96 protein-coding genes, 7 tRNA genes and 2 pseudogenes (2 of these 105 running past the window's edge) are annotated in these 115343 nt (G+C 50.4%); 78 read left to right on the forward strand and 27 right to left on the reverse strand.

Annotation, left to right across the window (positions count from 1 at the left end; translation table 11 throughout):
* Together HCH_RS09375 and HCH_RS09380 are read left to right on the forward strand one after the other, a co-directional pair.
* Nucleotides 1–189 carry the final stretch of an NAD(P)H-dependent oxidoreductase gene (locus HCH_RS09375; protein ID WP_011395971.1) on the forward strand. The gene continues 393 nt to the left of window position 1, outside the view, so the window shows 189 of its 582 coding nt (coding positions 394–582); the start codon falls outside the window, past its left edge; its stop codon occupies nucleotides 187–189.
* Nucleotides 190–664: 475 nt separating this feature from the next.
* The gene (locus HCH_RS09380; protein WP_011395973.1) at nucleotides 665–943 is read left to right on the forward strand and encodes a collagenase; all 279 of its coding nucleotides are present in this window, start codon (nucleotides 665–667) and stop codon (nucleotides 941–943) included.
* Nucleotides 944–994: 51 nt separating this feature from the next.
* On the opposite strand, the gene HCH_RS09385 is transcribed toward HCH_RS09380, so the two are convergent.
* Nucleotides 995–1234: a hypothetical protein gene (locus HCH_RS09385; protein ID WP_011395974.1), complete on the reverse strand. Its 240-nt coding sequence runs from the start codon at nucleotides 1232–1234 to the stop codon at nucleotides 995–997.
* Nucleotides 1235–1766: 532 nt separating this feature from the next.
* Here HCH_RS09385 and HCH_RS09390 point away from each other — a divergent pair.
* From HCH_RS09390 to HCH_RS09425, 7 genes are all read left to right on the forward strand, one after another.
* The gene (locus tag HCH_RS09390) at nucleotides 1767–13697 is read left to right on the forward strand and encodes an Ig-like domain-containing protein (RefSeq protein WP_011395975.1); all 11931 of its coding nucleotides are present in this window, start codon (nucleotides 1767–1769) and stop codon (nucleotides 13695–13697) included.
* Between the two features lie 15 nt (nucleotides 13698–13712).
* A complete protein-coding gene (locus HCH_RS09395; protein WP_011395976.1) occupies nucleotides 13713–14132 on the forward strand; it encodes a hypothetical protein in 420 nt (139 codons plus the stop codon).
* Nucleotides 14133–14453: 321 nt separating this feature from the next.
* A complete protein-coding gene (locus tag HCH_RS09400) occupies nucleotides 14454–15956 on the forward strand; it encodes an RHS repeat-associated core domain-containing protein (protein WP_011395977.1) in 1503 nt (500 codons plus the stop codon).
* A gap of 25 nt (nucleotides 15957–15981) precedes the next feature.
* Nucleotides 15982–16500 (forward strand): hypothetical protein, encoded by a 519-nt coding sequence (locus tag HCH_RS09405; protein ID WP_011395978.1) that lies wholly within the window; start codon nucleotides 15982–15984, stop codon nucleotides 16498–16500.
* Nucleotides 16501–16659: 159 nt separating this feature from the next.
* On the forward strand, nucleotides 16660–17523 hold the full coding sequence (locus HCH_RS09410) for a hypothetical protein (protein WP_041598540.1): 864 nt from the start codon (nucleotides 16660–16662) through the stop codon (nucleotides 17521–17523).
* 667 nt (nucleotides 17524–18190) lie between these two features.
* Complete coding sequence (locus HCH_RS09420; protein WP_420794871.1) at nucleotides 18191–19843, forward strand: RHS repeat-associated core domain-containing protein; 1653 nt, start codon at nucleotides 18191–18193, stop codon at nucleotides 19841–19843.
* 9 nt (nucleotides 19844–19852) lie between these two features.
* Nucleotides 19853–20362 carry an SMI1/KNR4 family protein gene (locus HCH_RS09425; RefSeq protein ID WP_041598541.1) on the forward strand — a complete coding sequence of 170 codons (510 nt, stop codon included), beginning with the start codon at nucleotides 19853–19855 and terminating at the stop codon, nucleotides 20360–20362.
* Nucleotides 20363–20385: 23 nt separating this feature from the next.
* On the opposite strand, the pseudogene HCH_RS34695 reads toward HCH_RS09425, so the two are convergent.
* Nucleotides 20386–20511 (reverse strand): annotated as a pseudogene (locus HCH_RS34695) (IS5/IS1182 family transposase); the annotation flags it as partial.
* 450 nt (nucleotides 20512–20961) lie between these two features.
* On the opposite strand from HCH_RS34695, the gene HCH_RS34700 reads away from it, so the two are divergent.
* The 21 genes from HCH_RS34700 (at nucleotide 20962) to HCH_RS09535 (ending at nucleotide 38539) form a co-directional block, all read left to right on the forward strand.
* Nucleotides 20962–21900, forward strand: coding sequence for an RHS repeat-associated core domain-containing protein (locus tag HCH_RS34700; RefSeq protein ID WP_238385012.1), 939 nt, complete (start codon nucleotides 20962–20964; stop codon nucleotides 21898–21900).
* Between the two features lie 65 nt (nucleotides 21901–21965).
* On the forward strand, nucleotides 21966–22454 hold the full coding sequence (locus tag HCH_RS09435) for a YfbM family protein (RefSeq protein WP_011395986.1): 489 nt from the start codon (nucleotides 21966–21968) through the stop codon (nucleotides 22452–22454).
* A 478-nt stretch (nucleotides 22455–22932) separates the two neighbouring features.
* Nucleotides 22933–24618, forward strand: a complete 1686-nt coding sequence (locus HCH_RS09445; RefSeq protein ID WP_420794872.1) for an RHS repeat domain-containing protein — start codon at nucleotides 22933–22935, stop codon at nucleotides 24616–24618.
* The gene (locus tag HCH_RS09450; RefSeq protein ID WP_011395988.1) at nucleotides 24618–25055 is read left to right on the forward strand and encodes a hypothetical protein; all 438 of its coding nucleotides are present in this window, start codon (nucleotides 24618–24620) and stop codon (nucleotides 25053–25055) included. The genes HCH_RS09445 and HCH_RS09450 overlap by 1 nt, the downstream gene beginning before the upstream one ends.
* Before the next feature lie 31 nt (nucleotides 25056–25086).
* Complete coding sequence (locus HCH_RS34990) at nucleotides 25087–26688, forward strand: RHS repeat domain-containing protein (RefSeq protein WP_011395989.1); 1602 nt, start codon at nucleotides 25087–25089, stop codon at nucleotides 26686–26688.
* A 27-nt stretch (nucleotides 26689–26715) separates the two neighbouring features.
* A complete protein-coding gene (locus tag HCH_RS09460; protein ID WP_049780895.1) occupies nucleotides 26716–27168 on the forward strand; it encodes a hypothetical protein in 453 nt (150 codons plus the stop codon).
* 387 nt (nucleotides 27169–27555) lie between these two features.
* Nucleotides 27556–28068, forward strand: a complete 513-nt coding sequence (locus tag HCH_RS09465) for an EndoU domain-containing protein (RefSeq protein ID WP_041598543.1) — start codon at nucleotides 27556–27558, stop codon at nucleotides 28066–28068.
* A gap of 11 nt (nucleotides 28069–28079) precedes the next feature.
* On the forward strand, nucleotides 28080–28385 hold the full coding sequence (locus tag HCH_RS09470; RefSeq protein ID WP_041598544.1) for a hypothetical protein: 306 nt from the start codon (nucleotides 28080–28082) through the stop codon (nucleotides 28383–28385).
* A 75-nt stretch (nucleotides 28386–28460) separates the two neighbouring features.
* Complete coding sequence (locus HCH_RS09475) at nucleotides 28461–28934, forward strand: Rhs family protein (RefSeq protein WP_011395991.1); 474 nt, start codon at nucleotides 28461–28463, stop codon at nucleotides 28932–28934.
* On the forward strand, nucleotides 28886–29683 hold the full coding sequence (locus tag HCH_RS34710; RefSeq protein ID WP_238385013.1) for an RHS repeat-associated core domain-containing protein: 798 nt from the start codon (nucleotides 28886–28888) through the stop codon (nucleotides 29681–29683). The genes HCH_RS09475 and HCH_RS34710 overlap by 49 nt, the downstream gene beginning before the upstream one ends.
* Nucleotides 29684–29687: 4 nt before the next feature.
* Nucleotides 29688–30392, forward strand: a complete 705-nt coding sequence (locus tag HCH_RS09480) for a HEAT repeat domain-containing protein (RefSeq protein ID WP_083769741.1) — start codon at nucleotides 29688–29690, stop codon at nucleotides 30390–30392.
* A 504-nt stretch (nucleotides 30393–30896) separates the two neighbouring features.
* A complete protein-coding gene (locus HCH_RS34170; RefSeq protein WP_158304942.1) occupies nucleotides 30897–31082 on the forward strand; it encodes a hypothetical protein in 186 nt (61 codons plus the stop codon).
* Between the two features lie 363 nt (nucleotides 31083–31445).
* Nucleotides 31446–33113, forward strand: a complete 1668-nt coding sequence (locus HCH_RS09495; RefSeq protein ID WP_420794873.1) for an RHS repeat domain-containing protein — start codon at nucleotides 31446–31448, stop codon at nucleotides 33111–33113.
* Between the two features lie 21 nt (nucleotides 33114–33134).
* Nucleotides 33135–33365 (forward strand): hypothetical protein, encoded by a 231-nt coding sequence (locus HCH_RS09500; protein WP_041598547.1) that lies wholly within the window; start codon nucleotides 33135–33137, stop codon nucleotides 33363–33365.
* 223 nt (nucleotides 33366–33588) lie between these two features.
* Entirely contained in the window at nucleotides 33589–33774 is a 186-nt protein-coding gene (locus HCH_RS34175; RefSeq protein ID WP_158304943.1) for a hypothetical protein, read from the forward strand.
* A gap of 222 nt (nucleotides 33775–33996) precedes the next feature.
* Nucleotides 33997–35103 carry an RHS repeat-associated core domain-containing protein gene (locus HCH_RS34715; RefSeq protein WP_011395996.1) on the forward strand — a complete coding sequence of 369 codons (1107 nt, stop codon included), beginning with the start codon at nucleotides 33997–33999 and terminating at the stop codon, nucleotides 35101–35103.
* A 107-nt stretch (nucleotides 35104–35210) separates the two neighbouring features.
* On the forward strand, nucleotides 35211–35414 hold the full coding sequence (locus HCH_RS09515) for a hypothetical protein (protein WP_148212530.1): 204 nt from the start codon (nucleotides 35211–35213) through the stop codon (nucleotides 35412–35414).
* 57 nt (nucleotides 35415–35471) lie between these two features.
* On the forward strand, nucleotides 35472–35750 hold the full coding sequence (locus HCH_RS09520) for a hypothetical protein (protein WP_041598548.1): 279 nt from the start codon (nucleotides 35472–35474) through the stop codon (nucleotides 35748–35750).
* An 82-nt stretch (nucleotides 35751–35832) separates the two neighbouring features.
* Nucleotides 35833–36477: a Rhs family protein gene (locus HCH_RS09525; protein WP_011395998.1), complete on the forward strand. Its 645-nt coding sequence runs from the start codon at nucleotides 35833–35835 to the stop codon at nucleotides 36475–36477.
* A 204-nt stretch (nucleotides 36478–36681) separates the two neighbouring features.
* Nucleotides 36682–37119, forward strand: a complete 438-nt coding sequence (locus tag HCH_RS09530; RefSeq protein ID WP_011395999.1) for a hypothetical protein — start codon at nucleotides 36682–36684, stop codon at nucleotides 37117–37119.
* Nucleotides 37120–37420: 301 nt separating this feature from the next.
* On the forward strand, nucleotides 37421–38539 hold the full coding sequence (locus HCH_RS09535) for an IS4-like element ISHch2 family transposase (RefSeq protein WP_011396000.1): 1119 nt from the start codon (nucleotides 37421–37423) through the stop codon (nucleotides 38537–38539).
* A 442-nt stretch (nucleotides 38540–38981) separates the two neighbouring features.
* Here HCH_RS09535 and HCH_RS34565 read toward each other — a convergent pair whose 3' ends face one another.
* The 5 genes and pseudogenes from HCH_RS34565 to elbB form a co-directional block, all read right to left on the reverse strand.
* Nucleotides 38982–39458 (reverse strand): transposase, encoded by a 477-nt coding sequence (locus HCH_RS34565; RefSeq protein ID WP_202945295.1) that lies wholly within the window; start codon nucleotides 39456–39458, stop codon nucleotides 38982–38984.
* A gap of 84 nt (nucleotides 39459–39542) precedes the next feature.
* Nucleotides 39543–40016, reverse strand: a complete 474-nt coding sequence (locus HCH_RS34570; protein WP_011396003.1) for an IS110 family transposase — start codon at nucleotides 40014–40016, stop codon at nucleotides 39543–39545.
* A gap of 82 nt (nucleotides 40017–40098) precedes the next feature.
* Nucleotides 40099–40176, reverse strand: a pseudogene (locus HCH_RS33635) (IS5/IS1182 family transposase); the annotation flags it as partial.
* 338 nt (nucleotides 40177–40514) lie between these two features.
* Entirely contained in the window at nucleotides 40515–40934 is a 420-nt protein-coding gene (locus tag HCH_RS09550; protein WP_011396004.1) for a hypothetical protein, read from the reverse strand.
* 152 nt (nucleotides 40935–41086) lie between these two features.
* Nucleotides 41087–41743 (reverse strand): isoprenoid biosynthesis glyoxalase ElbB, encoded by a 657-nt coding sequence (elbB, locus tag HCH_RS09555; RefSeq protein WP_011396005.1) that lies wholly within the window; start codon nucleotides 41741–41743, stop codon nucleotides 41087–41089.
* Nucleotides 41744–41974: 231 nt separating this feature from the next.
* Between elbB and HCH_RS09560 the strand changes: the two genes are divergently transcribed.
* The 9 genes from HCH_RS09560 (at nucleotide 41975) to HCH_RS09605 (ending at nucleotide 54045) form a co-directional block, all read left to right on the forward strand.
* Complete coding sequence (locus tag HCH_RS09560; RefSeq protein WP_158304944.1) at nucleotides 41975–43522, forward strand: sensor domain-containing diguanylate cyclase; 1548 nt, start codon at nucleotides 41975–41977, stop codon at nucleotides 43520–43522.
* Complete coding sequence (locus HCH_RS09565; RefSeq protein WP_011396007.1) at nucleotides 43494–43847, forward strand: DUF1439 domain-containing protein; 354 nt, start codon at nucleotides 43494–43496, stop codon at nucleotides 43845–43847. Before HCH_RS09560 ends, HCH_RS09565 begins: the two co-directional genes overlap by 29 nt.
* A gap of 627 nt (nucleotides 43848–44474) precedes the next feature.
* On the forward strand, nucleotides 44475–45413 hold the full coding sequence (locus HCH_RS09570) for a polyamine ABC transporter substrate-binding protein (RefSeq protein ID WP_158304945.1): 939 nt from the start codon (nucleotides 44475–44477) through the stop codon (nucleotides 45411–45413).
* A 15-nt stretch (nucleotides 45414–45428) separates the two neighbouring features.
* Nucleotides 45429–47903, forward strand: coding sequence for a bifunctional diguanylate cyclase/phosphodiesterase (locus HCH_RS09575; RefSeq protein WP_011396010.1), 2475 nt, complete (start codon nucleotides 45429–45431; stop codon nucleotides 47901–47903).
* Nucleotides 47904–48031: 128 nt separating this feature from the next.
* The gene (gene gltX, locus HCH_RS09580) at nucleotides 48032–49537 is read left to right on the forward strand and encodes a glutamate--tRNA ligase (RefSeq protein ID WP_011396011.1); all 1506 of its coding nucleotides are present in this window, start codon (nucleotides 48032–48034) and stop codon (nucleotides 49535–49537) included.
* A gap of 67 nt (nucleotides 49538–49604) precedes the next feature.
* A tRNA-Ala gene (locus HCH_RS09585) sits at nucleotides 49605–49679 on the forward strand.
* A gap of 8 nt (nucleotides 49680–49687) precedes the next feature.
* A tRNA-Glu gene (locus tag HCH_RS09590) sits at nucleotides 49688–49763 on the forward strand.
* A gap of 116 nt (nucleotides 49764–49879) precedes the next feature.
* Nucleotides 49880–51169, forward strand: coding sequence for a hypothetical protein (locus HCH_RS32230; protein ID WP_011396013.1), 1290 nt, complete (start codon nucleotides 49880–49882; stop codon nucleotides 51167–51169).
* Between the two features lie 1001 nt (nucleotides 51170–52170).
* On the forward strand, nucleotides 52171–54045 hold the full coding sequence (locus tag HCH_RS09605; protein ID WP_011396014.1) for an MFS transporter: 1875 nt from the start codon (nucleotides 52171–52173) through the stop codon (nucleotides 54043–54045).
* Nucleotides 54046–54073: 28 nt separating this feature from the next.
* Here the strand turns inward: HCH_RS09605 and HCH_RS09610 are convergent, their stop codons facing one another.
* From HCH_RS09610 to HCH_RS09625, 4 genes are all read right to left on the reverse strand, one after another.
* Nucleotides 54074–54925, reverse strand: a complete 852-nt coding sequence (locus HCH_RS09610; protein ID WP_041598552.1) for a 6-carboxytetrahydropterin synthase — start codon at nucleotides 54923–54925, stop codon at nucleotides 54074–54076.
* A gap of 151 nt (nucleotides 54926–55076) precedes the next feature.
* Nucleotides 55077–56216 (reverse strand): response regulator, encoded by a 1140-nt coding sequence (locus tag HCH_RS09615; RefSeq protein ID WP_011396016.1) that lies wholly within the window; start codon nucleotides 56214–56216, stop codon nucleotides 55077–55079.
* 63 nt (nucleotides 56217–56279) lie between these two features.
* A complete protein-coding gene (locus HCH_RS09620; protein WP_011396017.1) occupies nucleotides 56280–57641 on the reverse strand; it encodes a PEGA domain-containing protein in 1362 nt (453 codons plus the stop codon).
* Nucleotides 57642–57793: 152 nt separating this feature from the next.
* Nucleotides 57794–58318 (reverse strand): hypothetical protein, encoded by a 525-nt coding sequence (locus tag HCH_RS09625; RefSeq protein ID WP_011396019.1) that lies wholly within the window; start codon nucleotides 58316–58318, stop codon nucleotides 57794–57796.
* A 117-nt stretch (nucleotides 58319–58435) separates the two neighbouring features.
* Between HCH_RS09625 and HCH_RS09630 the strand changes: the two genes are divergently transcribed.
* A complete protein-coding gene (locus HCH_RS09630) occupies nucleotides 58436–58897 on the forward strand; it encodes a methylglyoxal synthase (RefSeq protein ID WP_011396020.1) in 462 nt (153 codons plus the stop codon).
* Between the two features lie 202 nt (nucleotides 58898–59099).
* Entirely contained in the window at nucleotides 59100–62033 is a 2934-nt protein-coding gene (locus HCH_RS09635; RefSeq protein ID WP_011396021.1) for an insulinase family protein, read from the forward strand.
* 68 nt (nucleotides 62034–62101) lie between these two features.
* Here the strand turns inward: HCH_RS09635 and ppsR are convergent, their stop codons facing one another.
* Nucleotides 62102–62920: a posphoenolpyruvate synthetase regulatory kinase/phosphorylase PpsR gene (ppsR, locus tag HCH_RS09640; protein WP_011396022.1), complete on the reverse strand. Its 819-nt coding sequence runs from the start codon at nucleotides 62918–62920 to the stop codon at nucleotides 62102–62104.
* Nucleotides 62921–63347: 427 nt separating this feature from the next.
* Between ppsR and ppsA the strand changes: the two genes are divergently transcribed.
* From ppsA to rraA, 3 genes are all read left to right on the forward strand, one after another.
* Entirely contained in the window at nucleotides 63348–65678 is a 2331-nt protein-coding gene (gene ppsA / locus HCH_RS09645; RefSeq protein WP_420794874.1) for a phosphoenolpyruvate synthase, read from the forward strand.
* Nucleotides 65679–65790: 112 nt separating this feature from the next.
* Nucleotides 65791–66468, forward strand: a complete 678-nt coding sequence (locus HCH_RS09650; RefSeq protein ID WP_083769744.1) for an NAD(P)H-binding protein — start codon at nucleotides 65791–65793, stop codon at nucleotides 66466–66468.
* Between the two features lie 91 nt (nucleotides 66469–66559).
* Nucleotides 66560–67054: a ribonuclease E activity regulator RraA gene (rraA, locus tag HCH_RS09655; RefSeq protein WP_011396025.1), complete on the forward strand. Its 495-nt coding sequence runs from the start codon at nucleotides 66560–66562 to the stop codon at nucleotides 67052–67054.
* 83 nt (nucleotides 67055–67137) lie between these two features.
* Here rraA and ltrA read toward each other — a convergent pair whose 3' ends face one another.
* The 5 genes from ltrA to HCH_RS09680 all read right to left on the reverse strand — a co-directional run bounded on the left by ltrA (nucleotide 67138) and on the right by HCH_RS09680 (nucleotide 71468).
* A complete protein-coding gene (gene ltrA, locus HCH_RS09660; protein ID WP_011395787.1) occupies nucleotides 67138–68526 on the reverse strand; it encodes a group II intron reverse transcriptase/maturase in 1389 nt (462 codons plus the stop codon).
* A gap of 501 nt (nucleotides 68527–69027) precedes the next feature.
* On the reverse strand, nucleotides 69028–69339 hold the full coding sequence (locus HCH_RS09665; RefSeq protein WP_238384984.1) for a PilZ domain-containing protein: 312 nt from the start codon (nucleotides 69337–69339) through the stop codon (nucleotides 69028–69030).
* 364 nt (nucleotides 69340–69703) lie between these two features.
* Nucleotides 69704–70363 carry a TIGR04211 family SH3 domain-containing protein gene (locus tag HCH_RS09670; RefSeq protein ID WP_011396027.1) on the reverse strand — a complete coding sequence of 220 codons (660 nt, stop codon included), beginning with the start codon at nucleotides 70361–70363 and terminating at the stop codon, nucleotides 69704–69706.
* 173 nt (nucleotides 70364–70536) lie between these two features.
* Nucleotides 70537–70836 (reverse strand): YciI family protein, encoded by a 300-nt coding sequence (locus HCH_RS09675; RefSeq protein WP_011396028.1) that lies wholly within the window; start codon nucleotides 70834–70836, stop codon nucleotides 70537–70539.
* A gap of 47 nt (nucleotides 70837–70883) precedes the next feature.
* Nucleotides 70884–71468: a septation protein A gene (locus tag HCH_RS09680; RefSeq protein WP_011396029.1), complete on the reverse strand. Its 585-nt coding sequence runs from the start codon at nucleotides 71466–71468 to the stop codon at nucleotides 70884–70886.
* 168 nt (nucleotides 71469–71636) lie between these two features.
* Between HCH_RS09680 and HCH_RS09685 the strand changes: the two genes are divergently transcribed.
* Nucleotides 71637–72497, forward strand: coding sequence for a PHP domain-containing protein (locus HCH_RS09685; RefSeq protein ID WP_011396030.1), 861 nt, complete (start codon nucleotides 71637–71639; stop codon nucleotides 72495–72497).
* Nucleotides 72498–72507: 10 nt separating this feature from the next.
* Nucleotides 72508–73677 (forward strand): phospholipase D-like domain-containing protein, encoded by a 1170-nt coding sequence (locus HCH_RS09690; RefSeq protein ID WP_011396031.1) that lies wholly within the window; start codon nucleotides 72508–72510, stop codon nucleotides 73675–73677.
* Nucleotides 73678–73718: 41 nt separating this feature from the next.
* Here HCH_RS09690 and HCH_RS09695 read toward each other — a convergent pair whose 3' ends face one another.
* Entirely contained in the window at nucleotides 73719–74276 is a 558-nt protein-coding gene (locus HCH_RS09695) for a YecA family protein (protein WP_011396032.1), read from the reverse strand.
* A gap of 225 nt (nucleotides 74277–74501) precedes the next feature.
* Nucleotides 74502–77672 carry a ribonuclease E gene (rne, locus tag HCH_RS09700; protein ID WP_011396034.1) on the reverse strand — a complete coding sequence of 1057 codons (3171 nt, stop codon included), beginning with the start codon at nucleotides 77670–77672 and terminating at the stop codon, nucleotides 74502–74504.
* A 550-nt stretch (nucleotides 77673–78222) separates the two neighbouring features.
* Here rne and HCH_RS09705 point away from each other — a divergent pair.
* The 3 genes from HCH_RS09705 to HCH_RS09715 are packed head-to-tail and all read left to right on the forward strand — an operon-like array spanning nucleotide 78223 to nucleotide 80874.
* Entirely contained in the window at nucleotides 78223–79170 is a 948-nt protein-coding gene (locus HCH_RS09705) for an RluA family pseudouridine synthase (protein WP_011396035.1), read from the forward strand.
* Nucleotides 79171–79182: 12 nt separating this feature from the next.
* Nucleotides 79183–79824 carry an HAD family hydrolase gene (locus tag HCH_RS09710; RefSeq protein WP_011396036.1) on the forward strand — a complete coding sequence of 214 codons (642 nt, stop codon included), beginning with the start codon at nucleotides 79183–79185 and terminating at the stop codon, nucleotides 79822–79824.
* A 60-nt stretch (nucleotides 79825–79884) separates the two neighbouring features.
* Nucleotides 79885–80874 carry a S49 family peptidase gene (locus HCH_RS09715; protein WP_011396037.1) on the forward strand — a complete coding sequence of 330 codons (990 nt, stop codon included), beginning with the start codon at nucleotides 79885–79887 and terminating at the stop codon, nucleotides 80872–80874.
* A gap of 50 nt (nucleotides 80875–80924) precedes the next feature.
* Here the strand turns inward: HCH_RS09715 and HCH_RS09720 are convergent, their stop codons facing one another.
* Complete coding sequence (locus HCH_RS09720) at nucleotides 80925–81524, reverse strand: Maf family protein (RefSeq protein ID WP_011396038.1); 600 nt, start codon at nucleotides 81522–81524, stop codon at nucleotides 80925–80927.
* 128 nt (nucleotides 81525–81652) lie between these two features.
* Between HCH_RS09720 and HCH_RS09725 the strand changes: the two genes are divergently transcribed.
* The 9 genes from HCH_RS09725 (at nucleotide 81653) to tmk (ending at nucleotide 88146) form a co-directional block, all read left to right on the forward strand.
* Nucleotides 81653–82174 (forward strand): YceD family protein, encoded by a 522-nt coding sequence (locus tag HCH_RS09725; protein WP_011396040.1) that lies wholly within the window; start codon nucleotides 81653–81655, stop codon nucleotides 82172–82174.
* A gap of 48 nt (nucleotides 82175–82222) precedes the next feature.
* Entirely contained in the window at nucleotides 82223–82402 is a 180-nt protein-coding gene (gene rpmF / locus HCH_RS09730; protein WP_011396041.1) for a 50S ribosomal protein L32, read from the forward strand.
* Between the two features lie 11 nt (nucleotides 82403–82413).
* Nucleotides 82414–83421 (forward strand): phosphate acyltransferase PlsX, encoded by a 1008-nt coding sequence (gene plsX, locus HCH_RS09735; protein WP_085944395.1) that lies wholly within the window; start codon nucleotides 82414–82416, stop codon nucleotides 83419–83421.
* A 72-nt stretch (nucleotides 83422–83493) separates the two neighbouring features.
* A complete protein-coding gene (fabD, locus tag HCH_RS09740) occupies nucleotides 83494–84411 on the forward strand; it encodes an ACP S-malonyltransferase (RefSeq protein WP_011396043.1) in 918 nt (305 codons plus the stop codon).
* 10 nt (nucleotides 84412–84421) lie between these two features.
* Nucleotides 84422–85156 carry a 3-oxoacyl-ACP reductase FabG gene (gene fabG, locus HCH_RS09745; protein ID WP_011396044.1) on the forward strand — a complete coding sequence of 245 codons (735 nt, stop codon included), beginning with the start codon at nucleotides 84422–84424 and terminating at the stop codon, nucleotides 85154–85156.
* A gap of 113 nt (nucleotides 85157–85269) precedes the next feature.
* Entirely contained in the window at nucleotides 85270–85503 is a 234-nt protein-coding gene (gene acpP, locus HCH_RS09750; RefSeq protein WP_011396045.1) for an acyl carrier protein, read from the forward strand.
* A gap of 98 nt (nucleotides 85504–85601) precedes the next feature.
* Entirely contained in the window at nucleotides 85602–86426 is an 825-nt protein-coding gene (gene pabC / locus HCH_RS09755) for an aminodeoxychorismate lyase (RefSeq protein WP_011396046.1), read from the forward strand.
* A 1-nt stretch (nucleotide 86427) separates the two neighbouring features.
* Nucleotides 86428–87456 (forward strand): endolytic transglycosylase MltG, encoded by a 1029-nt coding sequence (gene mltG / locus HCH_RS09760; protein ID WP_011396047.1) that lies wholly within the window; start codon nucleotides 86428–86430, stop codon nucleotides 87454–87456.
* Nucleotides 87457–87519: 63 nt separating this feature from the next.
* Complete coding sequence (tmk, locus tag HCH_RS09765; protein WP_011396048.1) at nucleotides 87520–88146, forward strand: dTMP kinase; 627 nt, start codon at nucleotides 87520–87522, stop codon at nucleotides 88144–88146.
* A 64-nt stretch (nucleotides 88147–88210) separates the two neighbouring features.
* Here tmk and acnB read toward each other — a convergent pair whose 3' ends face one another.
* On the reverse strand, nucleotides 88211–90781 hold the full coding sequence (gene acnB, locus HCH_RS09770; protein ID WP_041598554.1) for a bifunctional aconitate hydratase 2/2-methylisocitrate dehydratase: 2571 nt from the start codon (nucleotides 90779–90781) through the stop codon (nucleotides 88211–88213).
* A 341-nt stretch (nucleotides 90782–91122) separates the two neighbouring features.
* On the opposite strand from acnB, the gene HCH_RS09775 reads away from it, so the two are divergent.
* Nucleotides 91123–91731, forward strand: coding sequence for a tRNA-(ms[2]io[6]A)-hydroxylase (locus HCH_RS09775; RefSeq protein ID WP_011396050.1), 609 nt, complete (start codon nucleotides 91123–91125; stop codon nucleotides 91729–91731).
* Nucleotides 91732–91756: 25 nt separating this feature from the next.
* Here the strand turns inward: HCH_RS09775 and HCH_RS09780 are convergent, their stop codons facing one another.
* On the reverse strand, nucleotides 91757–92491 hold the full coding sequence (locus HCH_RS09780) for a UDP-2,3-diacylglucosamine diphosphatase (protein WP_011396051.1): 735 nt from the start codon (nucleotides 92489–92491) through the stop codon (nucleotides 91757–91759).
* A 3-nt stretch (nucleotides 92492–92494) separates the two neighbouring features.
* Entirely contained in the window at nucleotides 92495–92989 is a 495-nt protein-coding gene (locus HCH_RS09785) for a peptidylprolyl isomerase (RefSeq protein ID WP_011396052.1), read from the reverse strand.
* 221 nt (nucleotides 92990–93210) lie between these two features.
* Here HCH_RS09785 and HCH_RS09790 point away from each other — a divergent pair, with 221 nt between their 5' ends.
* Both HCH_RS09790 and cysS read left to right on the forward strand, forming a co-directional pair.
* Nucleotides 93211–94899 (forward strand): glutamine--tRNA ligase/YqeY domain fusion protein, encoded by a 1689-nt coding sequence (locus HCH_RS09790; RefSeq protein WP_011396053.1) that lies wholly within the window; start codon nucleotides 93211–93213, stop codon nucleotides 94897–94899.
* Between the two features lie 53 nt (nucleotides 94900–94952).
* Nucleotides 94953–96356, forward strand: coding sequence for a cysteine--tRNA ligase (gene cysS / locus HCH_RS09795; RefSeq protein ID WP_011396054.1), 1404 nt, complete (start codon nucleotides 94953–94955; stop codon nucleotides 96354–96356).
* Nucleotides 96357–96454: 98 nt separating this feature from the next.
* On the opposite strand, the gene folD is transcribed toward cysS, so the two are convergent.
* On the reverse strand, nucleotides 96455–97339 hold the full coding sequence (gene folD / locus HCH_RS09800) for a bifunctional methylenetetrahydrofolate dehydrogenase/methenyltetrahydrofolate cyclohydrolase FolD (protein WP_011396055.1): 885 nt from the start codon (nucleotides 97337–97339) through the stop codon (nucleotides 96455–96457).
* 313 nt (nucleotides 97340–97652) lie between these two features.
* On the opposite strand from folD, the gene HCH_RS09805 reads away from it, so the two are divergent.
* From HCH_RS09805 to HCH_RS09875, 15 genes are all read left to right on the forward strand, one after another.
* A tRNA-Pro gene (locus HCH_RS09805) sits at nucleotides 97653–97729 on the forward strand.
* A 60-nt stretch (nucleotides 97730–97789) separates the two neighbouring features.
* A tRNA-Arg gene (locus tag HCH_RS09810) sits at nucleotides 97790–97866 on the forward strand.
* A gap of 39 nt (nucleotides 97867–97905) precedes the next feature.
* Nucleotides 97906–97981 (forward strand) — tRNA-His (locus HCH_RS09815).
* 68 nt (nucleotides 97982–98049) lie between these two features.
* Nucleotides 98050–98134, forward strand: a tRNA-Leu gene (locus HCH_RS09820).
* A gap of 119 nt (nucleotides 98135–98253) precedes the next feature.
* Entirely contained in the window at nucleotides 98254–99594 is a 1341-nt protein-coding gene (gene tig / locus HCH_RS09825; protein ID WP_011396057.1) for a trigger factor, read from the forward strand.
* Between the two features lie 108 nt (nucleotides 99595–99702).
* A complete protein-coding gene (clpP, locus tag HCH_RS09830) occupies nucleotides 99703–100344 on the forward strand; it encodes an ATP-dependent Clp endopeptidase proteolytic subunit ClpP (RefSeq protein WP_011396058.1) in 642 nt (213 codons plus the stop codon).
* Between the two features lie 77 nt (nucleotides 100345–100421).
* Entirely contained in the window at nucleotides 100422–101705 is a 1284-nt protein-coding gene (gene clpX, locus HCH_RS09835; protein ID WP_011396059.1) for an ATP-dependent Clp protease ATP-binding subunit ClpX, read from the forward strand.
* Nucleotides 101706–101916: 211 nt separating this feature from the next.
* Nucleotides 101917–104349: an endopeptidase La gene (gene lon / locus HCH_RS09840; RefSeq protein ID WP_011396061.1), complete on the forward strand. Its 2433-nt coding sequence runs from the start codon at nucleotides 101917–101919 to the stop codon at nucleotides 104347–104349.
* A 198-nt stretch (nucleotides 104350–104547) separates the two neighbouring features.
* Nucleotides 104548–104820: a nucleoid-associated protein HU-beta gene (gene hupB, locus HCH_RS09845; protein ID WP_011396062.1), complete on the forward strand. Its 273-nt coding sequence runs from the start codon at nucleotides 104548–104550 to the stop codon at nucleotides 104818–104820.
* Nucleotides 104821–104862: 42 nt separating this feature from the next.
* Nucleotides 104863–104939 (forward strand) — tRNA-Asp (locus HCH_RS09850).
* Between the two features lie 80 nt (nucleotides 104940–105019).
* Complete coding sequence (locus HCH_RS09855) at nucleotides 105020–106906, forward strand: SurA N-terminal domain-containing protein (RefSeq protein ID WP_011396063.1); 1887 nt, start codon at nucleotides 105020–105022, stop codon at nucleotides 106904–106906.
* Nucleotides 106907–107226: 320 nt separating this feature from the next.
* Nucleotides 107227–108036, forward strand: coding sequence for a C39 family peptidase (locus HCH_RS09860; RefSeq protein WP_011396064.1), 810 nt, complete (start codon nucleotides 107227–107229; stop codon nucleotides 108034–108036).
* Between the two features lie 63 nt (nucleotides 108037–108099).
* Nucleotides 108100–109116, forward strand: a complete 1017-nt coding sequence (locus tag HCH_RS09865) for a hypothetical protein (RefSeq protein ID WP_011396065.1) — start codon at nucleotides 108100–108102, stop codon at nucleotides 109114–109116.
* Nucleotides 109117–109146: 30 nt separating this feature from the next.
* On the forward strand, nucleotides 109147–110769 hold the full coding sequence (locus tag HCH_RS09870; RefSeq protein WP_011396066.1) for an OmpP1/FadL family transporter: 1623 nt from the start codon (nucleotides 109147–109149) through the stop codon (nucleotides 110767–110769).
* A 2-nt stretch (nucleotides 110770–110771) separates the two neighbouring features.
* Nucleotides 110772–111902 carry a MalM family protein gene (locus HCH_RS09875; protein WP_011396067.1) on the forward strand — a complete coding sequence of 377 codons (1131 nt, stop codon included), beginning with the start codon at nucleotides 110772–110774 and terminating at the stop codon, nucleotides 111900–111902.
* 15 nt (nucleotides 111903–111917) lie between these two features.
* Here the strand turns inward: HCH_RS09875 and HCH_RS09880 are convergent, their stop codons facing one another.
* Both HCH_RS09880 and HCH_RS09885 read right to left on the reverse strand, forming a co-directional pair.
* The gene (locus HCH_RS09880) at nucleotides 111918–112994 is read right to left on the reverse strand and encodes a polysaccharide deacetylase family protein (RefSeq protein ID WP_011396068.1); all 1077 of its coding nucleotides are present in this window, start codon (nucleotides 112992–112994) and stop codon (nucleotides 111918–111920) included.
* Nucleotides 112991–113659 carry a DNA-J related domain-containing protein gene (locus HCH_RS09885; RefSeq protein ID WP_049780899.1) on the reverse strand — a complete coding sequence of 223 codons (669 nt, stop codon included), beginning with the start codon at nucleotides 113657–113659 and terminating at the stop codon, nucleotides 112991–112993. The genes HCH_RS09880 and HCH_RS09885 overlap by 4 nt, the downstream gene beginning before the upstream one ends.
* On the opposite strand from HCH_RS09885, the gene HCH_RS09890 reads away from it, so the two are divergent.
* Complete coding sequence (locus tag HCH_RS09890; protein WP_011396070.1) at nucleotides 113658–114470, forward strand: DUF547 domain-containing protein; 813 nt, start codon at nucleotides 113658–113660, stop codon at nucleotides 114468–114470. The two genes, HCH_RS09885 and HCH_RS09890, sit on opposite strands and share 2 nt — an antisense overlap.
* Here HCH_RS09890 and HCH_RS09895 read toward each other — a convergent pair whose 3' ends face one another.
* Nucleotides 114471–115001 (reverse strand): hypothetical protein, encoded by a 531-nt coding sequence (locus HCH_RS09895; RefSeq protein WP_011396071.1) that lies wholly within the window; start codon nucleotides 114999–115001, stop codon nucleotides 114471–114473. It abuts the gene before it with no gap.
* Nucleotides 115002–115242: 241 nt separating this feature from the next.
* Between HCH_RS09895 and ttcA the strand changes: the two genes are divergently transcribed.
* On the forward strand, nucleotides 115243–115343 hold the start of the coding sequence (gene ttcA / locus HCH_RS09900; RefSeq protein ID WP_011396072.1) for a tRNA 2-thiocytidine(32) synthetase TtcA. The gene runs 757 nt beyond the window's last position; only the first 101 of its 858 coding nucleotides appear in the window; the start codon lies at nucleotides 115243–115245; the stop codon falls past the right edge of the window.

Raw genomic sequence — 115343 nt, forward strand, 5'->3', positions numbered from 1 at the left:
ATGCCTGCGTTTATCTATCGCTGGTTTTATCGCGCTCACAGTTTAAAAAGTCTAAAGCGTAATATCTTGGGTATTTGTGGGGTTTCTCCGATTCAAACGTCGCTGATTGGCGCGGTGGAAGACTCGGACGCCAAGCCCCGAAAACAGTGGCTGGATAGAATGCGCATGTATGGCGGTAAGGCGATGTAGCATTTGGTTTAGCTTGTGCGCTATTGGCTTGGCGGCTTTGATACAATTTGGCGCTTTTATTAGACAGGCCGATTAACTTTATCGGTATATATTCACTGCCCGCGCGGTAACTTTCATACTCTGCGACGTACTCTTTAATCAGGCTGTAAATCTCTTTAGGAATTGCAATGACGCCTGCGAACAGATGGTTTAGAGCCCCTTTGGCGTTGTCTTTTTCACTCTCACTGTCAGCGCGATAACATGGTCGAAGGGCGGCGGGGCTCGTTGACTGACTTTGGTGGGCGCTATGACTCGGCGTGAAACGAACTTTTCAATATCTACGATAAAGGCCATGACAATGACGCCTTCATCGACCGGCGTTTTCTATGAGGGCGATCCTTTTGATTATTAACATGGCAATGATATTGGCATGTTAATGATCAGGCGCATGGATGCGCCTGCGCGGCGGCTAGCCGCGGGAGACAGGGCCTGACATGTGCAGGCCCTGGCGTTGCAGCCAAATAGAAGGAAGCTATTTGGCTGCCTGATTAATAATAGCGATGAGTCGCGTATTTACCATTGGGGCTATTGGGCGGTGCGCTACATGTTCGAGCAGCGTCCAGACGACATTGAGCGATTAGTATTATGGTTCCGACTTGGCCGATATGACGATTACCAGGACTGGCTTGATGACGAAGCGAAAGAACTGGATGCGGGGTTTGCAAAGTGGATGGGGAAAGTGAGGAAGGAGCTTCAGGTCGCTTCTGGCGTTTAAAGTAAAAGCCAAATCCCTGGCGTATAGGTTATATCCGTGCTGGCGGTTTCTTTAGCCGTTTCGGCGGGATAACTGAGTCGCTGCAGAAGGCTCTGGAGTGATGTCGGTCATTGGCTGAATTGAGGGGATGGGACGGCTAAATTGCTGCTCATCCTCCTTGGCCTCTACATTTGCGCAGAACTCCATCAGCCAGGCATACCCGTAAGGGGTTATCTGTTCGGTATAGCGCAGCAACTCCGCGATGCGGAATAAGTCGTTAACAACCTTCTGCGAAGGGGACGTCTGATTCACTGTTACTCCTTAAACCTGTGTTCAATGATGCCCTAAGGGCTAGTGCAATTGTGTTTTTGGAAGGAAATGGTATTTGTCTTGTTATGGTGGGGCAAGAGGGGGTATGGTCTAGGTCTTTTGGTTTGGAAGGGATAATCCACTGCTACGTGTTATGCCGTTAGATAAGTAACATTGATGAGACCTTTGGCATCTGAAACAAAAAATATATGGCTTATCTCGCTATCGTAAACAGCTTCGCACTAAACGAAGGGGGTCTACATACTTATTCCGCGCGCCTGCGCCGCGGGTGACAGGGTCTGACATGTGCAGGCCCTGTTGTTGCAGACAAATAGTAGGAAGCTATTTGTCTGCCTGATTAATAATGTACAAAGGTCTGGGGCAAATAGACTGTCAATTGTAAAATATTAATAAAAATTTATTACAAGACTACTCTTGTCGTTTCCAATCCGTATAATCGCGCCGTCGCTCGGTTTGCCCCCTACTCAGGGCGTTGCAGACCGCCCCACGATCAGGATGTAATCAGGATAGTTAAATGACTAAGTATGTCGCCTCCTTTCTCTCGACCGTCATTCTCGGTCTGTTCAGCTTTCAGGTTTCCGCCAAAGACTTTGGACCCGCACAGCGCTATAACGCTTTGGTGTTCGACGTGTTTGACGCCTTGTCCTCCGATGTGGAAGGTCGTCTCGCCGTCGGTGGCGACATCACCCTGAATAACTACAGTGTGGGCGATAAGCTGAATGCGTCTGAAGCGGGCGATGTCCTGATCGCCGGGGGCGATATCAAGTTTCCCAGCGGTCGCGTGTACTATGGCAATGTGATCGCCGGCGGCTCCGTCAAAGACATTGGCGATGCTGTGCAGCATGGCATGGCCCAAGGCGCCAAGATCAAGGGCGGAGCGACGCCTTCGGTCGATTTTTCAAGTGCGCAGGCCTATTTAGAGCAGCTTTCGCAAGATCTATCCAAGTTGAAAGCCAATGGCAAGGTGGAGTCCAAGTGGGGCGGGCTTTATCTGACGGCGGCGTGCGACAGTAATCTGCAAGTCTTCCAGCTCTCCGGCGCGCAGGTGTTTCCGGCGCATACCTTTGAAGTGGACCTTTCCTGCGCGCCAGCCGACGCCACTTATATCTTCAATATTGATGGCCAACAAACCGGTATGTCCGGGATGAGCCTGCAGTCTTTGGCGAACGTCGCCGACAAAGTAGTTTTTAATTTCTATGAAGCCTATGTGCTGGAGTTGGAGTCTATTGGCGTGGAAGGCTCCGTGCTGGCGCCGAAGGCGGAAGTGGTTAACCCCCAGGGTGTACTTCGCGGCCATCTGTTCGCCAAGGCTTGGTACGGGGAGATGCAGATCAACTGGGTTCCTTTTACCGGGCGTTTGCCTGAGTCCACTCCCCCCAAGCCGGAGCAATGCCAGCTTTATCCCATCACGTTTGATTATGGCTCGCTGCCCTCCAGAGTTGGAGAAACGGTGATCCTGTATCCCGGTATGGATCAAGGGAATTTCATCTGGCTGTCCTGGACCGGCAGCGTCAAGCAGAGCGATTTGGTGAACTCGCTCACTTCCGCCAACGCAGATACCTATATCAATCCGCACGACGCGCAGGATCGCATCCTGAACCGCATGGACTGGATCAGCGCCGCGCCTGGCGTGAAGAACAGCAAGGCCGTGCGGACCGCCATGAATGGATTGCTAAATAAAGAGATTATCGTACCGGTATGGGGCGATCTGCAGGGCGGCGGCGCTAACCGGATTTATCAGGCGGCGGCATTCGCCAAAATAGCGATCACGGGATACAAGCTCAACGGTAAAGGCTATCTAACCTTCAAGTATCTGGGCGAGGAAAACTGTGGGGAAGCGACGGTTGAACCGCCCGTTGCACAAGACCAGGACGTCAGCACGAAAGAAGATCAACCCATCGATTTTACGCTGAAGGCGACGGGAGAATTCACCAGCGAAGCGGAGTTTGTCATCATCCAGGCGCCGCAACACGGATCTATTGCGCAACAAGGCGAAGCAATTACTTATACCCCGAATGCTGATTTCCACGGTCAGGACAGCCTGCGCTTCAAATTGGTCGACGGTGACGTTGAATCCAATGAAGCGACCGTCAATATTGCAGTCGTTCCAGTGAACGATGCGCCTTCCGCTAACGATCAAGCGCTGACAGTTGCGGAAGATCAGACTCTGGCGATTGTGCTGACTGCGCAGGACAACGATACGGAGACGCTGACTTTCACCCTGGTGAGCCAGCCTGTTAATGGCGTTCTGACGGGCGATGCGCCGACACTGACCTATACGCCCAAAGCCAACTTTCATGGCGACGACGCCTTTATTTTTACCGTCAGCGACGGCCAGGGCCAGTCTGAACAGGCTACGATTTCTATCACCGTCACACCTGTTAACGATCTTCCGGTCGCTCAATCACTCGAACTGGCGCTGGATGAAGACGCCTTTATCGATCTGACCTTGCAAGGCGCTGACATTGACAGCGACAGCCTGACGTTCTCCGTACTAGAAGGTCCGGCCCACGGAACGCTGAGCGGCGAAGCGCCTGCGCTGCGCTATACGCCAAGCGCCAATTTCAATGGCGTTGACTCCTTCACCTACCGTGTTAACGATGGCTTGGCTGACTCCGCCGTGGCCATCGTGACGTTGACTGTGCGCCCGGTGAGTGACGCCCCAGTGCTGACTGGCGAACCGCTCACCGTCACGCCAGAAGGTTTGGCCTACACCTATGCAGCCAACGCCACCGACCCGGACGGCGACGCCCTGGCGTTTCATCTGGATCAAGCCCCGCAAGGCATGACCATTGACGCCGCCAGCGGCCAGATCAGCTGGACGCCGCCGCAAGATTACGTGCAATCCGTTAAAGAGCTGAACAGCCAGTGTTACGTCACCCATATCGGCGACGTCAGCACGGACAGCAATGGGTCAACCACCAGCGCTCAGGTTAATCATCCCGATCTTCGCCTGGGCGCTATCGCTCTGGAAGCCGGGGCGGACCATGCGTATCAAGTTAGCGTAGCGCTATCCAATCGTGGCCTGGCGGACGTCAGCGCACCGGTGGACGTGTCCTTTTATGTAGGCGCGCCGGAGAACGGCGATCTATTGGGAACGCAGCGTTTGACCCATCTGGCCAGCGGAGAAACCGCTCGTCTAAGTCTGGGCGTATACGATTATCTGCTGACTGACGATATTTATGTGACCATGGCGGTCAGTCAGGTGGTGGAAGAGTGCGACATTCGCAATAACCAGGCGCGCGCCGCCCTGGTTTCGTTGCGCGTATCCGATGCCAGCGACCTTTCTGACACGCGCTTGTTCGCCATCAACGTGGAAGACCGTAATGCCGGCCCTGTCATCACCAGTGATGCGGAACTGCAACATCAGGGCGGTCAGACGCTCAACTTCCAAGTTAAAACCACCGATGCAGACATCGGTGACGCTCATCACTTTACATTGGTGTCCGGCCCGGAAGGCTTAAGCATTGACCCTCGCACCGGCCGCTTGATCGCCAACATTGGCGATCTGGCTGCAGGCGATTATCAGATCGTCGTGGAAGTAGAAGACCTGCGCGGCGCTACGACCCAACAGACGCTGACTTTGTCCATTGCTAAGAACTTGCCGCCGCAGATTGTGAGTTCGCCAGTATTAACCGCCAGTACGACACTGCAGTACGCCTATGATGTCGAGGCGACAGACCCTAATGAAGGCGACAAACTAACCTATACCTTAGTGAATCAACCGGCAGGCATGAGCATTCAGCCCAAGTCCGGTCTTATTGCCTGGTTGGGGGATGAGCGCTACGTGGATAACCGCGCGGATGATAATGGTTACTGCGCAGCGGACCCACAAGACTTGCGAACGCTTGATCCGGTAATCAAGTGGTCCTGGCCACTGGACGGCGAATCCATACCTCATGACGAATATAACCAGGTCATGCATACCCCTCTTGCCGTACCGCTCTATGACACAAATGGCGATGGCAAGCTGAATGATAAAGATGATATCGCCATTATTTTCCAGTCTTTCAGGAAATCTGGTTACCAAAACGCGGGATTCCTGCGCGCCATTTGGGCCAAAGACGGGACGCATATCTGGACGTCCGAGTCCGTCAGGCCTTACCCACTAAGATCAATGGCCGCGGCGGATCTGGATGGCGATGGGACGACGGAAATTGTCATCATAGACATCACGGAAAAGCTGAGTGTCGTCTCACATGAAGGCGAGCTGGAATGGCAGGCGGATACGCTGGAGCAAGCCCAGTGGGGTGGACCCTCCATTGCTGACCTGGATCAAGACGGTTCGCCGGATATTATTCTGGGGCGCGCGCTATACGATAACCAAGGCAATCTCAAATGGCTGGGTAAAGCGCGCTTTGGCGTTAACCCTCAGGGCGAGAACGCCAGCGGTCCGCTTACCTATGCGGCGGATATCGACCTGGATGGCGATATGGAACTGATCGCCGGCCCTACCATCTATGACCACACGGGTAAACGTATTATTACCAACGGCGAGGGAACATCCGCGTTAGGAAACTTCGATAGCGATGACTTCCCTGAAATCGTCAACGTTTATGACGGCTATCTCTCTCTGTATAACCATGACGGCAGTGTCATCTGGAAAGATAAGAAAATTGAGGGCGGCGGACGCGGCGGCCCGCCTGTGTTGGCGGATTTGGACGGCGACGGCGTGCCTGAAATCGGCGTCGCCGGCAAGACCCGCTATGGGGTCTACAACGCCAATGGCGACGTTGTCTGGAGTCAACCTACCCGGGACCAGTCCTCTGGCGTAACCGCGTCTTCCGCTTTTGACTTCAATGATGACGGGCGCATGGAGATTGTGTACGGGGATGAGTATTACTTGCGCGTCTATGACGGCGTCAGTGGCGATGTCATCTACGAAATTGAAAATGTCAGTGTGACCGCACACGAATATCCAGTCATTGCGGATATTGATCACGATGACCATGCGGAAATTATTGCCGTCAGCAATAGCTTCTTTGATGTGACCAACAAAGGGTTGCATGTCATTGAAGACGCCACGGATTCATGGGTGGGGACGCGCAGCATCTGGAACCAGCATGCGTACAACGTTAATAACATCAATAATGATCTAAGCGTTCCTGTGCATCCCACAAAAAGCTGGTTGGATCATAACAGCTTCAGGGCCAATGTATTTCCAGATCAGCCCGGCGTAGGCCAGGCGGATTTGACGGTATACGGATTGCGACTGGATGGCGGCGCTATCTCCGTGACGGTTAAAAACCGTGGCCGCAAACCCGTAAATACGGCATTCAATGTTAACCTGTACCACCTTGCGCCTGGCGGCGACAAAGAGCTGCTTGGTTCGCAGTCTATTGCAAAATTAAGCGCCAGCGAGGCGCTGAACCTGAACTTCCCAGCGAACATAGACGGATTAACCGGCGATTTGTTGGCGGAAGTCATTACGGACGGAAGCTTTCCTGAGTGTTTGACTAACAATAATCGAGTGTACGCGGCGATTATTCGGGCGTCTGTGTCGGATGAAGCCGGCTTGTCCGACTCCCAGGTCTACGCCCTGTCTCTGCAGAAAGAGAACTCTGCTCCTGCGATTGTCAGCGCCACCATTATTGAGGCGACCGCTGGGGTCTATACGGATATGCAAGTCAGTGTCCAGGACGTGGACAGCGGCGATAGCCATACCTTTGAATTGATTGATCCGCCAGGTAATGTGTCGATTGGGCGCTATTCAGGCTTGCTGAAAGTTAAGAATCCAATAGAAGGCAGCTACTCCTTCCGCGTGCGTGCGACCGACTTATCCGGCGCAAAGGCTGAACAGGTTGTCTCCCTGGTTGTCTCCAGTCCCGATAACCTGGCGCCCGAGTTTACCTCTACACCAGTCACATCCGCCAAACATGGTTTCAAATACGAGTATCAAGCTCAGGCGGTTGATCCAGAAGGCGATGAGGTGATTTACGTTTTAAGCCGGAAACAGGACGGCATGACCATCGATAGTCATACTGGTTTGGTGCAATGGACGCCCGAAGAACGGCACATTGGCGTAAAGTCAGCGGAAATCAGCGCGATCGATGCAAAGGGCGCGGTGCGTAAGCAGTATTTTGTAATTGATGTTAACTGGGGCTATCTACTCAACCACGCGCCTCGCATTGTGTCCTCGCCGAACGGCTCTGTATATGTTGGCCAGCAATATGAATATCAGGTTGTTGTCGATGATGCAGACTCAGATACCGAGTTCGATTATCGCCTGTTAGCTTCCGAAGAGGGCATGACTATCTCCGACACAGGGCTATTCACGTGGCGTCCTTCTGCGGAGTGGGCCGGTAAGACCGCGCGAGCCGAGATTGAAGTGCATGATCGTAAGGGCGGTTACGCAACGCAGAGCCTGAACTTGCCCGTCAACCAAGGGGCGAATCACGCGCCTGCGATTACCAGTGCGCCCCCTTTGAGCGCGGCGGCGAACGATAGTTATGTCTATGTTATTAGAGTGGTGGACCAAGATGGCGATGCGGTTTCTCTGAGCTTGAGTCAGTCGCCTAATGGCATGACTCTGGCTGATGGCGTGATTACTTGGACGCCCTCTCTGGCGCAGGCCGGTCAGGCGCATGAGGTCATTCTACGCGCCGAAGACGCCCGAGGAGCGGCCTTTGTGCAGACGTTTGGGGTGGTTGTGAACGACCCCTTGGCGCCGAATACTGCGCCGGTCATTGATAGCATTCCCAATTCTCCCGCTCGCATTGGCGTGGAATATATTTACCAGGTAACCGCTCGCGATGCGGATGGCGATACGCTGACTTATCAGTTGGAAAATGCGCCAGACGGCATGGCGATTAATGACCTGGGAGCCATTCGCTGGATGGCGTCAGCAGAGCAGCAAGGCCAATACCAGATCACGGTGATCGTTAGCGATAACCGGGCGCGTGCTGTGCAGCGCTTCACATTGCAGGCGGTTGCGGCGAATGATGCGAATGCGTATCCCGTTATCGTCAGTCGTCCCTTCGATCAGGCGTCGGTTGACCGGGAATACAGCTATCAGATTCAGGCCACGGACGCGGATGGCGATGCCCTTTCATATGGCTTGATGTCCGGGCCCGTCGGTATGTCTGTCGCCGCCGACGGCGCGCTGCGCTGGACGCCGGGGGCTGATCAGGTTGGCATCCAGGACGTGGTTGTCTATGCGGAAGATGGCGCCGGACGTTCACTGCAGAGCTATAGCATTAACGTCACTCAGAAAGTTAAGCCCCTGACGGCGACGGTCGTTGTCTCCCCCGAATTCGTTAATCCTGGCGATACCCTTTCCATCAACGTGTTTGTGGACGGCGGTCAAAGCGCACCAACTATCGCCTTGTGGCTGGATGGGGTGGAGACGGCGATGGGTGATTTCGGTCAAGTGGTCGTTAACGCAGAGACCATTGGCGTACACACCATCGAAGTTGGCGTGACGGATGGCGTGGATACGGTGATTGAAACCGCGCGTTACGCGGTCCGCGACGCCGCTGACGAGAACGCGCCCCTGGTGAGTTTAAGCGCGCCTACTCAGGATGCGATTATCACTGCGCCGACGGATGTGATTGGCTCAGTGCAGGATGGGAACCTGGCGCTTTATAAAGTCATGCTTTCGCCACGAGGACAGCAGGCCTGGCAAGTGATTGCTCAAGGCGGTGAAAATGTAAGCGAGGCCAAAATCGCCACCTTTGATCCCACGTTGCTGCTTAACGGTCAGTACGATGTTGTGCTGTACGCTGAAGATGTAAACGGCTTGAGCGCAACCGCCAATACAGTGATCGCCGTAGAGGGCGACCTGAAGGTCGGCAACTTCTCTATCACTCTGGAAGACCTGAATATTCCTGTGGCGGGCCTGCCTGTTCGGGTGACGCGAACCTACGACAGCCGCCGTCGCTCTGAGGCGTTGGACTTTGGTTATGGTTGGAGTCTGGGCTATCAGGATGTGAAGATTGAGGAATCACGCACGTTGGGCGGCCTCTGGGCGTTAAATCAATACAAGCGCGGTCCATTCAGTCTGATTCTCGACTTCTGCGTTGAGCCGCTGGGCGCGCCGACGGTGACGGTGACGCTGCCGGACGGCGATGTCGAGCGCTTTGAAGTCTCCGCTTCTCCTCGCTGCAATACCTATACGGCAATGGAGGACGTTGAGCTGGCGTTTAAGCCGGTTGGCGATACGGCGTCCACGTTGGAAGCGTTGGATGATGCGTCTGGCCGCTATGTGAATGGCAAGCTGGTGGATAATGATACATTTTCCCGCGCGCTGGACCCCAGCCGCTACCTGTTAACCACCCAGGCCGGCTACAAATATTACCTGAAGCAAGGCGTTGGCATAGAAAAAGTGGTCGACCCCAATGGCCACACCCTGACCTACACCAACGATGGGATCTTCCATTCCAGTGGCAAGGCGGTGCGCTTTACCCGTGACAGTCAAGGTCGCATTGTCAGCATGACCGATCCTAATGGAAGCGAGCTGACTTATACCTATGACTTTAACGGTGACCTGGAAGTCAGCACTGACCCCATGGCGGCGCAAACCAGCTATACCTACAACCGCTCTCACGGTTTGCTGGATATCATTGATCCGCTGGGCCGCACGATAGTCAAAAATATTTACGACGATGCGGGGCGTCTGATGGCGCAGGAAGACTCAGAAGGCCATCGCACTGAGTTTGATCATGATATCGAAGGACGTCAGTCCGTCGTGACGGATCGTAACGGCAATACGACCTTCCTGTATTACGATGATCGCGGCAATGTCACCTCCAAGGTCGACGCGGAAGGCCATACCTGGTCCTACGCCTATGACGATCATGGCAATCAGTTGAGTGAGACGAACCCGCTTGGTTATGTCAGTTCCGCGACATTTGATGAGCGCAACAATCAACTGACGCAAACGGACGAACTGGGCAATACGGCTTCGTTCACCTACAACACCCGCGGCCAGGAACTCACGATTACCGATGCGAGTGGGGACGCCTTTACTAACGTCTACGACTCTATCGGCAACCTGTTGTCGGTCACGGACCCGCTGGGGAATGTCGCTGAAAATACGCTGAATCGAGACGGTCTGGTGGAGAAGACCAAGGATGCCCTGGGCAATGAAACCCAGTACACCTATGACAAGGACGGGAACAAGCTTACCGAGGTCAATGCGCTGGAGCAGCGCACCATTTACACCTATGACGACAACGGCAATGTCCTGTCGGAAACCCGCAAGCGTACGGTGGATGGCGTCAAGGTCGATGAAACCACTCGTTACGTCTACGACGCGCGCAACCGGGTTATCGAGACCCAGTATGCTGACGGCTCCAGCACGCAAACCGAGTATGATCTTGCGGGCAATCAAATCGTCACCATCGATATGCAGGGACGTCGCACGGATTACGAGTACGACGTCTATGGCCGTCTGTTAGCGACGACATACCCGGATGGAACCTCGGAGAGCAAAACCTACGATGTGGAAGGCAATGTCCTGACGGAAACCGATCGTCTGGGGCGGGTCACTGGCTTTACCTACGACAAACTGAATCGCGTTGTTCGTACTGAGCTGGCGGACGGCTCATTCTCCAGCGTGACCTATGACGCCGCCGGACAGGTTGAGTCCGAGACGGACTCCAAAGGTAACGTCACTCACTACGAATATGACGCGGCAGGTCGTCGCACCGCCGTGATCAACGCCCTGAATCAGCGCCATAGCTTCGTCTACGACGCGGACGGCAACCTGATCAGTGAAACGGATGCGAACGGTCACACGACGACGTATGAGTACAACATCCTGGATCAACGGGTTAAAACCCTGTTCCATGACGGCTCAAGCCTGCAGGAAACCTTTGACGCTCTTGGTCGTCGCCTGAGTAGCATCGATCAAGCTGGTCGAGTGACCCAGTACGCTTATGACAAGCTGGGCCGTTTGATTGCGGTGACGGATGCGCTGAATAACGTCACTTCCTTCACCTATGATCAGGCCGGCAATAAGCTGACGCAGAAGGATGCGGAAGGCCGCACGACGCGCTGGACCTATGACGCTATGGGCCGTGTGCTGACGCGGACGCTGCCGATGGGACAGATGGAGTCCTTCAGCTATGACATCGCGGGCAGGCTGCTCAGCCATACTGACTTTAATGGTCAGACGACCGCCTATACCTATGATGTGAATGATCAGGTGAGCCGCATCGACTACGCAGATGGCGAGGTCGAAACCTTTACCTATAACGCCATTGGCGCTCGTCTCACTGCGACGAACTCTTTGGGAACGACAAGTTATCAATACGACGCATTGAACCGATTGGTGGAAGAGTCGCAGCCGAATGGCGCGGTGCTCAGCTACAGCTATGACAAGGCGGGCAATAAAACCTCCGCCACCGTCACCTATCAGGGTAAAACGGAAACGACCACGTACCTGTACGATACGTTAAACCGTCTGAGCAAAGTGATCGATCCTCAGGGCGGCGAGACTCTGTACGCCTACGATGCGGTGGGTAACCGTGAGAGCGTGACGCAAGCCAACGGCCAAACCACCGCCTATGTCTACGACGCCTTGAACCGACTGACGCGTCAGACCACGGCAGATGAGGCGGACAACGTCATCGCCGATTACCGTTACACCCTGCACAGCACGGGGAGACGGGAGCAAATCGAAGAGCTGCACAACGGCCGGGTGTCGACCTATACCTATGACGCTCTGTATCGCCTGACGCATGACGCCATCAGCGATCCAGTCAATGGCGACTACAGCGCGGAATACCGCTTCGACAACGTCGGCAACCGCACCTACAGCATCATCGACGGCGTGCACACCGCCTACAGTTATGACGACAATGACCGCCTGACGCAACAGGGCGGCGTTACCTACGCGTATGACGCCAACGGCAATACGCTGACGGAAACGGAAGACGGTCTGGTCACGGCTCGTTACACCTACAGCGCGAAGAACAAACTCCTCGCGGTAACAAAAGCGGGTGAGACCACCAGCTTTGGCTATAACCCGGACGGCATTCGCACCTGGAAAGCGGCAAGCGGCGCAACCACCGACTTTATCGTCGACCAAAACCGCGACTACGCTCAAGTACTGCAAGAAGTCGTCAACGGCGCCAATCAGGTCAGCTACGTCTATGGCGACGACCTGCTAAGCCAGGCAAGAGCCGGCGACGTCAGCTACTATGTCTACGACGGCCAAGGCTCCGTCCGCTCTTTAACAAACCAGACTGGCGTCCAAACCGACAACTACCACTACGACGCCTTCGGCATCCTGCTGCACAGCGAAGGAGACACCCCGAACAGCTACCTGTACACAGGAGAGCAATACGATGCATCCCTGGATCAGTATTACCTAAGGGCGAGGTATTACGACCAGAACCAGGGGCGGTTTACGCAGATGGATACGTGGATGGGGCTTAACTCTGATCCTGTGACGTTGCACAAGTATCTTTATGCTAATGCTGATCCTATCAGCTATGTCGATCCAACTGGAAATTTCTCTATTGGATCAATAATGACTGCTGTTAATGTGGTGGGTACTTTATCTTCGGTTGCTCAAACCTCATATAATGTATTCAAAATTGCAACAGGTGAAGGTGAGTTTGACGCTAAAGCTGTAGGTACAGAGATTCTGCTAACTATGCTTGGTGGATCGGCTGGCAAATTGTTAAAAATGCTACCGAAGAGTGTAAAAGAAAAAATGAAAAATACCTTTGATGGTGTAGCATGTTTCTTTAATAGTTTCCCTGAGGGAACTATGGTTCACACTGAAAACGGATTGGTGCCGATAGAGAAAGTGAAAATTGGCGACAAAGTTTTAGCATTTAGTGAGGAAACAAAACGGTTTGAATATGAAGAGGTAACACACTTAATTCAGAATGATGCGAGTTATGATTTTGTAATTATTGAATTGGAAACGGGGGAGGTAGTAGAAGCTACTCCTGAGCACCCATTTTACTCTGACCTTCATTGGAAGCTAGCCAGCGAATTAAAAGCTGGTGACCAGTTGCTATTGGCTGAGGGTGTTTCATCGATAAGAAATGTTTCTAGGGAACTTCGTCAGGAGAAAGTTTTCAATATTACAGTTGATAATCTTCACACATTCTTTGTCGGTAAGGACGGAGTGCTTGTCCATAACGCAAATCAAAACAACGCTTGTAAGTTTAGAGGAATTAAGGCAAAAGGGTTTGACTTTGAGCATATCCTGAATAATCACTCAGTTCGGGGGGCGGTAGCTAAAGTTAGAGGTCCAAAGAATGACGTTTTCCCTCCTAATATGAGTGACAAAGAAATTATTAATGCAGTTAAGCGTGCATGGAAAGAAAGGAGATTGCATAAAGTGCAAGAGGGTGGCGTGGACCTACAAGGCGTTAAGTTAGCGGATCGTATGATATATGTAGGGGTTGATCCTAATACTGGTATTAAAATTAAAATGGTTATAAATAGAAATACTAAAATAGTGGAAACTGCCTTTCCGCAATAACCATTTGGAGGTTGGATGAATATTAAAATAGGTGCGATTGATTGTTTTGATGGAAATGCTGTTCACGGCGGCTTGTTGCCTATGTTTATTTGCTTGCAAGAAGGTGGAGATTGTTATCCGGCTGATGACTGGGTGGACAATGCAGAAGTAGTGGTGGGCTGGTGGACTCAGAGTGTTATTGATCTTATTAAAGGAGGAGAGGGGCAAGGGATATGTTTTATGGAGGGTGGTTATGATATTGATTTAAAGTATAAGAGTGAGGTGTTTTATTTGGATTCTGAGGATGGGGAGATATCATGGATTGTAAGTAAGGAGGGGGTTATAAATGCTCTTGTGGGCGCATATGAAAAATTGATAGAGATATATAAGAAAATAGGAGTTGACAATCCTGTTGGCTTTTATAAGTCTATTGAGTTACTAAAGAGTCAGTTGTAAATCAAAGGTGCAGGGTTGTTGATTTGTCAGAAAAAACAAATCAAGCTTTCAATATTTCATCCAATGAGGTGGTTCAGTGTGTCAAAGTGACATATTGCTACTGGGGGTTAGTCCCATGAATTCTAGAGCCTGTTCACACTAATTAATTTATCAGCAATTAGTGTAAATGAATGATTGATTAAAACGTGATATCGAGCTTACCAAGTCGGGAGAAAACTCTTCTGGAATTAGGCAGACAATAAAACCTCCGCCACTGTCACCCATCAGGGTAAAACGGAAACGCCCACGTACCTGTACGATGCGTTAAACCGCCTGAGCAAAGTGATCGATCCTCAGGGCGGCGGAACCCTGTACGCCTACGATGCGGTGGGCAACCGTGAGAGCGTGACGCAAGCCAACGGCCAAACCACCGCCTATGTCTACGACGCTCTGAACCGACTGACGCGTCAGACCACGACGGATGCGGCGGGCAACGTCATCGCCGACTACCGTTACACCCTGCACAGCACGGGGAGACGGGAACAAATCGAAGAGCTGCATAACGGCCGGGTGTCGACCTATACCTATGACGCTCTGTATCGTCTGACGCATGACGTCATCAGTGATCCAGTCAATGGTGACTACAACGCGGAATACCGCTTCGACAACGTCGGCAACCGCATATACAGCATCATCGACGGCGTGCATACCACCTACAGCTACGATGACAATGACCGCCTGACGCAACAGGGCGGCGTCACCTACGCCTATGACGCCAACGGCAATACGCTGACGGAAACCGAAGACGGTCTGGTCACGGTGCGTTACACCTACAGCGCGAAGAACAAACTCCTCGCGGTAACAAAAGCGGGCGAGACCACCAGCTTCGGTTATAACCTGGATGGCATTCGCACCCGGAAAGCGGGAAGCGGCGCCACCACCGACTTTATCGTCGACCAGAACCGCAACTACGCCCAGGTGCTGCAAGAAGTCGTCAACGGCGCCAAACAAGTCAGCTACGTCTACGGCGACGACCTGCTAAGCCAGGCAAGAGCCGGCGACGTCAGCTACTATGTCTACGACGGCCAAGGCTCCGTCCGTTCTTTAACAAGCCAGACCGGCGTGCAAACCGACAGCTACCACTACGACGCCTTCGGCATCCTGCTTCACAGCGAAGGAGACACTCCAAACAGTTATCTGTACACCGGAGAGCAATACGATGCGTCATTGGATCAGTATTACCTAAGGGCGAGGTATTACGACCAGAACCAGGGGCGGTTTACGCAGATGGATACGTGGCTAGGAAAAGAATGTACTCCGATCACGTTAAACAAATATATCTATGCCAATTCAGACCCAGTTCGCTTTGTTGATCCAAGTGGGTATTTTGGATTAGCTGAGATTGGTGCAGCCCTAAATATTCGTGGAATTCAATCAACTTCTGCACAAGCATCATTCAGAGTTACAGTCAAGAAAATTGGGAAAGAACTGGCTTGTATTGCAATCGAAGAAACAGTTACTAATTTAATTATGCAACAATTAACAGGTGGAGTTTATATTCTGGCTGATAATGGTGCAGGTTATGTTGGCAGAACGAATGACTTTGATCGCAGGATGCAAGAGCATACTCGTAGTGGCAAACGGAAGGTTGAAAAGGTGCTTGCTTTGTTCCACATGGAAATGGATAGAAATGAACAGCGTCTAGTTGAGCAATTTTTTATGGATTTGTTTAGAGAGGCAAATCAACCATTGACAAACACTAATAATTCTATCGCTCGTAATCCGACATCTAGAAACTCTCGAAATTTACGGAGAATGATGGATAGGCTGGATTTTTGTGATTGATAAACTCGGTTAGAGGAAAACTACTTTGGAACCACAAGCTGTAAATACTCTCGTAGATGAAGCCGAATCATTACAGGAATCGGTTTCTGGTCAATTGAAAGGGTGTATACCGGATGAACTAAAGCATTTGTTTAAAGATACATCGTTGTTTTTTCAAGAAGAGATTCTTGCTCAATGGCGTATTCAAGAACGTTATGATGAGTTAATTGACTATATTCTATACCAGCATGAAGAGCATGGTGGTGAAGATTTTTGGAAGCAGGTTCTTTTGGACCTTAGATTAAAAAAAGATGAGGTAAGAGCCTTTAGGATGTTGGAAGGTCTTCTACCTAAAAGGTTGGATCGGGTTAAGGTTTGCAGTAAAAACCTGAAAAAATATCCTGATAATTATCTAAGTGCCGCCAACTTGGGAGTTGCGAAAGGGGAAGCTTTGAAGGTGCTTTATGAATATGCCTATATCTTGGAGAACAAACCGGCCGATCAGATTGATAAGGCTAAAGTAAAGAAGGTAAAAGGACAGATAGAAAAAGTTCTATCAATGTAGGAGTAAAGCTTGCTGCAAAAATAGGCTGCTGTTTTGTGAAAGTTGCATTATATATGAGAGTCGGCTATTCAAGCAGTATCTCCCAGGTGAGTTCTATCTACCTATACATTGGTTGAGCGTGCGTATGTTAGTACGTCAGGCATTAAATGAAATTGCCGTGTGATTGGTAACTTCCATCCAGTAAGGGGGGGGGTGATCAATCTTGGTATGTATGTAAGAAATAAACTTTTTCTGTGTTTACTCTTCATTTTTATGGTTTCATGCACACAGGGAAATAATAATGATAGTAAAGTGGATAAGATAAATATGCGAAATAAAGTATTGTCTGAGTTGAACTCAGGGTATCGGCTCGACGCCATGAACTGGCTAGATTTCTTGAAGTGCTGGAGTAGAAAGCAGGAAGCTTTACTGGTGGATCATGATCGCGAGCCATTTCTAAAAATCACTCACTCTCCCAACAGAATGGCAGGGGCGCGAGAATATAAAAAAGATTTTATTGAAAGTAGTCTGAGAGTTAGCGCTCCTAACTCTCTAGTTCATTTCTATAAAGCTTTTTTGGAATTAAATGGAAGCTTTATTGAGGATGGAGACTTTGAATCAAAAGGATTTTATAATCCTTCTAATCTCAAAGAGTTGAGCAAGTTTGGCTCAGAGTTTGAAATTCTGGACGCAGAATGGGAAATTGAATCTGAAGATGAGAGTTATTATCGATATGGAATAGATCAAGACACTGCAACTGGTCGAACAAGCTATTTAAAAAATGCAATTGTCATAGGGAAATACGGGCATTCATACAACGACTTGATAGTATTATATCCAAACTCCAAAACGAGAGATGGAGAGATGGAGGCAGCATTATTATCTTTTGCATCAGAATTCAGGGCCCCTTCTTTTGCGGAGCTAATGAGACAACTTAGTATCCTAGAAACCGAAAGTAAGGACTTATTGCCCCCATATCCACAGGAAGCCTTAAAAGAAACATGCGCTGAATATTTACCACTTGAAAATGTTTGGTGGAAATAGAACAAGGCTTTTATTATTGACTAGGCATCGATATAGGCATTCTGTACCGCATATTTGATGCTTGGGTGATTAAAGTATTTTTTCACCCTCGCAGGCTCCTTTTGCAACATACGCAAATGTGATTGGATTTTCTTTTTGAGACTCCCTTTCATTCACGCTGGGGTGCTCAAAACTCTGTGCCAGCCAAGTTGCGGATTGGTGTGAGCGTCTAATCGGAGATTGTTCAAAAACCTGTGGGGGGGGACGTAACGAGTTTACTGCCCTTTTCGTATTTGGCTTGGCCTTGATCCAAACCACCAAGTAACGGCCGTCGTTGTCAGAAATAACATCTGCGCGATGGCCTCTTTGTATAGGACCATTAAATCGACCGGGCTTAGCGCGTCAACACCACCGAGATGGCGGCTTATATTCAGGGTGACAAACGTCGCCAGAATAAGCAGATAGACAGTAATTAGCGGTCGCATCAGGCCTCGGATAGCGTCCACAAACCACATCCCATACGTTTGGCTCTGCTCTGAACCGGCTGGTGGAACAGTCGCAGCCGACTGGCGCGGTGCTGAGCTACAGCTATGACAAGGCGGGCAATAAAACCTCCGCCACTGTCACCCATCAGGGTAAAACAGAAACGACCACGTACCTGTACGATACGTTAAACCGTCTGAGCAAAGTGATCGATCCTCAGGGCGGCGAAACCCTGTACGCCTACGATGCGGTGGGCAACCGTGAGAGCGTGACGCAAGCCAACGGCCAAACCACCGCCTATGTCTACGACGCCTTGAACCGACTGACGCGTCAGACCACGACGGATGCGGCGGACAACGTCATCGCCGACTACCGTTACACCCTGCACAGCACGGGTAGACGGGAACAAATCGAAGAGCTGCATAACGGCCGGGTGTCGACCTATACCTATGACGCTCTGTATCGTCTGACGCATGACGTCATCAGCGATCCGGTCAATGGCGACTACAGCGCGGAATACCGCTTCGACAAAGTCGGCAACCGCATCTACAGCATCATCGACGGCGTGCACACCGCCTACAGCTACGATGACAATGACCGCCTGACGCAACAGGGCGGCGTCACCTACTCCTATGACGCCAACGGCAATACGCTGACTGAAACCGAAGACGGTCTGGTCACGGCGCGTTACACCTACAGCGCGAAGAATAAACTCCTCGCGGTAACCAAAGCGGGCGAGACCACCAGCTTCGGTTATAACCCGGACGGCATTCGCACCCGGAAAGCGGGAAGCGGCTCCACCACCGACTTTATCGTCGACCAGAACCGCGATTACGCCCAGGTGCTGCAAGAAGACGTCAACGGCGCCAAACAAGTCAGCTATGTGTACGGCGACGATCTGCTAAGTCAGGCAAGAGCCGGCGACGTCAGCTACTATGTCTATGACGGCCAAGGCTCCGTCCGCTCTTTAACAAACCAGACCGGCGTCCAAACCGACAACTACCACTACGACGCCTTCGGCATCCTGCTGCACAGCGAAGGAGACACTCCAAACAGCTACCTGTACACAGGAGAGCAATACGATGCGTCATTGGATCAGTATTACCTGAGGGCGAGGTATTACGACCAAAACCAGGGGCGGTTTACGCAGATGGATACTTGGATGGGGGTTAACTCTGATCCTGTTACCTTGCATAAGTATCTTTATGCAAACGGTGATCCCATCGGGCATACTGATCCCACTGGGAACTTTAGTCTGGGGGGGTTGAGTGTTGGCTTAAGGATGTCTATTTCGGCGCCAATTAACCTGTTGGGGATGAGTATAATATTATCTAATGGAAACTCATTATCTCATCTTGAGGAAAAACCTGAACGGGCCGCATCTAGGCTATCACTGGGGCTTGCTCAATTTAAAGTTAAGCAATGCCGCTTATTTAAAGATGATAAGTGTAATGCTGGCATCCCTATCTTAATATATGGCGCTCAATTGGGTGAACTTACCCAGCATGTATATGATGCTCAAATGTATGGTAAAACTCCCGTGTTGAGTAAATTGGTTGAAGAGCATAGTAGAACATGGCTTCAAAAGAGGCCTGAATGTGACGGAAATAGTCCAACGGTTCACTGCGATGAATACCCGTTCGCTATTTCTGAGCAGGGCGGTGAGGAGAACTATAATCGCGGCGGTGTGTCACTTAGGCTAATAAACGGATCTAACAATTGCGCTGGAGGTGCTTGCTTAAAGCACTTCTTTAAAAAGTGTGGAGTAGATGCAAATGACCAGTTTAAAAAGTGGTTTGGCGTGATCGCAGACCCAGGCTTACCTATTAAAAGAGAATATGTCTGTACAAAGGACTAGGAGAGCGCAATGAGTGTCTGGAGTTCATATGTAGATATGTTGGTTAAGTTAGGAGTGGATTTTGAGCTGCTTTCTGGAGCAAATTTTGCTGAAATCCAGATTTTAGAGGCACTTGTTGGGTTTGGTATCCCGCGAGACTTAAAAGAAATATACTTTGTTAATAATGGTCAAAAGTATGGTTTTGGCCCAATATTCATTGACGCATATAATTTTCTGTCTACGCATGCTATTTGCGATGTATGGAACATGTGGAGGGAAAGTCTTGATGAACATGAAGATATAGGTTGGCGGAAAAGTTGGCTACCTTTTTCACAAAATATTGCTGGAGATATCTATTGCTGTGTACTTATGGATGAAGAAGTTTATAAAGCTGGAAATATACTCAGGGTTGGAACTCAGAGCGATCAAGAAAGGTTACTATCTAATGATATTAATAATTTTTTGAGAGATACTATAACTAGCGTTAAATCTGGGAAAGTTGTCTATAGAGAGGATTTGAACGCTATTATAGGTACCTAGAGGCTGTTATTAACCCGCTTAATTCATAGACACCCTGATGCCGCCAATGCCTTCATCGCCGTCGGCAGCATCAGGCACACGAATGCAATGAAGTGAAAGCCCGCCAGTACGGCCGACAGACGCTGATAATCTCGGCTCAACCGCCGAAATGGTTAGATGACCGCCTATACCTACGACGCCTTGTATCGCATGACGCGATCAGCGATCCGGTCAATGGCGACTACAGTGCGGAATACCGTTTCGACAACGTCGGCAACCGCATCTACAGCATCATCGACGGCGTGCACACCGCCTACAGCTATGACGACAATGACCGCCTGACGCAACAGGGCGGCGTCACCTACGCGTATGACGCCAACGGCAATACGCTGACGGAAACCGAAGACGGTCCGGTCACGGCGCGTTACACATACAGCGCGAAGAACAAACTCCTCGCGGTAACCAAAGCGGGCGAGACCACCAACTTTGGTTATAACCCGGACGGCATTCGCACCCGGAAAGCGGCAAGCGGCGCAACCACCGACTTTATCGTCGACCAGAACCGCGATTACGCCCAGGTGCTGCAAGAAGTCGTCAACGGCGCTAAACAGGTCAGCTATGTGTACGGCGACGATCTGCTAAGTCAGGCAAGAGCCGGCGACGTCAGCTACTATGTCTACGACGGCCAAGGCTCCGTCCGCTCTTTAACAAACCAGACCGGCGTCCAAACCGACAGCTACCACTACGACGCCTTCGGCATCCTGCTGCACAGCGAAGGAGACACCCCGAACAGTTATCTGTACACCGGAGAGCAGTACGATGCATCCCTGGATCAGTATTACCTGAGGGCGAGGTATTACGACCAGAACCAGGGGCGGTTTACGCAGATGGATACGTGGGCAGGTAATCATCGTTTCCCTATGACATTAAATAAGTATATTTATGTTTTAAGCGATCCTCTGTTTTACTCTGACCCAACAGGATATGTTCCAAGCCCCTATGAGTCTAACTTCGGACAGGCGGTAGATGACTATGTATGTGATGAGTATCGTGCATGGGCTATGTCGCCTACAACGAAATGTGACGCTCCTATAGTTCATAATTACTTTGGCGATTTTCTGAAACCAGATATATTGGATATACAAAATAAGCGATATGCTGAAGTTAAGCCACTGTCAATAAGCGGAATTGCAAGTGGGACTACGCAAATGAAAGCTTATGACTCAGCATATGGAAAGTTTGGCCTGTCAAGAGAGATAGGGTTTTTTCCCGCACCAACAAGTGTGCAGGGGACTGAAGTTTACTTCTTTAATAGTGACGGGGTTATCTTTTATACCGACGATGATGATGAGAGGAGCAATATGCGAGGTGTGCCATTAACTTCAATGAGTAGAAAGTATCGAGCATATTGGACAGGTAGAAGATCAATGTACAGGAACTTGACATCTCCTCTTTCTACATATGATAAAGTTGTGCTGAGTGGGGTTGGTGCTGCTATGGCCTTGCAAGGTGCAAGGTGCAAGGTTCGTGATTATGGCTGTTCCTCCAATGATGCTTAGGTTCTAAAAGTGAATTTGATAATGCACTCTATTAATTGTTAAATGGTTTTATAGGGAGGAATAAGATGGGAATGGTGTTGTATTTTAAAGAGATTTCAAGAGATGAATATGTTGGGTTGAGTGAAGGAAATATAAATGTTGAGGACTTTTTATTCCCAGAAGATATCGAAGACCCATTCGTTGGACAGTTTTGCTTAGGTAAAATATGGCATGTCCTCCATTATATTATAAGTGGTGATCCAGGTGGCCATGCCGAGTATTCATCAATGGCAATTATGGGAGGGAGGCCTGTTGGCCCTAACTTGGGCTATGGTCAGGCACGCATAATTGATGTGTGCGAAGTCAAAGAAATTAGTGAAGTGCTTGAAATGATCGATTTTAGTATGAAATTACAGAGCCTCAAGCGGGAGGAGAGCGATATTAAACAGATCTATCATGGTGAAATTCTGAAAGATGATGGAATAGGTGAGATAATTAAATACTTTGATAAACTTAAAGCTTTTTACTCAAAAGCTTCTGGGAATGATAGTGCGCTACTTATATATTTAGCATGATGAGAGTCACCATTATTAACCAGGCATCGATATAGGCATTTTATGCCGCATATTTGATGTCTAGTTAATAATTATTTTCGCAAACTACTCGGCCTCGACCCAAACCACCAAGTGACAGCCGTGGTTGTCAGAAACAGCATCTGAGCAATTGCCTCTTTGTACAGGACCATAAGATCGACCGGGCTGAGCATCCCGACGCCACCGAAATGGCGGCTAATATTCAGGGTCACAAACGTCGCCAGAATAAGCAGATAGACAGTAATCAGCGGCCGCATCAGGCCCCGGATAGCATCGACAAACCATATCCTATAAGTTTGGCTCTGCTCTGAACCGGCTGGTGGAAGAGACCCAGCCGACTGGCGCGGTGCTCAGCTACAGCTATGACAAGGCGGGCAATAAAACCTCCGCCACCGTCACCCATCAGGGTAAAGCGGAAACGACCACCTACCTGTACGATACGTTAAACCGTCTGAGCAAAGTGATCGATCCTCAGGGCGGCGAAACCCTGTACGCTTACGATGCGGTGGGTAACCGTGAGAGCGTGACGCAAGCCAACGGCCAAACCACAACCTATGTCTATGACGCCTTGAACCGACTGACGCGTCAAACCACGACGGATGCGGCGGACAATGTCATCGCCGACTACCATTACACCCTGCACAGCACAGGGATACGGGAACAAATTGAAGAGCTGCACAACGGCCGGGTGTCGACCTATACCTACGACGCCCTGTATCGTCTGACGCATGACGCCATCAGCGATCCGGTCAATGGCGACTACAGCGCGGAATACCGCTTCGATAAAGTCGGCAACCGCATCTACAGCATCATCGACGGCGTGCACACCGCCTACAGCTACGATGACAATGATCGCCTGACGCAACAGGGCGGCGTCACCTACGCCTATGACGCCAACGGCAATACGCTGACGGAAACCGAAGACGGTCTGGTCACGGCGCGTTACACCTACAGCGCGAAGAACAAACTCCTCGCGGTAACCAAAGCGGGCGAGACCACCAGCTTCGATTATAACCCAGACGGCATTCGCACCCGGAAAGCGGAAAGCGGCGCCACCACCGACTTTATCGTCGACCAGAACCGCGATTACGCCCAGGTGCTGCAAGAAGTCGTCAATGGCGCCAAGCAAGTCAGCTATGTGTACGGCGACGACCTGCTAAGCCAGGCAAGAGCCGGCGACGTCGGCTACTATGTCTACGACGGCCAAGGCTCCGTCCGCTCTTTAACAAACCAGACCGGCGCTCAAACCGACAGCTACCACTACGACGCCTTCGGTATCCTGCTGCACAGCGAAGGAGGCACCCCGAACAGCTACCTGTACACCGGAGAGCAATACGATGCATCCCTGGATCAGTATTACCTAAGGGCGAGGTATTACGACCAGAACCAGGGGCGGTTTACGCAGATGGATAAATACCAAGGTAGGAAAGGAGCCCCCCTAACGTTACACAAGTATTTATACTCGCATGGTGACTCAGTTAATGGTACTGATCCATCTGGGTATATGACATTAATGGATGTATCTGCCTCGCATAATCTCTTAGGTTCTATGATCGGACGTAGCATCTCAGTAATCAATGCCATCGATAAGCTTCAAGGAGCGATTGGGGTTGCGCAAAGTGTGGCGCAAGCCTTTAGTCTTCTTGCTGATCCCTTTAGGATGAATCAATTAAGCAGTTACCTAGATACATCTAATAAGCAGTTCGAAGGAGTATTAGATTCTGACGCAGCAGAGCATACAGCAGCAGTGTTGAAGAGAAACGCAGGAAAGCTAGCGAGATCAGTTGCTACTCATAAATACAAGACCTTAGGTCGATACCTTAAAGACAAAAAATCTTCTGTGGTATTTTATTTGCCTACGCCGAGCGTTAACCCAGGGCCCTCGCAGATGCTACCTGCGCCATTAAAGTTGCGCTTTCCTGGCTTTGGCAGTAAACCGGTTAAATTGGCAGTAGGTGGCCATGCAACTCGATATTTTGGTGTCGGATTTACTAGCGGTAGTTCTGCAAAAGCTTCTTTGGCAAATCAGCGACAACTATTTAGAGTGGATTGGAAGATTGTTGGAAAACATAGTCCTGGGGATGGTAAGAATGCTGACTACTGGGTCGATGATGGTTTGGAATTTCATGTGCCGAGGGAACCATAGTGAAGAAATTAACTTGGGACGACTGCAAAGCTAGAATACGAATATACAATGGCGCTATTGCATTCTCCATAAACTATTGGCGAAATGCATTAGCTTTTGATGAAGAGATATTTGGGAGATTGAAGGATGCCTTTGTATTTGAAGGCCCCTTAGACGAAGAAAACGCTTCTGTTGGTTTTTTTTATTTGACCCCAGAGAATAGAAGTGAAATTTATATTGAAAGGCTTATGAGAAATGATTTGGTAAAGCTATTTGTTGCTGGCGCTAATGACGTTTTTTACCAATGTATTCCTGAATCATTGATGGTAGAGTTGGGCGAAATTGGTGAGTTTTCATCGAGTGCTATTCAAGCGGCAAAAACCATCAAGGGTTGTGAATGGCTTATTCTCAGTGATGGTAATGAGCATGATGAGCCGTTTTATTTGTTTGAATCATAAGTAACACGATGCGTTAAACCGTCTGAGCAAAGTGATCGATCCTCAGGGCGGCGAGACCCTGTACGCTTACGATGCGGTGGGTAACCGTGAGAGCGTGACGCAAGCCAACGGGCAAACCACCGCCTATGTCTACGACGCTCTGAACCGACTGACGCGTCAGACCACGACGGATGCGGCGGACAATGTCATCGCCGACTACCGTTACACCCTGCACAGCACGGGGAGACGGGAACAAATCGAAGAGCTGCATAACGGCCGGGTGTCGACCTATACCTACGACGCTCTGTATCGCCTGACGCATGACGCCATCAGCGATCCGGTCAATGGTGACTACAGCGCGGAATACCGTTTCGACAACGTCGGCAACCGCATCTACAGCATCATCGACGGCGTGCACACCGCCTACAGCTATGACGACAATGACCGCCTGACGCAACAGGGCGGCGTCACCTACGCGTATGACGCCAACGGCAATACGCTGACGGAAACCGAAGACGGTCTGGTCACCGCTCGTTACACCTACAGCGCGAAGAACAAACTCCTCGCGGTAACCAAAGCGGGCGAGACCACGAACTTCGGTTATAACCCGGACGGCATTCGCACACGAAAAGCGGGAAGCGGCGCAACCACCGACTTTATCGTCGACCAGAACCGCGATTACGCCCAGGTGCTGCAAGAAGTCGTCAACGGCGCTAAACAATTCAGCTACGTCTACGGCGACGACCTGCTAAGCCAGGCAAGAGCCAGCGACGTCAGCTACTATGTCTACGACGGCCAAGGCTCCGTCCGCTCTTTAACAAACCAGGCCGGCGTCCAAACCGACAGCTACCACTACGACGCCTTCGGCATCCTGCTGCACAGCGAAGGAGGCACCCCGAACAGCTACCTGTACACCGGAGAGCAATACGATGCATCGCTGGATCAGTATTACCTAAGGGCGAGGTATTACGACCAGAACCAGGGGCGGTTTACGCAGATGGATACGTGGATGGGGATTAACTCTGATCCTGTTACGTTGCATAAGTACTTGTATGCTAATGCTGATCCGGTTGGTCATATTGATCCGACAGGGAATATGTCTCTAGAAGGGCATATGGCTGGAATAGGTGTTATGGGGACACTGCTAACCCTTACACTGAATCAGTATCAAGTTGGGCAGAGCTTCGCTAATGGGAGATCTTTAGCTGGAGGTAGGTATACTGATCAGGAAATTGGCTGGCTTACACTTGCCTCATCATCTCCTAAGCTAATGAGTTTAATTAGTGTCAAAGCTAAAACGAAGGATAACAGCCAAAAAATAGTTCCTTTGGCAAGAGCCGTTGAAGATGTAGAACTTGCAAGTTTATATACATGCAATTGTTTTGCTCTTGGTCCCAACATGTGGCCTAAACAATTTTTTAATACAGTTGGGGAGGCGCATAAATTTGGAGGTGATTATTTGCTCGGTAAACTCAAAATAGAGCGTTATCATATAGTTGAGGTGTCAATATCTGAGAGTATGCGGAGGGAGCTTCGTGATAGCTATGAACCGGGCATTGGGCCAATAGTTGAAGTGCCTAATGAACTTCTGCCTGCATTTAATGCAGATATGAAACTTCATGGTGGGTGGACTTACACTTCAACTCATCCATGAACAAGCTGACCACGCTGGTGAATATCTATGGATAAAAAGCAAGTTGACGAATTGTTGCGTAAGGTTAAAGAGCAAGAATCGACAAGACATATTCATGTGCCATATAGAGAACGAATGGGGGGGGAACCCGACTTTGAAGTGAGTTATAAGCTTGCAATTGACCCGAAGTTGGAAGGAATTAAGGTAGCGCAAGGGATGCGATCAGATTTCCTTTACGATGGTGATGATCCATTGTCAGATGGTATACATATAATTTGGCCGGAATTTTTAGACAAAAGTGGTGAGGTAATCCGGGATAAAAATATAGAGCCTCCTGAAGAAGGTATGGCGCTAATGTGGATTATGTCACCTGAATCTAGAGAAAAGTTTCATAGAGATAGAATTAAGGTGGGTACTAAAGGCTATTGGGTTGTTGGGGCTAAGAGGCTAGCAAAGGTAACGGTGACGAAAATAATTGGTTTATATGAAGAAAAGATGTAGATAAAGGGTAAGGACAGAGCGGGACAGAATATATCAAACTAGTCGACGGAGCGGTCATCACTCCTTAATCTTTGCCCTGTGTTTAAATATACAGTTTTAGGGTTCAAGGATGAACCGCGCCAGAGATGAACTCATTTCCCTGTCCGATACCCGTTACTATCATTGTATTGCCCGCTGTCTTTGCAGGGGAGGTTATCTGTGGCAGTAACCTTTTCTCCGATCAAAGTTTTGAACACTGGCGTCTGTGGGTTGTGGGCCGCTTGATAAATCGTCAAAACAGGTCGCGTTGAGACTTGCGCAGGTTTGGCCAGCAGCATGCGCAGACAATTCTGGCACAGGTGGCTGAAAGGACTGGTATTCTGCACAATAATACCCAGTACATGCAGTATGTCTACAAGTGGCGCTTCAATCTCGGCAAAAGATATAGGAATAAGCGTTTTACTAAGCTTGTCCAATCGAGTTGGCGGAAAAGCTTTTCTTAGATTGTTCAGTAAGAAAGGCTGTAAAAATAACAAATGTAAGCCCGTTCCGATAATAGGCGATGAGCATATTTTTAAAGGTGAAATAGTAAACCGTACTGCTAAGGGATTCCATAGCTCTGCGGATTCTCATTACATGTTTGGATCTAAGGCCACAAGAATAATTAAGCGGTGGGGGCTAAGAAAAAACGGGGTTTATATGGCATCTGCCGAAATATGGGATGACAAAACCAAAAGATATAGACTTAAGAAAGTAACTACAATGTTCCCTGATCGGTGGTCAAAAGCACAGGTTTCAGCTGCACTGTATAAAGCTTGGGAAAAAAATAAACGTAAGAGTACTGGCTTAGTTAGAATTTCTGGGATGAAGATTAGGTACCATGTTGAGGGGGTGTACTTGAGAGGTTTCCCAATCCAGTAAAGGGCGAGAGTATGAGTAAGTCAAAATTAGTGTTTATTGATAATAAAAATTACGAATGGTACGCAACTCAGAATGACGAACATCCGGATTTCTGTTTGGTTTCGAAAGAGGGAGGGGACATCTGGGTACAGGTCTGCTTGTCAGATTCTGAGAAAGCTCATAGTCTTCAATATCTTGGTGGCCGTGCGGATCAAGCTATACCAGATGAAACAGCAAAAAGGATTATTGAGAGAATAATATATAAAGGTTACCTAAAGACCTATAAAGATTCTGATGTTGGATTGATTTTTTTTGATGGTGACCTAATTGAAAACTAATCATTAACAACGCAAAGAAACGCGGAATACCGCTTCGACAACGTCGGCAACCGCACCTACAGCATCATTGATGGCGTGCACACCGCCTACAGCTATGACGACAATGACCGCCTGACGCAACAGGGCGGCGTCACCTACGCGTATGACGCCAACGGCAATACACTGACGGAAACCGAAGACGGTCTGGTTACGGCGCGTTACACCTACAACACGAAGAACAAACTCCTCGCAGTAACAAAAGCGGGCGAGACCACCAGCTTCGGTTATAACCCAGACGGCATTCGCACCCGGAAAGCGGGAAGCGGCGCAAAACAAGTCAGCTACGTCTACGGCGACGACCTGCTAAGCCAGGCAAGAGCCGGCGACGTCGGCTACTATGTCTACGACGGCCAAGGCTCTGTCCGCTCTTTAACAAACCAGACCGGCGTCCAAACCGAAGCTACCACTACGACGCCTTCGGCATCCTGCTGCACAGCGAAGGAGACACCCCAAACAGCTACCTGTACACCGGAGAGCAGTACGATGCATCCCTGGATCAGTATTACCTAAGGGCGAGGTATTACGACCAGAATCAGGGGCGGTTTACGCAGATGGATACATGGATGGGAGTTAACTCCCATCCTGTTACGTTACATAAGTATCTTTATGCGAATGCTGATCCTGTAAATGGTATTAACCCAACCGGCAATAACACTATGACCATTTGCAATGGGAGGATTAATATGATGGGATTTTTGGCTGCTTCAGGAAAAGCTCTAGTGGGGGGATCTATAGCAATATTAACAAGTGACTCAGAAGTTAAAATTGATAAAAAGGTAACTCAGTTAGATATTTCTCTGGCAAGAGTAAAAGCTCGGACATGTGTGATTAATGGCGATAATGATTGTAAGATGGGAATACCGGTCGTATTTTTCGGAAATGATATATGGGAAGCTTCACAACACTATTGGGAAGCTCAAACTTTAATGGGATTGTCAGCAATTCTAAACTATAAATCTGGCGGTGGTGGGCGTGATTGGTACACAAGGCTGTCAGTGCCGCAGTGTTGGGGGCGAGGTATGACTCAAAAATGTGATGAATACCCTTTCAACTCCACTGAGCAGGGTGGGAAAGAGAACTACAAAGCAGGTAGAGTTTCGTTAAGACTCGTTAATGCTATCCATAATGGCGCGGCAGGAACTCAACTTCAGAAAATGTATTCTGCATGTGGATTAGTTTCCGGGAGTCCTATGGAAAGTGCCTTTGCCGCGATACCTGTTCCAGAGGGAGTGTCTGATTATAGTTGCCCTGGAGATTAGAACAATGGTCCACAGATTGCGTTTGCTCTTCACTTTGGCTTTTTTTCTCTTTCTAGTGGCTTGTAATAAACCTGGAAAAGAGCAAATGGATTCAAAGCTAATGACTATGAGCAAAAGAGATAAGCTATCTCTAATTTCAGAGATAGGAGAAGCTGACGATGTAAACAGAGCAAATGAAATAGCTGTGTTTTTAAATGACCACGATTTGGAAGTTTTATCTTCAGCTTGTTTTAATCTTGGATACTTGGGTGCGCGTGAGTATATTTCGTCCCTAGCATCTTTTCTACACCATGAGGATGACGGGGTGGCTAATATGTGCCTATCCGGCCTGGCGCTAATAGTTGATGAGAGGGAGGAATACTTGCTAGGTGATATCTATAACCGCTTAGATAGTACTAACTCACTCCTGGTGAAACTTAGTTCCATAGAAGCTATTGGTGCAATAGGAAGTGTTAAGTCGGTAGAAAAGCTTTCAAGAACATTTGAAACTGATGAACGTAATGCAGTAAGAACTGAGATAGTGATTGCGCTGGGAAAGATAAAGAGTGCTTCTGCGCTGCCGTTATTAGAAAGCTATCTCAAAGAGGTGAAAATGATGAATAAAAGCGCCCCTAATATGGGGGGAGTTAGAGGAACAGAGTCCCACTCAACTGTAATTATAGTTGCACTCGAAAATAGCATTGATGCTATAAAAAGCGTCGAAAACTGATAAGCGCACGGAAGTGTTCCTTGGATTAATAGGGTAAGAAAAGGATTAGTATGGATTTGCCAGAAAACATAGAGACACAGATAGTGGCGTATGTAAATATAGAATACGGTGAGGATGCTTTAACTATAAAGGATTTGAGTTATATAGGTGAGTTCTCTCAGAGTGGAGTGATAAAAAAGTATTGGTCATACCCCTGCTCAAAAAAGCCGGGTTGCTGGGCGACAGTAGAGGAGCATGAAGGCAGCTTTTTGATAAGCATTACTACACTTGCTCCAGAATAGATATATAAGATTCTGGGGCTAGGGAACCTCTTTAAAACGTTGGCGAGGACGCCAGTGCAAGGAAAAAGTCGGCGAAAAAGCACAGTTTATCGTGAATAAATGAGCATTTTGAGCCGACTTTTGGCGCAGCAGGGAGTTATTCAGAGGTTCCTTAGGAGCAGCGGCTAAGCATGGGAGGCTATTAATTCTGAGACTTGCCCTACGAACAAAGGGGGCAGAGAATTTGGCCGCTTTGCAAGAAAAAAATAAGTTTGTCGCAAAAATTGCTCAAGTTGTTGGTTGTGCAGCAGGTACATCATTAGGTTGCGTCGCAGTTTCAGCTATGATCACCTACTGTGTTTCTGCCTCCAAATTTATTGGCGTTTTAGCTGTCGCAAACTACTCGGCCTTGACCCAAACCACCAAGTGACAGCCGTGGTTGTCAGAAATAACATATGCGCGATGGCCTCTTTGTACAGGATCATTAAATCGACAGGGCTTAGCGCGCCAACCCCACCGAGATGGCGGCTAATATTCAGGGTGACAAATGTCGCCAGAATAAGCAGATAGGCAGTAATCAGCGGTCGCATCAGGCCTCGGATAGCATCGACAAACCACATCCTATAAGTTTGGCTCTGCTCTGAACCGGCTGGTGGAAGAGACCCAGCCGACTGGCGCGGTGCTCAGCTACAGCTATGACAAGGCGGGCAATAAAACCTCCGCCACCGTCACCCATCAGGGTAAAACGGAAACGACCACGTACCTGTACGATGCGTTAAACCGGCTGAGCAAAGTGATTGATCCTCAAGGCGGCGAGACCCTGTACGCCTACGATGCGGTGGGCAACCGTGAGAGCGTGACGCAAGCCAACGGCCAAACCACCGCCTATATCTACGACGCCCTGAACCGACTGACGCGTCAGACCACGGCAGATGCGGCGAACAATGTCATCGCCGACTACCGTTACACCCTGCACAGCACGGGGAGACGGGAGCAAATCGAAGAGCTGCACAACGGCCGGGTGTCGACCTATACCTACGACGCTCTGTATCGCCTGACGCATGACACGATCAGCGATCCGGTCAATGGCGACTACAGCGCGGAATACCGCTTCGACAAGGTCGGCAACCGCACCTACAGCATCATTGATGGCGTGCACATCGCCTACAGCTATGACGACAATGACCGCCTGACGCAACAGGGCGGCGTCACCTACGCGTATGACGCCAACGGCAATACACTGACGGAAACCGAAGACGGTCTGGTCACGGCGCGTTACACCTACAGCGCGAAGAATAAACTCCTCGCGGTAACCAAAGCGGGCGAGACCACCAGCTTCGGTTATAACCCGGACGGTATTCGCACCCGGAAAGCGGGAAGCGGCTCCACCACCGACTTTATCGTCGACCAGAACCGCGATTACGCCCAGGTGCTGCAAGAAGACGTCAACGGCGCCAAACAAGTCAGCTATGTGTACGGCGACGACCTGCTAAGCCAGGCAAGAGCCGGCGACGTCAGCTACTATGTCTATGACGGCCAAGGCTCCGTCCGCTCTTTAACAAACCAGACCGGCGTCCAAACCGACAACTACCACTACGACGCCTTCGGCATCCTGCTGCACAGCGAAGGAGACACTCCAAACAGCTACCTGTACACCGGAGAGCAATACGATGCATCGCTGGATCAGTATTACCTAAGGGCGAGGTATTACGACCAGAACCAGGGGCGGTTTACGCAGATGGATGCTTGGGAGGGAGAAAGTTATAGGCCGACAACATTGAATAAGTATATATATGCAGATAATGATCCTATAAGCAAGTTAGACCCTACAGGACGGTATTCTGTATCATTATCTGGGATGGGGACCGCTTTTAATGTTAGTGGCGTCATCAATACAATTGGGATAAGTGCAATTCTTGCATATGAGTATGATAGTAATAGCACTATTGACAACTCGATTTTTTCAGATCTTGAAGTTATATCTGCACACGCGTCAGTGAAGTCGAAGGCGGATGCAAAAGCTAATCAACTATCTCTTGAAGTTCAGAAGGCAATTAGCGCCACTTCTGAAAGTGAAGGTTGGCATGCCCATCACACTGTACCTGTTTATACGTGCGGAGCAGTTGAACAGTCTCCTAACATGGTGCCCTTAAAGTCTAGTTTTCATAGAGCGTTACATGGTAGTTTAAGGCTGTATGCTGAATTTCTTGATAAGTCTTATGGTGCAGAGTTTGAATCTAATAGATCTATATTTGACCATACATCTAAGAAAAATAGATCTGGATTGCAAAAGGTTGCTAGTACATCTGTCGGAAGAGCTTATATAGCAAACCATCTAGATATTTTTTATAGCTTTGGGTGGTACGCAGGAAATAAATATTTCAAACAAAGATTTGAAAGTGAGAGGAATTTATTTATATCAACGTCATATAGGAACTCGCTTCCATCATGCCAGAGATAATTTAATAAATAAGGAGTTGCTATGGATTTACCGGAAAATATAGAGACACAGATAGTGGAGTATGTAAATATAGAATACGGTGATGATGCTTTAACTATAAAGGATTTGAGTTATATAGGTGAGTTCTCTCGGAGTGGAGTGGTAAAAAAGTATTGGTCATACCCCTGCTCAAATAAGCCGGGTTGCTGGGCGACAGTAGAGGAGTATGAAGGCAGCTTTTTGATAAGCATTACTACACTTGCTCCAGAATAGATATATAAGATTCTGGGGCTAGGGAACCTCTGAAAAACGTTGGCGAGGCCGCCAGTGCAAGGAAAAAGTCGGCGAAAAAGCACAGTTTATCGTGAATAAATGAGCATTTTGAGCCGACTTTTGGCGCAGCAGGGAGTTATTCAGAGGTTCATTAGGAGCAGCGGCTAAGCATGGGAGGCTATTAATTCTGAGACTTGCCCTACGAACAAAGGGGGCAGAGAATTTGGCCGCTTTGCAAGAAAAAAGTAAGTTTGTCGCAAAAATTGCTCAAGTTGTTGGTTGTGCAGCAGGTACATCATTAGGTTGCGTCGCAGTTTCAGCTATGATCACCTACTGTGTTTCTGCCTCCAAATTTATTGGCGTTTTAGCTGTCGCAAACTACTCGGCCTTGACCCAAACCACCAAGTGACGGCCGTCGTTGTCAGAAATAACATCTGCGCGATGGCCTCTTTGTACAGGACCATTAAATCGACCGGGCTCAACGCGCCAACGCCACCGAGATGGCGGCTAATATTCAGGGTGACAAACGTCGCCAGAATAAGCAGATAGACAGTAATCAGTGGTCGCATCAGGTCCCGGATAGCGTCCACAAACCACATCCCATACGTTTGGCTCTGCTCTGAACCGGCTGGTGGAACAGCCGCAGCCGACTGGCGCGGTGCTCAGCTACGGCTATGACAAGGCGGGCAATAAAACCTCCGCCACCGTCACCTATCAAGGGAAAGCGGCAAGCGGCGTAACCACCGACTTTATCGTCGACCAAAACCGCGACTACGCCCAGGTGCTGCAAGAAGTCGTCAACGGCGCCAAACAAGTCAGCTACGTCTACGGCGACGACCTGCTAAGCCAAGCAAGAGCCGGCGACGTCAGCTACTATGTCTACGACGGCCAAGGCTCCGTCCGCTCTTTAACAAACCAGACCGGCGTCCAAACCGACAGCAACCACTACGACGCCTTCGGTATCCTGCTGCACAGCGAAGGAGACACCCCTAACAGTTATCTGTACACCGGAGAGCAGTACGATGCATCGCTCGATCAGTACTACCTAAGGGCGAGGTATTACGACCAGAAGCAGGGGCGGTTTACGCAGATGGGGATTAACTCTGATCCTGTTACGTTGCACAAGTATCTTTATGCTAATGCTGACTCGGTAAACAACATTGACCCTTCGGGCAAGTTCTCGATAGGGCAACTGATGGCAGGTGTTCAGGCAACAGGAAGATTAGCAGCCATGGCTGTGGTCCGTATAAGGTCACTAGCGTCCGCTGCAATGAGTAGTGGTGGTAGCGCGTCTGGAGCTGCAAATATCCTAGCCCGCTCTTATAAATTTTTAAGAGGCATAGCTAAAAAGTGTAAACCTGGCAAAGCAGATAAGGGTAATATATGTACATATGCTGTTGGATATGTGAAAGCGGAGGCTAAGGTAGAGTTTTTGTTAGCTAGTACACCTTCAAAATGGACTAAGAAAAATAGAATATCAACTATTGTTGGCGCATTTGATATGAAAACGACTAAAGCGTCAGCGGCATTTATTTTAGGGAAGAGAGCTATGCCCAGCAATGTTAATCAAAAATTGAAAGGGAAGGTTGAAAATCTAGGAGTGACACTAGGTTGTGCAGATGAAGATATATACGGAACTTCTATGAAGTTTGGAAATTGTGCGGAATTTAATGCAGCTAACCAACTGCTAAACGGAGGGGCGAAAGCTAAAAGGATCCGTTGGAAATTGGCTTATTAAATAAATGATAGAACTGGGACTTATACCAGAAGAGGCGGGGTAAAGCCGTATTGCCAAAATTGCGTTGGTATGTTTAATCTTAAGAATGTAAAGTGATTTTGATAAAAATGAAAGATGTGCATTTTTATAAAGACGTCATAGACGGAAAAAAGACAGTACCTCTGAAATTAATAGATGTTGGCCTGGATATAGAGACTGAAGACAGGGTATTGAATTATGCTTTTGAAAAGTTCGCTGAGGTCGCTTCCGATAATGATGCAAAGCTTCTTGATGAATATTTAAAAGGTGACATCTATGTTTATAGTATTTAAAAGTTTTTGGCCATAAGAACTATAGGAGAAATAGGCGGTGATGATTACGAGAATAAAATGAAAGATTTCTTTTATTCGGAAAATAAGGTCTTATCATCGATTGCTTTAAGCTCCTTGTGTGAGATGTATTCACGTAACGTATTAAGCGGGAGTATGAGAGTTGATTTCCAACAAACGATGCTCTCCTTAATTCATAATGACAAGTCTGCTTCTGAAGATGTTATAGAGTGTTATTTGGCATTAAAGCGAGGAGGATATGAGGACTTTGATGAGGTATTTTCTAACTTAAAAGAGAAAAATCCTGAGGCAGCTTACCTTGTGGAGAAATGGAGTTAAGAATGCTGTCTCATGCAGAACGAACAGGCTCTGAGTTACGAGGGGGCGAGGCGCTTGTGTTGCGACACATGGCTGTCTAACTTTGCCGGGGCAGAAGGACAATAAGCTTGTTCTCATTCTGACGCGTCAAACCACGACGGATGCGGTGGACAACGTCATCGCCGTCTACCGTTACACCCTGCACAGCACGGGGAGACGGGAGCAAATCGAAGAGCCGCACAACGGCCGGGTGTCGACCTATACCTACGACGCCCTGTATCGCATGACGCATGACGCGATCAGCGATCCAGTTAATGGCGACTACAGCGCGGAATACCGCTTCGACAAAGTCGGCAATCGCACCTACAGCATCATCAACGGTGTCCACACCGCCTACAGCTATGACGACAATGACCGCCTGACGCAACAGGGCTGCGTCACCTACAGGTATGACGCCAACGGCAATACGCTGACGGAAACCGAAGACGGTCTGGTCACCGCTCGTTACACCTACAGCGCGAAGAACAAACTCCTCGCGGTAACAAAAGCGGGCGAGACCACCAGCTTCGGTTATAACCCGGACGGTATTCGCACTCGGAAAGCGGGAAGCGGCGCAACCACCGACTTTATCGTCGACCAGAACCGCGACTACGCCCAGGTGCTGCAAGAAGTCGTCAACGGCGCCAAACAGGTCAGCTATGTGTACGGCGACGACCTGCTAAGCCAAGGTCGATTTGTCAACCTTTAACTTTGATAAGATGTTGGAAGAATATGGCTATGGCATATCAATTTCAGATTAGCTAAGGAACCTCTGAAAAACATTGGCGAGGCCACCAATACAAGGAAAAAGTCGGCGAAAAAGCTCAGTTTATCGTGAATAAATGAGCATCTTGAGCCGATTTTTTGGCGCAGCAGGGAGTTATTCTAAGGCTACCTAAGTTGGAAATAAGTCATGAAAGTCGGTAAGTATGAGCTACCAAAAGAAATTGACTCTTTGATTGAGTCTGGAATATGGCCATTGACTGATGATCAAGAGTTTGCTCAGCATGAAAAAATGCTAATAGAGAAAAGTATGCTGTCGAGAGTGGTCATTGATGAGGCAAAGATTTATTTCTATAAACCTCCATTCCTAAATGCAAAAAAAAGGATTGAGTATGGAGATGATATAGTTTTATCTAAGTTTGACAGCAACGAAAATATTGACCCAGAGAAGCTAATTATACTTGGTGATTTCGGTGCTGGTAGTGACTCTTTTTGGGGGGTGTATTATAAAGATGAGCTGTCTGCACCCATTGTGATTAAAGAAAAATGGAATGAGAATGGAAAACGGCTGGGATGGGTGGAACTATTTTCTAATTTTTCCGAGCTTTGTGAATTGTTAGAAAAATGATTTCTCACGATGTATGCAGGTTAAGGAGCTCTGGGTCGGTGAGTATTCAAAAATTCTATGATGTGCACATAACGAACTCACTAACCCTTTCGTATTTGGCTTGGCCTTGACCCAAACCACCAAGTGACGGCCGTCGTTGTCAGAAATAACATCTGCGCGATGGCCTCTTTGTACAGCAATGTCATCAACTTAAGACATTTTCCTTTAAATATCATATAATTACAACTCATTTATTAACATGGAAAATGCATTTTGAATCGTAGACCCATCCCTCCCGTTGACACCAGCAGCCAGATCATGATTGAAAATTGCACACAAAATAACCAACCTGCTTGACTGCCCTGAATTCATCTCCGCCCACCGCGTCCTGCCTCACCACTTCACTCGCAAACGCCATCTCACCTTCAAAAATCTCGTACTGTTTCTGCTCAACCAACCCAACAGCGCTCTGCAAACCGAGTTGGATCAGTTCTTCCGGGTCTTGACTGACGCCGCCCTGGAAACCCAGGTCGTCACGGCTCAGGCTTTCAGCAAAGCCCGCAAAAAACTCAAACCCTCCGCCCTGCAAGCCTTGAACGAAGTATTACAGGCCCAGATTGATCTCTGCCGGCAACGCCAGACCTGGCAGGGGATGCGCCTACTCGCCATCGATGGCTCCACCGTCCACTTACCCCTGGAAGATGCTTTGGCCCGGCATTTCGGGGCCCATAGCGGTTTTCCCGTGGCCCGGTTGTCCGTGCTACTGGACATCGCTGACAACCAGGCTTTGCACAACCTGATAGTGACCCCGGATATCGACGAGCGGGGCTGTGCCGCCATGCACCTGGAGCACGCCCCTGACAACAGCCTCATCCTGTTCGACCGGGGGTATCCGGCGCACTGGCTGTTCGCTGAATGTCAGCGCCGGCAGCAACACTTCCTGATGCGTATGCCCGTCAACTTCAATCCGGAAGTCACGCAATTCCTCCACTCCGACAAGGCCGAGCAGACGATCCATCTGACCTGCCGCAGTTGGAGCACCCGCCAAGCCTGTGAACAGGCCGGCGTCGACCCGCAAACCGTGATTCCGTTACGCCTGATCCGGGTCATCCTGTCAACTGGAGAAGTCGAGGTGCTGGCCACCTCCTTGCTCGACGCCGACAGGTTTCCACTCGCTCTCTTCTCCGATCTCTACCACCGCCGCTGGGGGATCGAATCCGACTACCGACGACTCAAGCAAACCCTGCAACTGGATAACTTCAGCGGTCGCACCGTCACCGCCGTGCTCCAGGACTTTCACGCCCAACAACTGTTGAAGAACCTGGCCATGCTCATGCAGGCCCTGCAACAGCCGCTCATCGAGCAGCAGTGCCGGCGCCGCAAACTGCGCTGGAAGGCTAACTTTGCGGGGGCGCCCAGCCGCAAGGGGTGTCTCGGCTGAAAAATACCCTGGCGGCATGGCTGCTCCGGCCCAGCACGATCATCCTGGAAAACCTGTTCCGCTTGATCCGTAACAGCCTCAGCGCCATCCGTCCTGATCGAAGCTTTCCACGCAAACGACGACGATCAGCCAGCCGAGGTTGTGAAGGTTACAAACCGACTCGCTAACGCCAACTCTCAACTACCCTGAGCAGACTGTGCCTGACACGGGTCGGCTCGCACTCGCCTGCCATCTTGCATTCCGGGGCGCAAACCCGCTTGGATACGATGGGAGCTTGGTCGCTGCCTGACATACTCCCCGGGATTGACCGCAGAAGCCAATCTCGAACCCACTTTTAACCGCCGCCGCTCTTCTTGAACTATGCCTGCGGCCTTAAGTTGATGACATTGACTTGAAGGTTGGTCCTACCTGTTGGTTTCGCTCTCTCTTGGACAATACTCAATTAAGCCGCAAGCAATTCCGGCTGATACTCTTTGCCCTGCTTGAGCAAGGCGTACGCTGTCCGTACGGTTTTATTGACTAAAGCAATGGCGGCCACTTTCTTACCCCGTCTGGCTACCAGCTGACTCAGCCACACCTCTTTTTGGGTTCGGCAGGGACGCCTTTCCAATTGGGTAATGGTCGCTAACGCCCCTTGAAACAGGGCGCTACGTAGCCTGCTGTTACCCGAGACTCGGGAGATCGAGCCGATTCTTTCTTTGCCGCCGCTGCTATTATGTTGCACGGGGGTGAGGCCAACGCAGGCGGCCGCTTCACGGCCATTTTTAAAGTGTCCTGGGTTGCCTAATACGATTTTTAACAGTAAAGCACCTACCGGACCCACTCCTTCCAGAGCCTGCAGGCGTCGGCACTGTTCGTCTTTTTTGATCAGTTCGGCCAGCTTGTGCTCGATGTCGGCGATCTCTTCAACGGTTCTCAAAAAATGCCGCCACATAGTCAAAAGTACCGAGCGAAATGACAATGTCAGATCATTCCCGGCATCTTCTAGTATTTCCGGTACGGCTCAATTTAATGCGCGATCCCCCTGAGCAATGGGGAGCCCAAACTCCAGTAGCAGTCCGCGTAACTGATTACTCAGGCTCACTTTTTGTTTTACCAGCAGGTCGCGCATGCACTCTATTCCTTGCAAACACTGCTCTTGCGCCGAGATCACTCTGCTGGTTTTAATGTGAGGCTGCCTGACCGCAATCGCCAACGCATCATTTGCGTCGGTTTTCTGGCCTTGGCGAAAGGCTTTCACTTGTCGTGCCGAAATGGCTTTGACATAGTGGCCAGCGGCTTCAGCATACCGCCCCCAGTAATGGGTACCGCCACAAGACTCCATGGCGACCATGGACACTTTTTCGCGTATCAGAAATGTCTTCAGGGATGTTCGTGTCATCGCTTTATTAAAAACCACCCGACCATGCTGGTCGGTTTTACAGACTTGAAAGACATTCTTTGCCAGATCAATGGCGATCACGTTAAGCTTCTGCATAGTATGGACTCTCGGGTAAAGGTTTTGTCGCTGATTACCTTATTCCCCTCCGGGGAAGGGAGTCCATACATCTGTTGACGTTTCACATCGGCAGCCATAAATACCCACAAGCCATGGCGACCATACTTTCATAGTTTCTCTTCAACTTGTCATACCGAGACTGTAATTTGTGTATCTGCCTGTCACTAGTACCCTATTGAGGGGTTTAAGGATAGGTAGACAATGAATCGTAAAGAATTAGAGGCATTTGCCCGTGAGGCAGCCAAATCTCTGAAGACAGAAAAGGATCTCAGTGAGTTCCGTCACAATTATGAATGGCTCGTCAAAGTTGTATCGTGCCTAATAGTGTCCCAGATGTGTACCGGGGTATTTAATTTAGTATTGATGTTTGTTTTGTGTAAGTTATTGAATTTTATTGGTTGTATTTTCTGTCTGTTTGAAAAAAAGCCCCTGGGGAAGGGGCTGAGTCTACTCTAGCTCTAAACTAGTGAGGTTTACTCAGTGTGAAATCTTTTCCTTAAACAGGGAGACCTTGTCTCTGAGGTATTTGATTCTGTTTTCAAGGTTGTGCTTGTAGGTTTCGAGTCTTGGTTTGACTTCTTTGTCCACGGCTTTTTCGGCTTGCATCTTGGCGTAGGCGGACATCATGTTTGCGTTCCAGCGTATTCTGCCGCGTACGTCATAGGTGGCTGCGTCGATGTTGCGGGCGAAGTCTTTGAGAGTGTTGTTCTTGGCCCGGATACGGGCGACGACTGCTTTCAGGCTCTTATCTTCGTTATCCAGATCAGCGCCGAGCTGATTTAGAACTTTTTTTCCTTCCTGCTCAACCGTAGTCAGTCCGGATTGCAGTTGGCGTTGCAGTTGGTCCTTTAAAGTGGTTAGCCGTTCCATTTGGCTTTTTGAGTTTTTTGCCGACATCTTCGCGCCTTGAAGTCAGGTTATATGGCTAAATTTGAATCAGATACTAGAAGCAAAAATTAGAATAATCATCCTAATTTGTGAGGCGGTGATCAGAGGGGCTAAGGTGGGGAAGACCGCCGGTTTGAAGCCGGCGGGAGTGGAGTAGAGGATTAGTCGACCCAGGTCAAAATCTGGCGAACCAGTTTTTCTATTCCAGCGGCGGCTTCGGAAATGCGGCTCGCCAGCATATAGGCTGGAGTAGAGACGACCTTGCGTTCTTCGTCCACTACTACGTCGTCCACGGCGCAGTTCACATGCTGCCCGCCCATACTTTCAATTGCGCCTGCGACGTCCCTATTGTCGCCAATGGTGCATTTGACGCCTGCGCCATAAATATGAGGAATCATAGTTGGGGCAATGCAGACATAACCAGCGGGTTTACCCGCTTCAGCGAAGGCCTTAGCGACTCGCTCCACCTGCGGTAGAATTTTCATGTCGACGCCGTCAACAGCGAAGGTGGAGAGGTTTTTCGCTGCGCCGAACCCACCCGGAAAGATCAGGGCGTCAAACTCATCAGGATTGAGTTCAGCAAGTTCTTTGATGTCGCCGCGGGCTAAGCGGGCAGACTCCAGTAATACGTTGCGTGACGCTCCCGGCACAGGCTCTCCGCTAATATGATTCACCACTTGCACCAGATTAATATCCGGGGCGAAGCACTGATATTTTGCATCGTTGCTGTCCAGCGCTAAAAGAGTGATGACGGACTCATAGATTTCCGCGCCATCGAGGTACCCACAGCCTGACAAAACCACAGCAATATTAGCCATTGTAACTCCTCCCTTTTTCTCAGCTTAGCTTTAATCAGTCTTAACTATTTATGCCAACATACTTTAGCCCGGCGGGTTTGCATTTTCTATGCTATGGTGAATTTAGACCCACCAGAACAATCCGCCATGAATTTGAGATCGCTTTGGTTCAAATTCGGAGCAATTTGTGTCTGCTTCGCCGTGATTTTGATCATGATCTTTATGGCGGGGTTGCAGGTATTTTTTGCCCCAATGGCCAGGGACTTGGAATCTCAACGCGCCCGTCTTGACATAGACAGGGTGACAGGCGCTTTATTTCATGAGCTAACTAATCTGCATCAATACACCCTGGACTGGGCGGCTTGGGACGATACTTACCGCTTTATCGAAGCCCCTTACCCTGAATATGTAGAATCCAATCTTGGCGACCCCACACTCGTTAACCTCAAGCTGGATGCGATGATGCTTTACAAACCTAATGGCGAGGTGGTCTGGGGAAAGACTTGGGATCAGGAAACGGGAGAAACGCTGGCGGTCAAAGAACTTCCCTTGGACGGCCCGCCCGATCCGGGGTTTATCCTGGGCGTGGCGCTTGGTGACTTTAAGGACCCGTACTCAGGGTATTCCGGGATCATGGGGACTGAATCCGGGCTGATGTTTGTCAGCGTACGCCCTGTGTTTCGCTCTAACCTCACTGGGCCTGCGAATGGCGTATTGTTATTTGGCCGCTTGGTGCGCGGGCGGTTGTTACAGAATGTGCAGCAGTTGGTGGGGGTTCCTTTCGCGGTCTTTTGGATGCATGACCCAAAGCTCAGTGATGACTTGCGCGATATTGCTGACAGATTGACGGTGGATGAACCTATCTATACCCGGGAAGTCAGCGATTCTAAATTGGAAGGCTACACGCTGATTCCTGATATTGAGAGCGATCTTAGTATTCTGGTGCGTATCAACGCCGACCGCGACTTCTTTAATCTCACCGCAGCGACGTTCGATCGGGCGATGAGCTACGCCTCCTATTTATTGACAGCCGTATTGGGCATCTTCGCCTTTCTTGTTTTGATGCTGGTGTTGCGTCCATTGGCGCGTTTGGAGGCTTATGTCCGGCGTGTTCAAAGTCAGCCGCAATTAGAAAAGCTGGATCTGCCCAAGCTGCCGAGAGACGAAATAGGGAAGCTTGGCAGAGCGTTTTATCAGTTGTTATGTCAGTTGCAGGAGCAGAGTGAAAAGCTGCGTGAGATGTCCTTTCGTGATGAACTGACGGGACTTGCGAACCGTCGAGCGGTCATTGGATATTTGGATGAGCGCTGGAGGTTGGCCTTGGAGCAGAAGTCGGATATCGCCATTATTATCTGCGATGTCGATTATTTTAAGGACTTTAATGACCACTATGGCCATGACATGGGCGATGAAGTGCTCAAGGAGGTCGCCTCGGCGTTGCGTCGGGGGGCTAACAAGCGCCTTGATCTTGTGGCCCGCTATGGAGGGGAAGAGTTTTTAATCGTGTTGCCTGGAGCTGATTTGCATATTGGAGAGCAGGTGGCTGAGCGTTTGGTGAAACGCGTCTATGAAATGAAACTCCCTCATCACTTTTCGCAAATAGCGCAATATGTGTCCGTAAGTTGCGGCGTCGCGGCAGGGTCTCCAGGAGAAGACGAGACTAAAGAGGAGTGGATTCGATTAGCGGACGAAGCCTTATACAAAGCCAAGGAGTCTGGAAGGAACCGGTTCGCTGCGATCAATCCTGCGGACTTACGCCGTGTAAAAAGCAGTGGCTCCTATAACTCCGTTAACCCCTGAATATTTGTCCACTCGAATTTTGGGCGTCGGTATTGAAGAGCCGCTTCGAATTACTGGAAGCGCGGCTGTGAGATGGGAGGCTGATTCCCGCGCCCTGTATCTGGATAACATTCAAGTGCTGAATGTGGAATCCCGCTTTATTAATCGTTTTGTGCCTGAGGGTGTTCGTAAGCCGCTATGGGACAGCATCAGTGACTGGCTGAATGCTTACTACGGCGCCTATCCTGTCTATCGACTGAAAGAGTCTACGAGTATTGCAAGTAAAGTTGTTGGCTCCGTGCGAAAAATCTCCGTGGAAGATGATAGGGTGAGACTCCTTTTGTGAGTGTGGATAAGGCCTGGTCTCCTGTCTCAAACGTTCGGAAATCCCTGTATGCCCTATAGGATAGGGAGATTCTCGGATTTTTATTCCTGCAGAGATGACTAAAATTCATCTTTACTTGTCGATGATTGGCTGATTGTCGTCAGAAAGTCGAGCTATACCGGGCTCTTTAACCGGATGGCTAAAGAAGTAAAGTTGTATTAAATGAAATAGGTACCAGCTGTGATTAAACGTTTTGCATCTTATGGCGCACTGGATGCGTTCATAGCAGCCAACACAGTGCTGCTGGTTCAATGCTGGCCTGACGTTAACGGCGAATGGGTCGCTGAGTTCAAGGCCTAATGGAAGAATCCTTTTAAAGAAGCCGGGCGATGAGAGTCACCCGGCTTTTTTCTTTCTATATCCGAGGCTTCTGCTAATCTCAAAGAGAGCGGCTAGGGCTTCCGGCAAAATATTGTCATGTCCCCGGCGTAGGGCAAAAACACTGATTTCGGACAACTGATAGACACCGCCGACATGGAGCATCGACTGATTCTATGGTTGACCATCTGGGGGGTTAGCCTTCTCTATCCTCTTGCGGTGAGGGGATCGGATAGTGTTGAACTGGTTTTGTATAACTGGGCGAATTACATGCCTCCTGAGTTACTGGACGCCTTTCAAAAGGAAACGGGGGTTCAGGTGCGGGAACTTTATTACTCCTCCGATGAAAGCAAGCAAGCGTTGCTGGCGGAAACCCAGGGCGTTGGGCTTGATTTGATTATCAGCGCCGGCGCATCCATGCGGGAGTACGTCATTCCGGAATGGATTGATGCGTTGCAGCCAGAGCTATTGCCTCACCTGTCCAATGTGGACAGTCACTGGATGGAGAAGTTCGGAGAGGTGGAGGGTTTTGGCGTGCCCCTGTTGTGGGGGACGATCGGCATCGCTTATCGAAGCGACAAGCTTCCGCAGCCTCCCTCCAGTTGGCAGGATTTCTTTAAACCTCATCATACCCTGCGACAAAAAATTATGGTGATCGACGATTCCGCTGACGCATTTGGAATGGCGCTGGTGGCGTTGGGATATTCAATGAACTCGACGGACTTGGCTCAAGTTGAGGCGGCCGGCATGTTGTTGGAGCAGCAAAAGCCTTACGTGGCGGGTTACGCTTATCCGCTCATTGATGAGAACTCGGAACTGATCAAAGGTCATATTGTTATGGCCATGATGTACAACGGAGATGCGGTGGGGTTACACGAACTGGACCCAAGAGTGGAGTTTGTGGCGCCGGCGGAAGGCGCCAATTTGTGGGTGGACTACATTGGCGTTGTCAAGAAAAGCCAGCATAAGGAGGAGGCGCATCAATTTATCGACTTTTTATTGCGCCCGGAAAACGCCGCCAAGCTATCTGAGTCTCTACATTACGCCTCCGCGAATAAAGCGGCGGCCTCTAAGTTGTCAAAAGAGCATCTGGAAAATCCTGACATTTACCCGCCGAAAGACGTGATGGATAAGGTGGATACATACAAAGTCATTTCGCCGGAGGTGTTAAAATTGCGCAATCAGATGTTTCGTTCGATAAAGCGTTAGAATGGATACGCCGCCATGCTAAAACTGCAGTTAAGAGCGCGCATCTTTCTATTTACCCTGCCTTTCATTGTCTTGCCGCTGCTTATGTTTGGCAGTCTTTCATATCTTTATATCCGCGAGAACACCATGCGCATACTGGAGCATCAGCTAGATCTCTCTTTGCGTAGCGGGCGTGATGAACTGAATAAGGATTTTAGCTCCGCTCGCGCCAACTTGGAGCTGTTCGTCTCCAATGACATTATTCGCCGCTATCTGAACCTCCCTGATACGGTGCGTTACAAAGTCATGCAGCCAGCGTTGCTTGGGTTATTCGCCGACTACCGTAAAGCCTTTCCCTCATATGTCGATATTGCTTTGCTATTGCCGGACGGCAGCATTGATTCAAGAGATGCCGAGGACCCCAAAGTTCCCTCTAAATACCAGGATTTTATCGAACGTGTGGCGGCTCAGCGTCCGAGCTACGCGGAACAATTGTTTTTCGTGGAAGAGGGCGGATACATCGAGTATGTGCAGGCGCAGCGTATAGATCACCGCAACGAGGCGGTGGAGTATTTGGGGACGACCGACCTGACCAAAGGCTATCTGCTGGTAGTAATGCGGATCGAGGATGTGTTGCAGATGTTGCGTAAAAAGCTGAATAACCCGGAAGGGTACGTAGTGATCAGCGATCCCCAGGGAGAGTCTTATTTTCTAAATGATAAGGAGCTGAAGCTCTGGGCGCCTCTGGTTAAACAGATTATTACCTCGGGTATCGGGCGGTTGAGAGGATTTACTCTGAGGGGGCAGGACTATCTGGGAGGCTTCTACCGCGTAAATGAACAGCTTTTTATTACGGGCATCGTCACAGAGGAGGTGGTGGACCGGATGGTGACGCCAATACTGATTGCATTGGGGTGGTTTATTGTCATCGTAATCATTGTGGCGTTCCTGTTGATTTATTCGAAGCTAAACAAGCTGTTGTTGGAACCGATTAACCGTCTCCAACGTCAGATTGCCGCATTTCGCAGCGGGGCGGAGATCGCCTGGGTGTTCGACAGTAACGATGAGCTCAGCCGCCTCAGCGCGGAATTCGAGGAAATGGCTTCCGCTCAGCGGGGGCAGATTGAACGTGTGAAAGGCCTGTCGAATTTGGATCCGCTGACGGGGTTGCCCAATCGAACCGCTTTTTCCGGCATTTTGGAAAAAGCGGTCAGTTATACCCGTAGGCAGGATCAGGCGCTGGCGGTGCTGTTTATTGATATCGATCACTTCAAGCGTATCAACGAGACATACGGCTCTAAAGTCGGCGATGAGCTGTTTCGGCAGGTGGCCGACCGGATCAGCGCCAGCCTGCGTCTTTCCGATGAGGTGGCGCGCCAGGTCATGACTGAGTTTGGCGATATGGACAGAGTGCTGGTGCGCACCGGCGGCGATGAATTCACTGTGCTGCTGAGGGACATTCGCAAAGCGCATCAAGTCTCTCTGGTCGCTTCTCGCATTCTTGCATCGTTTGATCATCCTTTTACCTTGGATGAACACAGCGTCTCCATGTCGGTCAGTATCGGCATCGCCTTATATCCGGTGGACGGGCAGACTCCTGAGTTGTTATTGAAAAGCGCGGACTTGGCTATGTACGAGGCGAAGCAGGCGGGTGGGGCGTGTTTTCGGTTCTTTACGCACGCCCTTAATACCTCGGCGGAAAAACGTCTGCAGCTGGAGCGAGATATCCAGGACGGGTTGATAGTGAAGGAATTTACCGTATACCTGCAGCCGCGAGTTAATTTGAGAACCGGCATTGCTACGGAATTTGAGGCGGTGGCGCGTTGGAATCATCCCCGTTTGGGTGTTTTGTTGCCGGAGCAGTTTATCTCTGTTGCGGAAGAATCCGGGCATCTCATTGAACTGGGCAAACAGTTGCTGGAGGCCGTGTGCAACGCAATCAAAACTCTACAACAAAATGTCGGAAACGATGTCAAAGTGTCATTTAATCTGGCTCCGCATCACTTAAGGATGAACGAAGTGCTCAGCGAGATCAGTAATTGCCTTGAGCGTTATGGCCTGCCAGGGGAAACGCTGGAGTTGGAGATTACTGAGGACTTATTAAAAGCGGAAAACAAGGATGCGTTGATTCTTCTGAATCGATTGCGTGAGCGAGGGGTGTCTGTGGCGCTGGATGATTTCGGCTCTGGAGATTCTTCACTGTCGGCTTTGCGTCGTGCGCCTATCGATACGCTGAAAGTCTCGCCAAACTTCATGCAGGAATTGTATGTGGATAAAGAAAGCCCGGTTGTCCTGAGGGCGATCTGCGATTTGGCGCGCAGTCTTGAGCTGAAAGTGGTGGTGCAGGGCGTGGAGAGCCGTGCGCAGGTGGAGCAGGCGCTTACTGTCGGCGCCGATCAGGCGCAAGGACACTATCTTTCAGAGGCGGCGCCCGTAGAGGATGTGAGAGTGGATTATCGCATTAAAATTTTTGACCTGCCTACTGGCGAGCGTGGCGGCATAAGAGTTTAGTTCCTTCCCTGACTTACCATCCTAGGGGTGTGTGCAGCCGCCGTCGCCATGTTTATAATGCCCGTTCACATTGCTAGAGCCTTATATCGGGCCCGATTCACTGAGATATAAAACAGGTAACTGCTACCATGACGGTAAGAACCCGTATTGCACCATCTCCCACTGGCGATCCTCACGTAGGAACCGCTTATATTGCGCTTTTTAATCTGTGCTTTGCTCGTCAGCACGGCGGTAAATTCATTCTACGTATCGAAGATACTGACCAGGCCCGCAGCACGACGGAATCGGAACAAGACATTCTTAGCGCTTTGAGATGGTTGGGGCTGGAATGGGATGAGGGGCCGGATGTTGGCGGCCCTCATGCGCCTTATCGTCAAAGTGAAAGAAAAGACAGTTATCGCGCTTATGCTGAAGAATTAGTCGCTAAAGGACGTGCATACTACTGCTTTCGCACGCCGGAAGAGTTGGATGTCATTCGCGAAGAGCGTAAAGCGCAAGGTTTGCCGCCTGGGATTAAAGGCGATCTTGAGCTGCCTGATGATGAAGTGAAGCGTCGTCTGGCTGCCGGCGAACCTCACGTTATCCGGATGAAAGTGCCGGATGAAGGCGTCTGTGTTGTGAAGGATATGCTGCGCGGAGATATTGAAATCGATTGGGGGCAGGTCGACTGCCAGATTCTGTTGAAATCCGATGGCATGCCCACTTACCACCTGGCCAACGTAGTGGATGACCACCTGATGGAAATCACCCACGTTATTCGTGGTGAAGAGTGGATCAACTCAGCGCCCAAACATATGTTGCTGTATCAATATTTTGGTTGGGAAATGCCGACGCTGTGCCATATGCCGTTACTGCGCAACCCGGATAAAACCAAGCTGAGCAAGCGCAAGAATCCAACCAGCATTAATTTCTATGAGCGTTTGGGGGTGATGCCGGAAGCGCTGCTGAATTATCTGGGCCGGATGGGCTGGTCTATGCCTGACGAGAGCGAGAAGTTCACGCTGGACCAAATGATCGAAAACTTTGATATCAAGCGTGTTTCGCTTGGCGGACCGGTTTTTGACATAGTGAAACTGCGTTGGCTGAATGGGCTCTGGATGAGAGAGAATCTGAGCGAAACTCAGTTCCTGGAGCGTCTGGTGCACTGGTCATACAATAATGACTACGCCGCCAAGATGATTCCTCATGTGCAAAGCCGAGCGGAGACATTCTCTGATGTGGCTCCTTTGGCGGCTTTTATGTTCAGCGGTTATTTGCCCATTAAACAGGAAGATTTCGCTGCCTCCAAACTGGAGGAGGAGCAGCTCAAGAAGGTGTTGCAATATTCGCTCTGGCGACTGGAAGCCCAGCGTCACTGGACCAAAGAGAATATCTTCGCTGACCTGAAAGCGCTCAGCAAAGCGATGAGTGTGAAAATGGGCGACTTCATGATGCCGATTTTCGTGTCAATCGCTGGTACGCCAAACTCCTGGTCAGTGGTGGATTCCATGGAAACCCTGGGGCCCGATATGACTCGCGCCAGACTGCGTTTTGCGCTGGAGGTGTTGGGCGGGTTGTCCAAGAAAGGATTGAAGGCGGCGGAAAAAGAGTTCGCTCAGATTTCAGCCGCTATCGACGCGACTGAAAAAAATTAGAATTTTTTCAAAGGTAACGCTTGACTCAATGGGGGGATCTCTCTAACATACGCCTCCGTTGTGACACGGGGCCATAGCTCAGCTGGGAGAGCGCAACGCTGGCAGCGTGAGGTCGACGGTTCGATCCCGTCTGGCTCCACCAAGTTTCTAGTCCCCTTCGTCTAGAGGCCTAGGACACCGCCCTTTCACGGCGGTAACAGGGGTTCGAATCCCCTAGGGGACGCCAAATCGAAAACCCTCATATCGAAAGATATGAGGGTTTTTTTATGCTTTTGAGGTTGAAGTTTTTTTCACCGCCGCCGATAACCTGTTAGTGACTGCAGTTTGTTGGGCGGAGGCTTCATGCAGATCCAATCCTCTTCTATTCAGCTTGCCAACCAGAGTGCTGCACAAGAAAAAACGCTGGAGCGCGAACGTCTATTGTTTGTCTCCTCACAACCTTCGCCGGTAGATGCTTCCGGTTCTTATTTGCTTAGCCAGCGACAGTCTTATTTCAATTATGACGCCAATCAATCTGAAAGCGCTCAGGTGTACTCCAGGGTGCTCTCTGGCGATGGTCAGACAGAGGTGCTGGACAGAAGCTCCACCTTATCGCAAATCGTTCAGGTTGGACTGCAGGGGGAGGAGGCGGTGCGGGTGATCGCAGGAGGGGCGATAGGCGGCATGTCTGTCGCAGGTGAAGCTATTGTTGCATTCAGCCGCTATTCCTTTACCTCTGAGTCGCAAAGCTCTACAACTGTATCCTCGGGTGTGATCAACCTACAAGATGGTACGGAAATCTCGTTCACTTTATACCTCACTCGTGAGCGCGCGACCGTCGTCCAAAGTCAATCTAGCCTTCTGATCAGCGCAAGAGTGATGACCGATCCATTGGTGTTGAATTTTGGGGCGGAGACCGCGACGTTGCGTAATACCTCCTTCAGTTTTGATCTGAATGGAGATGGGCTACAGGAAGATATTGCAGAGTTGGGCGTGGGTAGCGGTTATCTGGTGCTGGATGTGAATGGCGATGGGGAAATCAACAATGGAGGTGAGGTGTTTGGGGCGTATAGCGGCGATGGTCTTGGAGACCTCTCCCGTTATGATGCGGACGGCAACCGTTGGATTGATGAATCTGACCCTGTCTTCTCCAGCTTGCGCGTTTGGGCGGCTTCAGAAAATGGCGATAAGCAACTGTTGTCCTTGAAGGAGGTGGGGGTGGGCGCGATATATTTGGGTTCGACGCCTGACTCGTTTGAATTGGTGGGAGACTATGGGCGGGTGCTGGGTCGTACTAAGGCTACGGGTATTATGCTGATGGAAAGCGGCGAGGTGCGTACTTTGCAGGAAATTGACCTTGCCCATTCTGCGCCGGACAGGATGAGGCCATCTTCTGCTGAGGTTATCGAAGAAGCTAGAGCAGAGCTTAGCTTAGGTGGCGCTCAGGCGTCCTCAGATGGCGCCCAGGGTTCAAGCTTTCTGCTCGGGATGCAGGATGTTCTCGCCAGGCTTAATGAGCTTAGAGAGCGGCAGAAACAATATTTGGAAGCGATGGCCCCAGCTACAGTGAAATTTAAATCACCGCTTGAGCAGCTATTGACGCGAATGGAAGAAGAGCGCCGAAAACTACAGCGGCGCTTACACAAGGACTAAGGGGAAAGTGTGTAAAAACTGGTTAGCGAATGGTTCTGGGGAGAATCTGTGAGGGTTCGCTTTCAATTCCAAGGGTATCTATAGCGGTGACTGCGAAATAATGATCGCCGGTCTCGAGGTTGTCGAAGTAATAGGAGTCGCTGCTAGCTGGAACCTTCACTGATTTCCACTCGTCGTTGTTCGTGGCTTTGTTGTTCCTGGATGCTTTGGAAGGAGTGAAGCTGTGGTAAATCCGGTAGCTTGCTATCTCTGAGGCGGCCAATGGCGTGCCATCTTCACGAGTGGCTGGCGCGTCCCAGAGTACATATACACCGTTGGCGCCTGAGCTTGACTGAGAGCTTCCCTCACCCCCGCCACAACCAGTAACTATAGTTGTCAGAAAGATAGCGCCTGTGAGTGTGAGTAAGGATTTATTACGTACGCAAGCAGACAAAATTGATGCAAATCCAGCAAATAACATGGACTTCACTGTAGGTACCGCCTTATACCAACTCCTAATTTGCGATGGAGTTTAAACCAAGGCTGTGACGGGATTCTGTTTATTTCGGTAACGAATTGTTTCTTAACAAAAAATTACAAGATGCCAGATGCTGTGTGAGGTTGCCAAAACCGCTGCTGCACGTGTGGAGACGGGCTAATTAGACGTGGGTTTAACTCCGAAAGGTTGTAACAAGCCTGTGTATTATTAATATGGCAATGATATTGGCATGTTAATAATCAGGCGCATGGATGCGCCTGCGCGGCGGCGAGCCGCGGGAGACAGGGCCTGACCTGTGCAGGCCCTGTCGTTGCAGACAAATAGAAGGAAGCTATTTGTCTGCCTGATTAATAATGGAATGACGCGGATATCAATACTCGGTAGATAATTATGCGCAACCTGCCGAATGTTGCATGGCGCACCGTTAGCGCTGCTGCTAATCTTCGCTAAAACAAAATGTTATAAAAAATCGCCGGATAGCGACCTGTTATCCGATTGCGTTTCGCCCCTGCGGAGTTCCTTCATGGCTAATAAAGGCGTGTTTAATCTGCTTGGTTCCATTCGTTTTCTGCCGTATTTTTTGACGCAGGCGTTTGGCGCTTTTAACGATAATCTTTTCAAGCAGGGTATCTTGCTTCTGTTTGCATACAAGCTGAGCGAAGAAGAAAGCGCAACGCTGGTAAATGTGGCGGCGGGTTTGTTTATCCTTCCTTTTTTTCTTTTTTCACCTCTGGCGGGACAGCTCGCAGATAAATTTGAGAAGGGAAAACTAATTCGGATCATCAAGCTGGTGGAAATAGCGCTCATGTCGCTGGCCGCCTTTGCTTTTATCACTGAATCCAAGGCGCTGCTGCTGTTTTTGCTGTTTATGATGGGGGTTCAGTCGGCTGCCTTTGGTCCAGTGAAATATTCCATCCTCCCTCAGCATTTGAAGCATGAAGAGTTGCTGGCGGGAAATGCGCTGGTGGAAATGGGAACTTTTTTGGCGATTTTATTCGGCACTATCCTCGCAGGCGTTTTGTTTAGTCATCAGGGCGGCGTAAACTTGATCGCCGGCGGCATTATTGTCTGTGCGATCATAGGGTATGTCGCCAGTCGTTCGATACCGCAGGCGGACTCAGTTAATCCGCAATTGCGTATTAATTGGAACCCGGTAACTGAGACGATGGGCACGGTGCGTGATGTAAAAGACAATCGCGCAGTTTTTCTTTCCGTGATGGCTATCAGCTGGTTCTGGTTTTTGGGGGCGAGTTATCTGACTCAATTCAATATCTTCACCAAAGAATATTTGTTGGGGAACCCGGCCGTCGCCACTGGATTGTTGACATTGTTTTCTATCGGCGTTGCTGCGGGATCGTTGCTGTGCAGTAAATTGTCGGATGGCAAAGTGGAGCTTGGGCTGGTGCCTATCGGCTCGCTGGGACTGACTTTATTTGGAGCGCACCTCTACTTTGCGACCCCCTCTGTCCATGTTGTTGAGTTGCGAACATTTGGTGAATTTCTTGCCGATCCGTCTGGTTATGGCGTGCTGTTGGATTTATTGTGCATCGGGCTGTTTGGCGGCTTTTATATTGTGCCTTTGTATGCGCTGATTCAGGAGCGCTCAGAAGAGAAGAAGCGGGCGCAGGTTATAGCATTGAATAATGTCATGAACGCCATCTTCATGGTGTTTAGTGCGGCCTTCGCCATTGTTTTCTTAACGTTCATCGGGCTCAGCATTCCTGAATACTTTCTGGTTCTTGCGATCATGAACGCCGTCGTCGCCGTGTATATATTCAAGCAAGTGCCGGAATTCGCATTGCGCTTTTGCATATGGCTTTTAGGCCACACGATGTATCGGGTTACGCATCGAGGATTGCATAACATCCCTGAAGAAGGGGCGGTTGTGCTGGTGTGCAATCATGTCAGCTACGTCGACGCGATGCTGATTGGGGGCGCTGTGCGTAGACCTGTACGCTTTGTCATGGATAAAGGCATATATGAAATGCCGGGACTGCATTGGTTCTTTAAGCTTGCGCGCACGATTCCCATTACCTCGGAAAAGAGAGACCCGGATACCTATCATCGCGCTTTCGAGGCGATTAGCGAGGCGTTGGAGAATGGGGAAGTAATTTGCATCTTCCCTGAGGGTCGCCTGACAAAGACTGGCGACATTGATGCGTTCAGGAAGGGGATTGAGCTGATTGTCCAGCGCAATCCAGTGCCTGTGACGCCCATGGCGCTGAGAGGATTGTGGGGCTCGTTCTTTAGCCATAAGGATGGTATGGCGTTGGCTAAACTGCCCCGGCGTTTTTGGTCTAAGGTCGAGTTGGTTGCGGACGCAAGCTGGGAGCCGGAAAAAATCAGATCAGACGCGTTGGAGGAGAAAGTTAAAGCTTTAAGAGGGGAGTGGGCATAACCCGCTCCGCTTTTTCGATATGGGCGCGCTAACGTTCGGCGATAGCGCCTTTTTTTACGCCTTCATATGCTCGCACGGTAAACCAGTTTTGCGGACGCTGTTTTTTCAGGGTCTGAGCAATATGCTCCGCGATCCACTCGACTGTGGAATCAGTGTCAATCATGTACACGCGCTTCTTCGGCATGAGTAGCTCAAAGTCACCTTGCGAGGCGGTATATTTAAAGCGCATGTGCTCAACGCCATTGATGGTTTCTTCTTGAACGACATCTTCCCAGCTACCAATGTAGATATCTTTCCATTTCTTGGCCCACTGGTACTCGGTAAGCTGGCTGCGTTGTCCATCTGCGAATATTTCCAGTTTGGAGCGGTGACCGTGAGCGATGCGTTGGCAGTTACCTGCGTGCTTTTTCAATCCATGAGTGTAGTGGTAGTAAGCGCCTTGGATGTTTTCCTCACGCAAGCGGATTTTCACCTTCTTCACATTGTCCGGCACCACGCTTTGCAGGTGTTTGGTCAATAGAGGCTCCACCGACTCGATATCGATTTCCGTCAGGGGGAGGGCGGCGATGGCGTCTGCGGGGCAGGAGATGTAAAACTGGGCGTCGCCGGGAAAGCCGCAACTGACTTCAATACGCTCTCCCTTTTGCTCAACATTCATGTCCAGCAGATCTTGAGGGACTACCAACTTGTGGTCGATCATATCCTCCGCAGCCTGGCGGAGGATTTTTTTGACGTCGCCGAAATCAAACACCATGCCTTGTTCGTCCAGATCGCCGGAAAGCTCAATATCCATAATCCAGCTTTCTCCAACGATGCCGCGGAGAGGGTGAAGGTAAGAAAAATCAAGAACGGTAAGGTGATCAACAAACAGACGATTCATAAGGGGTGGCTATAAAATGAGCTATGTGTGCGAAATTAATGCTGCGTTATATCGCTTAAGAGCGTGTAAGTCCAGTAATGTTGAGTATTTTCCTGGGGCTTCTCCCGCCACGCCAATCAACGAGTGGGGGCGGGAGGCGACAGGAGAACAATCAGCCGAATATGCCGGAGATGAAGGCGACGCCTGCGGCGAATACGCCAATGCTGATCGACAAAGCGATCATATAAGCTTTATTACTGGCGCTACGCTGCGATTCCGCGTATAGCTCAATAGTACGCTGGGCGATATCTTCCGCAGTTTCGCGGGAAATATCATGAGCCTGTTGGATGGCTTCCGCCTGCAGGGTTTGCCAGAACTCAGTGTCAATGGATTGCACTGTCGTCATGTGGTCTTTCAGCTCGTCCAGTTGCTTCTGAGTGATAGCGGGGGAGGCGCTTGTGGCGGGCGCCGCCGGCGCTGCGTTCTTGAGTTCTTCCTTGATTTCATTCAGCTCTTGGCTGATTTCTCTAGCCAGTTCTGCGGACACTTCTTCTTTGAGTGCGGCGAAGCTGGTGGTAATTTGATTTTCAATGCGGCTATAAAAAGTTTCTATACGCTCATCATGTCTGTTTTGTAGTTCTTCCGACAAGCGCTTGAGGTGAGCGTATTGCTCATCAAACAGGTCACTCAGTAATTCGTGAACGCGTGTATTCAGACTGGTTTTCACCGTAGAACGGGCGACCTGTTCAATCATTTCTATGGGCAGACTGAAAGCTTTTCCGTTTACGGGCAAGGCGTCATGAGGTGATGGCGGCGGCTCTTCTTTCGCTTTAACTTTGGCGACGGTTGCTTCTTCCGCATCATCCACATCATGGTCGCTGAAGGCGAAATCCATGGCGGTCAGATCAATCGGCGCTGAAGTCAGACTGCCTGCTTCGATGTCCCGATTGAGCTGCTCCAGAATGCTGTGCAGGCCATCAGTTTGCGGTGGCTTGGTGAGAATGTTGTAAATGCCGAATCGTTTGGCTGCGTCCTCAAATTCCTTGGACTTTTTCGACGTGCACATAATGATCGGAATGGCGGCGGTGTCCGGATTGGACTTGATCGCCTTGGAGGCTTCCACCCCGTTCATACCCGGCATTAAGTGATCCATAAATATCACGTCAGGCGGTGAGTTCTTGCTCAAATAATCGAGCGCCTCTTCCGCAGAGCCGGCCAGATTTACGTTCATGCTGACGTTCTCAAGTAGCTTGCTGAGCGCAAACCTTGCTACTTTAGAGTCGTCAACGAGTAACGCAGTTTTAATTGTCATGGTGTACCTCAAATACCAATGTCACCGTCACAGCGGGCTAACATAGCTGACTTTGGGTGTTTGTTACCAGCCTTCTAAAGGCGGGCATTGAGTTGCTCTATAACTTTTCAGGCGATAGCAAACGCCGGGGTTACTGCTACGGGCGGTGAATATCTCGCCCTCCGGCGTCGTCAGCGTCGCCAGTCCGTATGGTTTGCCGAATTTAAACGTACCGCTAATTTTACTGCCATTGGGGTTCAGTAATTCCCCCTGTCCATGAAATTTCCCTTCAAAGAACTGTCCGGTGTACTTCTTGCCGTCCGCGTAAATGAGTTCCCCTTTACCCTGGAACTGTCCGTTGGCGAAGCCTCCTTCATAATGAGTTCCGTCAGGATACGTCAGCGAACCGGAGCCGTGATATTTGCTTTCGGAAAAACCGCCAACGTAGAGCATGCCGTTTTTGCCAGTCAACGTGCCTTCGCCGTTCAGTTTTCCATCAACCCAGTATCCTGTATAGATGTCGCCGCTTTTCAGCGTAAGCGCGCCTTCGCCATTGAACTGGTCGTTTCTGAAGTCGCCGACATACAGGTCGCCGTTAGGCTGTTTGAAAGAGCCATGCCCGTGCTTGCGACCTTCATTCCATTCACCGCTGTATTCCGCGCCGTTGGCCATCTTTAGTGAACCTTTGCCATGAAACAGCTTGTTGACGAACTCTCCCTGGTAGCGGGAGCCATCTTTGCCGACATAGGTTCCCTCTCCGGTTACAACGCCGTGTTTCCAGACGCCATCTTTATACTCCACAACCGTTATGGGATTCAGCGTCACGCTGACGGTGCGGGAATCGCCTCGGGCGAGATCGATCTTATTGCGAAAGGTTTTGTAGCCTTCTTTGCTTACTTCTATGTCGTATTCTCCAGCGGGCAATTCTACTTCGACGGCGCTGGCCCCATAGGGCTTTCCATTAATGAGAACATTGTCATTGGCGACATTTGAACGGATAAACAGCTTGCCGGTTTCTGGCGTTGCGGGGGAAGGCGACGGTTGGGTTTCTTTCGCAACAACCTGCTGTGGTAAGGAGAGCGTTTGATCCGCGTCCGCTGAAGCCAGAAGCTCGCCGCTCTCAGGATCTTGCGCTGCGTTAGATTCTTCAAGCGCCTGTTGCTGTTCGGGCGTCAACTGGTCGACGAACAGAATGGCCTCTTCCAGCGACTCCCCCGGCGCGTTTTCGGTAGAACGGAAACTTTCCAGCTGGGCGCTGAGGTCCGCACTGCCGATGGGCGTGCCGTAATCGGTAGTTTTAATATCGCCTGCCCTGCGCTCGGTCGCGGGAGATAAGCTATCCGCCAGCGCCGGTATGTTGATATCTTGCCTATGGGCGAAGCCGGCGGTCACCAGCAGCATCAGGACAAGCGCATTGATAAATAAAAGTGGTCTCAGATCGACCATTATTACTACCTTGCCTATCAACCCATGAATAAATTGTAATTCATCTTAGCCCTTAATCCGGCTGATTGTAACCAAATAGGTCACGGCTTCTATTAAATGCATATAGTGTCACATTGCTGTTGGTATTGGCTCACGCTAAATGTCTGTCCTTGTTAAGTTTTGTTGCGAGTTTGCAACTCCTCCCAGGCGCGCATATGGACATCCGCCTCATATTCATAGGGGCTTTTGAAGGGCGTAAGTATGAAGTCAAAAACTGCGAAGGTGAAGCCAATTGAAAACCAGGCGATGAATAAAGTTTCAATCGTCGCCGCCTGACTCTGTGGATTGGCTTCAACGAATGACTGCAGACTGGGAAGGATGTCCTGAACCATCGCCACCGGGTTGAACCGGGACAGCACCAGGGGCACCCAGAATGCGATGAATATAGGAAAGAACGTAAAGGACCACAGAAAACGCCGCAGTAAATAGATGAGCGCTGATTTTATATAGCGGATGCGCAGTTCCGGGATTTTCTTGATTTCATTGAGATAGCGCTTGCGTTCCACCCAATAGGCTTCAATCTCTACTGGAGCTGGAGCTGGAGCTGGAGCTGGAGCTGGAGCTGGAGCTGGAGCTGGAGCTGGAGCTGGAGCTGGAGACTCGCCCGGCGGCGTTTCGTTGTTGTTTTCGCTTGTCATAGAGTCTGGTCTTTGCCTTTGGGTTCTGACATATTCGTATAAAAAGCTACATCCGATCTGCCGATGTCAGCGTTTTAGCATGTATAGAATAAAGTCTGAAATAGTGGATGTAACTACATGACAGATCAAGTAAATCGCCCCAAGGGCGTCACCAGTGTCGCTCTTATCGCTCACGATAACAAAAAAGCCGACCTGATCGCCTGGGTGGAAAAAAATAGCGTTAAACTGAACAAATGTACAGTCTACGCGACGGGCACGACTGGAAAATTGATTGCTGAAAAAACGGGAGTGGACGTTAAGCGCTGCCATAGCGGCCCACTGGGCGGAGACCAGCAGATAGGCGCTTTGATCTCAGAGGGAAAAGTTGATTTGCTGATATTTTTCTGGGATCCGCTGGAGCCGATGCCGCATGACCCGGATATCAAGGCGCTGTTGCGTCTGGCCACATTATGGAATGTGCCTAGCGCCTGCAATTCGGCGACCGCTGATTTTCTGGTCAACTCGAACTTATTTGAAGAATTCCTGCCGCAACGTCCTGATTTCGACTCTTATCTCAGCCGGGATGTCCCTGGTAATTGATGGCCTGCAATAGGCATGCGCAATCGAGGAGATAGAAAGATATGTCTAGCGCGGCATTCGGTAAATATCTGTTCTCTCTGTTACACTTGTTTCAATTGTTGCTCTCTGGAGAAGTGGTTTTGAACTTGTCCGACCGTCTTCAGCAGGGCAGCGCAAGGACCTAAAACTAACTCGACACTCGTAAAAGATTGGCTGGAAATAAATGTCTGACTCGTTGTCTTTGGATATCGCCCATCCCACATTTGAATGCATTAGCCGACGCAAAATAGATGCGTTGAAAATTGAGCTTCAGGAATTCCGGCATCTGAAAACCGGAGCCAGGCACTTTCACTTGAGTTCCGAGCAAAAAGAAAACGTATTTCTGGTTGCGTTACGCACGGTGCCGACGGATTCCACTGGCGTCGCCCATATTCTTGAGCATACGACGCTGTGCGGCAGCAAGAATTTCCCCGTGCGCGATCCGTTTTTCATGATGACGCGGCGTTCATTAAATACCTTTATGAATGCTTTCACCAGCAGCGACTGGACGGCTTACCCTTTCGCCAGTCAAAATCGCAAAGACTATTTTAATCTGCTGGATGTCTATTTGGATTCCGTGTTTTTCGCGAATCTGAATGAGCTGGATTTTGCGCAAGAAGGACACCGTTTTGAATTCGAGGAAGCGGAAAACCCTGAGTCCGATTTGGTCTATAAAGGCGTTGTCTACAATGAGATGAAAGGCGCTATGAGTTCGCCGATGTCGCAATTGTGGGGGGCGGTCACCAAATATCTGTACCCGACATCCACTTATCATTACAACAGTGGCGGCGAGCCTGACCACATCCCTGACCTGACTCACGAACAACTGCTGCAGTTTTATCGTAAGCATTATCATCCCAGTAATGCGGTGTTCATGACCTTTGGCGACCTGCCGGCGAATGAGCTGCAGAAAGTGTTTGAAGACAAGGCGTTGAAGCAGTTTGAACGTTCTGACGATATTCCCGTCATCAGTGATGAAAAACGGTACTTCTCGCCGATTCGCGTGCAAGAAGCCTATCCGCTGGCGGCGGAAGAAGAGTCCGCCTCCAAGTCTCACATCGTCATGGGTTGGTTGCTGACGCCGAGCAGCGATCTTGAGCGCAACCTGGAAGCTCACCTGCTATCTAATGTTCTATTGGAAAACAGCGCTTCGCCGCTGATGCAAGCGTTGGAGACTACAGATTTGGGCCATTCGCCCTCTGGCCTTTGCGGCTTGGAAGACTCCTATAAAGAAATGGCGTTTGTGTGCGGAATAGAAGGCTCTGAGCCTGAGCGCGCGGCGGCGTTTGAGTCTTTGGTCGTGGGCGTGCTGGAAAAAGTGGCGACGGAAGGCGTGCCTCTGGAAAAACTGGAAGCAGTGCTGCACCAGTTGGAACTGAGCCAGCGTGAAATTTCCGGAGACTCGTACCCTTACGGCCTGCAATTGATTCTGGCGGCCATGTCCCCTGCGCTGCAAGGCGTGGACCCTGCGGAATTACTGGATATTGATCCGGTGTTGGTGAAACTGCGGGAGCGCATCAAGAACCCGGAATACATTAAAACTCTGGTGAAAGAGCTACTGCTGGATAACCCTCATCGCATTACCCTGACATTAGCCCCGGATGCGCAATTGGAAGCTCAGCGGGAAAAGTATATCTACGCTAAATTACAGGCGGTTAAGAGCCGTTTGTCGGATGAAGAGAAGCAGAAAATCGTCGCACAGGCGCAAGCGTTGAACGAGCGTCAGAATCAAAAAGACCCGGAAGATATTCTTCCTAAGGTGGGCCTGGACGACGTTCCTCTGGATATTGCGATTCCCGAACCGGTCAAGGCTCAAGGCGCTTTGCCGTTGACGGCCTATGCTCAAGGGACTAACGGTTTAATCTATCATCAGGCTATTTTGCCATTGCCGGATCTGAGTGATGAGGAGTTGTCGCTGTTGCCGCTGTTGACCTTCTGTCTGGCGGAAGTCGGCGCTGGCGAGCGCTCCTATCTGGAAATGCAGGAGCGTCAGTCCGCCTACACTGGCGGCGTTTCCTGCTATTGGGAAATACGCGGCGAAGTGGCGGATGAACAGAAGTGTAAAGGTTTTCTGGTTGTTTCCGGCAAGGCGTTGCAACGCAATCAGGCCGAGCTGATTGGTTTGATGAAGGAGTTCTTGTATCAGCCCCGCTTTGATGAACTTGATCGTATTAAAGAGTTGGTGGCCTTGTTGGCTTCAAGACGGGAGCAGGGCGTCACCAGCAATGGTCACGGTATGGCGATGATGGCGGCGGCCAGCCGCTTGAGTCCTGCAGGGGCGATAGGTCATCGTACGGGCGGCCTGGCTGGTATTCAATGGATCAAAGCATTGGATAAGTCATTTGCAGATAAAGCCAAACTGCAAGCGTTCGCCGACAGCTTGAAGCAATTGCACCAGAAACTTATCGCCAATCCGGCGCAATTCCTGAGCGTTGCGGAGCCGGCTAACCTGGATGTGTTCAATCAGACCGTATTTGCAGAGTGGGGGGATGTGGCCAATGATTCCCAGGTAAGCCTGCTTAACCTGCCTTCCACGCGAGAGCATTGTCAGGTGGGGTGGATCACCAATAGCCAGGTAAGTTTCTGCGCCAAAGTCTACGCTACCGTTCCCAGCGATCATGCGGACGCCGCTGCCTTGACCGTATTAGGCCACTACCTGCGCAACGGCTTCCTGCACCGGGCGATTCGTGAGCAGGGCGGCGCTTATGGCGCGGGGGCGGGGCAGGACAACGCCAACTCCGTATTCCGTTTCTACTCCTACCGTGATCCTCGGATAGAAGGAACGTTGAGCGACTTTGACGAATCTGTTTCCTGGTTGCTGAATCGGGAGCATGACCCGGCGGAACTGGAGCAGGCAGTATTGGGCGTAGTCAGCAATATTGATAAACCACGCTCCCCGGCGGGTGAGGCGAAGTCGGCTTTCCATAGCGAGTTGTTCGGTCGTACTGCAGAGCAGCGGAAGCAGTTCCGTCGTCGCGTCCTTGGTGTGACGATGGACGATTTGGAGAGGGTGGCCAAAACCTATCTGCTGAACAAAGAAGCCAGCGTGGCGGTTGTAAGTGGAGAGAACGCCAAAGACACGTTCAACAAACTGAACCTGACCGTTCACAAGATATAAGGCGCTTCACGCGTACCGAAGATGTCTTAAAAAGCCCCGGCGATGCAGATCGCCGGGGCTTTTTTTTGTCAGCGAATGTGGCGTTCGATGCCGGTCATCATCATGATGCGAGTGGATATTTCTTCAACGGAATAGTCTGTGGAGTTGAGATAAGGAATGCGCTCACGGCGGTACATCAGCTCCACTTCCTCTACTTCATAGTTACACTGCTTGATCGAAGCGTATTTGGAATTGGGCTTGCGCTCATTACGAATGACGGCGAGACGCTCTGGATCTATGGTCAGGCCGAATATCTTTTCGCGATAGCTGCGCAGGGATTCCGGCAGGCGCTGATCCAAGATATCGTCTTCGGTTAAGGGAAAGTTGGCGGCCTTGATGCCGTATTGCAGCGCCAAGTAAATGCAGGTTGGGGTTTTGCCGCTACGGGAGACGCCGACCAATATAATATCCGCCTCATTGTAGTAGCGAACCCGCGCGCCATCGTCATTCTCCAGCGCATAGTTCATGGCGTCGATGCGGCGGTTGTAGGAAGAGTTACTCACTATTGAGTGAGATTTCCCAACGGTATAAGTGGACTTTGATCCCAGCTCCTGTTCCAGGGGCTCCAGAAAAGTGCCGAAGATATCAATCATATATCCCTGGCTTTTGCGTATCTCCGCACGGATTTCACTGTTGACGATAGTGTCGAATATGACGGGCTTATTGCCGTCTATTTCTGAGGCTTTATCTATGCGGGCGACGGCTTTGCGGGCTTTCTCCAGAGAGTCGATGTATGGCAGGGTGATTTTTTCAAATTCTATGAATTCAAACTGCGCCAGCAGACTCTGTCCCAAGGCTTCGGCGGTAATGCCTGTGCCGTCGGATATAAAAAATGCGGTTCTTTTCATGAAGTTTTAACCTGCTCAAAGCATATAAAAGGCGGAAGTAATAATTAGTTATGATTTAAATGTATCTGTACGCTTCCTTTGTTGCGAGTCCCGCCGCCAACAAGACTGGCTTGGAATGCTGTATTTGAAAGACTTGATCGTAATCGCCTAATTGCTAATTGTCTTCCTGTATTGTTGGGTGCAGAGCCCAGTATACAGATGCTAGACTACGCCGGATAAGTCGCTTATAAAGTGAATCACAAATAAGATTAGGCATAAACATCATAGGGATGGCTGCTACTTGTAGTTATCTCGGTAAACGGTTACAACTGTGTGGCGCCGCTGAGCTATGATTTGCGACATGCTTCGTAGTTTGACGCCAAACGCTATGATTTGACTAGGGAGAAGCACCTTGGAAGATTACATCATTTGGTTTGAAAGCCTTGGTATGGGCGATATCGACAAAGTGGGGGGAAAGAACGCCTCACTTGGCGAGATGATCAGTAACTTGGCTCACGCCGGAGTTACCGTTCCGTTGGGGTTCGCCACTACCGCTCACGCTTATCGTGAGTTCCTCCAGACTGAGGGATTGGATAAGCGTATTCATGATGAGCTGGCCAAGTTGGATGTGAACGATGTGGTAGCGTTAGCGGAAACCGGTTCCCGTATTCGCCAGTGGATCACAGACACTCCTTTCCCCAGGCAGTTGGATGAAGCGATCGCCTCTGGCGTCGCCAAACTGCAAGAAGGCAATCAGAATATGGCGGTGGCGGTTCGTTCCTCCGCCACTGCAGAAGACCTGCCGGACGCCTCTTTCGCAGGCCAGCAGGAAACATTCCTGAATATCGTCGGCGTCGACAACATCAGACACGCAGTGAAAGAAGTTTTTGCGTCTTTGTTTAATGATCGCGCTATTTCCTATCGCGCACACCATGGTTTTGAACACAGTCACGTGGCTCTGTCCGCAGGTATTCAGCGTATGGTGCGCAGTGAATCTGCATCCAGCGGGGTTATGTTCACCCTGGATACAGAGTCAGGCTTTAAAGATGTTGTATTCATCACGGCATCATATGGCTTGGGTGAAACTGTGGTGCAAGGCGCTGTTAACCCGGATGAATTCTATGTTCATAAGCCTACATTTGAAGCCGGTCGTCCAGCTGTATTGCGTCGCAATCTGGGCAGCAAAGCTATCAAGATGGTGTACGGCGATCACGGCTCCGCGGGCAAATCCGTGCAGACCGTAAATGTCGATCAGGAAGACCGCGGCAAGTTTTCTCTGACCGACGCGGAAATTTACGAGCTGACCCGTCAGGCCTTGGTTATCGAAAAGCATTATGACCGCCCGATGGATATCGAGTGGGCGAAAGACGGCGATGACGGCAAGCTGTACATCGTACAGGCGCGTCCGGAAACCGTTAAGAGCCGCGCTTCCGCTGTTATGGAGCGCTACCTGCTAAAAGAGAAGGGTAAAGTGCTGTGTGAAGGGCGTAGCATCGGCCAGAAAATCGGTAGCGGCCCTGTTCGCGTTATCACCAATATTTCTGAGATGGATAAGGTTAAGGACGGCGACGTGTTGGTCACCGATATGACCGACCCGGATTGGGAACCCGTAATGAAGCGTGCGTCCGCCATCGTGACCGATCGCGGCGGCCGTACCTGCCATGCGGCGATTATTGCTCGTGAGCTGGGTATCCCTGCGGTGGTCGGTTGCGGAGACGCCACCGAACTGTTGCAGGATGGCGTCAATGTGACGGTCTCCTGCGCCGAAGGCGATACCGGTATGATCTATGAAGGTTTGCTGGACTTCGAGCTGCAGAAAAACAGCGTTGAATCCATGCCCAAACTGCCGTTCAAAATCATGATGAACGTTGGTAACCCGGATCGCGCTTTTGACTTCCAGGCGCTGCCTAACGAAGGCGTGGGTCTGGCGCGTTTGGAGTTCATCATCAACCGTATGATCGGTGTGCACCCCAAAGCGTTACTGAATTTCGACACCTTGCCTCGCGATGTTAAGCAGGTCGTGGAGAAGCGCATTTCCGGCTATTCGTCTCCCGTCGACTTCTACATCGAAAAACTGGTCGAAGGTATCTCCACGCTGGCGGCGGCGTTTTACCCGCAGCGCGTCATCGTGCGTCTGTCTGACTTCAAGTCCAACGAATACGCTAATCTGATTGGCGGCACTATCTATGAACCGGAAGAAGAAAACCCCATGTTGGGCTTCCGTGGCGCCTCCCGTTACATTTCGGACTCTTTCCGCGACTGTTTTGAGCTGGAGTGTCGCGCGCTGAAGAAAGTGCGCAATGAAATGGGCTTCACTAACGTGGAGATCATGGTTCCGTTTGTGCGGACTGTGGGAGAGGCCAAACAGGTGGTAGAGCTGCTTGAACAAAATGAACTGCGTCGCGGCGACAACGGTCTGCGTCTGGTTATGATGTGTGAGCTGCCCGCCAACGCGCTATTGGCCGAACAGTTTCTGGAATACTTCGATGGTTTCTCCATCGGTTCCAATGACCTGACTCAGCTGACGTTAGGGTTGGATCGCGATTCCGGTATTGTGGCGCATCTGTTCGATGAGCGTAACGATGCGGTATTGCGTCTGCTGTCTATGGCTATTCAGGCCTGTAAAAACGCTGGCAAATACATTGGCATCTGCGGACAAGGTCCATCCGATCATCCTGATTTCGCCAAGTGGCTGATGGATCAGGGCATCGATAGCGTCTCGTTGAATCCTGACTCTGTGCTTGATACCTGGTTCTTCCTGGCGGAAAAGCACGCGTAACCACAGCGTTGGATATGTTTGCAAAGCCGGCTATAAGCCGGCTTTTTGCGCTTAAGGTAAAAGTTTGCTTTCTCGTCAGAGGCGGCTCAAGAAAAGATGCAAAGGAGACTAAATGATGGATGGAGGGCGCAGTGCTTTGATATTGGGGGCGAGTGGTCTTGTCGGGGGGCTATGTCTTCGTCATTTACTTGCATCGGCGCATTACGCGCAAGTGACTGCGGTGGTGCGTCGTCTTATTGAGGTGGATGACTCGAAGCTGACGCAGAAAGTGGTTAATTTTGATCGATTGGAACAGGAGCTGGCGGATACACATACAGACGATGTGTTTTGTTGCTTGGGTTCAACGATGAAAAAGGCGGGTGGTCAGGAGGCGTTTAAGCGGGTCGACTATGAATACCCTGTTGCTGCGGCTCGTGTTATGAGGCGTGGTGGCTCCACTCACTTTTTGCTGGTGTCGGCTCTAGGGGCGTCAGAAAAATCCCTGTTTTTCTACAATCGCGTTAAAGGAAAGACAGAGAGGGCAATACTGGAAGAAGGCTTTCCTTTTGTGACGATCTTCCGGCCCTCTTTGCTGCTCGGTGAGCGCCAAGAGTCGCGATTTTTGGAAGGGGTGGGCGTTAAAGCTGCGGCATGGCTGAATCCCCTTATGCAAGGGCCGCTCAGAAAATATGCCGGACTGGAAGCAAATAAACTGGCGCTTCGTCTGGTCAGGGAGGCGGAAGAAGCTTTAACCCGGAGCAGGCCGTCCATTCTGACGCTTGAGTCCGATGATTTGCAAAGGTCTTTGTGAAAGAAAAGACGACCTCGGCCGTTTAAGTTTTTTGGTAAAAGCCTTTTAATAATGCCCTCTGCACTTTCATAAAAATAGGGAGAACTAATAAGTGAAATATGTCACTCCGGACTTATGCGACGCATATCCACAGTTGGTTAGCGTGGTTGAGCCAATGTTTCAAAATTTCGGCGCCAAAAGCTCATTTGGCGGAGAGATTGTGACGGTTAAGTGTTTTGAGGATAACTCTGTGGTCAAGCAGCAGGTGGATCAACCTGGGCATGGGAAGGTTATGGTAGTGGATGGCGGCGGCTCCAAAAGGGCGGCGCTCTTGGGTGATATGCTGGCGGAAAAAGCGGCGGCCAATGGATGGGAGGGAATTATTATCTACGGATGTATCCGGGATGTAGATGTTATTCGCCAAACGGATCTTGGGGTTCAAGCATTAGGTACTCATCCCATGAAAACGGATAAGAGGGGAATCGGTGACTTGAATGCGGACATTACATTTGGCGGCGTCACATTTAAACCCGGACATTATGTCTACGCAGACAACAATGGCGTGATAGTATCTCCTGAGCCGCTAAGCATGCCCCAAGAGCAATAAACCGCCTGTGGATCGAGTAGGAGGGGGAGTTACCTCCCCCGTCCTCTCACACCACCGGGCATACGGTTCCGTACCACGGCGGTTCATGATTGGCGCTGAAGCCGGTTCATCGTATCCAGCAAGCTTACCAGAGACAGGCGGTCGAACATCCTCTTGGGAAGCGCCGCGTTCATATGGGACGCGCCACTATTCCACCAAGGTCCCCGACCATTGCTTGCGCTACTCCAAGCCCTCTGCTCGGACAGTCCTAGTCGCATTAGATTACGGGCTCGGGTGTAAGTCCGTTTCCACTGTCGCCAGAGCAACAGGCGCAACCGCCGTCGCACCCAGCCATCGAGTCCTTCCACTGGGCGCTTCGAGGTCGTCAGGCGATAGTAGTTCGCCCAGCCCCGGAGTGCCGGATTCAGTCGCGCAATGGTGGTCTGCAGCGGTCGCCCTCGTGATTGTCTGAGCAACTGACGCAGTTTGGCCTGGTAGCGCTTCAGGCTCTTCGGCGCGATCCTCAGCCGTACCTGCTTGCGCCAGCTCACGCTGTAACCCAGATAGCTCCGGCGCCATGGTCGATCCACAGCACTTTTCTCCGCGTTCACTTTCAGGCGAAGGTGCATTTTCAGGTAATGGGTAATGCTAGTCATGACCCGGTGACCGGCCCGCTCGCTTCGGACGTAGATATTGCAGTCGTCCGCGTAGCGGCAGAACCGGTGGCCCCGGCGCTCCAGCTCCCGGTCCAGTTCGGTCAGGAGCACATTAGAGAGCAGAGGTGACAGGGGGCCGCCTTGCGGCGCGCCTTCCCGCCTTGGGCTGACCAGCCCACCGTCCAGCATACCGGCTTGCAGGTATCGGCGGATCAGGGTGAGCATCCGTCGGTCGGCGATGCGGCGGGCCAGCAGGCCCATCAGCACATCGTGGTTGACCCGGTCAAAGAACTGCTCCAGATCCAGATCGACCACCCAGCGGTGACCGTCGTTGATGTGCCGTTGCATCGCCCTAACCGCCTGATGGGCGCTTCGCCCGGGGCGGAACCCGTAACTGTGGTCCGAGAAGATCGGCTCCAGCATCGGGCTCAGCACTTGGTGCAGGGCTTGTTGGATCAGGCGATCCTGTACCGTTGGGATGCCCAGTATCCGTTCTCCGCCTTGCGGTTTGGGGATACTGACCCGGCGTACTGGTTGAGGATGGTAGTCTCCGGCCAACAGCCGCTCTCGCAGCGTTGGCCAATGCTGTTGCAGGTGGCCTTTCAGGGCCGCCACCGGCATCTGATCGACACCGGCGGCGCCCTTGTTGGACATCACCCGCTGATACGCATGCATCAGGTTCGGGCGCTCAAGCACCTGTTCCATCAGCGTATTCGGCTCCGCGTTCGTCCACGAGTGAGCCCCCGTGTCTGCCTCAACACGGGCTTCAGTCTCTGCCGGATACCGTCCGACGTCTCCCTGAATACCCTGACCCATCCGGATCGCTTCTGTCTTCATAAGCACATCACGAGAACTCACCGCCTACTGGCGGTCAACCATGTTCAGTCCTTCAGTACGCGGTAACGCACCTACTATGACCTCGGCTGAGTTCTGGCGCTCCATCCCCACCCCTCACGAGGTGAGTAGCACAACGGCAGAGAACCAGACTTCCCAGGGTAAGACGCGTGACCTTCACACTTATGCCCGCCGCATCTACGTCCACACCTTCCGTGCAAGTACGGGCTTTGACGGTATTTGCCGCCTTACCCAGTGTGGCCGCCTCGTATGCGATTCCTGTTCGTCAGGCCAGTGCTTTGCCTACGGCTTCCTTCAGATTCCACCTCACGATGGACACCCTTGCCGTTCGGCTAGTGGTTCCCCTTGCCGGGCCCACAGGGGACTTGCACCCCCAAGTCATCCGGCCAGCACCACCTGAACCGGAACAGCGCCCGTCAAGGCACTACGCGCCATGCCTGGCGCACAAACAAAAAAGGCGTCGAGCGACGCCTTTCATGGATATCAATTGACGACCTTGGTGATCTCTACGCCAATGATGTACCTGTCCTCAGATACTGGTGTACATCTGATCACTCGGACGATGGTCTCAAAAGAAGGAAATGCTTCGTTAGACGAGGGGAGTGAAGTCTGAAACTCCGCGCCCTCGGCGAACGGTTCTCCAATTTCGATGGACATTCCCGCCCCGCTCAGGTCTTTGCAAACCCCTTTCAAGCTTCTGCCAGTGTCGGCGATAGTCAACACAATTTCTGAGTCGACTTTCATACGGATGAAATCACGTTTCTCGCTGTAATCGCGCATAGTTGTCAGTCTCATCGCGGCCTCACTTATTGTTATTGGGTCCATAGTTTTATACGCTGCTAAAAAGGACCTGTCAAAGCTGGATTTGTTATAAGTTGGCCTATTGGTAGAACATTTGGTATGTGCTATTGAATTAAGGCACTATATATTGATAGCATGAAAACCTTTCCCCCCTTTCAAGCACATCCGCTTCTATTATTCCGGACGCGTTTTCAGCTCACTGTGTTATAAAAATTATAGTGATGAAAGTATCCGGCTATAAAAGGCTTTAAAGAAACAAACGGGCGTTTGTTTCTTTATATATGAAACAGTGTAGCACTCGTCCACAAACATACCGGATGTTCTTGCGGACAAGCTCTGAGGGGGAGTTCTGGGTATGTTACCAGCCGGCTTTCTTCTCTCTCTTGAACATAGGGACGATCAAAGCAATGATGACGCCAAGCAACACCAGTCCTCCGCCTAATAGCATCTTGTCGCGCTCATCGCTGTCTTTCAAACGCAGGTTTTCCGCAGAGAGTAATTCCACTTCGTTTTTCAGCTTCTCATTGCTTTCCCTGAGTTCGCGATTACGGGTATCAAGAGCGATGGCGTTTTCAGAAATACGTTTGATATTGCTAAGTTCCAACTGAAGTTCTTTATTGGACTTTTCCAACTGCTCTCGAGCGCCTCCGAGGTCGGAGTTTTCGCCTTTTACCTGGTTATACTCGTTTTGCAGGTCGTTAAATTTCTGCTGCAATGCGGTATATTGTTGCGTCATTCTGTTGAGCTTATCTCTGGCGACGGGCTCATTTACCAGGAAGCGGGTAGGCAACCAGCCTTCAATGCCTTCAGGGGTGCGGATAAGGCTGTATCCAGACTCCGCATTGGTCTGCAGATGCTCAACCGGCGTGCCGCTTTTTATGCCCTTGTGGACGATACGAAATTCCAGGCCTTGGCCGCTTCTCAACGGAGCGTACATGGTGTCGTCAATATATTTCGTTTCTGCAAAGGCAAATGAGGAAATTAGCAAACCGGCTAATAAAAGCGCTTTTTTTCCCACGTTGTTATTCCTAATCAGTATGCGGTGACATTGTTGGAAAGCCCGGGCGCGTTTGTATCATCGTCTCAATTTGAGTTGACTCTGCTTCCCGCTTTAAATGGCGGCGGCATGAGTCGAATGTTTTTAAACCATATCGACAGGGTAGTGCAAGCGCCCAGAGCGTTTGGTAATTCTCAGGGCAATACTTTTTTGAATGGTTTGACGGTGACTTTTTCGTATACGCCCGCTTTCACATAGGGGTCTGCGTCCGCCCAGGCTTTGGCGTCCTCCAGTGATGGGAACTCCGCTATCACCACGCTGCCGCTGAAGCCGGCAGGTCCCGGATCCATGGCGTCAACATGCGGAGTGGGGCCGGCGAGGATCAGGCGGCCTTGCTGTTTCAGCGTTTCCAGACGCTGCAGGTGGTCTGGTCTTGCCTGCATTCTATTTTCCAGGCTGTTAACTTTATCTTCTGCGTAAATGACGTAGAGCATTGTGCGACTCTTGATTCTTTGAGGTACGTTGGAAGGTTAGTGGTTAATTAAAAGGACTTATTATCGCCATTGCCTGTAGCGCTCTCGGATGGCGCTGGCTCGTCCTCCACCATGTGGCGGCTGATGTAAACGCCCTGCATCAATGCGAAAACCAGGGACAGCCCGAGCATGCCGAATAGCTTGAAATTAACCCACTGCTCTTGAGTGTAGTGGTAGGCGACGTACAGATTGAGCGCCCCCAGCAGGGTATTAAAAATAACCCAGGAATAATTCAGCTTGGACCATGCGTGCTGCGGCAGGCTGATATTGGCTTCCATCATGCGCTGGTATAGGTTCTTTTTGCTCACCCAGCCGCCAATCAGAAATACAACTGCCAGCAGCCAGCAGACAACGCTGGGTTTCCATTTAATGAAAGTGTCGTCTTTAAATAGAATCGTCGCGCCGCCCAGTATTACGACGATAACAAGGGCGAATAAATGCATCTTTTCCACTTTTCGGTATTTAAACCAGGAAAAAGCGACTTGTGCGGCGGTGGCGGGTATGAGCGCGGCGGTGGCGGTTACGATATCGTTAGTCGTTTTATAGACTACAAAAAAAAGAATAATCGGAAAGAAATCAAATAACAGTTTCATAGATTGCCGTGTCGTTTGGCGACGGTCAGCAGGGGCCGTCGGCGTTGTCGTCTCCCGCAATGTCGCAAAGTATAGGCATGCGGAGAACTTTTTTAATTAGAACTTAAATTAGACGAGATGATACTGTATTTTCTACTAGCGTTGTACTTTAGGGTTTTGTAACCATTTATGCAGATTGTCAATCATGAGTTTGATCTTCACTGTCACACCACTGCTTCGGATGGCTCCCGGAGCCCTGCGGAGTTGTTGGAGCTAGCTGTCAGCCGGGGGCTGACGGCATTGGCGATTACTGATCACGATACTGTGGAAGGGGCGCGTTCTTTGATGAATGCCTCGCTGGATAAGAAGCAGGGGATCAGGCTGATTACCGGTGCTGAGTTCTCGTGTCTATGGCAGGGAATGACGCTACATATGCTGGCGTTTGGTTTTGATTTGGATGGAAGTGAAGTCGCAACGCTGTTGGAAAAGCAGAAAGCGCGACGATTGGACCGCGCCAGAGTGATCGCCGATAAACTGGAGAGGAAGCTGAAGATCGCTGACTTGTACGCCAGGGCTGAAACCTATGCGGAAAGCGGCGTGCCGGCACGCCCGCACTTTGCTCAAGCGTTAATGGAAATGGAAGCGGTTGAATCAATTGATGCGGCTTTCAAGAAGTACTTGGGCGCAGGAAAGATTGGCGATGTGAAGTTGTATTGGCCGGATCTGGAAGAAGTCCTCTCCGCAGTGAAGCAAAGTAAGGGATACAGCTCCCTGGCGCACCCTTTCAAGTACAAAATGACCGCCTCGAAACTGCGGCGACTGATGGCGGAAATTAAAGCCTGTGGCGGAGACGCGGTGGAGGTGTCGGCGCCGGACATCAACTCCGGCGAGTTTGGTTGGATTCAGCAGGAGGCCGGAAAGCTCGGACTGGCGCAGTCCGCAGGCAGCGATTATCACGGCGCTATGATGCCATGGCGTCAATTGGGTAGATTCCCCAAATTGGCGCCATCCTTACCCAGTCTCATTGATGTCTTGCTCGCTCGATACTAAATGAACGCTCATGGATAGATGCAAGGTTGTCGGAGACAACGCTTTTGGTTTCAGTATTGGACACATTGAAATTCTGCAAGCGCTACATCAGGCGCTTTCTTCCGCTCGTCACTATATCTTTATTGAAATGTATCTGGTGGATAGGGGGCGGGCTTTTCAATGGGTATATGCGTTACTGGAAGAGGCGTCGAAACGGGGAGTGCAGGTATTTTTGCTGCTGGATGACTTCGGCTCCCGCCCTGTTTTGCGTGACCTCTTTTTGTCTCATGCGTTGCCGGCGAATATTCACGTCGCTGCATACAATCCTATAAGTTATCGACGTTGGACTCGAAACTTCCACAGAGATCACCGCAAGCTGGTGCTGGTTGATGGCGAGGTGGCGTTAGTGGGTGGTTTTGGAGTGACGGACGATTTCTTTCCGCACGCCCCTGATCCCGGCGAACCAGCGCCAGAAGTGACTTGCGAGTCTGTTGAGGGCGTGGCGAAGCCTGCCTGGCTGGACGTAGCTGTAACTATTTCTGGACCGGTTTTGGCGAACTGGGATAGGGGCTTTCGGGAAGTCTGGCGTGAAAGCAGCAAGGTCATGCTTCCATTAAGTCGTAAGGCTATGAAGGCAGGTGATATAGCGGGGCGCGCCGCCTTTGGTTGGGGGTGGCGAAAACAGGATATTGTGCGTGAGTTACTGCATCGCATTAAACGTTCACATGGGAGTTTGCAGATCATCACCCCTTATTTTGTTACGTCTTGGCGGGTTAGGCGCGCTTTACGTTGGGCGGCTCGACAAGGGGTAAAAGTGCAGATTATCGTTCCAGGGTTAACCAGTGATCACCCAGGGGTGACTTATGCCGCGCGGCGTCATTATCGCTCTTTGTTGCGAGCGGGCGTGGAATTGTATGAATACCAGCCGACATTTATCCACGCCAAAGTGTATATATGCGACGACTGGTGTTCAGTTGGTTCGTTCAATCTCGATCATTGGACTTATCGCTGGAACCTGGAAGCGAATCAGGAAGTGTGGGATGCGGAATTCACCGCCCAAGTAGCGGGCTTTTTTGAGCAGTGCCGTAGAAAGAGTCGGTCGGTAACCTTGGGGTCTTTGGATAGAATGGGCTGGTATAGCCGGCTGATGGTCTATTTGATGGGGAAATTGGACGAACTGCTGATTCGTTTTCTAAGGTGACGTAGCCCTCAACAGGGTGTGAGGGCTAATTGGAATCAAGCTTATTGTTTGGCGTGATAGAGAAGGTACAGGTCGGTCAGATTCTCTGGGATCTGGTCCGCCATTTCCGCCATAAGTTTGTCGTTGTGTTTAATGTCCTCGAAGTCTTCATCCTCGAACAACTCAGAGTGCGCCATCATGGGTAACAGTAGTGATGCGACAGCGGCTTCGTCATAGTCGTCAAACCATAATTTCTCATTGCTCAAGAAGCCCTCAATAAATCCGGCGGACCAGTTGGCTAACGCGTCTTCGTCGTCAAAGATTTCTTCAGGTACTGAGACATTTTCTTCGCTGTGAAGTTGTTGTTCGATATGTTTGAACAGCTTCAGAATGGCTTGTTTGATTTCCTCAAGTTCTGGGCTTTCCAGTTGGCAGGAGCCGTCCAGAATAAGGCGTAGCCATTCATTGACGTCTGCGTCCGCCGGGCCGACGGCAAATGCGCTCAAGAGACCATGAATCCCAAATAGATCCAGGTTTTCTTCTTCTTGGTCGTTGTCGAATAACAGTGACTCAAGATGGTCGATTTCCTGGGAAGTAAAGGGAAAAGCTTCGGATTGCATGACGGGTTCCTTAGAGGACGCTTTGAATCAGTCTAATTTATGCCGATAGCGGATGCTACAGCAAAAATGTGAAGTATTAATATCCGCATTTTGCACTGACTTGATCGGCCAGCTTTCGACAACTTTCGGCGCGCGATGGTTGTTGTCAGGGAACAAAAAGCGAGACGCCGACAACTGGCGTTGCGGCCAAGTCGTCGGCGTTGCATTATGCCGGCTGCCGCCGGCTTAGGCTTGTGACGCTTTGCTATCCTGAGACGATGGTTTGTCTTCAGCCTTTACGTCAGCGACAGTCGCCTCAGGGGCGCTGGGAGCGCTCTTGGGAGGTTCAACCTCCTCGCGAGGCTTCTCCGCCGCTGGAGCCTTTTTAGGTTCTGGCTCTTTTGCTTCCATCTTGGGCTCGATGGTTGCAGCCTCGGGAGGCTTGGGAGCCGCAATCTGCTGGGGCGCCAAGGCGCTACTTGCGTCATTGCCGGCTTGAACTTTCTGAGCCTGTATGCGTTTGCGTACTTCTCGAGGATCATTGAAAGCCCGCTTAGGCTCCTCTTCCTCTTGCGCAGCTGTCGCAGCAGGTTTGTCGGAAGGTTTCTTCTCAACAGTTGGTTCCGGCGCTGCTTTGGTTGCGCCTTTATCCGTCGCAGGCGCTGTGTCTGGCTTGTCCTTGGCCTCTGGAGTCGCCTCTTTCTTCGGCTGCTCAATAGCGGACGCCTTAGCTGCGCGTCCCTCTTTCTTGTCTTCCTTGTTTTTGCTTTCCACAGAGGTGTTGCCCATCGCTGGCGCATTTGCTTTCGCTTGTGCGACGGACCTTTCTAACTGGCTTTCTTTGGGCGCCTCCTCTGATTTGGCCTCCGCAGCCTCTCGCTTAGGGCGACGCGCCTTGTTGCGAGGATCGTTGTCCGCCCGGGCTCTACGCGCAGATTTTTCCTGCCCGTCTTCGCCTGCGTTCTGCTGGTTGGCCTCTGCATCATCCTGTTTACGTTGGCGTGAGTCCGCATCGGATTGTTTTGCGGACTGCTCTGATGCACGTTCCTGCGGAGCCTTGCTTTGCTCGGAGGGTTGATGAGGCTGCTTTGCTGTCTGCTGAGCAGGCTCTACGCCTTTTTCTTCCGCTTTGGGCGGCGCCTGGCGTGTGTTGTCAGTGCTTTCTGATTCAGCGATAGCTTCCACGGACTTGTTCCACACTTCTTTGGCGATTTCAGACTTCGCTGGCTCTTCTGCAGCGCTGGCGGCCGCTGCTGTGAGAGCGCGACGTTCCGCTACTTCCTCAACCGCTTTTTCTTGGTCTTCAGGCTTGTCTTGACGTTCAGGTCTGTCCTGACGCTGTGGGCGAGGAACTGGCTTGCCGGAGGAGCGGTCGCGTCGTGGGCGATTAAACTCTGATTTTTCCTGGCTGCCTGAGTCAGCTTTCGCTGATTCGTTGCGGCCTCTTTGGTCGCGCTGGGAGTCGCCCTTACTGGAGTCGCGGTCGCGTTGACGCCTATCTTTCTGTCCGTCGTTTCGCTCATTGCGGCGCTGGTTGCGGTCGTCATTGCGGCCACGGTTGCCGCGGCGGTTATCCTGTCCGCCATCCCGGGATTCAGCTTGACGGGAGTCGCCTTGACGTTGATTGTCGCGCTGCCCGTCCTGACGGTCCCGCACTTTGACTTTTCTGCGGCCGGCGTCTTTGTCTTGGGATGTTTGCGGAGACTCTGCGACAGTGATCTTGAGATCGCTGTCTTTCTTCTCGCCAGAGAACATTTTTGACACTTTCTGACGCAGACGCTTCAGCAGGCCAACTTCCTCACTTGGAGGAGTGGGCGTAGAGCTTGGCACAATAGTTTTCACCGCGGCTTCCTGGCGTACAACTTCTTTGTGCAGCAGGCTTTCAACCGGGTTCTTCTCTTCCATCTCGGGCCTAACGTTGTAGCTGATTTCGCTAACATTGGCGTTATCGTCCCGGATGCGCTGAACTTCGAAGTGAGGGGTGTCCATATGTGAGTTGGGAACCACGATCACTTTTACGCCATGACGCTTTTGCGTTTTGGCTAAGTTCTCACGTTTTTCATTCAGCAGGTATGTGGCGACGCTGATTGGGCAGATTGCGCGGACTTCCGCTGTTCGCTCTTTAAACGCTTCCTCTTCAATCAAGCGCATAACAGAGAGGGCGAGTGATTCTACGCCGCGAATAGAGCCCTGACCTTTACAGCGGGGGCACATTTCATTACGAGTTTCGCCTAGTGATGGGCGCAAGCGCTGGCGTGACATTTCCAATAAGCCGAAGCGGGAAATTTTGCCGATTTGCACGCGGGCGCGATCCAGCTCCAGCGCCTCTTTCAGGCGGTTTTCCACCTCGCGCTGGTTCTTGTTGGGCGTCATGTCGATAAAGTCGATAACAATCAGGCCGCCGATATCGCGCAGGCGCAGCTGGCGTGCGATTTCGTCCGCTGCTTCCAGATTGGTTTGCAGGGCGGTTTCTTCAATGTCGCCCCCTTTGGTGGCGCGAGCAGAGTTGATGTCGATAGAAACCAGCGCTTCGGTAGGATCGATAACGATAGAGCCCCCGGATGGCAGTTTTACTTCTCTCTGGAACGCAGTCTCGATCTGGCTTTCAATCTGGTATCGATTGAATAGCGGAATATCATCCTGGTATAGCTTGATGCGGTTTTCGAAGTTCGGCATCACCGCTTTCACGAAGTTAAGAGCGTCTTGGTGCACTTGTGGGTGGTCGATCAGAACTTCGCCAATATCCTGGCGTAAATAGTCGCGGGTGGCGCGAATCACCACGTTGCTCTCCTGATAGATCAGGAACGGAGCAGGCTTACTATCTGATGCGTGACGTATGGAGTCCCAGAATTGCAGTAGGTAATCCAGGTCTCTTTGCAATTCTTTGGAGGAACGGCCAACGCCTGCGGTGCGAATAATCAGTCCCATATCTTTGGGAACTGTCAGGCCGGACATGGCGTCTTTCAATTGGTCGCGATCATCGCCTTCAATGCGGCGGGAGATGCCGCCAGCGCGAGGGTTGTTTGGCATTAACACCAGGTAACGGCCGGCCAGGCTGATGAACGTCGTCAGCGCTGCGCCCTTATTGCCGCGCTCTTCTTTGTCCACCTGAATGATGATTTCCTGGCCTTCCTGCAGCAAATCCTTGATGTTCATCTTGCCGCCTTTTTGCGGCTGGCTCTTGAAGTATTCGCGGGAGATTTCTTTTAAGGGCAGGAAACCGTGGCGCTCTGCGCCAAAGTCTACGAAGGCGGCCTCAAGGCTGGGCTCTATACGGGTAATCTTGCCTTTGTAGATATTGGATTTTTTTTGCTCGCGGGTGCCGGACTCAATGTCCAGGTCGTACAGTTTTTGTCCGTCTACGAGGGCTACACGCAACTCTTCTGGTTGAGTTGCGTTGATCAACATTCGCTTCATTTATGTTTTTGTCCCACTCAGTGTTCTGTGGGCGCCAAAAACCGCTTAAGCAAGTCGGAACGGTGATGCGTGAGGCCACAGCGGAGGTGTGCTGGTGGACCATGGGATGGAATCATCCGGGTCAACCATAGAGTTACAGATTGTGCCTCTATTGTGCGAGCCGTACATTATCTATGCGTGCGCCGTGTCGTCACTAGTTTTCCACCCTCTTTTATAATCAGAGGATGGGCGGGAGGGGGGTTGTCCCTACCGCGGGAATTCGTTCCGCCTGGATATGCGTCTCTCGGCGCCGTTTTATCGGTTGCCAGTCTGATTACAGCATATAGGCTTGGAGTCAACGCTCGGTTTATAACCCGTGTTCAACTCTGTATAATCTCTTCGCGCCTGATGTTATGTCATCGCTCAGCTATTCGGATGCTAAATGGCCTACCTTTTTCCGCCGAGTTAGCGCCTTGAAAATATAGCAGTTAAACCCCTGGCATTCAATCACGTTTGTTTTGTCCGGTTTTTATTCAAAAATATTTGCGGTTTACGCCAGAGTTAAATATTTGTGACTAAATTAGATAGCGGGGCCGGCGTCGGCGCCCGAGTTGTTACTATCGATAGTGGATCCGATGGGCAGCGCTTGGATAACTTCCTGGTGCGGGAGCTAAAAGGCGTGCCGAAAGGGAAGATATATAAAATAATTCGCAAGGGAGAGGTGCGAATAAATAAGGGGCGCTGCAAGCCTGAGACTAAATTGAAAGATGGGGATCAGGTCCGAATTCCCCCCATTCGCGTATCGGAAGGCGATAGCTTAGAACCAGTTATACCTGCTGGCCTTATAGAGTTGGTCTCTCAGTCTACACTGTTTGAAAATGACGAGCTGCTTATAATAAATAAACCGTGCGGCGTGGCGGTTCATGGCGGTAGCGGCGTCAGCTTTGGCGTCATTGAAATACTTCGCGCCGCGCGCCAGGATATACGTTTTCTTGAATTAGCTCATCGACTTGACCGTGACACATCTGGCGTTTTAGTGCTGGCTAAAAAGCGCCGAGCCTTGGTGCAGTTTCATGATATGTTGAAAACTGGCAGGGTCGAGAAAATTTATCACGCTTGGGTGTGTGGCAAGTGGCCCAAGCATAAGTCAGTTATTACTGCTCCATTGAAAAAGAACGTCCTGCGCTCTGGGGAGCGCATGGTGAATGTCAGTGAGGACGGCAAGCCTAGTGAGACTCGCTTCAGAGTGCTGTATTCCGGGGCGGGGCGAACGTTGGTTGAAGCGCAGCCAATTACGGGTAGAACGCATCAGATTCGAGTGCATGCGAAGTTTGCCGGACATCCTATCATTGGCGATGACAAATACTGCGACTCGGAAACGAATAGGGTCTACCGGGATATGGGTGTTAAAAGGTTGTGCCTGCACGCTTATTCATTGCGCATGAGTTGGCCCGACCGGCCTGAGCAAAAGATCGTATGTGAGTGGGATGAGGATCATTCTCCTGTGCTGAGAAGTTAGCGTCGAAATCATATGTACAAGTTGTTGATATTTGACTGGGATGGGACATTGGCAGACTCCACCTCCCATATCGTGGACTGTCTGGAGGCGGCCAGTAAAAAAATGCAGGTGCCTTTTCCTGGAAGAGAGGCGGCCAAGAATATAATCGGGCTTGGATTGTCTGAGGCGATTATCGAGTTGTTTGGCGTCGAAGATAAGGTTTTTATCGATGGCTTTAGGGAGGCGTATTCGGCGCAATTCCTATTGGCCGAGATAACCCGGAGCGGACTGTATCCGGGCGTTGTTGGTATGTTGAAGAATTTGCGTGAGGCTAAATATCTGACTGCGATCGCCACAGGCAAGAGTCGGCGAGGTATGGATAGGGCGCTTGGTGCGATGGATATGTGCGCGTACTTTGATGCGGTCAGATGTGCGGACGAGACGCGCTCTAAGCCGGACCCGCTCATGCTGCGGGAATTGTTGGAAGAGTTTTCGCTGCTGCCGCATGAAGCAGTGATGGTTGGAGATACGGAGTACGATATGGAGATGGCTATGCGGTTGGGTATGGATCGTATAGCGATGTCTCACGGCGCTCATCAAGTTTCCCGGTTGCAAAAATATCAGCCGGTAGCGGTCGCGGATAATGTGGCTGAATTGCAGAAACTGTTTCTGTGATGGCCTTGTAGTTGTGACCATGGATGTTAAGACCAAGCTAGCAGGTGTGTAATAACGAATATGTTTGAAAATTCTGAAGATAAAGCGGCGCGGGAATCTTCTGGGCGGCCAGGGGATCAAAAAGAGTGGCGTCTTATTGAAAAAATGGTGATGAGCTCTCTCAATGAACAGCGCAAAGCGCGTCGTTGGGGGATCTTTTTTAAATCGCTGACCTTTTTATACCTGTTTTTTATTGTGATTGCCCTCAGTCCTGGTGTGGGTAAGAACGTTGCTGCGCGTACAGAGCCTCATACGGCGGTTATTGAGGTGAATGGCGTTATCGCTGCCTCCGAGGAAGCTAATGCGGACGCCATTGTGTCTGCGTTGCGGGATGCATTCGAAGAAGAGTCGGCCAAGGCTGTTATCTTGCGTATTAACAGTCCGGGCGGAAGTCCGGTTCAGGCGGGCTATGTCTATGATGAGATTGGACGTCTGAAAGGTGAATATCCTGATAAGAAAGTGTATGCAGTGATTATGGATATTGGCGCCAGCGGGGCTTATTACATCGCGGCCGCAGCAGATGAAATTTATGCGGATAAGGCTAGTCTTGTGGGCTCGATTGGCGTGACCGCATCCGGTTTTGGGTTTGTTGATGCGATGGATAAGCTGGGTGTCGAGCGCCGAATATTCACTGCGGGTGAGCATAAGTCCTTTCTTGATCCATTTGTGCCAGTAAAAGAGGATGAGCGCGAGCTGTGGCAGGGTGTGCTGAATACAACTCATAAGCAGTTCATTGAGCAGGTTGAAAAAGGCCGGGGTGATCGCATTCATAAAGATAATCCGTTGTTATATTCCGGTATGATCTGGAGTGGCGAGCAAGCTTTAGGTTTGGGTCTGATTGATGGCTTGGGCAGCTCTGGTTTTGTGGCTAGAGAGGTCGTGAAAGTGGAAAAGCTTATTAACTACACGCCTAAGCGCAATCCGTTTGATGAGTTGCTAGGAAAATTGGGAGTGAGTGTTGGAAAAGGGGTTGCTCAGGCTGTGCTGGGCTCGGGGCCTCAGCTTCAGTAATCTGTTGGTCAAGGGCTTTGTCTGGGGAGCTTGAAGGCTGCGATGAAGGGTTACGGAATGCGTAACCCTTCTTTTTTTAGTAGGGTGATAAGTTCGATTAGCGGAAGGCCGATGAGAGTGTTGGGGTCCTTTCCTTCGATTTTCTCAAATAAGCTAATTCCCAGGCCTTCAACTTTGAAGCTGCCGACGCAGTCATAAGGCTTTTCGAGCTCGATGTAGCGTTCAATTTCCTCTCGGGATAAGTCTCTAAAATAAACGGTTTGCCAGTCAACGCACGTTCTTGTGGTGTTGAGTCTGGTGTTAATTAGCGCCAGCCCGCTATAAAAGGTCACGGATTCGCCCGAGCAGGCGGCCAGCTGTTTAATGGCTGTGGCCTTGTCGCCTGGCTTCCTGAGTAGCAGTCCATTAAGTGCGGCAGTTTGGTCGGAGCCGATGATCAGATGATCTGGAAACTGCTCTCGGAGGCTTTCCGCCTTTTCTTTGGCGAAGTTGATGGCGATATCTCTGGGGGCGAGGCTTGTTGGCGTTATTTGTTCGTCAAAGTATGGCGCGGCTTGCTGGAAATTGAGATTTAGCTTTTGCAACAGTGCGGCCCGATAAGGAGAAGTTGAGCCTAATATAATAGAAGGATGTGGGCTTTTATTTGTCATCTCTGGGATTGGAATTCTGTTTGAAAGAGAGTGAAAGATCGTTTCGCGACTCTTTTATCGCTTTAATTCCGTGATTTTGCAATCATCTCTTTGACTTTGTTTGGGCGCATCACTAGAATTGCGCGCTTATGAAAAAGCCTGGTATTCCGGAATTGGTAGATCCCTATAAATTGTGTGAGAAAGAACTCACGCTTGAGGGGATCATTTTGGCTAAAACACTCCCAAGATATGCGGATCAGCTGGCGGGTGGCGCAACTGATGATGATCAGGTTAAGGCGTCAGCCCGGTTTAAGCGAGATGAGCAGGGCTCCAGAGTGGCGTATGTTGCATACTCTACTTTGGCGAGATTGACCTGTCAGCGTTGTTTGGGAGAAGTTGGGCTGAAGATTGACGGTGAAACTACCTTCGCCTTTTTAGGTTCCGAATCTGAGTTAGATCAGTTACCGCGTTCCTATGAGCCAGTGCTTATGGAAGGGAGCGAGGTTAACCTGCTCCAGGCAATTGAAGACGAACTGCTGCTGAGTTTGCCCATGTTTGCTTATCATGAGGATGAGCGCTGTAGCGGTGAGTTAAACGAAATTAAGGGGCAGGCGTCCGAGATAAAGGCTGATAATCCTTTCTCGGTGCTGGGCGACCTGTTAAAAAAGTAGACCTGTTTTTTTAGTTTTTAGCGAAAGAGCTAGCTCAGGAGAATTGCAATGGCTGTTCAACAGAATCGTAAATCCCGTTCACGTCGCGGCATGCGTCGTTCACATGATGCATTGTCTTCAGCGGCGTTGTCCATCGACCCGACTACTGGCGAAAAGCATCGTCGTCACCACGTTACTCCAGACGGATTCTACCGTGGCAAGAAAGTGGTTGAGGTTTCTCAGGACTAAGAAGCCCTGTCTTGGAACGCAATATAACAGTTGCGGTCGATACGATGAGTGGGGACTTCGGTCCCTCCATCGTGATTCCTGCTGCATTAAAATGCATCAAAAATAATCCCTTCGTAAGTTTGATTTTAGTTGGTGATGAAGCCGAGCTACGAAGTCTGCTTCGCAATCAGCCTACTTCTCCCCGTATTTCAATTGTTCATGCTCCTGATGTTGTCCGAATGGATGACCGGCCCAGTCATGCGCTCAGAAAAAAGCAGCAGTCGTCTATGGCTGTGGCGTTGTCTTTGGTTCGGCAAAAGGCGGCTCACGCCTGTGTGAGTGCGGGTAATACCGGGGCTTTGATGTTGCTGGCCAGGTCAATACTAAAAACGCATCCAGGGGTGGACCGTCCCGCCATTGTGAAGCGTATTCCTTCTCCTAAAAATCGTTGCTATGTATTGGATCTGGGCGCCAACGTTGATTGCACGGCAGAGCATCTATACCAGTTCGCTCTTATGGGGTCCGCCCTGGTTGAGGCGTTGGAAGGAAAGCCTGAGCCAAGGGTGGCGCTTTTAAATGTGGGGGAAGAGGAAATCAAAGGAAATGAGCAGGTGCGGTTGGCTTCGCGTATGTTGGCGGAGTGTGAGTCGGTTAACTACATTGGCTACGTAGAGGGTGGGGATATATTTAAAACCATTGCTGACGTGGTTGTGTGTGACGGTTTTGTTGGTAATGTCGCTCTGAAAGCTGGCGAAGGGGTGGTTGAGCTGATGATCGGCATGGTCAAGAGCATGTTTAATCGTAACTGGTATAGTCGTTTGGTTGGTTATGCGGCATTGCCAATGTTGCGTAAACTGCGTGATTTGGTGGATCCGTCTCGCCATAACGGTGCAAGTCTAATTGGGCTTCAGGCGACCGTGATTAAGAGTCATGGCAATGCGCAGGAAACCGGGTTTCTCAGTGCTCTGGAGCAGGCTATTTTTGAGGCGCAGAAAGGTGTGCCTGAAATGATAAACTCGCGCCTTGATGAGCTTATATGACGCTCTGATGCAAGTTGTAATACAACTTTGATCTAATTACTCCGTTTAACTGTATTTGAGTATTCTAAGCCGATGAACATTGCTATCTTATTTCCAGGGCAAGGGTCGCAAAGCATTGGGATGTTATCTGATCTCAATCAGGCGTATCCATTGATTGCCGAAACATTTCAGGAGGCGTCCGACGCCTTGGGTTATGACCTCTGGTCGTTGACTCAAAACGGGCCCGAAGATCAACTCAACAAAACCGAAATTACGCAACCTGCTATCTTGACCGCCAGTATCGCGCTGTGGCGGCTGTATCAGCAGAAAGTGAATCCGTCCGTCGCTTTTATGGCGGGCCATAGTCTTGGTGAATATAGCGCTTTGGTCGCAGCTGGCGTCATTGGGCTGCAAGAAGCTGTGAAGTTGGTTCAGTTGCGTGGGCAACTTATGCAGAAGTCTGTCGAAGGGCGGGCGACGGCGATGGCGGCGATTCTGGGCTTGGGTGACCAATCCGTAATTGACGGTTGCCGAGAAGCGGCTGCAGGAGAGTGCGTTGAGGCTGTGAATTTCAACTGCCCAGGACAAGTGGTTATAGCAGGAGCGGAGTCTGCTGTAGAAAGGGCTATTGTGGCGCTTAAGGAGAAAGGTGCGAAGCGTGCTTTGAAGTTGGCTGTAAGCGTGCCCTCCCATTGTGCGTTGATGAAGCCTGCGGCGGAGCAGTTGGCGGAGCATATCGGCTCTATGGCGTTTGACAAGCCATCTACACCTGTTGTCCAGAACGTGGGGGCGAGGTCTGTCGATGATCTTGCTGAACTCAAAGACAATCTGATCAAACAATTATTTTCTCCTGTGTTGTGGACGCAGAGCGTCCAGCATATCAGCGAGAAAGGCGTGGACAGCTATGTAGAATGCGGTCCAGGTAAAGTCTTGGCGGGTCTGGTTAAGAAGATTGATCGCGCCGCTTCAATTCAATCGCTATCAGACGCAGAAGTCTGGAACGCGTTATAGAAGGACTCCCATGATGGATAAAGTAGCCTTGGTGACCGGTGCTTCCAGAGGTATCGGCAGCGCCATTGCGGACTCGTTGGCGAAGGCGGGCTATATCACAATTGGTACAGCCACCTCAGAATCCGGCGCGGCGGCGATTACCGAGCGCCTGAGCACTATCGGTAAGGGTGTGGGTAAAGTGCTGGATGTGTCTTCGGAAGAATCTATTGCACAATGCCTCAAGTCTATTGAAGAAGAATTTGGCGCTCCGGCTGTGTTGATCAATAATGCAGGCATTACCCGGGATACCTTAATCATGCGCATGAAAGATGAGGATTGGGATCAGGTGGTGCAAACCAACTTGAGCTCGGTTTTTCGCATGAGCAAGCTGGTAGTGAAAAGCATGATGAAGGCGCGCTGGGGTAGAATTATTAACATTAGCTCCGTGGTCGCTTCGATGGGGAATGCTGGGCAGGTTAACTATGCTGCAGCCAAGGCCGGAATTGAAGGATTTACACGCTCTCTGGCAAAAGAAATTGGCGCCAGGGGGATTACGGTGAACGCCATTGCGCCTGGTTTTATCGAAACGGATATGACCAGCGAGTTGCCCGAAGCCCAGAAAGAGGCTCTTTTGGGCGCTATTCCCTTGCAGCGCCTTGGTAAGCCATCTGAAATTGCTGAAGTAGCTTCATTTTTGGTTTCTGACGCCGCCGGCTATATTACCGGTGAGACCATTCATGTAAACGGCGGCATGTATATGGGTTAAGTTTGCGCTGCCGCGCTATACGGTGCGTGAACTTTAGCTTGATTAATTAAATAGGGTTCAACTAGACTAGCACGCGATTAAGTGCTTGGTTATGAAATAAGAGTGAGGAAATTATGAGTACTGTCGAAGAGCGCGTTAAGAAGATTGTTTGTGAGCAGTTGGGAGTTAAAGAAGGCGACGTTCAACTGACTTCCAAGTTCGTTGAAGATCTCGGTGCTGACTCTCTGGATACTGTAGAGCTGGTAATGGCGCTTGAAGAAGAATTCGAGACCGAAATCCCAGACGAAGAAGCAGAGAAGATCACAACTGTTCAAGACGCTATCGACTACATCTTGGCTAATCAATAAGAAGTAACCTTCTCAGACCAAGCCAAAGAACCGCTCGCAGGTAGACCTTGCGGGCGGTTTTTTGCTTTTTTGGGGGGGGGATTTTTTAGGGTTGATGCATGTATCTGTTAAATGGCGAAAAAGCGGAACATATATCGATCGCCGATCGAGGGTTAGCCTACGGAGATGGTCTTTTTGAGACTATTCTTGTGGTAGATGGTAGCCCTATTTTGTGGAATGAACACTTGGCGCGTTTGCGACTGGGGTGTGAGCTATTGCGAATACCTTATGACGTGGACGGCGATTCTTTGCTGGAGCGATTGGCTGAGCTACTGGCTGGGAATAAGGAGATGAGCGCCCGATATGTGCTGAAGATTATCTTAACCCGTGGAAGTGGTGGAAGAGGGTATGCGCTACCCGAGCCGCACCGGCCGGTTGAGATAATGGGGTTGTTTGCTGCGCCAGATGTGGTCTCGATTCAGGCTCAGGGAGGCAGTGTGCGGACTCTAGAGTCGCAGGCTGCGGAGTATGGGGCATACGCAGGGCTTAAGCACCTTAATCGTCTTGAGCAAGTTATGGCGGCTATCGAGCTTGATGGGCAATCTTTCGAGGGGCTGATGTTTGATGGCTCGGGGTGTTTGGTTGAGGGAACTCGTACAAATATCTTTCTCTGGGACGAGGAGAAAATCTTCACGCCGACATTGGCGAAATCGGGGGTGAAGGGAGTGCTGAGACAATATATTCTTAACAACGCTCCTGAGTGGGGTTTGCGTATTGATGAAGCGGATATTGCTCGGGCAAAATTAAAGAAAATCAAGGGGATGGCTTTAGTCAACAGTGTGATGGGAGTTATTCCGGTTAATCAATTAGATGGTAAATTACTGAATATTGACTGTGTCATCAAAGAACTCCAAGAAAAAGTCCACAAACAAATCCCGTTTTAGCTTGAGAAAGTTTGTTCTCAAGATCTTTCTGGCTGTATTTCTTCTCTCATTGGCGGTTATTGTCGGCGCATACTATTACGGGCGTTATATGTTATCGCAGCCTTTGCCGGTGGCCGTCACTATTACGATTGAAGTCAAGCGCGGCGACTCTTTGCGGAAAGTCGCCGATAGGATGGCTGAGCAGGGCGTGCTGGAGAGTGCTGAATGGTTTTATTGGTATGGGCGGCTTAGTCGAAAGGATAAGCAGATAGTTGCCGGTGAGTACCTGCTAGAGCCTGGTAAAAATGCCATTGAACTGTTCACTTTGCTGACTTCCGGCGACACTCTGAACTATGCGCTCACAATCATCGAGGGTTGGAATCTGAGAGATGTGCTGCGTGAGTTGGAAAATCATCCGAAGCTGGAAATAACCATTGATTCACAGGACCCGGCGCAACTCGCCAAGTTGCTGGGCATGAACTATCCGCATGCGGAAGGTCTTCTGTTCCCAGACACGTACTTTTATAAGAAAGGGACTCGCGATATAGATTTACTGACCACGGCTCATCGCCGGATGGTCCGTATTCTGGAGAATGAGTGGTCTCGCAAGAGCGCCTGGAGTGCGGCGGCGACTCCCTATGAAGCGCTGATACTGGCCTCGATCGTCGAAAAAGAAACTAGCGTGGATAGTGAGAGAGGACGAATCTCCGGAGTATTTACTTTACGGTTGGATAAAGGGATGCGTCTGCAGACCGATCCCACTGTGATTTATGGTATGGGTGATAAATACGAGGGTAATCTGCGTCGCAAGGATTTGCGTGAAGCGACGGCATACAATACCTATGTCATAAAAGGTTTGCCGCCTACGCCGATCGCTATGCCGGGGCGCGCCTCCATTCATGCAGCGTTGAATCCTGAGAAGACGGGGGATCTATACTTTGTGGCGCGTGGTGACGGTACCCATGAGTTCTCTAAAACACATGAGGCGCATGTGAAAGCGGTCAGGAAGTACCAGCTGCGCCGCAGAGACGACTATCGTTCAACGCAGTGATCGAGCGTTGAAGACGGGCGTGCTACATTGGGTTTAAGTTCGAGTAATTTAATGGGGTAAGCGTTGAAGAAAGGGTTGTTTATTACCGTTGAAGGTATCGAGGGAGCGGGTAAGACCACTAACCTCAACTTTATTCGTTCTATTTTAGAGGAGAGCGGAGAGGAAGTGGTGATGACTCGTGAGCCTGGCGGTACCCCAATGGCGGAAGAAGTTAGAGAGTTGTTGTTACGGCCTCGCGAAGAAGCGGTTTCGTCTACGGCTGAACTGCTGCTCATGTTTGCCGCGCGGGCTCAACATCTGGAGCAAAAGATTAAGCCAACCATTGAGCGGGGCGTTCATGTGCTGAGCGACCGATTTACCGATGCGACCTATGCATATCAAGGTGGCGGGCGTGGTTTGTCCTGGGCGATGATTCAAGACCTTGAAAAGTTAGTGCAGGCGGGCTTTAAGCCGGATCTTACTTTGCTATTGCGCATTGATCCTGAAACTGGGATGGCAAGGGCGAGAAAGCGTGGCGCCTTGGATCGTTTTGAGCGGGAGAAGCTGGAGTTTTATTTCTGTGTTCAGGAAGGTTATATGAAGAGAGTGGCTGAGGATCCGGAGCGCTTTTTGGTTGTGGATGCGCAACAATCGTTAGAAGAAGTACAGGCGGCGATTGCTCAGGGGTTGGCGGCGAAGTTGGCTGGTTAGCCGTATGCTTGAGCCTTGAGTGGCAAGTGATAAAAAACGCCCCGCATTTGCGGGGCGTTTTTTCTTAGGCTTCGGCTTTCGCGTTAGCTGCTTTCTCGGTATATGCATCCATCTTGTCGAAGTTCAGGTAGCGGTAAATGTCGCCAGCCATGCTGTCGATATTCTTTGCATAATCCATGTACTCTTCAACAGAAGGCAGGCGGCCCAATACTGCGCCGACAGCCGCCAGTTCCGCGGAAGTCAGATAGACATTGGCCCCATCGCCCAAACGGTTGGGGAAGTTACGGGTGGATGTAGACAGTACGGTTACGCCAGGAGCTACGCGAGCCTGGTTGCCCATGCAGAGTGAGCAGCCAGGCATTTCTGTGCGTACGCCATTGCGTCCGTAAATGTTGTAGTAACCTTCTTCCATCAGCTGCGCCTGATCCATTTTGGTGGGCGGAGACATCCAGAATCGGGTCTTCAGTGCGTCTTTGTTTTGCTCCAGTAGCTTTCCAGCCGCGCGGAAATGACCAATGTTGGTCATACAGGAGCCGATGAAGACTTCATCCACTTTGTCGCCCGCTACTTCTGACAGCTTCTTGGCGTCGTCTGGATCGTTGGGGCAGCAAACGATAGGCTCTTTGATTTCATCCATATCGATTTCGATAATGGCGGCGTACTCGGCGTCGGAGTCAGCGCGCATCAGGCTTGGGTTGGTCAGCCATTCTTCCATGGCTTTGGCGCGGCGTTCGATAGTGCGAACGTCTCCGTAGCCTTCAGCGATCATCCAGCGCAGCATGACAATGTTAGAGCGCAGGTATTCGGCGACAGAATCTTCAGACAAGGTGATGGTGCAGCCCGCAGCGGAGCGTTCCGCTGATGCGTCGGAAAGCTCGAATGCTTGCTCGACAGTCAGGCTTTCCAAACCTTCTATTTCCAGTACGCGGCCGGAGAAGATGTTTTTCTTCCCTTTCTTTTCAACGGTCAGCAGGCCTTGCTGGATCGCGTAGTAAGGGATGGCGTGAACCAAGTCGCGCAGGGTGATGCCGGACTGCATTTTGCCCTTAAAGCGGACCAGTACTGACTCCGGCATGTCCAGAGGCATAACGCCAGTGGCTGCGGCGAAAGCGACCAGGCCTGAGCCTGCTGGGAAAGAGATACCCATGGGGAAGCGGGTGTGGGAGTCGCCGCCGGTGCCGACAGTGTCAGGCAGCAGCATGCGGTTCAGCCAGCTGTGAATGATGCCGTCGCCAGGGCGCAATGCTACACCGCCGCGGTTCATGATGAAGTCTGGCAGAGAGTGTTGCATTTCTACGTCAACCGGCTTGGGGTAAGCAGCGGTGTGACAGAATGACTGCATAACCAAGTCGGCGGAGAAGCCCAGGCACGCCAAGTCTTTCAGCTCATCGCGAGTCATCGGGCCGGTGGTGTCCTGAGAGCCGACAGTGGTCATACGAGGCTCGCAGTATTGGCCGGGGCGCACACCTTCAACGCCACAGGCTTTGCCGACCATTTTCTGGGCCAGGGTGAAGCCTTTGCCGGAATCGTTGGCGGCTTGTGGGCGACGGAATACATCGGATGGCGCCAGGCCCATTGCTTCGCGAGCCTTATCGGTCAAACCGCGGCCGATAATCAGGGGGATGCGTCCGCCTGCGCGAACTTCGTCCAGCAGGACGTCGGATTTCAGTTCAAATTCGCCGATGACTTCGCCGGTTTCATGATTCTTGACCTTGCCTTCGAAGGGCAGGATTTCGATGACGTCGCCCATGTTCATTTGGGAAACGTCGCACTCAAAAGGCAGAGCGCCGGCATCTTCCATCGTGTTGAAGAAGATGGGCGCGATTTTGCCGCCAATACAGATGCCGCCAGTGCGCTTGTTGGGTACGCCTGGCATATCGCGGCCAATGTACCAAAGTACTGAGTTGGTGGCGGATTTTCTAGAAGAGCCGGTGCCGACTACGTCGCCGACAAACGCGACTTCGTGGCCTTTTTTCTTCAGTTCTTCGATTTGCTGCTCGGCATTGGTAATGCCTTCGCGAGGCATTTTGTACATCGCTTTGGCATGCAGAGGGATGTCTGGACGCGACCAGGCGTCAGGCGCAGGAGACAGGTCGTCAGTGTTGGTTTCGCCTGTTACTTTGAAAACAGTGGCGACAATGCTCTTAGGTACTTCAGGCTTTTGCAGGAACCATTCTGCGTTGGCCCAGGATTCCATGACCGCCTTCGCGTTGGCGTTGCCGGCGTCCGCTTTTTCTTTGATGTCATGGAAAGTGTCGAAAACCAGAAGCGTAGACTTAAGTTGCTCGGCGACGAGCTGGCCAAGAGAGGCGTCGTCCAGCAGTTCAACCAATGTGGAGATGTTGTAGCCACCCTGCATCATGCCTAACAATTGAACGGCTTTTTCCTTGGAGATCAGGGGGGATTGGGCTTCGCCTTTAACGACGGCGGTAAGGAAGCCGGCTTTAACGTATGCCGCTTCATCTACGCCGGGGGGCACGCGATTTTCCAACAAGTCTACTAGCGTTTCTTCCTCACCGGCTGGGGGGGCTTTCAGTAGCTCCACCAACCCTGCCATTTGCTCTGCGTTAAGTGGCTTGGGTGGGACGCCTAGTTCGGCTCGTTCTTCAACGTGTTTACGATATGCTTCTAGCACGGTAGAACCCTCATCATTTCCTGTATCCGCCCTTATGGGGCGGTGTTTTTGATTGGGCGAGAGGTTACTTCGCTCCATATATAAAGACGCAATATTCTATGCCAATGATAGTGCAAAGTTAAGCAAACGCCCTATCAGCCCGGTTGATAGTCGATATAAATTTGAAAAATGTAGCCATTGGTCGTAATAAACTTTCGTGAATGTAGGAAGGTGAGCGGCTCATTGAAAATGGCGTCGGTGATGAGCAGGAGTGGGCAGGGATATGGGAATTTCTGGTATACTGTGCGGCCCGAATTTTTGACGATCAATTTTGACTTACTAGTGCGGAAATTATAGTGGAAATGTCTGTGTCGGCTCCTGAAGATATCGTTAGCTTTTTAGGGTGTGGAACGCCTGAGGCATGGTTGCGTAAAGCCGCAGCGGAACTGCCGTTATTGCTGGTGGATCATGCGCAGTGTGAGAAGAAGGCGGCCTCTTCAGCATTGCAATTGATGTTCCGATACCCTGAGGATATTGAGCTGTCGACGCGGATGTCGAAACTCGCGCGTGAAGAGTTGCGTCACTATGAGCAGGTCGTGAAGATCATGCAGGGGCGGAAAGTTTCTGACCGTAAGCAGACGGCGTCTCGTTATGCTTCTGCATTGCGTGATTGTGTTCGTAAAAGTGAGCCGTACAGACTGGTGGATATGCTAATCATAGGAGCGTTTATAGAGGCGCGTTCCTGTGAGCGATTCGCTCGTTTAATTCCTTATTTGGATGAAGAGTTGGCCACTTTTTACCGTGGATTGCTTGAATCGGAAGGACGTCATTACAGAAATTATCTGAAGCTGGCTAAAGAGCGCTCGCCAGTCGATATATCTGACAGAGTTACTTATATTCGTGAGGTGGAGGCGGATTTAATTCGTACGCCCGACTCAGAGTTTCGCTTTCATAGCGGAATTCCTGCGTAAAGCTAAGGGCCTGACGCTACTTGCGTCAGGCGATATCCTCAGCTTTCAGGTTCAGTAATTGAAAGCCGTCTGCGTCCGCTCTGCCATACCAGGTTTCTTCTCCCCAGTCGCCCAGAACAATGCGCTTTACCTCCCCTTGGGGTAGGTTATAACGATGTGTGTCAGGACGATGGGTGTGGCCGTGAATCAACAGCTCAATCCCATAAGTGTTGAAGGTGTTTATTACCTCGTCCGGAGCGACATCCATAATTACTTCCGCTTTTCCTTGGTTCTTCGCCATGCTGATCTGCCGCATTTGGCGAGCTGTTAATTGGCGCTGATCCAGGGGGCGCGAAAGAAACTGCGACTGAAAGGCTGGGTTGCGAAATGTAGCGCGAGCCTTTTGGTAGGCGGCGTCCAAAGTGCACAGCGAGTCGCCGTGCATCAGTAATGACGGAACGCCATACAGATCAAGGGCATGAGGCTCCGCCAGCAAGGTTGCTCCGCATTGCTTCGCATAGGTTTCGCCAATGAGAAAGTCGCGATTGCCATGCATGAGATGGATGTGCGTTCCTGCTTCCGCAAGTTTGTGCAGTCGCTGCGCGACCTCCACTTGCAGTGGGGACTGTTCGTCGTCGCCTACCCAGACCTCGAAGAAGTCTCCGAGTATATACAGGGCTTCTGCATTCGGGGCTACTTTGTCCAGAAAGTTGAAGAAAAACCGGGTGAGGTCTGGTTTTTCTATTTCCAGGTGTAAATCGGAAATAAACAGCGTTGGCATGATTTATTCGACGATGGCGGCGGAAGTGATAATCACGTCCTCGGCGGGAACGTCCTCGTGAGCGCCTTTGTAAGTGGTGGCGACGGATTTGATCTGATTGACGACGTCCATGCCTTCGACGACTTTACCGAATACAGTGTAACCCCAGCCTTCAGTGGTTTCCGATGTGAAGTCCAGGAATCCGTTATCTGCGACGTTAATAAAAAATTGAGCGCTGGCGGAATGAGGGTCCATTGTGCGGGCCATAGCCACGGAGCCTGTCATGTTGCTGAGGCCATTGTTGGCTTCATTTTTGATCGGCGCGCGGGCTTTTTTGGGAGTAAGGCCTGGCTCAAATCCGCCGCCCTGAATCATGAAGTTAGAGATGACGCGGTGAAAGATGGTGCCGTCATAAAAGCCGTCGCGGACATATTGCTCGAAGTTTTTCGCTGTAATGGGCGCGTTTTCGTAGTCGAGCTCGATTTTGATGTCACCGAAGTTTGTCTGCAAAAGAATCATGTAGTTACCTTTTAAGGCTTTTGAACGGTTAAAACGTCATTTTAGCCAAAAAGCAGCGACCATTTCAGTAATTTGCGCTGCGACGAAGGTAAAGTTTCCCTATAATTGCCGGTTTATCCCCTGTGCGTATAATTCAGGGAGTATTAAAAAGCGAATTCTTTTTGCAGGGCTGAACATCAGCCTTAAGTGCAATAAACATTGATGGTAGAGAAAGCATTTTTATGAGTGAAGGCGAGGCCATAAAGCCCAACTTTATTACCCAGGTCATCGATAAAGATCTGGCGGCGAACAAGCATGGCGGCAAAGTGCATACCCGTTTTCCACCTGAACCGAATGGATATCTCCATATCGGTCATGCAAAGTCCATATGCCTAAATTTTGGCGTTGCTGAAACTTACGCCAATGGTCGTTGCAATCTGCGCTTTGATGACACGAACCCTGAAAAAGAGAGTCAGGAATACATTGACTCTATTACTGCTGACGTTAAGTGGTTGGGGTGTGAGTGGGAAGAGCCGATTAGACATGCGTCTTCATACTTTGATCAATTGTTTGAGTATGCGATTGAACTGATCAACAAAGGCAAAGCCTATGTGTGCAGTCTGACCCCAGAAGAAATGACGGCTTATCGCGGCTCTTTGAAAGAACCGGGCAAACCGAGCCCATACCGCGACCGGAGCGTTGAAGAAAACCTGGATCTGTTTCATCGTATGGCGAAAGGCGAGTTCGCGGATGGGGCTCACGTATTGCGTGCGAAGATCGATATGGCGTCGCCCAATATCAATATGCGCGACCCGATTTTGTATCGAATTCGTCGCGCTCATCATCATCAGACTGGGGATAAGTGGTGCGTATACCCGATGTACGACTACACCCATCCGATTTCAGACGCCCTGGAAGGAATAACGCATTCTCTGTGTACGCTGGAGTTTGAAGACCACCGTCCTTTGTATGATTGGGTGTTGGATAACATCAGTATTGATTGTCATCCTCAGCAGATTGAGTTCGCACGCTTAAATCTGAACTATACCGTCACTAGTAAGCGCAAGCTGAAAAAGCTGGTGGATGAAAGGTTTGTTGAAGGCTGGGATGACCCGCGTATGCCAACTCTTGCCGGCCTGCGTCGTCGCGGTTACACGCCTCGCTCAATTCGTAGCTTTTGTAATGCAATCGGCGTGACGCGTAGTGAAGGCGTGGTGGATGTCGCCATGCTGGAATTTGCGATCCGTGAAGACCTGAATGAGCGGGCGCCAAGAGCAATGTGCGTACTGCATCCATTGAAGGTGGTGATTACCAACTACCCTGAAGGGCAGGTTGAGGAGCTGGTTGCGCCAGCGCATCCTCAAAATGAAGCCATGGGGTCTCGCACGGTGCCTTTTGCAAAAGAGATTTATATCGATCAGGAAGATTTTCGTGAGTCCGCCAACAAACATTTCAAGCGTCTGGTGCTTGGAAAAGAGGTGCGCTTACGTAACGCCTACGTGATTCGTTGCGATGAAGTGATCAAGAACGAGGCGGGTGAACCTATTGAGTTGCGCTGTGTCTATGATCCCGACACTCTGGGTAAAGACCCGGAAGGGCGCAAAGTTAAGGGTGTAATTCACTGGGTCGCAGCAGATCGGGCGGTAGATGTGGAAGTGCGACTTTATGATCGGCTTTTTAATCATGAAAGTCCGGACGCCCAAAAAGAAGTGGAGTTTACAGAATTCCTGAACCCAGAATCGTTGGTTGTCTTGAGCGGAGCCAAGGCGGAGGCGAGCTTGCGTCAGGCGAACTCTGAGATTCCATACCAATTTGAGCGGGAAGGGTATTTTTACCTTGATCCCATCAAAGCAGCTCAGGGTGAACTGGTGTTTAATCGCACCGTCACGCTCCGTGACACCTGGGCGAAAATTGAGGCGAAGGGCGAATAACTTCGCCTTTACGCCGGAAGCAACGTTAACGGTAACATTAGGACTAATAGGTCGTGTTGAAGATATACAGTAGCCTTTCTCAGCAAAAAGAAGAGTTTAAACCCATTCAGGCCGGTAAGGTCGGTATCTACGTTTGCGGAATGACTGTATATGACTACTGTCACCTTGGGCATGCCCGGGTCCTGGTGTGTTTTGACATTATTACCCGTTACCTCCGTGCGAAAGGGTATGACGTTAACTATGTGCGAAACATCACTGATGTTGATGACAAGATTCTGAACCGCGCGCGGGATAACGGAGAGTCTGTCGATGCGCTAACGGCGCGTTTTATTGATGCGATGCATGAGGACGAGCGTGCGCTGGGTGTCCTGTCTCCGACATCGGAACCGCGTGCAACCGGTCACATCGACGAAATTATCGCGATGATTCAGCGTCTCATGGACAAAGGGTATGCCTACCATGCCTCTAATGGGGATGTTTACTACTCCGTAGAGCAGTTTGCGGATTACGGTAAGCTCAGTAAGCAGAAACTCGATGAAATTCGCGCCGGCGCCAGAATAGAAGTGGATGCGGAGAAGCGCAGCCCTGCGGATTTTGTACTCTGGAAGGCGGCCAAGCCAGGCGAGTTGTCATGGGATTCGCCTTGGGGCGAGGGGCGGCCTGGTTGGCATATTGAGTGCTCTGCGATGTCTACTCGGTGCTTGGGCGATACGTTTGATATTCATGGTGGCGGGCCTGACCTTAAGTTCCCGCACCATGAAAACGAGATAGCGCAGTCGGAGGCCGCTACGGGTTGCAAGTATGTCAATTACTGGATGCATGCCGGAGCTGTAAGGGTTAATAAGGAAAAAATGTCTAAATCCCTGGGTAATTTCTTCACAATTCGTGAAATTTTGGATAAATACCCGGCTGAAGTGGTGCGTTATTTCCTCGCCTCCAGTCACTATCGTAGTGCGATTGATTATTCTGATGTCGCCTTGGAAGAGGCGCGGAGCGGGTTGGAGCGATTGTACAACTCCATCCGTGAACTCTATGGGGAGTTGGGTGCTGTTTCAATGGATGAGCCTCTGGTTGGTGAGTATCGGGAGCGCTTCCATCAAGCGATGGACGATGACTTCAATACCTCTTCCGCCGTGGCCGTACTGTTTGATATGGCGAAAGCGGTAAACGTGGCTAAAAAGGAAGACCGAACCAGGGCGTTATCGCTGGCGAAAGGTATGGTTGATCTGGCTGAGGTGCTTGGGCTGCTTCAAGCTGATCCTGAATCGCTGATGCAGGGTGAGGGCGAGGAAGTTGGCGGGCTGAGTGTGGCTGAAATTGAAGACTTTATTGCTCAGCGCAATGCCGCTCGCGCCAATAAGGACTTCGCTGAGTCTGATCGTATTAGAGATTTGCTTAAGGAAAAAGGCGTATTGCTTAACGATTCTCGTGAGGGTACGTCTTGGCAGAGGGCGTAATGCGGTCATTTAAATAACAAAAAGCCCCGGTCATTTATATGAGTGACCGGGGCTTTTCTATATGGAGTCTGCTAAGTGGTTGGCTGCTATTAAGGGAGCTAATCTTTGTGCAGGTGGTTGGCGGCGTAAAGCGTGTTCTCCATAAGCGTGGCGACAGTCATGGGGCCAACGCCTCCGGGCACGGGCGTAATCCAGCTCGCGCGTTCCGCTGCTTCGTTAAATTCAATATCTCCAACAAGCGCTCCGTCATCTCTCCGATTGATGCCTACATCAATTACGATAGCGCCGGGCTTTATCCATTCGCCTTTTACAATGCCTGGGCGGCCTACTGCGACGACGACAATGTCGGCCTGGCTTACCTTGGCGGGAAGGTTGACCGTAAAACGGTGAGTGATGGTCACAGTGCAGCCCGCCAGTAATAGCTCCAGGCCCATGGGGCGCCCGACAATATTGGAGGCGCCAACGACTAGTGCGTCTTTTCCGCGTAGCTCAACGCCAGTGCGGGCTAGTAGCGTCATAATGCCTTTAGGTGTGCAGGGGCGCAGCACGGGCATGCGTTGCGCCAGTCGACCGAGGTTGTAAGGGTGGAAGCCGTCAACGTCTTTGTCTGGCTTGATGCGCTCCAATATGTTGTCCGCGTCCATATGCGTCGGGAGGGGCAGCTGAACGAGTATGCCGTCTATGGCATTGTCCTCGTTAAGGGTGTCGATCAGCTTAAGTAGTTCCTCCTCTGTCGTACTCTCTTCCAGTGTGTATTTTTGGGAGAGAAAGCCGACTTCTTCACAAGCCTTGGTTTTATTTTTCACATAAACTTGGGAGGCGGGATCCTCTCCCACCAATACAACGGCGAGACCGGGTGGGCGCAAGCCGCTATCAATGCGGGCTTTGACGCCTTCTGCAACATTTGCGCGAACGTCCGCGGCGACCTGCTTGCCGTCGATCAGCCTAGCGTGATGGTTGTTCTGGGCGTGAGTCATAGTCATGGCCAACTGATGGGAATAGGGGCCCACATTTTACTGAAATGGCGCTATAGCTCAATTGTTTAATGTAATGCGTCAAGGCTGATCGTGGTGGTCTTGGTTGATTGTTTGAGTCTGGCGGCGAAATCGTGTGCTTGGAGGGAAGGGAGGTGCTGAGAGCTGACTTTGGATACTTCTTTCATTTATATGCGCTCACCGCTTAAAAGGTCCGTGTTGGAAAATATTTTAAGTATTTTCAAATTGATGGTTGACGATGGTGGGCGCCACGAGTATTATTCGCGCCAGCTTTCGCTGAGACGCCTGGTCTCACTAAGAGCGGGGTATAGCGCAGTCTGGTAGCGCGCCTGCTTTGGGAGCAGGATGTCGGGAGTTCGAATCTCTCTACCCCGACCACTTTACTCAGTGAGTGATCACGGTTTAAGGTGGTAATTCGCAAGGATTCGCGAATATAGAGCGCCCGTAGCTCAACCGGATAGAGCATCGGCCTTCTAAGCCGAGGGTTGCAGGTTCGAGTCCTGCCGGGCGCGCCATGCTTTAAAGTGGTGGCCTTAGGTAGCGAAGCATTTGTGGTGGACGTAGCTCAGTCGGTAGAGCTCAGGATTGTGATTCCTGCGGTCGAGGGTTCGATCCCCTTCGTCCACCCCATTCCTCTCAAGCTTTAGGGCTTGTTAAAAAGTTTTGATGTATTTTGCAGAAAAACTACCTCTTATAGTGCGAAAGTGGCGGAACTGGTAGACGCGCTGGATTTAGGTTCCAGTACCGAAAGGTGTGAGAGTTCGAGTCTCTCCTTTCGCACCATGTTAATTTTTTAATAATTGCGAAGCTCCTTGTTTGTATTCTCTACTTGCTAAAGCAGTCGGGGCTCCGTAATATTTGCCTCCACTTTTTTAAGTTGCGTATCAGAATCGAGGATTATCATGCAAGTTTCGCTAGAGTCGACCTCTTCTATCGAGCGTCGAATGACAATTGGTGTGCCGGCAACTCAAGTTAACTCGGAAGTAGAGAAGCGTTTGCAGAAAACTGCTCGTACTGTCCGCATGAATGGTTTCCGTCCCGGCAAAGTACCGATGAGCGTGGTCAAGAAGCGCTACGGAGAAGGCGTGCGCCAGGAAGTTATCGGCGAAATGATGCGCGACGCTTATGTTGAGGCGCTTCAGAAAGAAGACCTGAACCCCGCTGGCTATCCCAAGTTCGAACCTAAGAAAATTGAAGATGGCGAAGATCTGGAGTTTATCGCTACTTTCGAAATCTATCCTGAAGTGTCCATTGGCGACCTCTCCTCCATCAGCGTTGAAAAAGAAGACTTTGAAATCGTTGATGCCGATGTAGACAGCATGATCGAAAAACTGCGTCAGCAGTCTTCTGAATGGAAAGACAGCGAAGACGCAGCTGCTGAGGGCGACCGTCTGACTATCGACTTCAAAGGCATGATTGATGGCGAAGCGTTCGAAGGCGGTTCTGCGCAAAATGCACAGATCGTTATCGGCTCCCAGCGAATGATTCCTGGTTTTGAAGACGGTTTGGTGGGGTTGAAAGCTGGTGATGAAAAAACGCTGGATCTGACTTTCCCTGAAGACTATCACGCAGAAAACCTGAAAGGTAAGCTCGCTCAGTTTGAAGTGAAAGTAAGCAAGGTTGAACGTTCTGAGCTGCCCGAAATTAATGATGAATTTTTTGCACAGTACGGAGTGCAGGAAGGCGGAGAAGAGGCTTTCAAAGTCGAAATTCGCAAAAACATGGAGCGTGAAGCAAGATTTGCGATCGCAAACAAAGTTAAACAGCAAGTGGTTGACCAGTTGCTGGGCTTGAGCGAATTTGAAGTGCCGTCCGCTCTTGTTGACTCTGAAGTTAACAGAATGCGCGAAGATGCTGTTCAGCGCTTTGGCGGCGGTCAAATGAAAGCTTCGCAGTTACCTGCGGAACTGTTTAAGGATCAGGCGGTCAAACGCGTTAAGACTGGTTTGATTTTTGCGCAAGTAGTAAAAGATAACAATCTTGAAGCGACTGAAGAGCAGATCGAAGCGAAAATTCGTGAGCTGGCGTCCAGCTATCAGGAGCCTGAGCAAGTCGTTAGCTGGTATATGAGCAATCCTGAGCAGAAGGCTCAAATGCAGTCTGTAGTTCTGGAAGACGTAGTGGTGGACTTTGTGGCCGACAAAGCGAAGATCGAAACTAAGTCCGTATCATACGAAGACGCTGTCAAGCCAAGAACGGCTCCCGCTGAGCAAGCGGAAGACGGGGAGCAAAGCGCGGAATAAAAAACGCGGTCTTGCGCTAAAAAAGCCAGCAAATTAAGCTAGAATGACAAACAGCCGGTAACGTCCGGCTGTTTGTCTTTTATAGAAAGCAATGGAGTTCTGATAAAAATGGCTCGCGACGACAACGCAACAATGATGAATAAATTAGAAATAGCCAATGCTCTGGTGCCTATGGTGGTTGAGCAAACCGCGCGCGGCGAAAGATCCTACGATATCTACTCGAGGCTATTGAAGGAGCGGATCATTTTTTTGGTCGGCCAAGTTGAAGACCATATGGCTAACTTGGTGGTGGCGCAGTTGTTGTTCCTGGAGTCAGAGAACCCGGACAAAGATATTCATCTCTACATCAATTCTCCCGGCGGTTCCGTGACCGCGGGATTGTCAATATACGACACCATGCAATTTATTAAGCCTGACGTCTCTACGATGTGCATTGGACAAGCGGCGAGTATGGGCGCTTTACTCTTAAGCGGCGGTGCGGCTGGAAAGCGTTATTGTTTGCCGCACTCTCGCGTGATGATCCACCAGCCATTGCTGGGCGGTCTGCAGGGGCAAGCTTCCGATATTGAGATACATGCAAAGGAAATTTTGTTGTTGCGCGAGAAACTGAACAACATCCTCTCCAAGCATACAGGGCAAGATATTGAGACGATCGCTCGTGACACTGACCGGGATAAATTCATGGATGCGGAGATGGCTAAAAATTATGGCCTGATAGACTCCGTGCTTGATAAACGGGTGGTTGGTTAGCATACTTGGTGTATGGTAAATACGTAAGACTAACTAAACCCGTCTTACATGTATTGAATTAATTTAGGGGTAGTTTGATGGCTGATGAAAGAAGCGGAAAGGGCGAAGACAGCGGAAAATTGCTGTATTGCTCCTTTTGCGGGAAAAGCCAACATGAGGTTCGCAAGCTGATCGCCGGTCCGTCTGTATTTATTTGCGATGAGTGCGTAGATCTGTGCAACGACATTATCCGCGAAGAGATTCAGGAAGCGACCACCAGTGACAGCAGCGACAGGTTGCCCACACCTCACGAAATCAAGGAAACGTTGGATGACTATGTAATTGGTCAGACCCGAGCCAAGCTTGCGTTGGCTGTTGCGGTCTACAATCATTACAAACGTCTGCGTTACGAAGACAAAAAAGGTGAAGTCGAATTAGGCAAGAGTAATATTTTGCTGATTGGACCCACCGGTAGCGGTAAGACGCTGCTGGCGGAAACGCTGGCGAGACTGCTGAATGTGCCGTTTACCATTGCTGACGCCACGACGCTGACGGAAGCTGGTTATGTCGGTGAGGATGTTGAAAATATCATCCAGAAGTTGCTGCAAAAATGTGATTACGATGTCGAAAAGGCGCAGAAGGGTATCGTATATATTGACGAAATCGATAAAATTTCGCGCAAGTCTGACAACCCTTCCATAACGCGAGATGTGTCCGGTGAAGGCGTTCAGCAGGCGTTATTGAAGCTGATTGAAGGTACTGTCGCCTCTGTGCCGCCACAGGGTGGCCGTAAGCATCCGCAGCAGGAGTTTCTGCAAGTTGATACTTCGAATATTCTGTTTATATGTGGCGGCGCATTTGCTGGCTTGGAAAAGATTATTCGAGATCGCGCAGAGAAAGGCAGTATCGGTTTTTCGGCGGTAGTGAAGAGTCAACTAAGCTCCAAGTCTGTTGGTGAAACGTTAAAAGACGTAGAAACCGAAGACTTGATCAAATTTGGCTTAATTCCTGAGTTTGTGGGTCGTTTACCAGTCATCGCCACTTTGGATGAACTGGATGAGGCGGCGTTGATTCAAATTCTGACTCAGCCACGCAACGCTCTGACCAAGCAGTATTCCAAACTGTTTGAGATGGAGAGCGTTGAAGTGGACTTTCGCGAGGACGCGTTGCGTTCAATCGCCAAGAAAGCCATGGAACGCAAAACGGGCGCCAGGGGGCTCCGCTCTATACTTGAGCAAGTTCTTCTGAAGACTATGTACGACATTCCTTCAGAGCAGGATGTTTGCAAAGTCGTTATTGACGAGGGTGTCATCGCCGGCGAGTCTGAACCAATCAAAATCTACAAGAACAGCGAGCAGGCTAAACTGGCCGCTGACGAGTAGCCTCTATCGCGGTAATGGTTAAATTACCGCCTGTTTTTGAAGGTTTTTGTAAAAAAAGGGGCTTTAAGCCCCTTTTTTCTAAAATATTCCTATCTTGTAATCATCCTACATTTGTATTTTGCGGCCATTGTCCCCATCATCTATATCAAGTGAAAGATAGTGACCAGCATACGGCGCGTGTAAGAAGCGCCATCAAGTTCTGAGGTGTTATATGGTTGAGGGTTCATCACCTATCGTAATCCCTTTACTGCCATTGCGTGATGTAGTTGTTTTTCCGCACATGGTGATCCCTTTGTTTGTTGGCAGAGCCAAATCTATTAAGGCTCTGGAAGAAGCAACGGAAGGCAATAAGGAAATCCTGCTGGTAGCTCAGCGTGACCCTGCGGACGAAGATCCCGGGCAGTCTGAAATATATGGCATTGGCGCCGTATCCACGATCCTGCAGATGCTCAAACTTCCTGACGGCACTGTAAAAGTGTTGGTTGAGGGCAATTATCGCGCCCATATTGACCGTGTTGAAAACGACGACTATCTCAGCGCGAAAGTTAGTGAGTTGCCTGAGCCAATCTTGTCTGAACGTTCTGCTGACGTGCTCACTCGTTCTCTACTTTCTCAGTTTGAACAGTATGTAAAGTTGAGCAAGAAAATCCCGAACGAACTATCCGACTCATTAAGCAATATTGCGGAGCCCGGACGTTTGGCCGATACCATCGCGGCGCATTTGGAGCTTAAGCTTGAGTCCAAGCAAGAGTTGCTGGAAGTGGTGGATGTTAAGGCGCGAGTTGAAGCGCTGATGCAGCGACTAGAGAATGAGATTGACATTCTGCAAGTGGAGCAGCGTATTCGCGGCCGCGTTAAGAAGCAGATGGAAAAGAGTCAGCGTGAGTATTACCTCAACGAACAGATGAAAGCCATTCAAAAAGAAATGGGCGATCTTGGCGATGGCGGTAATGAACTGGAACAACTTGAAAAACGCATCCTTTCGGCTGGAATGCCTGAAGAAGCGCGCAAGAAGGCGGAGTCTGAGTTAAGTAAGCTCAAAATGATGTCGCCGATGTCTGCTGAAGCGACTGTTGTGCGCAGTTATATCGATTGGATGGTGAATATTCCATGGAAAAAACGCAGCCGTGTTAAGCATGACTTAGATGCGGCGCGTAAAATTTTGAATGAAGACCACTACGGCCTGGAAGAGGTTAAAGAGCGTATTCTTGAGTATTTGGCGGTACAAAGCCGGGTCAAGAAAATGAAAGGGCCTGTGCTCTGTCTGGTTGGTCCTCCAGGTGTAGGTAAGACCTCACTGGGGCAGTCGGTCGCCAAAGCCACTAACCGTAAATATGTTCGTATGGCTCTCGGCGGCGTACGTGATGAGGCTGAGATTCGTGGTCATCGTCGGACTTATATTGGTTCTTTACCTGGAAAACTGTTGCAAAAGTTAGCGAAAGTTAACGTGAAGAACCCGCTATTCTTGTTCGACGAGATCGACAAAATGGGTATGGACCATCGTGGCGATCCAGCTTCTGCTTTGCTGGAAGTGCTGGATCCGGAACAGAATCACACTTTTAATGATCACTATCTGGAAGTGGATTATGACCTGTCTGAGGTCATGTTCGTCTGTACTTCCAATACGATGAATATTCCGCCTGCGCTGCTGGATCGTATGGAGATCATTCGGATTCCGGGGTACACGGAAGACGAAAAGGTGAATATAGCCGAGAAGTACTTGCTGCCTAAGCAAATGGTGAATAACGGCTTGCAGGAAGGCGAGATGGAGACAGATGAGCAGGCCATTCGCACTGTGATTCGTTACTACACAAAAGAGGCTGGCGTACGTGGGCTTGAGCGTGAGATCGCTAAGATCTGCCGCAAAGTGGTTAAAGAAAATGTATTGCTGAAAAGCAAAAAGGGTGAGGCTCGCCGAGTCACCGAAGAAAATCTCGAAGATTATCTGGGAGTGCGTAAGTTCAACTACGGCAAAGCGTCATCTCAAGATCGGGTGGGGCAGGTGACTGGCCTGGCTTGGACCCAGGTTGGCGGCGAGTTGTTGACAATTGAGTGCACCTCGGTCCCAGGCAAGGGCAAGGTGGTGAAAACCGGCTCACTTGGCGACGTCATGCAGGAGTCTATACAGGCGGCTTTGACCGTGGTGAGAGGGCGCTCTCACGTGCTGGGCATCGCCCCTGATTTTCACGAAAAGAATGATATTCACGTACACGTCCCCGAAGGCGCGACGCCAAAGGATGGTCCTAGCGCAGGTATTGGAATGTGTACGGCGTTGGTGTCAAGTTTGACCAACGCGCCGGTTAAGGCTAACGTGGCTATGACGGGAGAGATCACCTTGCGAGGTGAAGTCTTGGCTATAGGCGGGCTTAAGGAGAAGTTGTTGGCTGCACACCGTGGCGGTATTAAAACGGTGGTGATACCACAGGAAAATGTTCGTGACTTAAAGGAGATTCCAGATAACATCAAAAATGAATTGGAAATTATTCCAGTTACATGGATAGATGAAGTTTGGAATATTGCACTGGGGGATGACTTTGCAAATAGGTTATCTAGTGCTGAAGGGGGCGTATCGGAAAAAGATAAAAGCTCCATTAATAAAGGTGATGAAACTTCTGATGGGGCGGACCGTATAAATACGCACTAGTGGAAGAAGCTGCTTGACACGCTTTTATCCGTGTTGGTATAAATGATCGCGTTGTCAGGCAGCGTCCCACAAGGGCTGCCGGCCAATTAAAAGAAGAAAAAGGATGTACTCACGCTCTAAAGTTTTAAGTGTGTTGTATACCTGAATTCCTTCATCACCAGTCAATTAATCAATTCAAAAAGATCTAAGGGGTTTAGTGTGAATAAGTCAGAATTGATTGATGCTGTTGCTGCATCTGCAGACATCTCAAAAGCGGCTGCTGGTCGTGCTCTTGATGCTGTCGTTGAGTCAGTTACTGAAGCATTAAAAAAGGGTGAGCAGGTTACTTTGATCGGTTTTGGTACGTTCTCTGTTAAAGAGCGCGCTGCACGCACTGGTCGCAACCCGCAAACTGGCGCTACGATTAAAATCGACGCCGCCAAAGTTCCCAGCTTTAAAGCCGGTAAAGCTCTGAAAGACGCAGTCAACTAGCATCTTGTGTCCCTAGTAAAATAGGGACGCAATGCAATCGAAGGAGCGGTAGTTCAGTCGGTTAGAATACCGGCCTGTCACGCCGGGGGTCGCGGGTTCGAGTCCCGTCCGCTCCGCCAAGATCCAAGGCGCCCAAGAGCGCCTTTTTTCATTAGAACAGTACAACCAGATTTGGAAGTTAGAATTCTAAGAGGGGCGCATGCTTCAAAATATTCGGGATAACGCCCAGGGCGTGATCGCCAAGGTGATAGTCGGCCTAATTGTAATGACGTTTGCCTTCTTTGGCGTTGAGTCTATCGTTGGAGGGCTCAGCGGCGAGCCCGAAGTTGCGTCAGTCAATGGCGAACCTATCACCAAGTCTCAGTTTGAACGTAAGTTCGAGAGAAACCGTCTCCAGGCAATCGCCGGCATGGGAGAGAATTACGATCCCAGCAAAATCGATGAAAACAAACTGCGTAAAACCACCCTTGACGAATTTATTACTCGCGAAGTTCAGCTACAGGCTGCGCGGGAGGCTGGTTTCGCTGTTTCTGATGCAACCATCAACAATTTCATTACCCAGTGGCCGATGGCCCAGAAAGACGGTAAATACGACAATAACCAGTTTATGGAGGCGCTCCGCAGGATTGGCATGCGTCCTATGGAGTTCCGTAAAGAGTTATCGGATGAATTGCTGGTGGGACAATTGCAGTCCGGAATTGCTCAGACCTCTTTTGTTATTGGAGAAGAGTTGAATGAGTTGCTGAGAATGGAGCGTCAAACTCGCAGTTTCAGCTACTATCGTCTTAATGCTGAAGATGTTGCAAAAGACATTGAGATTAGCGACGCGGAAGCAGAGGAATACTACAACTCGAATAAAGACGAGTTTATCTTGCCTGAGCGCATCATCGTGAACTATATCGAGCTGACCCGGGATGCATTGGTGGGGCGCGCAGAAGTTAGCGATGAAGAAGTCAGCGAGCGTTATGAGCAGGAAAAGAAAGAATTCCTTCCTTCTGAGCAGCGCCGCGCTTCCCATATCCTGATTGAAACTTCCGATGACGTATCTGATGAGCAGGCATTGGCGAAGGCCCAAGAAGTTGAGCAGAAGTTAAAAGACGGCGGCGACTTTGCTGCGTTGGCGAAAGAGTTCTCCAGCGATCTGGGGTCGGCTAACGACGGCGGTGATTTGGGGTATGCTCAGAAAGGCGCATTTGTTGAGCCTTTCGAAGAGAAACTGTTTTCCATGAATGTTGGCGATATTTCTGAGCCGGTTAAGACTGAATACGGCTATCACATTATCAAATTGAACGATGTCAAAGCCGTTGAGATGCCAAGCCTGGAAGAGTCCAAGGACCGCATAGTCAAAGAGCTGCAGGAGCAGAAGGCGGATAGCCTGTTTGTTGAAGTCAACGCTAAACTGAAGGATATCACTTATACCGCTGATGATCTGGCGGGGCCCGCCGGGGAGTTAGGTCTGACAGTGCAAACGTCTGAGCCGTTTTCCAGAGAAGGCGGGCAAGGTATTTTCAGTGGACCCCAGGTAGTTCAAGAAGCTTTCTCTGCAGATGTAATCGAAGACGGCCACAACAGTCAGGTTATCGATCTGGGCAGGGAAGGAAGTCTGGTATTGAGAAAGAAAGAACTGTTGCCCAGCGTTCCACAACAGTTTGCTGAAGTGAAAGAGGCGATTAAACAGAAGTTGGCTGTACAGAAAGCGAAAGACACTCTGGCGGCGAAATCGGAAGAGATGGTCGCCCAGCTTAAGAGTGGCGATCTGGCTCCGGTCTCTAAAGGCGCCGATGGCCAGCAAACTGGTTGGGTGGAGCTGAACGATGCTCGTCGCTCTCAGGCTGGCGCTGCGGATATTGCCCGCTTGGCCTTTAAGTTGCCTAAGCCAGAGGAAGGTAAGCCTGTTATAGAGAAGTTTGAGACAAACTTTGGTTATGCCGTCATCGTTCTGAATGAAGTGAAGGATAATACGGAAGACCTGAGCGAAGCGGAGCAAAAGACCTACAGAACCTTTATGGCGAGCCGTAATGGTCAGCGTGAATACAACGACTACAATGAGAAAATTCAAGACGCGGCGGAAATTGAGCGTCTGTAAGTTTTCCAATTTAAGACAATAAAAAAGACGGCGTGAGCCGTCTTTTTTATTGTCTAGAAGAAACCGTCACCATAAAAAAAACAAACACTTTGTAAAAGGCTATTTCCTTGGGAAGCGGGATGGCTCCACTGAGAGCCCTCCGCCAAACCTTGATCCCTCTGGCGCTTGTCGCATAAGGGTTTTTACCGATCTTGCGTCCCCGTCTAACTGAGAATTGTGTACTGGTTATCTTTACCAGAAAGGCAATTGCGGTATCTTTACTTTACAAACAGTTACGTTGTAAACCCGTAATTTCGCAGAATAAAAACGAGTGAAAATGAATGCTTCTAGTGCTAGCCGGTTCGGTGCTCGCTTTCAATATCGCTAATGAGGCGGCAATTGTTGAGCCGCAGCCTAAAGGGGTTGTGGTGTATCAACAGGCAATCAGCACGGCGGGTAATGACGTTGCATTTTTGCGTTATGACACGATGGTTGAGCCCGCGAAAGAGCAGAAGTTCCGCAATATCACCAAGCAAGCCTACGACTACAGTTGCGGGTCCGCCGCGTTGACCACAGTGTTGGAGCATTATCTGGGACGTACTTTTGAAGAGCGTCAGATTATGGAAGGTTTGCTTCACTATGGCGACGCTGCGCGTATTGTAGAGCGCCGCGGTTTTTCCATGCTTGACTTCAAAAGATTGGTGACAGCGCTGGGATATCCCTCTGGCGGCTTCAAAGCGGAGATTGAAGACTTGGCTGAGCTGGATCACCCCGCTATCGTGCCGATCCGCTACGGCGGCTTCAAACATTTCATAGTTGTCCGCGCAGTTCGCGATAACCGCGTTTTTGTGGCGGACCCATCGTTGGGCAACATCACTTTTACGGTAGAACTGTTCAAAGAGCATTGGGATCAGAATGTTCTCTTCATCGTCTTTCCCGGTAATACCAAGCCAGTAGACGGACTGGAATTGAGAGAAGAGGACATGCGCTATGTGGATGAACAGACCTTCACCTTAAATGCGTACCGGGAATTCCCTCAGTTTCATGAGGCGACGGAGTTTCGTATACGTAACGAACTGGAAAGACTTAAAAACAACGAAGACGGTTCAGTTAACAATACCAACAAATATTTGCATTACAAACGCAACTAAAACGTCCTGAAAACGTAACCGTCTGGAAAAGCTAATAAATACAATAACATTAAGGGAAAGCTAATGAAGCATTGGGTAGTATCCTGTGTTTACTGTGCGCTTACTTTTACTGCTGCTTCGTCTGTCTTAGCTGATGATGAACAAAGCAGCGTGGACAAGGCGAGAGAGGCGTTGACCAAACAGGAGGACGATGCCGATTCCGCCAAACAGCTGGAGGAAGTGTTCCAGGCGGCGGAAAAAAACTACTCCTTGTTGAAGAAAGGCAAGATGTCATTGACCTATGCCTTTGACTACAGCTACTTCGGCGATCAGCGCCTGGATATTGATATCGTCAACGGTTCATTTCGGAATTTTGACGTTACGCCTGCGGCGCAACATACCTTTACCAACACTTTTACTTTTGACTACGGCGTATTGGATAACCTAACCCTGTCCACACGTGTGCCGCTGTCCACTAAGTATGATACCGAGACAGAGTTGAATAACTCTGACGTGGGGGATGTTTCACTGACCGCCCGTTGGCAGCCATTCGCTTATGTGCCTGGGAAGCCGTCCTATACCCTGTTTAGCACCTTCAAGTCTAAAACCGGGGTCAGCCCGTATGAAATTGACGTCAAAAGACAACTGTCTTCCGGTAGCGGTTATTACTCGTTTTCCGTTGGAGGCAGCTTCTCGAAGGTGCTTGATCCGGTCGTCATATTCAGCTCAGTCAGTTACACATTCCCTCTGAAAGAGACGGACTTGAACCAAGTGCGCGGTGGACAGAGACTGGTGTCTGTGGAGCCCGCCAATTCCCTGTCGCTATCGGCGGGTTTTTCTTATGCGCTGTCATACGACGTATCGCTCAGTGTTTCGTCTCAGTTGAGCTATTCGGATGAAACAGTTTTGACTTTTCATAATGGCAATAAAGCAGTCGCTCAGGACCAGGTCAGCAGCCTGATGAGTTTCGCCATGGGCATTCGCGTCAGTGAAACCAAAATCATTAACACCTCTGTGGGGTTTGGTCTCACCGAGGACTCGCCTGATGTAACTATCGGGGTGTCCATCCCCATCAATATTGCGGGACTTAAAGAACAATAAGCGGGAACAACAATCAGGCAGAGTTGTAAGATGAGCTTAAATATTAATAAGAATACGAAGCTCCTGGCTACGGCGGGGCTATGCGCAGCCTGCTGGAGTGGAGTTGCAACCGCCCAGTTGGCGACGAATCTGATGGTGGACCCCTATGCCTTATCGCTGGGAAATGCTGTGACGGCGGCGCCTCCCGGTGTGGCTTCCATTCATTATAATCCCGCCGGACTGACCAAGTTGAAAGGACGTCAGCTGGCGGTGACGCTGATGGGGGTGCACGCCAATATACAATCGGACTTCTATGCCCCCGAAGGCTATAACGTATTCGGTATCGATGGGGTGGAAAACGACCCCATATTCGATGGCGATACGGTCGCCAGGAGTCGCACGAATACCATCGCCCTGTATGTGCCAGGCTTTGGCCTTCAGCGTCTGCCGAAAGGCCCGCCGGCTCTGGCGCCTTCTGTGGGATTCAGTTTGAACCCGCCGGGCTCCAAATTCACTTTTGCAAATCTTACCTATGGCCCTGAAATTCTGGGTTATTACCGGAAGAAAGACGACCCCGCCAGATATCTTGGGAAGGCGCTGTCGTTGCAGCGCTTTACGTATTTGTCGCCCTCATTTGGCTATGAAATCAACGATGAGTGGTCTGTAGGGTTTGGCGTCAGCATGTCGTCTCAATCATTGGCGTTGGATACTTATACCCGGGCTCCTAACTTGATGATCGGCGTATTGGAAGTCCTGCAGGACGCCTTTAATTGTGAGACCGGGGAAGAGCCGCTGGCTCCGTTTTTGGGCTTGTGCGGCGGTAATGTGGGTCCCTGGGACGATATCGGTGGGATGAGTATTCAGGTGCAGGAGACATTGTCTCCCAAATATCACCTTGGCGTGCTCTGGGAGCCAACGGATTGGTTCGCATGGGGGGCCAGCTACCAAAGCGAGTCAGACATGAAGTTGAAGGGGACTTATGAACTCGCGTACACCGATGACTGGTCCGGTTTCTGGCGTTCCTTCAACGGCTCGATCGTTGGCGCTGTTACCGCCGGGATATTCTCACTGCCTTCCGGGACTCCCAGAGAAGCCGGGCAGCTATCCATCGACCTGACGCATCCTCAGCATTTTCAAACTGGCGTCAGTGTGAAGTTGAATCATCAGTTTACGGTAAATGTGGACGTGGGTTGGACGGATTACAGTTCCTGGGACTCTTTCCTGCTTAAGTTTGATCGTAATCTGGAATTCCTGGGGGCGGCGCGCCTGTTGTCGCCTAACGCTACTGCGAACACCATGCGTTTGCCGCTGGAGTATCAGGATGTCTGGAACCTGGGCGTTGGCGTCGAGCATCATCTCTCCAGCCGTCTGGATCTTCGTTTTGGAGTGGAGATGCGTAATTCGCCGATCCCCCATAATCGCCGCGATATCCTGGCCCCACTGAATGACACTGTACTGTACAGCGTCGGCATGGGGTACAAGTGGGATAGAGACACGACGGTGGACTTCAACCTCAGCTATATGCGCAGTTGGCAGTATATTCCCGCCGGCTCCAGTTTGAACCTGAACGACGACGGTATTCAGAATATTGTTTATAACCCCTACGCAGGCGTGAATGTGGAGACCAATCTGAAACTGATCATGGCGGGCATGACCTTCCGGACGGCGTTTTGAGCATGAAGAAGACTGTATCACTTCTTTTGCTGGCGTTATTGAGTAGTGGTTCGGCCTTGGCGGACAGGTATTACACCTGGGTGGATGAAAATGGCCAAGTGCGCCATACGCTGATCCGCGAGACGCAACCGGAGCCTTCGGCGCAGACTCAACAACAAACGCAGCCAGAAGCGGTTCAATCGACGCCTGAACAAAGTCCGGGCTCTACTGAGACGACAGTTCCCCTTATTGAGCAGGAAATTAACGCGGAGTTGAGGGTTTCCAGTGAAGCGCCGGGAGACGCTGTTGCGAATGAATCCCGGGAAGTGTCTAAAGAGGAGTCGCCTCAGCCTCAACTGAGTCAGCCCAAATCAAGCCATCGTGAAATCATTGACGAGTCTACTTACATCGATGCGGTGGAACTGGAAAAACGAGGCTTCGTGCGAGAAGGCGACAGCCGTTTTTACACCTGGGTTGATACTAACGGGGTCATGCATACAGAGGAATATCATCCCGCCGACGCCAAGTCCAAGGCGCGCGCGCAGCCTCTGCAGCCCGCTCAGGTCGTGGCGGATGAGCAGCGGATCGAGAAGACCCGTCTTCCTGATGGCGCAGACCCCCTTGCCGCTGATCTGCTGGGGCTGAACGCTCCGGGCGCGAAACAGGAGATTGACCTCGTCTACGATCGCTGCTGTGAAAAACTGGCGAATGACGAGCGGGTTGAGCTTGAGTTTGATGGCGGGGAATTGTTAGAGATTCGCAAGGACGAGCAGGGCTATAACTTTGGCGTAGGCTACAGCCTCTATCGCGTGGTGGAAATTCCTGAAGGCAGCGTTAATCGATTGTTGCAGTTGCGGGCTTATGCGCAACCTGATGCGTTTTACCCCTCGGTATTGGTATTGGATAGCGATTGGAAACCGGTGCGCTTTCTACAGGACTTGCTCTATATCTATGAACCGGAGAACTGGTTTCGCTATGGCTATCTGGAAGGGTTTCTCAGGATAAAAGCGAAGGATGAGAAGTATCTCGTCTTGTTGACGACGGGGGCTGATCTTAAAAAACGCACCGTTGCGGAGGGAGTGGCTGACAAACCGGTCGTTATCAACCACTCCGCCAGCGGCATACTGCATCTGGCCGTTTTGCCGCCCGAATAGGCGAGAGAGTGAAGATTAATCCTCAGGAATGGCGGGATTGATCCACGGGAAAGAGCGCCAGTAGAAAAGACCGCCGCCGGCCGGCGCTGTGCAATTGTAACGGAAGCGACGGCCTTTGAACGGCGCTACACCGACCACAGTCACTTCGTTATTGTCCACTGCGCTGTCGAGAAGTCCCTGCCCACTGCCGTAGCATGTGACTTTTGCGTTCAACTCAGTGCTGAAGCGCAATTGCGGAGGGTTGTTGTCCGCAATCAGGATGTTCTGCGGCGATAGCATCTGTGCAGGCAGCGGCAGCGTACTCAGTTTTTCTTTTAACTGCGGCACGGAGCTGTAGGCGTTGGAGGCGGGAAAACGGGGCAGGGAGGTCCAATCGCTATCAGGCCCGATAGGGCCGGAGTGCTGGCCCAATCCGACGTAACCCAATGAACTCACCAATTTTTGCAGTGACGCGTCGTATTCGCCGTAAGGGTAGGCGAGTAGTTTGAGTGAAGCGCCGGTCTCTTCCTCGATTCTTTTTTCCGCTTGCTCGATATTTTGAGTCATGCGGGCGCGCCAGGCGCTGGCGTCTTCACTGGGTTTGACTTCCACCATGTGGATGTGGCCCAAGCCATGGTTCGCCACCACTCCGCCGTGTTTACCCATTTCCCTGGCTTGCTCCCAGGTAATGTGAGTGCTGCGGTGATTATCGAGCGCGTCCGGGTTCAGGAATATCGTGAATGGGTAGCCGCGCTCTTTTAGTAGCGGATATGCGGTTTCGTAAATGCTTTTGTAGCCATCGTCAAACGTCAGTGCGACCGTTTTTTCGGGCAGACCGCCGCCTTCCTGTAGCGTACGGATGATCTCCGCCAACGGCAGCACTTGATAACCATTCTCGGCGATAAAGTTCATGTGCTGACGAAAGAGGTCCGGGGCGGTGGAGGTGCTGCGTGGGGTCTCGTCGCTAATGTGGTGATATTGCAGTATGTATGCGCGAGCGATGCTCTCCTGAGCCTGGGCTGATGCGCAAAGCAAGACGCCGGCGGCGATTCCAAGTTGCTGAATCCGACGGGTGATAGGCGTTGCGGTGTGAGAATAGCGTCCGTTATTCATAGTGAGTAATAAACCTTCAATACTTCATATGCTTCCGTGATGGCTTGAAACAACGCGGTGTCTCCGCCACGGTCCGGGTGATGCTCCATGGCGAGGCGGCGGTAGCGGGCCTTGATCTGTCCAGCGTCGCTATTTGGAGCGCACCCCAGGGTGTCCAGCGCGGATTGCTTTTGATGGGGATGAACATACATCAGCCAAAAATCCCTGATCAGCTTCTCCACGTCTGCGGCGCTGGTGTCGAATAAGTTTTTTGGATTGAGGTAGTATTCCGCCAAAGGGTCCACCGCCGCCGGCGCGTTGTGGTTGCTGTGAGCCTCCACATCGTAGTGATAAAGGGTGATGCGTACGGAGGTCATGGCGAGGACCAGATTATGTTCTTGTAACCACTTGTTTTTCAATCGATAAAGCGTGTGAAATGTCAGAAAGTGGGTCTGAAAGAGATCCAGTGGAGATTGCAGGCAGCTCTCTGAAAAAATGCGATATGGCGGCAGGGTCAGTTGTTTGATTAAGTCGTGTTCGGAAATCATTGCCGGGCCGGGGAGTAGAATCTCTGCGACGGCCTGTTCCAGCTTTTGCGTCAGATAACGCCAACTGGTCGGCTCGCGGGAACCTTCCGTACCTGCTAGGGTCAAATCCCCTGGTATGTCTGGATGATCGAAACTCATGAGCGTAAGACTATTTTTAATCCTGATTGTTATGGGCTGGTTGTCGGGCGAAGCCATTGCGGCGCCGAAGGCCGAGTATTGGAGCCTGTGGGACAAGGCCAATGAGCGAAACCCTGCTTTGCTAGATCATAGCACTTGGACTCGCCTTCTGCAGACCCACCTTAGTGATGAGGGGGACGGTTTCGCCAGGTTGGCTTACGGCAGGTTTACGGCGGAAGAGAAACGTCAGCTGGATAACTACATTGCGTCACTAACGGCCGTTGATCCCCGCGAGTATTCCAGAAATACGCAAATGGCTTATTGGCTTAACTTATACAACGCCCTGACCGTACAGCTGGTGCTGCAACATTATCCGGTAGACAGCATCAAGGATATTGGCGGCGGCTGGTTTCGCTTTGGCCCCTGGAACGATACGATCACCCATGTACAAGGGCAGGCGCTGACATTGAACGATATCGAGCACCGAATTCTCCGTCCCATCTGGAAAGACAAACGCATCCATTATGCAGTCAACTGCGCCAGCCTCGGCTGCCCGAATCTCTACCCAGAAGCCTTCGATTCCAATCGCCTGGAAGAACAGTTAAACAACGCCGCTCAAAACTTCATCCGTCACCCCAAAGGCGTGGCCTTCATCAAAGACGGCCTGCGACTGTCTTCCATCTACGACTGGTATCAAAGCGACTTCGGCTCCCGGCAAGAACTTCTTGATCATCTCACCAAGTACTCAGCGGAGCCGGAGAAAAGCCGCTTGGAGAATTATAAGGGCGGCATTGAATACGCTTATGACTGGAAGTTGAATGATGCGCAGTAGTTATTCAAAAGTTCGAGGGCTTGAGTCAAGCGCTTCCAGAATGTCCTTGCGTTGAAACGTAAGTTTGTTGCTGGTGAACTCAGACCCGAGTCCCATTAGCGGGTGGGTGAGCTGTATTTCGATGTAATCAAAATCCACATTGGATAAAGGTACTTTGCCGCCGTCGTCCAGATATAGTTTTAGTTCTTTAAAATCGAAAGCGGCGTAGCTTGATCCATTTTTCTTATGTAGCTCAAGCTTTGTTCCATCAGTAACATATGGTCCTCTTCCTATTGAGTAGGCAGTAATCTTATCTCCCTTTACTAAATTTACTCTTAACTGAAGCAAATTTTCCTGTGTATCGATTTGAGGGCTTTCGGACTGAAAGCTAAAAAACAGGTACTTTCCAGGAGAGGGCAATTTTTCATTGATAGGTTTTTCGATTTGCGCAAGCCCTACGTGAGGGGAGGAAATTGTCACTTCGCTGGACGCGCATCCTGAAGAAAGTAAACAAAGGGCTACTAACATATTAAATAATGCTGCTCTGACCATGTGTAATTTCTATTTTACCTCCCTGTGATACAAGGCTATTTACCAGATCAGTGATATAACGCATCTCATGGTAATGTTGGTGGTAGCCCCCAGCAATCAGCCAATCTGATTAGGTTGCGAGGGTATTCTATCCTGAGTATAAGAAGGTATTCATTGTTTACAGACTGAACAAAAACTGCACTGGCGTTAGACGGGGGGATTTAGGCTATAATGCGCACCCGTTAACCGGAGGTAGTGAGATATGACGGCGGCTTTTAAGTCAGAGATGGCGCAGCGCGATCGCTTGGAGTTGAATAAACTGAGAAAACTGCTGCGGCGTGAAGTCGGCAGGGCGATTGCTGA

Origin of the sequence: Hahella chejuensis KCTC 2396 (genome assembly GCF_000012985.1) — a bacterium.
Classification (GTDB): Bacteria; Pseudomonadota; Gammaproteobacteria; order Pseudomonadales; family Oleiphilaceae; genus Hahella; species Hahella chejuensis.

What these genes read in the sequence shown, in the direction of transcription:
- HCH_RS09390 (WP_011395975.1), top strand. Translation starts at nt 1,767, where the DNA reads ATGACTAAGTATGTCGCCTCCTTTCTCTCGACCGTCATTCTCGGTCTG.
- HCH_RS09395 (WP_011395976.1), top strand. Translation starts at nt 13,713, where the DNA reads ATGAATATTAAAATAGGTGCGATTGATTGTTTTGATGGAAATGCTGTT.
- HCH_RS09425 (WP_041598541.1), top strand. Translation starts at nt 19,853, where the DNA reads ATGAGTGTCTGGAGTTCATATGTAGATATGTTGGTTAAGTTAGGAGTG.
- HCH_RS09435 (WP_011395986.1), top strand. Translation starts at nt 21,966, where the DNA reads ATGGGAATGGTGTTGTATTTTAAAGAGATTTCAAGAGATGAATATGTT.
- HCH_RS09460 (WP_049780895.1), top strand. Translation starts at nt 26,716, where the DNA reads ATGGATAAAAAGCAAGTTGACGAATTGTTGCGTAAGGTTAAAGAGCAA.
- HCH_RS09465 (WP_041598543.1), top strand. Translation starts at nt 27,556, where the DNA reads ATGTCTACAAGTGGCGCTTCAATCTCGGCAAAAGATATAGGAATAAGC.
- HCH_RS09470 (WP_041598544.1), top strand. Translation starts at nt 28,080, where the DNA reads ATGAGTAAGTCAAAATTAGTGTTTATTGATAATAAAAATTACGAATGG.
- HCH_RS09480 (WP_083769741.1), top strand. Translation starts at nt 29,688, where the DNA reads ATGGTCCACAGATTGCGTTTGCTCTTCACTTTGGCTTTTTTTCTCTTT.
- HCH_RS09500 (WP_041598547.1), top strand. Translation starts at nt 33,135, where the DNA reads ATGGATTTACCGGAAAATATAGAGACACAGATAGTGGAGTATGTAAAT.
- HCH_RS09515 (WP_148212530.1), top strand. Translation starts at nt 35,211, where the DNA reads ATGAAAGATGTGCATTTTTATAAAGACGTCATAGACGGAAAAAAGACA.
- HCH_RS09520 (WP_041598548.1), top strand. Translation starts at nt 35,472, where the DNA reads ATGAAAGATTTCTTTTATTCGGAAAATAAGGTCTTATCATCGATTGCT.
- HCH_RS09530 (WP_011395999.1), top strand. Translation starts at nt 36,682, where the DNA reads ATGAAAGTCGGTAAGTATGAGCTACCAAAAGAAATTGACTCTTTGATT.
- HCH_RS34570 (WP_011396003.1), bottom strand. Translation starts at nt 40,016, where the DNA reads ATGCAGAAGCTTAACGTGATCGCCATTGATCTGGCAAAGAATGTCTTT.
- HCH_RS09550 (WP_011396004.1), bottom strand. Translation starts at nt 40,934, where the DNA reads ATGTCGGCAAAAAACTCAAAAAGCCAAATGGAACGGCTAACCACTTTA.
- elbB (WP_011396005.1), bottom strand. Translation starts at nt 41,743, where the DNA reads ATGGCTAATATTGCTGTGGTTTTGTCAGGCTGTGGGTACCTCGATGGC.
- HCH_RS09560 (WP_158304944.1), top strand. Translation starts at nt 41,975, where the DNA reads ATGGCCAGGGACTTGGAATCTCAACGCGCCCGTCTTGACATAGACAGG.
- HCH_RS09570 (WP_158304945.1), top strand. Translation starts at nt 44,475, where the DNA reads ATGCCTCCTGAGTTACTGGACGCCTTTCAAAAGGAAACGGGGGTTCAG.
- HCH_RS09575 (WP_011396010.1), top strand. Translation starts at nt 45,429, where the DNA reads ATGCTAAAACTGCAGTTAAGAGCGCGCATCTTTCTATTTACCCTGCCT.
- gltX (WP_011396011.1), top strand. Translation starts at nt 48,032, where the DNA reads ATGACGGTAAGAACCCGTATTGCACCATCTCCCACTGGCGATCCTCAC.
- HCH_RS32230 (WP_011396013.1), top strand. Translation starts at nt 49,880, where the DNA reads ATGCAGATCCAATCCTCTTCTATTCAGCTTGCCAACCAGAGTGCTGCA.
- HCH_RS09605 (WP_011396014.1), top strand. Translation starts at nt 52,171, where the DNA reads ATGGCTAATAAAGGCGTGTTTAATCTGCTTGGTTCCATTCGTTTTCTG.
- HCH_RS09610 (WP_041598552.1), bottom strand. Translation starts at nt 54,925, where the DNA reads ATGAATCGTCTGTTTGTTGATCACCTTACCGTTCTTGATTTTTCTTAC.
- HCH_RS09615 (WP_011396016.1), bottom strand. Translation starts at nt 56,216, where the DNA reads ATGACAATTAAAACTGCGTTACTCGTTGACGACTCTAAAGTAGCAAGG.
- HCH_RS09620 (WP_011396017.1), bottom strand. Translation starts at nt 57,641, where the DNA reads ATGGTCGATCTGAGACCACTTTTATTTATCAATGCGCTTGTCCTGATG.
- HCH_RS09625 (WP_011396019.1), bottom strand. Translation starts at nt 58,318, where the DNA reads ATGACAAGCGAAAACAACAACGAAACGCCGCCGGGCGAGTCTCCAGCT.
- HCH_RS09630 (WP_011396020.1), top strand. Translation starts at nt 58,436, where the DNA reads ATGACAGATCAAGTAAATCGCCCCAAGGGCGTCACCAGTGTCGCTCTT.
- HCH_RS09635 (WP_011396021.1), top strand. Translation starts at nt 59,100, where the DNA reads ATGTCTGACTCGTTGTCTTTGGATATCGCCCATCCCACATTTGAATGC.
- ppsR (WP_011396022.1), bottom strand. Translation starts at nt 62,920, where the DNA reads ATGAAAAGAACCGCATTTTTTATATCCGACGGCACAGGCATTACCGCC.
- ppsA (WP_420794874.1), top strand. Translation starts at nt 63,348, where the DNA reads ATGGGCGATATCGACAAAGTGGGGGGAAAGAACGCCTCACTTGGCGAG.
- HCH_RS09650 (WP_083769744.1), top strand. Translation starts at nt 65,791, where the DNA reads ATGATGGATGGAGGGCGCAGTGCTTTGATATTGGGGGCGAGTGGTCTT.
- ltrA (WP_011395787.1), bottom strand. Translation starts at nt 68,526, where the DNA reads ATGAAGACAGAAGCGATCCGGATGGGTCAGGGTATTCAGGGAGACGTC.
- HCH_RS09665 (WP_238384984.1), bottom strand. Translation starts at nt 69,339, where the DNA reads ATGAGACTGACAACTATGCGCGATTACAGCGAGAAACGTGATTTCATC.
- HCH_RS09675 (WP_011396028.1), bottom strand. Translation starts at nt 70,836, where the DNA reads ATGCTCTACGTCATTTACGCAGAAGATAAAGTTAACAGCCTGGAAAAT.
- HCH_RS09680 (WP_011396029.1), bottom strand. Translation starts at nt 71,468, where the DNA reads ATGAAACTGTTATTTGATTTCTTTCCGATTATTCTTTTTTTTGTAGTC.
- HCH_RS09685 (WP_011396030.1), top strand. Translation starts at nt 71,637, where the DNA reads ATGCAGATTGTCAATCATGAGTTTGATCTTCACTGTCACACCACTGCT.
- HCH_RS09690 (WP_011396031.1), top strand. Translation starts at nt 72,508, where the DNA reads ATGGATAGATGCAAGGTTGTCGGAGACAACGCTTTTGGTTTCAGTATT.
- HCH_RS09695 (WP_011396032.1), bottom strand. Translation starts at nt 74,276, where the DNA reads ATGCAATCCGAAGCTTTTCCCTTTACTTCCCAGGAAATCGACCATCTT.
- rne (WP_011396034.1), bottom strand. Translation starts at nt 77,672, where the DNA reads ATGAAGCGAATGTTGATCAACGCAACTCAACCAGAAGAGTTGCGTGTA.
- HCH_RS09710 (WP_011396036.1), top strand. Translation starts at nt 79,183, where the DNA reads ATGTACAAGTTGTTGATATTTGACTGGGATGGGACATTGGCAGACTCC.
- HCH_RS09715 (WP_011396037.1), top strand. Translation starts at nt 79,885, where the DNA reads ATGTTTGAAAATTCTGAAGATAAAGCGGCGCGGGAATCTTCTGGGCGG.
- HCH_RS09720 (WP_011396038.1), bottom strand. Translation starts at nt 81,524, where the DNA reads ATGACAAATAAAAGCCCACATCCTTCTATTATATTAGGCTCAACTTCT.
- HCH_RS09725 (WP_011396040.1), top strand. Translation starts at nt 81,653, where the DNA reads ATGAAAAAGCCTGGTATTCCGGAATTGGTAGATCCCTATAAATTGTGT.
- rpmF (WP_011396041.1), top strand. Translation starts at nt 82,223, where the DNA reads ATGGCTGTTCAACAGAATCGTAAATCCCGTTCACGTCGCGGCATGCGT.
- fabD (WP_011396043.1), top strand. Translation starts at nt 83,494, where the DNA reads ATGAACATTGCTATCTTATTTCCAGGGCAAGGGTCGCAAAGCATTGGG.
- fabG (WP_011396044.1), top strand. Translation starts at nt 84,422, where the DNA reads ATGATGGATAAAGTAGCCTTGGTGACCGGTGCTTCCAGAGGTATCGGC.
- acpP (WP_011396045.1), top strand. Translation starts at nt 85,270, where the DNA reads ATGAGTACTGTCGAAGAGCGCGTTAAGAAGATTGTTTGTGAGCAGTTG.
- pabC (WP_011396046.1), top strand. Translation starts at nt 85,602, where the DNA reads ATGTATCTGTTAAATGGCGAAAAAGCGGAACATATATCGATCGCCGAT.
- HCH_RS09775 (WP_011396050.1), top strand. Translation starts at nt 91,123, where the DNA reads ATGTCTGTGTCGGCTCCTGAAGATATCGTTAGCTTTTTAGGGTGTGGA.
- HCH_RS09780 (WP_011396051.1), bottom strand. Translation starts at nt 92,491, where the DNA reads ATGCCAACGCTGTTTATTTCCGATTTACACCTGGAAATAGAAAAACCA.
- HCH_RS09785 (WP_011396052.1), bottom strand. Translation starts at nt 92,989, where the DNA reads ATGATTCTTTTGCAGACAAACTTCGGTGACATCAAAATCGAGCTCGAC.
- HCH_RS09790 (WP_011396053.1), top strand. Translation starts at nt 93,211, where the DNA reads ATGAGTGAAGGCGAGGCCATAAAGCCCAACTTTATTACCCAGGTCATC.
- folD (WP_011396055.1), bottom strand. Translation starts at nt 97,339, where the DNA reads ATGACTATGACTCACGCCCAGAACAACCATCACGCTAGGCTGATCGAC.
- tig (WP_011396057.1), top strand. Translation starts at nt 98,254, where the DNA reads ATGCAAGTTTCGCTAGAGTCGACCTCTTCTATCGAGCGTCGAATGACA.
- clpP (WP_011396058.1), top strand. Translation starts at nt 99,703, where the DNA reads ATGGCTCGCGACGACAACGCAACAATGATGAATAAATTAGAAATAGCC.
- clpX (WP_011396059.1), top strand. Translation starts at nt 100,422, where the DNA reads ATGGCTGATGAAAGAAGCGGAAAGGGCGAAGACAGCGGAAAATTGCTG.
- lon (WP_011396061.1), top strand. Translation starts at nt 101,917, where the DNA reads ATGGTTGAGGGTTCATCACCTATCGTAATCCCTTTACTGCCATTGCGT.
- HCH_RS09855 (WP_011396063.1), top strand. Translation starts at nt 105,020, where the DNA reads ATGCTTCAAAATATTCGGGATAACGCCCAGGGCGTGATCGCCAAGGTG.
- HCH_RS09860 (WP_011396064.1), top strand. Translation starts at nt 107,227, where the DNA reads ATGCTTCTAGTGCTAGCCGGTTCGGTGCTCGCTTTCAATATCGCTAAT.
- HCH_RS09865 (WP_011396065.1), top strand. Translation starts at nt 108,100, where the DNA reads ATGAAGCATTGGGTAGTATCCTGTGTTTACTGTGCGCTTACTTTTACT.
- HCH_RS09870 (WP_011396066.1), top strand. Translation starts at nt 109,147, where the DNA reads ATGAGCTTAAATATTAATAAGAATACGAAGCTCCTGGCTACGGCGGGG.
- HCH_RS09875 (WP_011396067.1), top strand. Translation starts at nt 110,772, where the DNA reads ATGAAGAAGACTGTATCACTTCTTTTGCTGGCGTTATTGAGTAGTGGT.
- HCH_RS09880 (WP_011396068.1), bottom strand. Translation starts at nt 112,994, where the DNA reads ATGAATAACGGACGCTATTCTCACACCGCAACGCCTATCACCCGTCGG.
- HCH_RS09890 (WP_011396070.1), top strand. Translation starts at nt 113,658, where the DNA reads ATGAGCGTAAGACTATTTTTAATCCTGATTGTTATGGGCTGGTTGTCG.
- HCH_RS09885 (WP_049780899.1), bottom strand. Translation starts at nt 113,659, where the DNA reads ATGAGTTTCGATCATCCAGACATACCAGGGGATTTGACCCTAGCAGGT.
- HCH_RS09895 (WP_011396071.1), bottom strand. Translation starts at nt 115,001, where the DNA reads ATGGTCAGAGCAGCATTATTTAATATGTTAGTAGCCCTTTGTTTACTT.